Below are 115,343 nucleotides of genomic sequence, written 5' to 3'. Positions count from 1 at the left end.
CTCGGGGGTGTTCTGCAGCACGAGCATCGTCTGGAAGAAGGGGGAGAAGCTGGTGTCGCGCGTGGGCGTCAGCTCCTCCAGCAGCTTCTCGAACGGCACGTCCTGGTGTGCGTAGGCCCCCAGCGTCACATCCACCACGCGTCGCAGCAGCTCGCGGAAGGTCGGGTCTCCGGACAGGTCCGTGCGCATGACCAGTGTGTTGAGGAAGAAGCCGATGAGCGGCTCCACCTCCGTCCGGTTCCGGTTGGCGATGTACGTGCCCACGCTGATGCGGGGCTCGCGCGTGTAGCGGAAGAGCAGGGCCTGGAGCGACGCCAGCATCACCATGAAGAGTGATGCCTTCTCCTGGCCCGCGAGCGCCCGCAGTTGCCGCGTCACCGCCGCGTCCACCCGGAAGGACTGCTTGCCACCCGCATGCGTGCGGACGCGGGGGCGCGGACGGTCCGTGGGCAGCATCAGCGCGCTGTCACTGCCGTCCAACTGCTTGCGCCAGTAGTCGAGCTGCTTGCCGAGCACCTCCCCTTGCAGGTGCTCCCGCTGCCACACCGCGAAGTCGGCGTATTGCAGTGGGAGTTCGGAGAGCGGCGAGGGCTGCTGCCGGCTGAACGCGTCGTAGAGGGCGGCCAGCTCCCGGACGAGGATGCCCGTGGACCAGCCGTCGGACACGATGTGATGCACCACGAGCAACAGGACGTGCTCTTCCGCGGCCAGCCGCACCAGCGTGGTCTGAAGCAGCGGACCTCGGGCCAGGTCGAAGGAAGCGCCCGCCACCTGGAGCGCCAGGGCCTGGCAGCGCTCGCCGCGCTCGGCCTCGGGCAGGTGTGACAGGTCCACCACGGGCAGCGGGACGTTCAGCCGGGGGAGGACGGACTGGCGTGGCTCGCCGCCCTCGGAGACGAAGACGGTGCGCAGGCCTTCATGTCGCCGGATGACTTCGTTGAGGCTTCGCTCCAGCACCTCCGGCTGAAGCGGCCCGAGCAGCCGCGCGAACTCCGGGATGTTGTACGCGGGCGTGCCGGGTTCGAACTGATCCAGGAACCAGAGGCGGCGCTGCGGGAAGGAGAGCGGCAGCGGCTGAACCCGAGACGCCCGGGGGATGGTGGTGGGGCGTGCTAACGCCTCGGGCGCGGCGAGCGCGTTCTGCTGGCGCAGCTTGCGCAGGATGAGCTCGCGCTTCTCCGGGGAGAGCCCCGCCAGCTTCTTGGACAGCTCACTCATTGGCGCCCTCCAGCAGCTTCTCCAACTCCTCTTCCGACAAGCCGTCCACCTCGTCCATCGCCTGCGCGAGCGCGACCGAGTCCGCCTGTTCGAGCTGCGCGAGGACGACCTGTTCGGACAGCTCCGTGATGGTGGGGTACTCGAAGAGGGCGCGCAGGGGCAGCGTGACCTGGAACGCGGTGTTCGCGCGAGAGATGATCTGCGTGGCCAGCAGCGAGTGGCCGCCGATGTCGAAGAAGGTGTCCAGCACGCTGATGGACTCCAGCCCCAACACCTCGCGCCAGATGGCGAGCAGCTCCGTCTCCGTGGGAGTCCGGGGCTGGACGAACTGGGCCTCGGCGGCGCGCGCGGTGGCATCCGGCGCCGGCAGCGCCCTGCGGTCCACCTTTCCGTTGGGCGTCAGCGGGAGCGCGTCCATCCGGACCATGAGCGCGGGGATCATGTAGTCCGGCAGCCGCTCACGCAGGAAGTCGCGCAGCACGGCGGTGTCCAGTTCCCCTGAAGCGCCGACGATGTAGGCGACGAGGCGCCGGGGGCTCTTGGGGTCCTCACGCAGGACGACGACCGCGCTCTGGACGGACGGGTGCCGGCCCAGCGTGGATTCAATCTCTCCCAGCTCCACGCGGAAGCCGCGCAGCTTCACCTGGGTGTCCGCGCGGCCCATGAACTCGATGTTGCCGTCCGGCAGGTAGCGCGCCCGGTCACCGGTCCGGTACAGCCGCGCTCCGGGTGGCCCGAAGGGATCCGGCACGAAGCGCTCCGCCGTCAGCTCCGGACGCAGGCGGTAGCCCCGCGCCACGCCCTCGCCGCCGATGAACAGCTCGCCCGCCAAGCCCGCGGGCACCGGCTGCTGGTGCGTGTCCAGGACATAGAGCCGGTTGTTCGCGAAGGGCTTTCCGATGGGCACGAGCTGGTTGTCCTCCGTCCCCAATCCATCGCCCTCGAACCACGTGCTGTCGATGGTGGCCTCGGTGACGCCGTAGGAGTTGATCAGCCGCGTGCCTGCGCCAATGACGCCCCGAAGCCGGTGGTACTCGCTGACGAACCACGCGTCGGAGCCCGCGATGAGGACGCGCATGAAGTCCAGTCGCTGCCGCGTCTCCTCCAGGTGCTGGAGCAGGCCCCGGAGGACGGCCGGGACGAACTCCGCGCAGTCCACCTGTTCGTCCTTCATGAGGGCATGGAGCTTCGTCTGTTCCAGCAGCCACTCGCGGGGGCAGAGCACCAGCTTGCCGCCCGAGGCCATCGCCCGGGCGAAGTCGCCGGCGAAGACGTCGAAGGAGAAGCTCGCCATCTGCAGGTGGCTGCGGCAGCCCTTCGCCAGGTCGTAGCTCCGCTCCCAGCCCAGGTACGCGTTGGCCCAGTTGCGGTGGCTGACCATGACGCCCTTGGGCGTGCCCGTGGAGCCGGACGTGAAGACGACGTAGGCCAGCTCCTCCGGCGAGGCACAGTGGGGTGGGGCATTCGCGGGGAGCGAGGCCCGCGCGGCGGCTTCCTCCTCCAGCAGGTACAGGTCCACCGCGGGCTTCGACAGGGTCTCCACGATGTCCCGCTGCGTGAGCAGCAGGGACAGCTGGGCCTCGGAGATCATCCGCGTGAGCCGCTCGGGCGGGTAGGAGGGATCCAGCGGCACATACGCGCCGCCCGCCTTGAGGATGCCCAGCAGCGCGATGATCAGCTCGGGCGACTTCTCCAGGCAGACACCCACGAGGTGTTCAGGCCCGACGCCGCGAGCGCGCAGGTGGTGGGCGAGCCGGTTGGCGCGCTCCTCCAACTGGCCGTAGGTGAGCGGCGCGCTTCCCGGAGAGGCGACGGCGATGGCGTCGGGCGTCCGCCGCGCGTGGGCTTCGATGAGCTCGGGGAGGCAGCCCGTCTGGTCGGGCTCCACGCGCGAGTCGTTCCACTCCACCAGCACTCGGTGACGTTCGGCCGCGGTGAGCAGGGACAACTGCCACAAGCTCTTGTCCTCCGCTTCGGTCATGCCCTCCAGCACCGTGCCCATCTGTTCGAGCATCCGCTCCACGGCTCCGGCTTCGAGCCTGGGGGATTCGAAGTCGATGTGGAGCAGCAGCTCCCGGTCGGCGTGGGCCGTGAGCGTCAGCGGGTAGTTGGTGCGCTCCTGGGCGACCACGTCGCGGATCTCGAACTGGCTGGCGCCTTGCCGCACCGCCTCTTCGACGGGGTAGTTCTCGAAGACGAAGATGCTCTCGAAGAGCGGCGTGCCACGCGGCACCGGGCTCCAGCCCTGGACCTGGACCAGTGGGGCGTACTCGTACGGTGCGCGCTCCACCTGCCAGTCCTGGAAGGCCTTCAGCCACTCCACCACCTTCTGCTCGGGCGGCAGCTTCACGCGCGCCGGCAGGGTGTTGATGAAGAGGCCCACCATCTGCTCCACGCCCGGCAACTCGGGCGGGCGGCCGGCCACGGTGGCTCCGAAGACCACGTCTTCCACGCCCGCGTGCCGTCCGAGCACCAGCGCCCAGGCCGCCTGCACCAGCGTGTTGAGCGTCACCTGATGGCGGCGCGACAGGGCACGCAACCGCTCCGTCACGTCGGCGGACAGGTGACGACGGCGCTCGCCCATCACCTGCGGCGAGCTCCGGGCCTGTCCTCCCGACTCACCGGGGAGCGGCGTCGGTTCGCCGAAGCCCTTCAGGGACTCGCGCCACCAGCCCTCGGCCTGGGCCGTCCCCTGCTTCACGAGCCACGCGATGTAGTCCCGGTAGACCGGGGGCTCTTCCATGCGCAGTGGCTGCTGGCGGGTCGCGGCGTCGTAGAACGCCAGCATCTCGTTGAGCACCCGCCCGACGCTCCAGCCATCCAACAGCAGGTGGTGGAAGCTCCACACCACGCGCCAGCTACGCTCCGCCAGCCGCAGCACGGCCACGCGCATCAGCGGGGCCTGCTTCGGGTTGAAGCCGCGCGCCTGATCCGTGGCCATCCAGTCGGACTGCCAGCGCTGCCGCACCTCCGTCGGCTTGTCCCGCAGGTCGTGCTCCTCCCAGGGGAGGTGGACCTCGCGCTGGACGACCTGGAGCGGCTGCGCCAGGCCTTCCCACGCGAAGCGGGTGCGCAGGATGGGGTAGCGCGCGATGATCTGCTGCCACGCGCAGCGCAGCGCCGCCACGTCGAGGTCCGCCTCCAGCGTCCAGGCGGCCCGTTCGAAGTACACGCTCTCACGCGGATCCAGCAGGGCGTGGAAGAGCATGCCCTGCTGCATGGGCGACAGCGGGTAGAGGTCCACGATGCCGGGACTGGCGCGCACCAGCTCGTCCAGCGCGGGCTGCGACAGCGGGGCCAGGGGGAAGTCCCCGGGCGACACGCGCGCCGCGTCCTCGGACGTCCGCTGCGCCACGAGGGTCCGCAGGGCCTGGAGGTATGACGACGCCACCCGCTCCAGCGTGGCCTGCTGGTGCAGTGCCTGGCTGTAGGTGAACGACACCTCCAGCTTGCCGCCGAGCACATGGGCATTCACGTCCAGCACCTGCCGGCGCTGACCGAGGCTCCCATGCGGCGAGCCGGAGGGCTCATCCGCGGCGGTGAACAGGGATGCGGGCGACAGGGCCGAATCGAGCTGGCCCAGGTAGTTGAGGGACACCTGGGGCTCGGGCTGTGCCTGGAGCCGCTGGCCCACGGTGTCCTTGCGCAGGTAGCGCAGCAGGCCGTAGCCCAATCCCTTGCGCGGCACCTGCTGCAACGCGTCCCGCACCGCCCGGAGCCTGGCTCCGGGAGTGCCGCCCTCCGGCAGCTCCAGCGTCACCGGATAGGTGGTCGTGAACCAGCCGACCGTGCGGCTCAGGTCCACGTCCTCGAAGATCTCCTCGCGGCCATGGCCTTCCAACTGCACGCGCACCCGGGGTTGCTCCGTCCACGTGGAGAGGGCCTGGGCCAGGGCGGTGATCAGCACCTCGTCGATGCGGGCACGCCAGGACTTCGGCACCTCCTGGAGCAGCAGCCGCGTCTCCTCGGTCTCCAGGGAGACCGTCACGGTGTGGGCCGACTCGTGCGTGTTCGCGCCCGTGGCGTCGTCCATGGGCAGGGCCGGCACGTCGCTGGACTGTCCCAGCCAGTACGTGGCCTCCTTCTCCATCTCCGGTCCCTGCGCGTGGTGCTCCAGACGCTGGGCCCACGCGAGGAAGGAGGTCGTCTTCGGCGGCAGCGACGCCGGGGCATCGCGCAGGAGCTGCTGGCACGCCGACTCCAGGTCCATCAGCAGCACGCGCCAGGACACCGCGTCCATCACCAGGTGATGGATGACGATGAGCAGGCGGGTGCCACGCTGGGCGCCCAGGTCGAACAGGACGGCCGCGACCAGCGGGGCCTGCTCCAGATGGAAGCCCGCCTGGGCCCGCTGCGCTTCGGCTTCCAGCGCCGCGCGCTGGGGTCCATCCTCCAGGCCGGAGAGGTCCACCTGACGCAGCGTCACGGTGTTCTCCAATCCCGTGCCCGTCTGCTTCCATCCCTCAGGCGTCGAATCGAAGCGCAGCCGCAGCACGTCGTGGTGGGCCACCAGCGCTCGCAGCGCCTCCTCCAGCAGGGCGGGGGCGACGGGCTGACGCAGGCCCAGCAGCACGGACTGGTTGTAGTGATGGGGCTGGGGGCGCTCCCATTCGAAGAACCAGCGCTGGATGGGCGTGAGCGGGCCGGGGCCCATCACGGCGCCTTGTTCGGCCTGAGGCCGCTGGGCCTGTCCGACCTGGGGCGCCAGCGAGGCGATGGTCTTGTGTTGGAAGACCTGTTTCGGGGTGATGTAGAGCCCGGCTTCCGTGGCGCGCGCGATGACCTGGATGCTGACGATGGAGTCGCCACCCAGCTCGAAGAAGTCGTCGTGGATGCCCACGCGCTCACGCGACAGCACCGACGCCCAGATGTCCGCCAGCGCCTGCTCCACCGGCGTGCGCGGTGCCACGTAGGTGGACTCGCGTTGCTGGTGCTGCTGCTCCAACGAGGGCAGCGCCTTGCGGTCCACCTTCCCGTGCGCCGTCAGCGGCAGGGCCTGGAGCATCACGAAGGCCGAGGGCACCATGTACTCGGGAAGCCGTGAGGCCAGCGCGTTGCGCAGCGACTCAGGCTCCGGGCGCATGCCCTCTTCGGGGACGACGTAGGCGACGATCTGCTTGCGGCCCGGGGACTCCTCGCGCAGCACGACCGCGACCGCGCCCACCTCCGGACGCTCCGCCAGCGCGGCTTCAATCTCTTCCAGTTCGATGCGGAAGCCGCGCAGCTTCACCTGCTGATCCAGGCGGCCCAGGAACTCCAGCGACCCGTCCGCGCGCAGGCGCACGCGGTCCCCCGTGCGGTACATCCGCGCGCCCGGCACCGTGCCGAAGGGCTCCGGCACGAAGCGCTCTGCCGTCAGCTCCGGACGGTCCAGGTAGCCGCGCGCCACGCCGACGCCCGCGATGTACAGCTCGCCGGGCACGCCCACGGGCAGGGGCTGCATCCGCGCGTCCAGCACGTACAGCCGCACGTTGGGCCAGGCCTTACCAATGCCGGGCCGGTCCGGATCCACATGGTCCTCCAGCGACGCGCAGACCGTCACCTCGGTGGGCCCGTACGCGTTGATGAAGTGGCGGGTGCCCACCCACCGGCGCGCCAGCTCCGGCGTGCACGTCTCGCCCGCGGAGATGAGCGTCTCCAGCGCCGGCAGCCCCGTGGGCTCCAGCCGCGCGAGCACCGACGGCGTCAGCGTCACGCTGGTGATGGCCTGCGACGCCAGCAGCGCCTGCAACGGGGGCCCCGGCATGATGTCGTCGCGCGACGCCAGACACAGCCGCGCGCCCGCCAGGAGTGTGGAGAAGATCTCACACACCGACGCATCGAAGCCGAAGGCCGCGAATTGCAGCACGCGGCTCGCGGGGTGGAGTCGGTGGCCGCGCCCGGCCGCGAGCGCCGTGTTGCACAGGCCTCGGTGCGACAGCAACGTGCCCTTGGGGCGGCCCGTCGAACCCGAGGTGAAGATGATGTACGCCAGATTCTCCGGCGACAGCTCCACGGCCGGAGGTGTCACGGGCTTCCGGGCAATCCGTGGCCATTCGGAGTCCAGACACACCAGCAGCCCCAGCGACGGCAGCTCATCCGCCAGGTGCTCCTGCGTGACGAGCACCGGGATGGACGCGTCCTGCATCATCAGGCCCAGCCGCTCCACCGGATAGGTGGGATCCAACGGCAGCCATGCGCCCCCGGCCTTGAGGATGCCGAGGATGCCCACCACCATGTCCAGCGAGCGCTCCACGCACAGGCCCACGCGGGACTCGGGCCCCACGCCGCGCTCCTTCAGATACCAGGCGAGCTGGTTGGCCCGCGCGTCCAGCTCCCGGTAGGTGAGCTGCCGCGCTTCGAAGGAGACCGCCACCGCGTCGGGCGTGCGCGCCGCCTGCGCCTCGAAGAGCTGGTGGGCGAGGAGGACCTCGGGAAGCGGCGACGCCGTGTCGTTCCAGGCGCGCAGCACCTGTTGCCGCTCTTGCGCGGACAGCAGGGGCAGGCGGGAGATGCGTTCTTCGGGACGGGCCAGCGCGCCCAGCAGCACTTCGCGCAGGTGGCCCATCATCCGGTCGATGGTGGCCTGCGTGTAGAGGTCGGTGCTGTATTCGCACAGGCACTCCAGGCCGCGCGCCGTATCGGTCACCACCCACGTCATGTCGAACTTGGCGGCGCCGGTGCTGCTGCTCTCTTCACGCAGCTTCAGTCCGGGCAGCTCCAGGTCGGAGGAGGGCGCGTTCTGGAGGATGAGCTTCACCTGGAACAGCGGCGAGTACGCCAGGTCACGCTCGGGGTTGAGCGCCTTGACCAGATCCTCGAAGGGCAGGTCCTGGTGGGCATACGCCGCCAGCGCTTCCCGCCGCGCCTGGGCGAGCAGCGCGCGGAAGGACGGGTCTCCGCCCAGGTCGCCCCGCATGACGAGCTGGTTGACGAAGAAGCCGATGAGGCCCTCCGTCCCGGAGTGATTGCGATTGGCGATGTCCGTGCCGAAGATGATGTCCGTCTCGCCGGTGGTGCGGTGCAGCAGCACCTGGAAGGCCGCCATCAGCGCCATGAAGGGCGTGACGCTCTCGCGGCGGCAGAGCTCGCGCAGCTTCGCGGCCGCGTCCTCCGGCAGCAGCAGCCCCTGGTGTGTGTGTCCCAGGAAGCGCTGCACGGGAGGCCGAGGGAAGTCCGTGGGCAGGTCCAGGAAGGCAGGAGCCCCCGACAGGCGCTGCTTCCAGTAGTCCCGCTGCCGCTCCAGCACCGGGCCCGACAGCCACTCGCGCTGCCAGCGTGCGTAGTCGCCGTATTGCACCGGCAGGCGAGGCAGCGGCGAGGGCCGATTCGCGGAGAAGGCGCGGTACAGCTCCGCCACCTCCCGCACGAGGACGGACAGGGACCAGCCGTCCGCGACGATGTGGTGCAGCGTCAGCAGGAGCAGGTGCTCGTCCTCGCCCAGCCGGAGGAGCGCGCCCCGGAACAGCGGTCCGGTCGAAAGCGTGAAGGGCCGCTGGGCCTCTTCCTCGGCCAGTCGCCGGGCCTCCTCCTCGCGGCGCTCCGCCGGAAGCTCGCGCAGGTCGATGAACTCCATCGCAGGGATCGCCTCCGGCGCGATGCGCTGCACCGGGGCCTGCCCGCTCATCTGGAACGTCGTGCGCAGGATTTCGTGGCGGCGCAGCAGCTCTTCCAGACAGCGTTGGACCGTCTTCGGATCCAACGTGCCCGTCAGTCGGAGGACGGCGGGCATGTTGTAGAAGGCGCTGCCGGACTGCATCTGATCCAGGAACCACAGGCGCTGCTGCGCGAAGGACAGCGGCAGTGCCTCCTCGCGGGGGAAGGCCGTGAGCGGCGGGGGAGGCGCCTCGCCCGAACCGTGGGCGCGCAGCCCCTGGAGGTGCTCGGCCAGCGTGGCCACCGTGGGCGCTTCGAAGAGCGCGGCGATGGGCAGCTCCAGGCCGAAGGCTTCACGCACCCTCGACACCACCTGCGTGGCCAGCAGCGAGTGTCCGCCCAGGTCGAAGAAGTGGTCGTGGATGCCGAAGCGGTCCGTGCGCAGCACGTCCGCCCAGATGCTGGCGACCAGCGACTCGGTGTCGTTGCGCGGGCCCACGACCGTGTCGGCGGTCCGCTGCGTGGGCATGGCGAGCGCCTTGCGGGCCACCTTGCCGTTGGCGGTGAGGGGCAGGGCCTCCATCGCCACGAAGGCGGAGGGGATCATGTAGCCGGGCAGTCGCTGCGACAGATGCGTGCGCAGGACGCTGGCCTCCGTCTGGCGCTCCGGCCGGGGCACGACGTAGGCGACCAGCCTCGGGTCGCCGGGCTCGTCCTCGCGCACCAGGACCACGGCGTCGTGCACGGACGAGTGCATGCGCAGCGCGGCTTCAATCTCTCCCAGCTCGATGCGGTGGCCGCGCAGCTTCACCTGCCCGTCGCGGCGGCCGATGAAGTCGAGCGTCCCATCTGGCAGGAAGCGCGCCAGGTCTCCCGTGCGGTAGAGGCGCTGCCCGGGCCGACCGCTGAAGGGATCCGGCACGAAGCGTTCGGCGGTGAGGGCGGGACGCCTCAGGTAGCCGCGCGCCACGCCCGCTCCGCCGATGTACAGCTCCCCCGCCACGGCGACCGGCACGGGCTGCATCCGCTCATCCAGGACGTACAGCTCCGTGTTGGAGATGGGCCGGCCAATGGGCACGAGCCCGTCCGGCGGGCCGTCACCCGTGAGGTCGTGGATGGAGCAGCCGACGACCGTCTCGGTGGGGCCGTACTCGTTGATCAACCGGACGCCCGGCGCGTGCTGGCGCCAGAACTCCACCGTGGCCGGAGGCAGGGCTTCGCCGCCCACGACGAAGGTGCTCTCCACCCGGGCCAGCGCGGTCGAAGGCACCAGGTGGGAAAGCGCCTGGAGGTGCGCGGGTGTGAGCTTCACCAGCTCGTGTCCCCGCTCCTCCTGCAACGCCCGCGCGAGCGCCTCCAGCTCGTTGCCGGCGGGCAGCATGCGCACCGTCGCGCCCCGCAGCAGGGGGGTGAGGAGGCTGGTGAGGGTGGCATCGAACGCGATGGAGGTGTGCACCAGGGCGCTCTGTCCCTGCGCCACGCCATACGTCCTGGCGGCCCAGGTGAGGTACTGCACCAGGCCGCCCTGGGTGATCATCGCGCCCTTGGGCAGGCCCGTGGAGCCAGACGTGTAGATGACATACGCCAGGGATTCACTGCCCGCGCTGGGGGGCAGGTCCGGCGCGGACGCCGCGCCAATGAAGTCCAAGGCATCCAGGAAGACGCGCTTGACGTAGGAGGACGCGAACGTCGCGTCGAGCGCCTTCGTTGTCAGCAGGAGCGCCGAACGTGAGTCGGTCAGCATGTACGCCAGCCGCTCGGCGGGATACGTCGGATCCAACGGCAGCCAGGCCGCGCCCGCCTTGAGCGCGCCCAGCAGACCCACGAGCAGTTCGATGGAGCGCTCCAGGCCGAGCGCCACCACCTGTTCTGGCCCCACGCCCCGGGAGCGCAGGTGGTGCGCGAGCCGGTTGGCGCGCGCATCCAGGGCGCGGTAGCTGAGCGAGCGCGCACCGTCGACGACGGCCACCGCGTCCGGCGTGAGCTTCGCCTGGGCTTCGAAGAGCTCCTGGAACGTCGTCGTCCTGGGGAACGGGACGGAGGTGGCGTTCCACTCCACCAGCATCCGCTGCTGCTCCTCGGGAGGCAGCGCGGAGGACAGGTGGTGCGCCTGCTCCGCGTGGAAGGCCAGGGCGTTCAGCACGCGTGCGTAGGACGCGCCCATGCGCTCCACCTGCACGTGCTCCAGTTCAACGGCGTTGTAGTCCAGCTCGAGCGTCAGCTCCTGGGTGTGCGGCTCCGTCTGGAAGTGCACCGCCAGCGTGACGTTGGTGCCTTCGGAGCGGATGACGCCCAGCGTCTCTACCGAGGCCAGCGTGCCGGACAGGTCGTGCAGCACGTGGAAGTGCATGTAGTTGAACATGACTTCGTAGAGCGCTTCCCGGCCCCACTGGCGCTGGATCTCCGCCATGGGGTAGCGGCGGAAGGGATAGAGCGTGCGCTCGTGCTCGAAGGCCGCGTGGACCAGCGACTTCCAGCTTCCAGGCTCCAGCTTCAGCCGGAAGGGCAGGGTGTTGAGGAAGATGCCGCGCAGCTTGGAGCCGTCGCCTTCCTCCGGGCGGCTGTTGACGCCCATGCCGGTGATGACGTCCTCACGGCCGCTCAGCAGGCTCATGACCTTGAGGTGCGCGGCCACCAGGATGCTCTTGAACGGCACCGAAGCGGTCCGGGTCAGCGCCTTCAGGCCCGCGTGGAGCTCCTGCGAGAGGGGCACCTTGACGGTGGCGATTCGCGGCTCGCCTTCCGCAAGCGCCCGCCGCCAGCGTGGCAGCCGCATGACCGAACCGCCCGCGAGCTGGTCGCGCCAGTAGTGCTGATGCTCCTCGGACTCCAGGGCGCGCTGCTCCAGCGCCACGAAGTCGCGGTAGGTGAGGCTCGTCTGCTCCGCCGGGGGCGGCGCCTCACCGCGCTCCAGCGCATGGTAGTGATTGAACATCTCCACCAGCGTGGAGTGCAGGCTCCAGCCGTCGATGATGGCGTGGCATTCGGTGAGCGTGAACTGGAAGGAGCCTTCCGCCCGCTGGTGGATGAAGTAGCGCAGCAGCGGAGGCCGCGACAGTTCGAAGTGCCGCTGCTTCTCCAGCTCCAGCAGCTTGTGGATCTCCGCGTCCTGCTCCGCGTCCGACAGGTGACTCAGGTCCACGAACTCGACGGAGAGGTGCGCGTTCTTGTGCACCAGCTGCAACGGCTGGCTGTACGTCGTCATGTCGAACGCCGTGCGCAGCACGGGTTGACGCGCGACGATGGCCTGCACCGCTTCTTCGAAGCGCACCGGATTTAGCGGGGTCCGCAGCCGCAGATGGAAGCTGTCGGTGTTGTGGTAGATGTTGGAGTTGGGCGCCAACTCCATGTGGTACAGCATTCCGGCCTGGATGCGGGCCAGCGGGTAGGCGTCCTCGACGTCGGCCGGAAGCCGGGCGCGGTCCTCGGGCGTGATGAGGCTGAAGGGCTCCGTGCGCGGCAGCTCCTCCGTCGTGACCGCGCGGACCTCCGCGGCCTGGAGCAGGGTCGCCACCGTCTGGTGTTGGAAGAGCTGCTGGAGGGAGAAGCGGATGCCCTCGCGCTGCGCCAGCGTCAGCACCTGGATGCTGAGGATGGAGTCGCCGCCGAGCGCGAAGAAGTTGTCGTGGATGCCCACGCGCTCCACGTCCAGCACCTCCGCCCAGATGGCGCAGAGCACCTCCTGCGGACGGGTGCTGGGGGCCACGTACTGCGTGCCCAGGTCGGGACGGGACTGGTCCGGCGTGGGCAGGGCCTTGCGGTCTACCTTGCCGTTCGCGGTCAGCGGGAACTGCTCCAGCATCACGAAGGCGCCCGGCACCATGTAGTCCGGGAGCTTGCCGAGCAGGTACTGCCGCAGGTCATTGATGCTCGGCGCGCCCTCCTTCGGCGCGGCCACGTAGGCCACCAGCGACTTGCTGCCCGCCGGGTCCTCGCGCACCAGCACCAGGGCTTCGCGCACCGCAGGGTGCAGGCTGAGGACGATTTGGATCTCGCTCAGCTCGATGCGGAAGCCGCGGATCTTCACCTGATGGTCGATGCGCCCCAGGTACTCCAGCTGGCCGTCCTTCGTGAAGCGCGCCAGGTCTCCCGTGCGGTAGAGCGCGGCGCCGGGCGTGCGGCTGTACGGGTGCGGGATGAAGCGCTCCGCGGTGAGCGCGGGCCGGCCCAGGTAGCCGCGCGCGAGCCCCGCGCCGCCGACGAAGATCTCCCCCGCGACGCCCACCGGCACGGGCTCCAGGCGCGAGTCCAACACGTAGAGCTGGAGGTCCGGGATGGCCACGCCGATGGGGCTCTGCTGCGTGCGCGCCGCCTCCGTCATGCTCATCGGACGGTAGGTGACGTGCACCGTCGTCTCGGTGATGCCGTACATGTTGATGAGCTGGGGCTGCGTGTCCCCGTGCCGGCGGAACCAGGGCACGAGGCTCGCGGGCTCCAGCGCTTCGCCGCCGAAGACGACGTAGCGCAGGGCGAGCGGACGCGGCCCGGACTCGCTGCGCTCCTCGGCCTGGATGAGCTGGCGGAAGGCCGCGGGCGTCTGGTTCAGCACCGTGACGCGCTCCTGGCTCAGCAGCTCGTAGAAGGCATCCGGCGAGCGCGAGACGAGGTACGGGACGATGACCAGCCGGCCGCCGTACAACAGCGCGCCCCACAGCTCCCAGACGGAGAAGTCGAACGCGTAGGAGTGGAACAGCGTCCAGACGTCCTTCTCATCGAAGTGGAACCAGTCTGCCGTCGCTTCGAACAGCCGCGTGACGTTGCGGTGCGGCAGCAGTGAACCCTTGGGCAGGCCCGTCGAACCCGAGGTGTAGATGACGTACGCCAGGTGGTCGCTGTCCAGCACGAGGCCCGTCGCCTGGGTGGACTGCCGCGCGAGCAGCTCGGCGGCGTCCTCCAGGACGAGCAGCTCGGTGCCGCTCTTCGGCAGGCGTTCGACCAGGGCGCGCTGGGTGATGACCAGCGGCATGTGGCTGTCCTCGACCATGAAGGCCAGCCGGTCCGCGGGGTACGTCGGGTCGAGCGGCACGTAGGCGCCGCCGGCCTTCAGGATGCCGAGGATGCCCACCACCGTGGCCAGCGAGCGCTCCACGCACAGTCCCACCAGTGTTTCGGGCTGGAGGCCGCGCGCCAGCAGCGCATGGGCGAGCTGGTTGGCGCGGGCGTCCAGCTCCGCGTAGGTGAGGCGTTCCCCTTCGCCCACCACGGCGATGGCGTCAGGGCGTCTCCTCGCCTGTTCCTCGAAGCGCTGGTGCAGACAGTCGCTGCCGGAGAAGTGCTTGAGGACGGGCCAGACATCGAGCAGCTGGTGGCGCTCGGGCTGCGTCAGCAGGGGCAGGGTGTCCAGCCGCGCGTCCGGCCGCGCGACGATGCCTTCGAGCAGCGTCTGGAAGTGCCCGCGCAGGCGCTCCATCGTGGAGGGCTCGAACAGGTCGCGGTTGTATTCGAAGAAGCCACGCAGCCCGTCCGCGCTCTCCTGGAGGTCCAGCGTCAGGTCGAACTTCGCGGTGCCCGTCTCCACCTCGATGGGGAGGATCTTCGCGCCGGGGAGGACCAGCTCCTGCGGCGCCTGGGCCTGGAGGTTGAACGCGACCTGGAACAGCGGGGTGTAGGCCAGGTTGCGCTCCGGCTGCACCTCGTCCACCAGCCGCTCGAAGGGGATGTCCTGGTGCGAGTAGGCCGCCAGCGTCGTCTCGCGGGTGCGCTGGAGCAGCTCACGGAAGGTGGGGTTGCCGGACAGATCTCCGCGAAGGACGAGCGTGTTGACGAAGAGGCCGATGAGCCCTTCGGTCTGCACGCGGCCCCGGCTGTTCTGCGGCGCGCCCACGAGGATGTCGTGCTGGTGGGTGTAGCGGGACAGCAGGGCCTGGAAGGACGCCAGCAGCGTCATGAAGAGTGTGGCCCGCTCGCGCTGACCGAGCTGCTGCAATCGCGCCACGAGCGCCGACGGCAGGTGCAGGGGCAGCAGGGCGCCCCGTTGGGTCTGGATGGCCGGACGCGGGTGGTCGGTGGGCAGTTGCAGCAGGGACGCGCCCGCGAGCTGCTTCTTCCAATACGCCACGTGCTCGGTCAGCACGCCTTCGGTGCTCAACCACTCGCGCTGCCACTGGGCATAGTCCGCGTACTGGATGGGCAGCGACTCCAGCTCCGGTTCACGGCCCTCGGAGAACGCCGCGTAGAGCTGCGCCACTTCCTGGATGAGGATGCCCAGCGAGCCACCATCCGAGATGATGTGGTGCATCGTCATCACGAGGACATGGTCCGTCGCGGTGAGGCGTAACAGGCGCGCGCGCAGGAGGGGCCCGCGCATCAGGTCGAAGGGCCGGCGCGTCTCCTCCGTCGTGCCCCGGCGGGCCGCCTCTTCACGCTCGGCTTCGGGAAGGGCTTCCAGGTCCACGAGCACGACGGGCGCGGTGCCCTCCATCGCGACGACCTGGACGGGGTGTCCCGCTTCCTGCGCGAACGTGGTGCGCAGCGATTCGTGCCGCTCCACCATCGCGTCGAAGGTCTGCTGGAGCGCGCCAACGTCGAGCACACCCTGGAGCCGCACGGCCCCCGCGATGTTGTAGCTGGGGTTGTCCGGCTGCATCAGGTGCAGGAACCACAGCCGCTGCTGGGCGAACGAGACGGGGAAGACGAAGGTTTCAGCGTTCATGGGCGTGATCGGAAATCAGGTGGGGGCCCGTGGAGGCGCGAGGAATGGACGTGCGCGCCACACCAGCGGGGTCCGTGAGAAGGAAGGGCTGCCTTCAGTCCCCTTTGTTGGAGGAGTCGGGCAGGTTGAGTTCGGCGCGGGAGGTGGCCTGGAGACGGCGGGCCTGCCGGGGACGCGCGACCAGCGGCGGAGGTGACGCGGTGGGCTTGTCCTGCTGCCGCGCCTCCAGGTGCTTCGCCATGGCCTCCAGCGTGGGCCGTTCGAAGAGGACGCGCAGGGACACGTCCACGCTCCAGGCCTCCTGGACGCGGGCGAGGATCTGCACGGCCTTCATCGAATGGCCGCCCAGCTCGAAGAAGTCCTCGTGCAGGCCGACGCGCTCCACGCCCAGCACCTCGCGCCAGATCTCCGCGAGGCGGACCTCCAGCGGCGTGCGCGGCGGCTCGAACGTGGAGGCCGCGCGTTGGGACGGCGTGGGCGAGGGCAGGGCCTTGCGGTCGAGCTTGCCGTTCGCCGTGCGAGGAAAGGACTCCAGCGCCACGAAGTGCGACGGAATCATGTAGGCCGGCAGGTGGGAGCGCAGGTGCTCCCGCAGCGCCTGGGCCTCCGGAGCGTCACCGGTGCCGGGCTGGAAATACGCCACCAGCTCCGAGCCGCCCGCGAGTTCCCACACCCGCACCGCCACCTCGCGGACACCGGGGTGAAGGCTCAGCCGCGCTTCAATCTCTCCCAGTTCGATGCGGTGGCCCCGCAGCTTGATCTGCCCATCCTCGCGGCCCACGTAGTCCAGCGAGCCATCCGACAGGAAGCGCACGCCGTCGCCCGTGCAGTACAGGCGGGCTCCGGGCTCACGGCTGAAGGGATCCGGGATGAAGCGTTCGGCGGTCAGGTCCGGGCGGTGGAGGTAGCCCTGGGCCACCCCGAGTCCGCCGATGTACAGCAGGCCCACGACGCCCACGGGAACGGGCTGGAGTCGCGCGTCGAGCACGTACACCCGCGTGTTGTCGATGGGCCGGCCAATCGTGAGCCGGGCCTGCTCCTCCACGCTCGACACGGTGGACCAGATGGTGGTCTCCGTGGGGCCGTACATGTTCCACAGCGACGCACCCCGGGCACGCAGCGGAGCAATCAACTCCAGGGGAAGGGCCTCGCCGCCGCACAGCATCTTGAGCGACGGGTCTCCGGCCCAGCCCAGCGCCAGCATCATCCGCCACGTGGAGGGCGTGGCCTGCATCACGGTGGCGCCGCTGGCCGCGAGCGCGGGCAAAAGCCGCGTGCCATCCACGGCCGTCTCCCGGCTGGCGATGGCCACGCACGCGCCGACACTCAGGGGCAGGAACAGCTCCAGCACGGAGATGTCGAAGGCGATGGTCGTCACCGCGAAGAGCGTGTCGGCCTCGGTGATGCCGGGCTCGCGCTGCATCGACGCCATGAAGTTGGTGGCCGCGCGGTGGGGCACCGCCACGCCCTTGGGCTTCCCGGTGGAGCCGGATGTGTAGAGCACATACGCCAGGTGCTCACCGGACAAGGGCAGGTGCAGCGGCTCCGAGGACGCAGGGGCCGTGTCCGCCAGCAGGACGGTCCGGACCCGGTACGTCGGCGCCTGCGAGGCAAGTGCCGGCTCGGTCAGGAGCAGCGCCACGCCGCTGTCCTCCAGGATGTGGGCCCGTCGCTCCTCGGGGTAGAGCGGATCCAGCGGCACGTATGCAGCGCCCGCCTTGAGGATGCCGAGCAGACCCACGAGCAGCTCCAGGGAGCGCTCCATGAAGATGCCGACGCGCTGTCCCGGCTCGACGCCCAGGGAGCGCAGGTGGTGCGCCACTCGGTTGGAGCGCGCCTCCAGCTCGCCATAGGTCAGCGCGTGCGATTCGAAGCGGGCGGCGATGGCTTCCGGACGTCGTGCCGCCTGCGCTTCGAACAGGCCGTGGAGACCCTGCGACGGTGACACCTCGCGGGACGTGGCATTCCAGTCGCGCAGCAGGAGCGTCCGCTCGGGCTCGGTGAGCAGGGGCATCCGGGAGACGGGCTGCGTGGGGTTGTCCGCCACCGCGGCGAGCAGGGACAGGAAGTGTCCCGTCATCCGTTCAATGGTCGCGGCGTCGAACAGGTCGGTGTCGAAGGTCAGGTCGCTGACCAGCCCGTGCGGCGTCTCGTTCATGGAGAGCGAGAGGTCGAACTGCGACGTGCCGCTTTCAATCTCCAGTTGTTCAATCGCGAGCCCGGGCAGCGTCAGCGATTCGGTGGGCGTGTTCTGGAGCGTGAACAGCACCTGGAAGAGCGGCGAGTGGCTCAGCGCGCGGGTCGGCTGGAGCGCTTCCACCAACTGTTCGAACGCCAGTGCCTGATGGACGGAGGCCGCGAGCGTGGTGCGGCGCACCTGTCCCAGCAGCTCCGAGAACGAGGGCTCCCCACCCAGGTCGAGGCGCAGGGGCAGCGTGTTGACAAACAGGCCGATGAGCGGCTCCGTCTGCGGAAGCCGGTTGGCGATGGGGAAGCCCACCACCAGGTCCTTCTGCCGGCTGTGGCGCGACAGCAGCACGCCAAAGGTCGCCAGCAGCGTCATGAACAGCGTGGACTCTGCTTCACGTCCCCGCGCCTTGAGCCGTGAGACGAGCTCCAAGGGGACCGTGAAGCGCCGCGTGGCGCCCTGGAAGCGCTGCGCGGCGGGGCGGGGACGGTCGGTGGGCAGCTCCAGCAGGCCCGGTGCCCCGGCCAGATGCTCCTTCCAGTACGTGAGCTGCGGTTGCGTGGCACCCCCCGTGGCGCGCTCCTGCTGCCAGCGCGCGAAGTCCGCGTAGTGGAGCGGTAGCTCGGGCAGTGAGGGCGCGGTGCCGGTGGTGAAGGCCCGGTAGAGCTCCGCCAGCTCGCGCACCAGCACCCCGATGGACCAACCGTCCGACGCGATGTGATGCAGCGTGAGCAGCAGTACGTGTTCGCGCGCATCGAGCTGGAGCAGGCACAGCCGCAGCGGCAGATCCTTCGACAGCTCGAAGGCCTTGCGCGCCTCCTCCGCCGCGAGCCTCCGGACCTCCGCCATCCGGGCGTCCGCGGGCAGTGCCTGGAGGTCCACGCGGGGCAGTGCCACCGGCGCGACGGGCTGGATGCGCTGCACGGGCCGGCCCTGCACCTGGGCGTAGGTCGTGCGGAGGATGTCGTGACGGCGGACGATCTCCTCCAGGCTCCGGCGAAGCGCGTCCCCATCCAGTACGCCTTCGAGCCGCAGGGCCGCGGGCATGTTGTACGCGCCGCTCGGGCCCTGGAGCTGCTCCAGGAACCACAGGCGCTGCTGTCCGGACGACAGCGGCAGGTCTCCGTCACGCGGGCCCGCCGGGATGATCTCCGCGGCGGCCTGGAGCGACTGTCCCGCCTGGCGCAGGAACGCGGTGATCTCCTCCTTGCGCTCCTTCATCCGCCCTGTGAGCTCCGGGGTCATCACGCCCGGAGGCGCGCTGAAGCGCAGGCGTTCGCCCTCCATCCACAGCCGCACGTCCTGCTTGCGCAGCGTCGTCAGCAGTTCATCCAGGCCGCTCACAGCTCGCCCTCCTCACGGCCCGCTTCGTCGGCGGACTCGGGTGGTGGGGCCTTCGCGGCCCACGTCAAGGTGTCCAGGTACTCCGCGAGGCCCGCGATGGTAGGGGCCTGGAACATGCGCTCCAGGGAGAGGTCCAGCCGCAGCGATTCGCGGATGCGCGAGGCCACCTGCGTCGCGAGCAGCGAGTCCCCACCCAGCTCGAAGAAGTCGTCGTGGACGCCCACGCGTTGCAGCCGCAGGGCCTTCATCCACACCTCCGACACCGCCTGCTCCGTGGCGCTGCGCGGCGCGACGAACGGCTTCGTGGGCGCGCTGGTCGCAGGGTCGGGCGCGGGCAGCGAGCGCCGGTCGAGCTTGCCGCTCGCGGTGAGGGGCATGGCCGTCAGCAGGACGAAGAAGGCCGGGATCATGTAGTCCGGCAGCTTCTCCTGGAGGGACTGGCGCAGCGCGGTGGGCGTCACGGCGTCGGGCGCCGTGGGAACGACATACGCGACCAGCCGCTTGTCGTGCCCGGCCGCGTCCGCGTCCTGCTCCTCCCTCACGGTGACGATGACTTCCTGGACGCAAGCGTGCCGGCTCAGCGCCGCTTCAATCTCTCCCAACTCGATGCGGAAGCCGCGCACCTTCACCTGGTGGTCGGTCCGTCCCAGGAAGTCGAGCGTGCCGTCGGGCAGGTAGCGCGCGAGGTCGCCCGTCTTGTAGAGGCGCGCGCCGGGCTTGTCGCTGAACGGATCCGGGATGAAGCGCTGCGCCGTCAGCTCCGGACGGTGGAGGTAGCCCTGCGCCAGCACCTCGCCGCCGATGTGGAGCTCTCCCGCCACGCCCAGGGGCACCGGCTCGCCGTACTTGTCCAACATGTAGAAGGTCCGGTTGGAGCGCGGCCGGCCAATGGGCACGCGCGAGTTCGCCTGGGGCGTGCTCGTGGCGGCGGGGACTTCGAAGGTGGTCGCGGTGATGACCGCCTCCGTGGGGCCATACGCATTGAGCAGCCGCACCGCGCCCAGGGGACCGCGCTGCCACAGCTCCAGCACCTTGGGCAGGATGGTGTCCCCGCCGATGATGATCAGCCGCACGCGGTGGCCGCCCAGCTCCTGCGGCGATTCGCTCCAGCGCTGCGTCACCTGCTGCCAGTAGGCGGTCGGGAAGTTCAGCACCGTGAGCTGCTGCTCGACGATGCGGCGCGGCAGCTCCTCCGCGGTCCAGACCTCCGGGCCGCGCAGCACCACCGTGGCGCCGACCATGAAGAGCGGGAGAATCTGCTCCAGGGACGCATCGAAGTTGAACGACGCGAACTGCAACATCTTGTCGTTCGCGGAGTGCCGGTAGTGGTCGCGCACGTCCTGGCAGTGGACAACGAGCGCGCCGTGTCCCACGGCCACGCCCTTGGGTTCGCCCGTGGAGCCGGACGTGTAGATGACGTACGCGGGCGAGTCCGGCGAGGCGAGGTTCTCCAGGTCCGTGTCGGGCCACGCCGCGAGCACGGCGGCGTCCTCGTCCAGACAGAGGACCTTCGCGTCGTGCACGGGCAGCCGCTCCAACAGCGGCCCCTGCGTCACCACCACCGCGACGCGCGAGTCATCGAGCAGGTACTTCAGCCGCTCCAGGGGCAGTCCCGGATCCAGCGGAACGAAGGCGCCGCCCGCCTTGAGGATGGCCATCAGGGTGACGAGCACCTCGGGGGACCGCTCCAGGAACGAGCCCACGAGCACGCCGGGCCCGACTCCCAGTTCGCGCAGGTGGTACGCCAGCCGGTTCGCCTGTCCGTTGAGGGCCGCGTAGGTCAGCAGTTGACCGTCGAACTCCACCGCGACCTTGTCGGGGCGCGCGGCGGCCTTCTTCTCGATGACTTCGTGGACCAGCAGGTCCTTGCGATACGGGGCCCGGGTCTGGTTCCACGCGGTGAGCAGGTGATGGCGCTCGGCGGGGGAGAGCAGGGGCAGGTCCGCCAGCCGGCGGCGCGGATCCGCGACGAGTCCCTCCAACAGCGTGTAGAAGCCACGCGTCCAGCGCTGGAGCGTCCCGGCCTCGAAGAGGTCGGTGTTGTATTCGAAGTCCAGCACGAGCCCGTCCTCGACCTCGATGGCGTTGAGGCTCAGGTCGAAGGCCGCGTAGCGGATGGGCTGCGAGTGGAAGTCCGTGCGCAGCCCGCTCATCTTCGCGGCGGCCATGGGCCGCTCCAGGTTGAACGTCACGCTGACCAGCGGGTTGTGGCTGGTGCTGCGCGGCAGGTTCAGCCGGTGGATCAGCCGGGCGAAGGGATACGCCTGGTGCTCGTAGGCGCTCCACAGCGTCTGCTTGAGCCCCTGGAGATATTTCGGGAACGACTGCTCCCCCCGGGCGTGGCTGACGATGGGCAGCAGGTGCGCGCAGTAGGCGACGAGCTGCTCGCTATCCTCCAACTCCCTGCCACCGGTGGGGATGCCCACGAGCAGCTCGTCCTGGCCCGTCAGCCGGTGCAGGAAGGTGGTGTACGCGGAGAGCAGCAGGATGAAGAGGGTGGATTGCTGCTGCTGCGCCAGCTCCCGCACGGAGCGGGTGAGCGACGCCGACAGCCGCACCGTTTCGCGGGCGCCCCGGTAGCTGCGCAGGGCCGGACGGCCGTGGTCCGTGGGCAGCTCGATGGCGGGCACCGTGTCCACGCGCTGCTCCAGCCAGTAGCGCTCGTGCGCCGTCATCTCCTGCGTCTGGGCCTGCCGCCGCATCCAGCGGACATGGTCGCTGAACTGGAGGGGGCGAGGCCGGATGGCGCTGCGGCCTTCATGGATGGCCGAATAGTGCTGGGCGATCTCCTGCACGAGGATCCCCAGCGACCAGCCATCCACCACCACGTGGTGGACCGTCAGGACGAACAGGTGGTCATGCGGGCTCAGCTTGAGCAGGTGCGCGCGGAACAGCGGCCCCCGGTGCAGGTCGAACGGGGACTGGCCTTCCGCTTCGTACCAGGCCGTGAGCTGGGCGGACTGCTCGTCCGACGGCAGCGCGGACAGGTCCTCCAGCGGCAGGCCCGCGGTGAGCCGCGGGAGGATGCGCTGCTGCTCGCCTGATTCGTCCAACTGGATGCGCAGCGCCTCGTGACGATCCACGACGTGCTGGAGCGAGCGCTGGAGCAGGTCGACCTGGAGGACGCCCGACAGGCGCAGGCTGAGCGACAGGTTGTAGGCGCTGGAGCCGCCCGCGTTCATCTGCGAGAGGATCCACAGTTGCTGCTGGGCCTCCGTGGTCGGCAGCACGTTCGGCGGGAGCGAGGGCTCCTCCGGCGCGCTCTCGACGGGGCGCTGCGCGTTCGGAGCGTCCGGGGTGGTAGCCCGGGGCCAGAAGCCGCCTTCGCGCAGCTCGGCCACGCTCTGCGCCACCACGCGCACGAGGGTGTCGAGGTCCTCGTCGGTGTGCGCGGTGGAGAGCATGCACGTGCGGCCCTCCCAGATGTAGATGCCCCGGTCGATGAGCTGGCTGAAGAACAGGTCCATCTCCAGCGGCTGGAACAGGTAGCTGGAGTTTCCGGCCGAGGTGAAGCGGAGCACCGACCCGCCGTGCACCAGGGTGATGGGGACCTGCTCGCGCTCGAAGATGGCGTTGATGCGCTCCGCGAGCTTCGCGGCCCGGTGGTTCAGGCGCTCCTGGAGGCCGGGACCTTCGCGCTTCAGGTGTCGGAGGGTGGCGAGGGTCGCCGCCATGGTCAGCGGGTGCTTGCAGAAGGTGCCCGCGGAGAAGGTGTCTCCCTGGACGGGATGGGACGCATCTCCATAGCGCCAGTCGCCTCCGTCGATGCGGTCCACGAAGCCGCCGCGATCCGCCACGACGCCCAGGGGCATGCCGCCGCCAAGAATCTTCCCGTACGTCGTGATGTCGGCCTCGATGCCGTACCACGCCTGCGCGCCGCCCGGATGAAGGCGGAAGCCGGTGATGATCTCATCGAAGATGAGCGGCACGTGCGCCTCGCGGGTCAGCTCCCGGAGGGTGTGCAGGAAGGCGCGGGGCTGCACGTGGGGGCGGCGGCTCTGCACCGGCTCCACGAGGACGGCGGCCAGTTCGTGCAGGTGTTCGCGGATGAGCTCCAGCGTCCGCTCTTCTCCATAGGGCAGCACCAGCACGTCATCCGCGATGTGCTGCGCGACTCCGGAGGCCATGGGCAGCGACCGCGGCACGCCGCCGACCATGCGGCCCACGACGAGCGTCCCGTCGGAGTGACCGTGGTAGGACGACGTGAACATCACGATCTTCGTGCGCCCCGTCACCGCGCGGGCCACGCGCAGCGCCGTCATCACCGCCTCCGTGCCGGAGTTGCAGAAGGTGACGCGCTTCATGCCGGTGAGCTCGCAGATGAGCTCCGCCGCCTCGCCCGCGAGATCCGACTGCGTGCCCAGCTCCATGCCCTGGGCCAGCCGCTGCTGCATCGCCTCGAGGACGAAGGGCGGGTTGTGCCCGAACAGGTGCACGCCGAAGCCCATGGAGAGGTCGATGAACTCGTTGCCGTCCACGTCCCAGACGCGCGAACCGTGCGAGCGGGAGCTGACAATGGGGTAGCAGAGCTCCTTCACCTCCGGCCGGAAGTTCATCTGCCAGCGCACATCACTCCACTGGCCGCGATGGCGGATCGCGTTCTGCTTGGAGCCCTGCGTGCGGCGCGTGTAGCGCGCGATGAAGGACTCCAGGAAGCGCTGCTGCTCGACAGGCAGCTCCCGCTCCGGCTCACCGTCCGCCGTGCCCACGGAGAAGGCCGAGGGGCCGGAAGGAGGGGACACAGGGCGCGCGACCGCGACGGGGGCCGCCTCGGGACGCGGGGGAGCCTCCACGTCGGGCTCGCTGGGAACCGCCGCGCCCTTCGCGCCGAGCAGCGCCAGTTGCTGCTTCATGAGCTGGAGCTGGACCTGGATGATCTGCTCCAGGGAACCTTCCGGCGCCTCGGTGGCGGCGGCCTGACGCGCGGCGGGCTGGGGGGCCACGGTGGCGGTGCGCACGGGCGCGGGGGCCTCCGCGAACACGAAGCTGTCGGGCAGGGTGTGGTCCAGGTGGCTGGCCATGGCGTCCAGCGTGGTCAGCTCCTCGAAGACCTGGCGGATGGACAGCTTGAGGCCGAAGAGCTTCTCCACGTTGCGGATGGCGTCCATCAGCACGATGGAGTCCGCGCCCAGCTCCAGGAAGGGCGTGTCCGGGCCCATCCGTTCCGGGGGCATTTGCAGCAGGCGGGCCACCATCGAACGGAGCGCGTCCTGGATCCGCGCCCGGCGAGACAGGGCGGGAACGGTCGACGGCAGGGGCTTCTGCGGCGGGGCCACGGGATCCACGGAAAGGTCCTCCAACCAGCAGCGCTGGCGCTCGAAGGGATAGGTCGGCAGCAGCACGCGCTGGCGCGCCGGGGAACGGTCCACCTGCTTCAAATCGACGGGGACGCCCCGGACGAACAACGCGCCCAGGCTCCCCAGCAGCGTCCGCCCGTCGTCCTGGTGCTTCTTGAGGCTGGGCAGCCAGAGGTTCGCGCCCTCCGGCAGGCACCGCTTCGCCATGCCGAGCAGCGTGTCGTTCGGGCCCAGCTCGATGAACACCGCCGGGCCCGCCTGGGCCGCGTGTTCAATGCTCTTGAGGAACTGCACCGGCTCGCGCACGTGGCGCCGCCAGTAGCCCGCGTCGGGCGCTGACTTCAGGACGGTGCCGGTGAGGTTGGAGACGAGCGGAAGGGAAGGGGCCTGGAATGCGATGGCGCGCGCCGCCTGCTCGAACTCCGCGAGCATGGGGTCCATCCGCGCCGAGTGGAACGCATGCGAGACCGTGAGCGGACGCGAGTCGATGCTCCGGTCCTGCAAGGCCTCCACGACCCGCTGCACCGCGGGCCGCGCTCCGGAGATGACGACGTGGCGCGGGCCGTTGATGGCGGCGAGCTCCACGTCCCGTTCCTCCCCCAACGCCGCGCGCACGGTGGCCTCGTCGGCCAGCACCGCGGCCATGGTGCCGTCCTGGGGCAGGGCCTGGATGAGGCGGCTGCGCGTCGCCAGCAGGCGCAGGGCGTCCTCCAGCCCGAGCACGCCCGCGACGTGCGCCGCGACGTACTCACCCACGCTGTGTCCCATCACCGCGTCCGGCTTCACGCCCCAGGAGCGCCAGAGCTCCGACAGCGCGTAGCCCAGCGCGAACAGGGCCGGCTGGCTGTAGCGCGTCTGGTGGATCCGTTCGGTGTCTTCTCCGGGGGCCGGATACACGACGGACAGCAGGGGCACGTCGAGGTGCGGGCGCAGCAGCGCATCACAGCGCTCCATCGCATCGCGGAAGACGGGCTCGGTCTCGAACAGCTTGCGTCCCATGCCCGCGAACTGCGCCCCCTGGCCCGGGAAGAGGAAGACCACGCGCGGTTGTGCGCTCCGTTGGACCTCTCCGTGGTGCAGGCCGGGAAGGGGACGCTCGTGCAGGAACGCATCCAACTGCGAGGCCAGCTCCGCGTGGGAGGCGGCCGCCGTGCTGATGCGGTGGGCCCAGGCGTCGCGTCCGGTGTTGGCGGTGAAGCAGAGGTCCGCCAGGGCCGGCGCATCCGGCGCGGTGAGGCGGGCCTGATACCGCTGGACCAGCTCGCGCAGGGCTGGCGCGGTCCGGGCCGACAGCGTCAGCAGGTGTTGCGCATGCTCGGAAGCAGTCTCGGTGACGGGCGTCCGGCGCGGGGCCTCGCCCACGATGACGTGCGCGTTGGCGCCGCCGAAGCCGAACGAGCTGAGGCCCGCGAAGCGCGCTCCGGCCTCCGACGTCCACGGCTCGCGCCGGGTCGGGATGTGGAACGCGCTCGGATCCAGCGAGACGTGCGGATTGAGCGTGCGGAAATGCACCTGCGGCGGGACTTCCGCGTGCTGGAGCGCGAGGACGATCTTCACCAGCCCCGCGATGCCCGCCGCCGACTCCAGGTGCCCGATGTTCGCCTTCACCGAACCGACGAGGCAGCGCTGCTCGGAGCGTCCCCCGGGCCGCAGCGCGGCCTTCAGCGCCTCCAACTCGATGGGGTCTCCCAGCGTCGTGCCGGTGCCATGGGCTTCGACGTAGCTGATCTGCCCGGCGGACAGCCCGGCCTGCCGCAGCGCCTGCTGGATGACCTCCTGCTGCGCGAAGCCGTTGGGCGCGGTGAGCCCGTTGCTGGGCCCGTCATGGTTGACCGCCGAGCCGTGGATCACCGCGAGGATTGCGTCCCCCGCGGACTGCGCGTCGGCCAACCGCTTGAGGACGACGACGCCACAGCCCTCGGAGCGCACGTAGCCATCCGCCGCCGCGTCGAAGCTCTTGCAGCGCCCGTCCGGGGCCATCATCCCCGCCCGGGAGAAGGCGATGTTGAGGTCCGGGTTGAGGATGAGGTTCACGCCGCCCGCGAGCGCCATGTCGCACTCGCCGCCGCGCAGGCTCTGACAGGCCAGGTGCAGGCCCACCAGCGAGGAGGAACACGCGGTGTCCACCGCCATGCTCGGGCCCCGCAGGCCCAGCAGGTACGACAGCCGGTTGGCCGCGATGCTGTGCGCGTTGCCCGTGCCCGCGTACGCGTCCAGCCGTGAGCGGTCACCGAACTGCCGCTGCGCGTAGTCGCTGCTGCTGATGCCCACGAACACGCCCGTGCGGCTGCCCCGGAGCGCGTGCGGCGCCTGCCCTCCACGCTCCAGCGCCTCCCAGGCCACCTCCAGCAGCAGCCGCTGCTGCGGATCCATCCGCGCCGCCTCATGGGGCGAGATGCCGAAGAACAGCGGATCAAACCCGTCCACCTGCTCCAGGAACCCGCCCCAGCGCGTGTTCATCGTCCCGGGGTGCGTGGGGTCCGGGTGGTAGTAGCGCTGGGTGTCCCACCGGTCGGCGGGAACCTCGGTGATGGCATCGCCGCCGCGCTGGAGCAGGGCCCAGAAGGCCTCGGGCGTGGGCGCGCCCGGGAAGCGGCAGCCCAGCGAGACGATGGCGATGGCGCTCTCCGAAACCGCCGCCGGCATCACGGGCGCCACCGGGCGCTCCGGCTCCGGGGCGCGGCCCAGGTGCACGCTCACGGCGGTGATGGTCGGGTGCTGCCACACGAGGGTGGGGGACACGTCCCGCCCCAGCCACTCCCCCAGCTCTCCGGAGAGGAAGACCGCGTCCTTCGACGTCAGCCCGTAGTCGACGAAGGCCCGGTCGACGTCGATGGTCTCCTCGGCGAGGTCAGTGCTCCGGGCCACGTAGGCCCGCAGCCACGCGACGAGTTCTTCCCGGGAGCGGTCGGCGGACGGTGTCGAGGGCTTCATGTGGGTCAGGATGGACAGGGGCAAAATCCGTTACGACTGGAATAGATAAATAATCTAGTAATTGTCGTTTAGCATGGAGGACACTTCTAGGTGAACTGTCAGAGGAATCCTTGATTGGCCCAGGGATTCGGGGCTGGGCGCTGCTGACCAGGGTGGTTGCGGATGACGTTGACTGGAATCGAGTGCTGGTCGGAGTCGGCACAGTTGGAGTGCGTCGCGGTGTGCCGGCCAGCGGCGCTCGAGGTCGCGACCGAGTTGGAGGCCTCCGCGGTCGGGTTCATCGGCGCCGTCTCTCGTCAGGACGCGGAGGACGCCTCCGGGCGGCTGTGCGAAGCGCTGACCCGCTTCGGGTGCAGGCTCTTCGACCTGGGGGACTTCCTTCCGGAGTCCGCGCGGGCGGTGAGCGACGCCTCGGTGAACCGCGTGTTTGTCCGGGACACGGCAGCGGTCGTGGGGCGCCAACTGGTGACGGGCACCGCGGCCTTCGCCGCGCGCATCGCCGAGTTCGACGCGACGCATGCGGCGCTGGCGGAGCTGATCCACGGCGGCCCGAGGGACGCGGCCCCGGTGGAGGGGACCGGCGCCGGCCTGGAGTTCGGGGACGTCTTCCTGCTCGATGAGGAGCGCATCTTCGTCAACCTGGGGCTGCGCAGCGACGCGCGCGCCCTGCAGGGCTTCCTGGAGACGGCCTGGGGCGCGGGCTTCCAGGAGGTGGGGGTCGTCTGCATCCCCGAACACCTGGGCATCATCCACCTGGACCTGGCCTTCAACGTGCTCGGGCCCCGGGCGGTGTTGGCCCGCACGTTCCTGAAGCACCTGCCCGTGCGCGTCATCACCCCTGCGCAGGCGCCCCAGTGGGAGTCCTTCGAGGGCTACTTCACGCGGCGGGGACGCAAGGTCCACGCGCTGCCCGCCTCCGAATCCCCCTGCTTCCTCTCCAACTACATCTTCCTGGGCCCCCAACTGCTGCTGGCCTCGCAGAGCGCCGCGCCGCGCCTCCAGCCGCTGGTGAAGGAGCTGGGCATCGAAGTCGAGGGCGTGGACATCGCGGCGCTCGAACGGGGCAACGGCAGCGTCCGGTGCCTCACGCTGCCGCTCAAGCGCCGCGCGACCTACGCCTGAGCCGACCGCGCGGGGCGGACCTCAGAGGTAGTCCACCCAGCCCAGCCGTCCACGGCTCGCGAGCACGCGTTCAATCATCAGCTCGTGCAGCGCGAGCAGCGGCTTCGCCACGTCCTCGCCCTCCAGCCGCCCGAGCGCCCCGGCCATGGCCTCCAGCGTGGACATCCCGTCCGGATGGGGTGGACGGCGCAGCCGGCGGGAGTCCGGTGAAGGTGGGGGCAGCCGCATCCCCGGCAATCGCCTCAGCCCGGGGACGCGCTGCACCATGCGCCGCGCCTGGGCCCAGCTCCCGTCGATGACGACGAGCCGCCGGGGCGGGGGACCCTCGGCCTCCGGCGCGTCGGGGAACAGCAGCCACGTGTCCGAGCCGTCCCCCAGCACCGACGCGTCGAAGGGTTGGCCCGGCGCGCCATAGGAGACGATGCGGCAGCGGGGCAGGGCCAGCGCCGCGATGCGCGCGGTGTTGGTGCTCTTCTCCGCCTCCTTGTTGTGGCGGATGACGAGCAGCTCCGTGCGCGTGGGCACGATTGGCACCTGCGCGCACAGGCACCACGCCGCGGTCAGGTAGCAGCGCTCGCAGCGACCGACGAGGTCCTCCGGGGTCCGGGACCTCATTTCGCCGTGCGGTAGCGCTCCATCAAGGTCCGCGCCTCCCGCAGCTTCTCCTCGACGAAGCGGTCATCCGCGTCCGGTTCGTACTCCGCGTCCGGCGGATCCAACTGGAAGAGGGCGGAAAGGCTCGCGGGGGCGACCTCCAGCCACTCGGAGGTGCGGTTGAGCGCGGCCTGCCGGCGTCCGGCGAAGGTCTCCGGCCCGTCCTCCGGGCCACAGCGACAGATGCGCGCCGAGTCCCCCGACACGTCCACGTAGAGGCCCAGCACCTCCGCGTCCACCTCCGCCGCCAGGGCGCAGGTGGCCTCGCTGACGTAGGCGGCCATGGCCTGCGCCGCCGAACGCTCCGTCAGCGAACGCACCAGGTACACCTGCCACCCGGCCTCCGTGAGCGCCCCGGCCTCGGTGAGGGGGGCCAACTCCGCGGGGGGGGCCTGGATGCGCGACAACAGCCGACGCACGGAGACCTCCAGCCGCTCGAGCCGGGCGTTCGACGCGGGGCAGAAGAAGACCACGCGGTACTCTCGGCTGTCGGCGGCGGTTTCCATGGGCATACGGCTGTACCCAAGAGGACCAAAGGACTCCCCACGCACGCAAGGGGGAGTTTGGTCCCGGGGCGCTTCTCTTGCGCCCCGCCACCCCCCTTGGCCCCTCCAGGCCGGCCTTTCACCCCCCCCGGAGCCCCACCCCCCAAGTCCCGGAGGCTTCCGGCCCCGGAGCCCCGGAACCGGATTTCCAGGCCCCTTCCCGCGCGACCTGACAGGAAGTGTCACGGCGCGTGACGCACCAGGAGGGACGCTCCGCGCGGTGCGCCGCTTCGGATCCGCGACGCCGAAAATCAGCCGGAACCCGCGGGGGGCTGGTGCATGCTGGAGGCCGTTCTGGCCCATGGGCGGGGCACCGAACACCCCGAGGCATTGCACACCCATGGAAAGGAATTGATCGGGGAACGCGTGGATGTCTGTCTATCCCATGCAAGGATTTGGCGTCTGCTTGAAGTGTTCCAGTCGCACTGCCAGTTGCGGTGCAAGATGAAGCGACTGGACGCCTGTCGCATCTGTGAGAAAAAAAGAATCCGACCCTCGGCGTTCTCTGAGGGAAGGGAGGCGGTCGCATGGTGCCAGGGAGGGAGGAGCCCCCTGTCCGGGAGGGCTCTGGAGGGGAATTCGCCGCTTTCGCGATCCGCCATCAGCCGGTGCTGGTCGCCATCGCGCGCAACGTCTGTGGCCGCAATGCCAGTGATTGCGACGACCTGGTGCAGGACGTGCTGCTGCGGGCACTTCTGCAATGGGAGCGGCTCAAGCGCTGGCCGGAGCCGGCGCGGCGCGCGTGGCTGGTGCGCGTGCTTCACAACCGGTTCCTGGATCAGTGCCGGCGGCAGGGCGCTGAGACGGACCGGAGGGTGGATCTGCACAACGTCCACATGCTCTTCGAGGATCCGGAGGATGCGCCGGAACCCGAACAGTGGGAGTGCGTCACGGAGGATGAACTGCGCCAGGCGGTCGCCCGGCTCAACGAGAAGCTCCGGCAGGCGTTCGAGCTGCATGCGCGCGGCCTGCGCCATGCGGAGATCGCCCGTCGGATGAACACCCCCAGCGCGGGAACGGTGGGCACGTGGCTCTTCCACGCCCGCCGCCGCCTCAAGGCCATGCTCCACGACACGGCGGAACGCCGCCGCCAGGAGAGGGAACGATGAGCACCGCGTGTGAGGATCTGCGCCCCCTTCTGGACGGGGAGCTGGCCGCGGAGGACCAGCGCCGCGTCCGAGGTCACCTCGCGGGGTGCGAGGCGTGCGCCGCGCGCTTCCATGACCTGCTGCAACTGGAGGTGTTGGCGAGGCTCGCGCTGGAGGACGCCGCGGAGAGCGAGCGCTGGGTGTCCGCCCGGCAGGCGCGCGAGGCCGTGCCGGGGTCCTGGGACGAGGCCGTGCCGGCGAACTGGCCCGGCGACGCCCTGGCCGCCGACGTGCCCCCGCCGCCCGAACATCTGGAGGGACGCGCCTGGCACCAGGGCGCGCGCCGCTTCCGTCGCCGCTGCCCGGGGTGCGCCTCCTGCTGCCCGTGGTTCGCGGAAGGGGAGAAGGTGGAGGCCGTCACCGCGCCCCGGTGGCCCTGCCCACGCGCCAGCCGCGTCGGTGGGACGCTGCTGCGCCCGCGTTCGCGCCGCTGACGCGCCCTGCTTCGCCGCCTGTCCTGCCTGGAGCACTCCACGGGCAGAGCAGGCGGGCGGGCGGGCTGATTCCGCCAGGAAGGACGGCACCAAGGAATCCCCCCGCTCGCGTTTCGAGAGGGATGGGAGGCGGCAGCCTGACCACGGGTTGCCACGCGCGATGGATCTCTGGTGCAAGAAGCTCTACCGGTTCCTGGATGGCGAGCTCGAATCGGGCGACGAGGAGCGCTTCCGGCTCCACCTGGCCCTTTGCAGCGCCTGCGCTTCCGGCCTGCATGACGCGATGCAACTGGAGATGCTCAGCGCCCAGGCCTTGTGCGGCGCGGTGGCCCACAACGACGTCCCCGCGCCTTCCGCCGCCGCCCGCTCCCTGCTCCGCCCCACCGGGCTCCAGGGCTGGAAGGGCCGGGGGCTGGGGGCGCTCGTGGCCATGGGGCTGGGCGCGCTCCTCGCGTTCCTGTCCACGGCGGACCGCCCGTGGGGTGACACGTGGCGGGCCGCCGCGTCGGCGCGGGGGATGGAGGCGCGCATCTCCTATCCGGCCGCGGACCGCTACCTGCCCTACATCCCCGTCCGCACGGGCACCCCGGAGCCAGGGGCCCTGCTGAGCGAGCCCCCCGTGTCCCTGCGAACACTGGCGGACATGGAGGCGCGGGGAGACCTGCACGGCATCGCGGCCGCGTACCTGGTGCGTGGCGAACTGCGTCAGGCCGCGGACTTCCTGTCGCGCAGCACGCCCTCGGTGGACCGGGACTGCGACTGGGCGGTGCTGGCGATGGCGGCGGGCAACCTGGACGGCGCGCTGCTCATCCTGGAGGGCGTGCTGCGTGAGGTTCCAGGACATCCGCAGGCCCAGTGGAACCGGGCGTTGGTGCTCCGGGCGCTGGGCCATCCGCTGCAGGCGGCGGAGGCCTTCGAGGCCGTGGCGCGTCAAGGGGAGCCGGGGTGGAGCGAGGAGGCCGGAATCCGGGCCCGGGCCCTGCGGGCGGGAGTGAACGCCCCCAATTGAGTCGGCCGCGATCCAAGGATTCTGGCGGTCGGCGTCTAATTATCGAGGCGCGGCGGGGCGGCGGCGAGGACGGGAATGCAACACCGCACCCAGGGGGGACACGATGTACCGCATCGAAACGTGGATCCAGGGGGATGGCGCGATGTGGGCGCTCGGCTCCAGCGGGGGCGCGGAGGTGCGGACGGGGGGCGAGGCCCGGGAAATCCAGGGGCCCGGGGGGGAAGCGAGGGAGTCGACCGTCGACTTCGAATTCGAGGAAAGCGACCTGGAGTGGGTCGCCAGCTACTGAGGTACGGCGCGCGCGCGGTAGGGCGTTCGTGCTCCACGGCGGCCTTCGGGGGAGGGCCGCCCACTTCCAGCGGATTCGCCAGCCAGTACGATCTGGGCGGATCCCGGTGTCTCGGACCGGGGGGGACGAGACCCGGAAGTGCGAGGGAGCGGGGAGACCCGAGCCGGTGAACAAGCAGGCTGCGCCCCAGGTCCTTCGCTCCCGGAGCCTTGATGGTTCCGGGGGCGGAGGACTTCGGTTGAGCGCGCTACGCTCCCGGTCCTCATCCCGACCTGGAGTTCCCGACATGAAGAGCCCACGTGTGGCCCTGTGGCCCCTGCTGGGGTGTTGGATGGCCTGCGCCACCGCCCCCGTCCGAGCCCCCGTCTCCGAAGCTCCTGGCCTGGTGCCGACACCGTCCCAGGCGCTGGCCCTGCGCGCGTCGTGGCTTGCGGAGCGCCATGGGCTGCTGCTCGACATGATGCGCCGTCACGGCGTGGGCATGTGGGTGGTGGTCAACGAGGAGTTCCACGACGACCCGCTGACGGGCTGGGTGGCGCCGCCGCTGCCCTACGCGGGCAACCGCGACGTGTTCGTCTTCGTGGACGCGGGCGACGCGGGCCTGAAGAAGGTCGCGCTGACGGGCTACGCCACGGAAGCGGTGACGCGCTTCTTCGAGCGGCCCCCCGAGAGCCGCAAGCCGCAGGAGGTGCTCGCGGAGCTGGAGGCGCAGTACCGCCCGCGCGCCATCGCGCTGGGCATGGGCGGCAAGCGTGGGGTGACGCGCAGCCTGACGCATGATTCCTACCAGTGGCTGGTGGAGGCGCTGGGCGCGCAGGCGCAAGGGCGCTTCGTGAGCGCGGCGCCGCTCATCGAGGAGTACCTGGACACGCGGCTGCCCGGCGAGTTCACGCCGTACCGCGACCTGGTGGTGCTGACGGAGTCGCTGGTGAAGCGGGCGCTCTCCAACGAGGTGGTGGTGCCCGGCAGGACGACGGTGGGCGAGGTGCGCCGCTGGCTCTATGACGCCCTGTGGGAGGCGCGCGTCACCACGTGGTTCGAGCCGGACCTGCGCGTGCAGCGGCAGGGGATGAAGGACGGCTTCTCGCGAGGGTTCCTGGCGGTGGCGGACGAGTCGGTGGTCATCCAGCGCGGGGACCTGGTGCACGTGGACTTCGGCGTCACGGCCCTGGGGCTGAACACGGACTGGCAGAAGATGGCCTACGTGCTGCGGGACGGAGAGAAGGACGTGCCGGAGGGGCTGAAGCGCGCGCTGGCGAACACGCATGCGCTCCAGGACGCGCTGATGCTGCGCGCGTCGCGGCCGGGGCGCTCGTCTGCGGACGTCTACGACGCGACGATGGCGGAGATGAAAGAGAAGGGCATCGAGGCCAAGGTGTACAGCCACCCGCTGGGGGCGCAGGGGCATGCATTGGGGGCCTCCATCGACTTCCGCGCGGCCTCGCGGCAGGACGCGCCCCGGGTGCTGCGCAAGGGCTCGTACCTGGCCGTGGAACTCAACACCGTCACCGCCGTGCCAGAGTGGGGTGGGCAACAGGTGGCGGTGATGCAGGAAGATCCGGCGTACCTGACGGACGAAGGTTGGAAGTTCTTCGTGCCCCGGCAGGCCGCCTTCTATCTCATCCACTGACGACACGAAGGGAGCGGACGTGATGCGCGTGGGCAGGCCATGGACGACATTCGGACGGAAGGGCCGGACGCGCTTCGCGCTGGCGCTCCTGTGTGGCGCGGCGGGGTGCGCTTCTCCTGTTGGAGATGACGCGGAGGCCTCCGCGCGGCACGAGCGCCCGCTGGTCGCGGAGGGAACGCTCCGGCCGCCGCACGCGGTGGACAGCCTGTTGAGCCTGGTCGACCAGACGGCCGCGGTGGTGGAGGGGGACGTCACCGACGTGCGCTCCGAGTACTCGGAGCGCACGGGCCCGTGGACGGTGGTGACGCTGGGGAACGTGCGGGCGCACCTGGGCGACGTGCCCGGGGAAGTGCGGCTCAAGCAGGTGGGCGGGTCGCTGCCGGACGGACGTCAGCTCGTGGTCAGCCACGTGCCGCGCTTCGTCCGGGGCGCGCGCTACGTGGTGTTCCTGCGCAATACTTCGTGGAGCCTGTCGCCGGTGCTGGACGGGCAGGCCTTCCGGGTGGAGTCGGTGGGCGGACGGGAGGTGCTCGTGGGCGTCGAGGGCGGGCTCGTGTCCGGCCTGGGGTCCGCGGGCGTGCGGCGGACGGCGCCGGTGTTCGAGACGGTGGACCTGTCGGGCGCGCGTCCGGCCTTGCGCGCGGGCGTGGAGGTCGCGGGGCTTCCGGAGGCGCTGGGGCGTGAGGCGTTCGTGTCGCTGCTCCAGAACCACCTGCGTGCTCGGGGACTCGGCGTGACGGGGGCGTTCCGCGAGGAGCCGGTCGCCACCGCGTCGGCGCGGTCCGTGTCGGTGACCCCTGCGTCCGGGCAGGTTCCGGCGATGGGCTCCACTTCATCCCAGCCCGAGCGGGACATCCCGCCCGGCCAGCCGTGAGGAGCTTCGCCATGAACACCACAAGAATCGCGGGCTTCGTCGCGGTGCTGGCGCTGGGGAGCCAGGAGGCGCAGGCCGCGTCCTGGGACACGTGCAATGGCTCGCCGGTGAAGTGGTACAGCGGCCCGGTCGTGTACCGCAACCGGTGCAGCATCCCGGACACTGGCAACGTCAACACGGCGTACTGGAACGGGCTGCGGCAGTGGGACGACCTGTCGCACCTCGTCGCGGGCTTCAACGTGAACCCGGTGACGGACTGCGCGCTGGATCACAGCGACGGTCAGAACGAGATCGGCCTGTGTGACCGGGCGGCCATCGACGGGAACAACGGCGTGACGTACTCCACGGTGGGCGTGTGCTTCATCGGGAGCAACGGCATCGACGAGGCGGACGTCTGCATCGCCAGCGACCTGGACTTCACGCCACGTACCGGCAATGCCTTCGGCACGTCGGGCCGGAGCACGTTCGTGCATGAGGCGGGGCACTTCTTCGGCTTCAAGCACGAGGGCGGGCACAGCATCCTGCGCACGTCGCCGCCGCACCTGGTGACGGGAGGCTACGAGTCCTCCACGCTGTGGCCGACGAACGCGCAGGGCATGCGCGACCTGTACGGCTATTCGCTGACGAAGCCCAACCTGCTGCCGTCCGCGATGGGCGTGGTGGGGGACGTGGCGCAGACGTTGGATCCCGCGCTCACCCGCACCGTGTGTCGCAACACGGCGACGAGCGTGAAGTTCTACGTGGGCAACATGGGCAACGCGGCGACGGGGTCCTATTCGATGCGCGTGCACCTGAGCCCGACGGCGCCACCGCTCGGGTACAGCGAGTCCACGAACGTGGTGGCCACCTTCAACCATTCGATGGCGGCCTTCGCGGAGGGTACCTACACGCTGGGCTTCACGGTGCCGGCGGGCCTTCCCTTCAACACGTACTACGTCTACGTGGACCTGGATCCGGCGGGAGTCGTGGACGAGCTGCGAGAGAACGACAACACCACCGTCAGCGCGATGCTACTGCGGGTGGGGTGCTGAGCATGAGGCCCGGGGTCCTGATGGCGCTGCTGCTCGTCGGGGCCTGCGCGAAGCCGAAGGAGGAGCGGGGGAGGCCGCCGGAGCTGCTCACGGCCGCGCCGGTGTCTCCCTCGAAGTCCATGGCCCTGAAGGCGCCCGAGCAGCCCCAACCGCCGGGCGCGGTCACGGTGAGGACGGACGCGGGCACCTTCGAGGCTCCCTCCGTGCGGCTCATCGCCACGTTCGAGGAAGGGGACGCGCCCGCGACGTTGGAGGTCGCGCTGAGCGCGCAAGCAGGGGATGGGCGGAGCTGGGCGGTGCTGGTTCCGGTGGCGCCCACGTTCCCGAAGAAGAAGCACGCCACGGCCCGGCTGACGACGACGCCCCTGCGGGTGGGGATGGCGTCCGCGGAGCTTCGAGCGCCGTCCGGTCCGGCGACGCTCGCGAACAATGGGACGCTGGAGCTGGACGTCACCGGACGTGAGGTGCGCGGCACGGTGCGGACTGAGGAAGCGGGCCTGTCCGCCACGTTCCAGGGACCGCTCTCCGTCGAATGCATGGTGCCCGCTGCGTGGTTGCAAGCGGCGGATGCGCGGGAGGCGCCCGGTGCTCCCGTGCCGGTGGCTGCTCCGTCGGCGCGGGCTTCGGCGGTCGTTCCTGACGAGGCCCAGAGCACGGCCCGGTGTCGTGCCTTGAAGGAGCACTTCCGCTGAGCGCGCGTCAGTCCGCGTCCTGCCCTCCGCGCCCGCTCACGTCCGCCCAGGTGAGCCCGAAGCGCGTCAGGTACTTCCGCAGCCGGTCCGCGTCATTGACGCTCTTCTTCTGCGCTCGGGACTGCGCGAACAACGCCCGGCCCGCGTCCGACAGCGAGCGCGCGGAGCGACACACGCCCACCACGTCCGCCAGTTGCACGCGGTCGAAGCGGTCCAGCTCCGCCGCGCGCACCGGCCCCAGTATCTCCGCCAGCACGTCCTCCGCGCCCGACATCGCGGCCCCCGCTGGCCGCCACTGAGAGCGCAGCCGCTCCAATTCCTCGTCCACCACCTCTCGCGTCATGCGGCCACCATTGGCCAGCGTGGACATGCGCAGCACGGCCGCGTTGAGGTCGCGGAAGTTGCCGTTCCACCGTCCTTCAGGCGACGTGGCGAAGCGCAGGAAGTGCTCCTGGGCCTCCTTGCTCATCGTCACCCGCGTCCCCAGCGCCTGCGACGCTTGATCCAATTCGAAGAGCAGGTTGGGCGCGATGTCCTCCGGGCGCTCGCGCAGCGCGGGCAGCCGGAAGGTCCACAGGTTGATGCGCGCGAGCAGGTCCTCGCGGAAGCGCCCCCGCTCTACGTCCAGTTGGAGGTCCCGGTTGGTGCCGGCGATGAGCTGGAAGTCGCTCTCCACCTCCTTGTCCGCGCCCACGGGCAGAAACCGCTTGTCCTCCAGCGCGCGCAGCAACATGGCCTGCTCGTCCGCGCCCAGCTCTCCAATCTCATCCAGGAACAGCACGCCCCCGTGCGCCTGCCGCATCAACCCGGGCCGGTCACCCACCGCTCCCGTGAAGGACCCCTTCACGTGGCCGAAGAGCGTGGACATCGCGCCGTCGCCCCGCAGCGTGGCGCAGTTCAAGTCCACGAACGGGCCCGCCACCTGGTTGCGCGCCTTCTTCAGCGCGTAGATGCGCCGGGCGAGCTGCGACTTGCCCGCGCCCGTGGGCCCCGTCAGCAACAGCGGCGCGCGGGACTGCACCGCCACCTGTTCGATGCGCTCGATGAGCCGGTTGAACGCGGCGTTGTGCGTGTCGATGCCGGACTTGAGGAAGGACAGGCCTTCGCGCTGTTGCTGCCGGAAGCGCGCGGCCAGCGTGTCGTAGTTCGACAGGTCCAGGTCGATGATGGCGTGCGAGCCCGCCGCAGAGCGCTTCCCCGCGTTTCCCGGCGACGTCTGCACCAGCCGCCCCGGAATCAACCGGCTCTCCACCAGCAGGAACATGCAGATCTGAGCGATGTGCGTGCCCGTGGTGATGTGCACCAGGTAGTCCTCTTCCTCCGGATGGAAGGGGTGCGCGCGCACGTGGTCCAGCAGCGCGCCGTACGTCTCCTCCAGGTTCCACGGGTCGCGGATGGGCAGGGACGTCAGGCGCACCTCCGTCTCCGGTGACACCTGGGCGATGTCCTCTTGAATCCCCGTGGCCATGGACGCGGCCCGGGGCGGGTGCAGCAGCTCCAGCCGATGCACTACCAGGTCCTCCTGCTGGCACAGCGCCACCGTGGGCCGCCAGCGCGTCCACCGGTGGGTCCCCGACCCCGTGTCCAGCGTCGTCCCCAGCATCCCGAACACGACCGTCCGGCGCGCCTTCGATTTTTGAGCCATCAGGATACGTATTTATCCCATGGGATAGGGATTTCCACTCCTGCTCGGGGGCCTCACCCGGAAACAGCGTTGGCACGGCGGCTGCTCTAGCTCCCCCACGTGACCGGGACGCTGAGCCCGGGTCGAACGACCGAAAGGTGCAGGCCATGAACCGCGAGAACACGAACTACGAAGTGCTGTCGGACGAAGCGGGTCGCCCCATCAAGGCGTGGACGGTGGGGGTGCCGTTCGAGGACGAGGCGAAGCAGCAGCTGCGCAACCTCCGGGGCCTGCCCTTCATCCACAAGTGGGTCGCGGTGATGCCGGACGTGCACCGCGGTTACGGCGCGACGGTCGGGAGCGTGGTGCCCACGGTGGGCGCGGTGGTGCCGGCAGCGGTGGGCGTGGACATCGGATGCGGGATGATCGCCGTGCGCACGACGCTGCGCGCGGATCAGCTGCCGGACTCGCTGCGCGGGGTGCGCTCGGCCATCGAGGCGGCGGTGCCCCACGGCCGTACGGACAACGGCGGCCGTAACGACCGCGGCGCCTGGAAGGATGCTCCCGCGACGCATCAGGCCGTGTGGGCGGAGCTGATGAAGGGATACGAGCAGATCGTCGCGAAGCATCCGCACATCGGCCGGGGTCCGCAGCTGGGTCACCTGGGAACGCTGGGAACCGGTAACCACTTCATCGAGCTGTGTATCGATGAGTCGGATGGCGTGTGGCTGATGTTGCACTCCGGGTCGCGCGGGGTGGGTAACCGCATCGGAAGCCACTTCATCGAGCTGGCGAAGAAGGACATGCAGCGCTTCTTCATCCACCTGCCGGACGCGGACCTGGCGTACCTGCCGGAGGGGACGGAGCACTTCGACGACTACGTGTTCGCGGTGAGCTGGGCGCAGGACTTCGCGAAGATGAACCGCGAGCTGATGCTGCACTCGGCGGTGGAGGCCCTGAAGGCGAGCGGTGAATTGCCCGCGTTCGAGCTGTCCGAGTCGGCGGTGAACTGCCACCACAACTACATCTCGCGCGAAAACCACTTCGGAAAGAACTGCTTCGTGACCCGCAAGGGCGCGGTGCGGGCGCGTGAAGGCGACATGGGAATCATCCCCGGCAGCATGGGGGCGCGTTCCTACATCGTCCGAGGGAAGGGAAACGCGGATGCCTTCCATTCGTGCAGCCACGGCGCGGGCCGCGTGATGTCGCGCACCGAGGCGAAGAAGCGCTTCTCGCTGGATGATCACGCGAAGGCGACCGAAGGCGTGGAGTGCCGCAAGGACGTGGACGTGATCGACGAGACGCCGGCTGCGTACAAGCCCATTGATGCCGTGATGGCGGCGCAGGCGGACCTGGTGGAGGTCGTCCACACGCTCAAGCAGGTGGTGTGCGTGAAGGGATAGCCGACGTGGTTGGTCCCACCCGTCGTCCAGCCGAGGTACCCATGCCGGGATGAAGACGCCGAGGCGCCCGTTCCCCCCAAGAGGTCCCGAAAGGGCCGTTAAGGGTGGGGGAGCGGGCGCCGCTATTTTTTATCAGGGATGGGATGCTGTCCCCGTCCGCGAGCGCCACGAAGGAGCACGACGCACATGGTTCGCATTGATGGTTCACAGGGTGAGGGGGGCGGCCAGGTGCTGCGCACCGCGCTGGCGTTGTCGCTGGTGACGGGGACTCCGTTCGAGATGGTCAACGTGCGCGCTGGCCGCGCCAAGCCGGGCCTGTTGCGCCAGCACCTCACCGCGCTGAAGGCCGCGGAGGCCGTGGGCGCGGCGGAGGTGACGGGCGCGGAGCTGGGCTCCAAGCAGTTGTCCTTCCATCCGCGCGCGCTGACGGCGGGCAACTACCACTTCGCGGTGGGCTCGGCGGGCAGCGCGACGCTGGTGCTCCAGACGGTGCTGCCCGCGCTCCTGCACGCCGAAGGTCCGTCCACGCTGATGCTGGAAGGCGGGACGCACAACCCGGCGGCGCCGCCGTTCGAGTTCCTGGAGAAGTCGTACCTGCCGCTGCTCAACCGCATGGGGCCGCGCGTGGAGGTGACGCTGGAGCGTCCCGGCTTCTATCCGGCCGGCGGCGGGAAGTTCCGCGTGAACATCCACCCGGCGAAGCTGCAGCCGCTGCACCTGATGGAGCGAGGCCGCGTGCTGCGGCGTGAGGCGGTGGCCCAGGTGGCGGCCATCCCCTTCGATGTGGCCCGCCGCGAGCTGGAGACCGTGGCGGGCGTGCTGAAGCTGCGGGAGGACCAGCAGCGTCCGGAGGAACTCAAGCGCGCCTTCGGCCCGGGCAACGTGCTGCGCGTGGAGGTGGAGAGCGAGCACGTGACGGAGGTGTTCACCGGCTTCGGCGAGCGCGGCAAGCGGGCGGAGCTGGTGGGCGAGGAGGTCGCCGCCGAGGTGAAGCGCTACCTGGACGCCGAAGTCCCCGTGGGCGAGCACCTGTGCGACCAGTTGCTGTTACTGCTCGCGCTGGCGAAGGGCGGCGGCTTCCGCACCCTGGCGCTGGATGGCCACGCGCACACGCAACGCGAGACGATGGCTCACTTCCTGGATGTGAAGTTCGACGTCCGCGAGGTGTCCCGCGACGTGTGCGAGGTGACGGTGCGAGGCTGATTCATGACAGGGCCTCGTCCGGCCGGCCGCCCGGCGGACGAGGTGTCCTCCCCAGCGGGGGACAACCCATGACGTTACCTGGAACTCTTCCTACGTTGGTAACCCGTGGGGGAGGATTCACGCGTGGCGGAAGTCCCTGAGGTCGAAATCATCGTCCGCGATTTGAAGCAGGCCGTGGTGGGCCGCCGCTTCGTGGATGCGCAGGTGTTGGTTCCCACGGCGGTGCGCTTTGCTTCGCCGGAGGACTTCATCCAGAACCTGCGGGGCAGGCGGGTGCTGTCGGCGGACCGCCGCGCCAAGTTCATGCTGCTCGCGCTGGATGACGGGCAGACACTCGCGCTGCACTTCATGCTGTGGGGGGAGCTGGCGCTCCGGCCCGTGGGCAGTGAGCGGCCGCTGGCGACGCTCGTCGTCCTAACGTTGGAGGGCGACGAGGAGCTGCAGCTCACCGATACGCTGGGTTACGCGCGTGTGGCGTTGGGACCGACCCAACTGCTGGCGTCACAGTTGAAGCTGGCGGAGCTGGGGCCGGAGGCGCTCGATGGAACCTTCACGCCGGAGCTGTTGGCCCAGCAGCTTCGCCGTCGGCGCAGTCCGCTCAAGACGGTGCTGCTGAACCAGCGGGTGCTCGCGGGGCTGGGCAACCGTGACGCGGACGAAAGCCTGTGGGCCGCGGGCATCGATCCCCGGCGGCTGGCCTCGTCGCTCTCACCCGCTGAAGTCATCAAGCTGCACCGGGGCATCCGCGACGTGCTGGAGGAGGGGTTGCGGCTGCGCGGCACGCAGCGCGACCTGTTCGGGGTGCAGGGCAAGGCGTTGCACCGGCGCAACATCTTCGGCAGGACGGGGGCGCCGTGTCCTCGCTGCACCACGCCGGTGTCGCACCTGCGCATCGGCGGCCGCAACACGCACTGGTGCGCGCACTGCCAGCCCGCGGACGGCCCCGCGCCCGACGCTCCGGCCCAGACGTCACTGCTCTGAACGCGGCGCCCGCGCGGACCTCATCGCTCCGAACAGCCGCCCTGCCAGGTCCGGATGTGCGAGCCCTGCGAGGCGCTGGTATGAAACGGGCGTGTCCGACGTTCCCGCCGCCACGCCCCTGCCCCTCGACGAAGCGCTGCTGCGCGCGAGCGATGAGAACGCGCTCCCCAGCTACTACCAGTCCAGCGTGCGTCCGCTCCTGCGCGACCCGGAAGGGCGCTGGCCTTCGTGCTGCGGCGGAGGCTGCGAGCCGTGCGCGCAGACGCTCACCCGGGTCGCCGTGCGAGCGCTCGAACTGATGGGCACGCCCCGCCAGAGCCCGCTGCCCGACTTCTAAGTCAGTCGCCAGGGAATCGTTTCCCATCCCGCGACCCGAAATGCTCCGCGAGGACGCGCACCTTGCTGGGCGCAGCCGTGGGCCGCGACATCGCGCTAGAGCGGACGCCAAGGCGGGGTCCATCTGCGGAGGCGTCCGCCGGGCGGACTTCGCGCAAACCTGTCCGACAGGAGGGTTGCGCGGAATAGGGGTTCAGCCTGGCTGCGATGCAGGGGGAGGAGCAGGGGCTTCGAAGAGGACGAAGACACAAAAAAGCCGGCTGCGGGTGAGCAGCCGGCTGACGTTATGGGCCAGCAGTTTGAGGAAGACCTCCGCGTCGATGGCGGGCGGGTGCCGGGACGAGAGGCGACGAAAGCCCATGTCCTGCTGCAGCGAGGCGAAGACGGGCTCCACGGTGGCCATCCGTTGCAGGTACCGGGCCTTGGCGTCTGGCTGCCTCATGCGCGCCAGCATGGCCTCCAGCGCGCCTTCGTACTCCCAGCGCACGCTGAAGGTGCGGCGCCTGGCGTGGGTGCACCGAGGACGCAAGGAGCACGTCGGACAGCCCTCGCCGAAGTAGACCTCGCACCGGTCGAAGTGATTGAGCACCGGCCCGCGCATGGTGCGCCCTGCCGGACACACCACGGCCCGCCGTGCGTGCTGGAGGATAAACGCCTCGCGCTGGAGCATGCCGGGCTTGTTGGCCAGAGGGCCGGTGGCCGGGCCCGGGTTGAGCAGCACGTCCACGCAAGGGCGCTGGTGGGCGGCGAAGCGCAGGTCCTCTTCACTCCAGTAACCGGAGTCTCCGGCCACTTGCAGCCGCGTGGACAGGGGCACCCCGGCCGTGTGCAGCACGCGGCGCGTGCGCTGCATCGCCTCTTCCAGATGGCCCTTGTCATTGCCCGAGGCCGTTAGCAGGACACCTACCACCAGTCGCTGCGTGACGCCGCTGGCCACCACCGTGAGGCGGTGCCCCGGGTGCACGCCATTGCCAGGAAACTGCATGAGGGCCGCGCGGGGGTTGCTGAGGACCACGCTGGCCGCGGCCCGTTGCTCGCACAGGCGTACCGCCTCCTGGTGCTTGCGCACCTGCCGCGAGTGCTGCTCGCGCTGGCAAGCGTCCAGGGAGTCGAGCTCCACCGCGCCCAGGTGCTTCAAGCGCCGCAGGGACTGCGAGTGCACGCGCACTTGGCTGTAACGGGCCGGGGTAATGGATCGCAGCCGGGTCGGCCAAGCGGATCGGCCCAGGGTCGGCCAAGCGGATCGGCCCAGGGTCGGCCAAGCGGATCGCCCGCCGGAGAAGAGGCGGAGGCGGTCCGCCCACGGCGGAGGCGATTAGAAGAAACGTGGCCAGTGGGTAGGCTGAGTGCCTACCTGGGCAGTCATCCCATGCATCCTCGCGCCCCACCGAGCACCGCCGGAGCGGTGTGCGGAGGGGCGCGCGCGGATGAGTTACCGGAGAGTCGACATGGACAGGTTGAGAGAGCTGGTGCGGCTGCACCGGATGGGGACGGGTGCGCGCGAAGTGGCCCGGCTTTTGAGGATGGGCCCGAATACGGAGCGGGCGTACCGCGCGGCGCTCACGAGGGCGGGGATGCTGGAGGGGCGCCCGGAGGAGGTGCCCGAGTTGGAGACGCTCAAGCTGCGGGTGCTGGAGCACCGGCCGCCGAGGGTGCCCGCGCAGCAGACGTCGTCGCTGGTGGAATGGCAGCCGCGCGTGGAGTCATGGCTTGCCCAGGGACTGGGCGCACGCGCCATCCACGACAGGCTGCGGCTGGAGGTGGAAGGCTTCAGCGCCAGCGACTCGGCGGTGAAGCGGATGGTGCGGCAGCTGCGCAAGGCGCGGGGCGTGAGGGCGCAGGACGTCGCCATCCCCGTCGTCACCGCGGCGGGTGAGGTGGCGCAGGTGGACTTTGGCTACGTGGGAAAGCTGCTGTGCCCGAAGCAGAGGGTGCCGAGGAAGGCCTGGGTCTTCGTCCTGGTGCTGGCGCACAGCCGCTACCTGGTGGCGGACGTCGTCTTCGAGCAGTCGCTACCGACATGGCTGCGGCTGCACGTGGAGGCCTTCGAGCAGCTGGGCGGCGTGGTGGAGACGGTGGTGCCGGACAACTTGAAGGCCGCTGTGCTGCGCGCGGCCTTCACCCCGGACGAGCCGTCCGCCCTCAATCGCAGTTACCGCGAAGTGGCCCGGCACTATGGCTTCAAGGTGGACCCGACGCCGCCGTACGCGCCCCAGAAGAAGGGCAAGGTGGAAGCGGGCGTCAAGTACGTCCAGTCCAACTTCTTCAAGGGCCGCGAGGGGCAGGACGTCGACGCCGTGCGCGCGGACTTGAAGCGCTGGCTGGCGGAGGTGGCCAACGTGCGCCGGCACGGGACGACGGGCCGGCGCCCGGTGGATGTCTTCCGCGAGGAGGAGCTGCCTGCCCTGCGGCCCCTGCCCGCGAAGCGTTTCACGCCCGTCCTCTGGAAGGCCACGCGCGTCCACCAGGACAGCCACGCCCTCTTCGAGCGGCGCTTCTACTCGGTGCCCTGGCGCCTCGTCGGCAGCGAAGTCTGGCTGCGCGTCACCGACGCCAGTCTGGAGGCCTACGCGGACGACGTGCGCGTGGCCACGCACGCCCGGCGCGGCAGTGGCCTCTACAGCACCCACGAGGCGCACCTGCCCCAGCACCGCGCGGACCTGCGCCACCGCAGCCGCGGCTACTGGGAAGGGCGGGCCGCGAGGCTGGGCGAGGACGTCCTCACCTACGTGCGCGCCGTCTTCGACTCCGACGACGTGCTGTCGCAGCTACGTGCGGTGCAGGCCATCGTCACCCACCTGGAGAGCTTCCCGCCCGAGCGCGCCCAGGCCGCCGCCCGCAGGGCCCACTACTACGGCGCGTACACCTACCGGGCCATCAAGAATCTGCTGCGCCAGGGACTGGACTTGCAGCCGCTGCCCCTGGCGCTCGCGGCCCCGGCGTCACCCTCGCTTCCTCAGCCGCGCTTCGCACGCAGCGTGGCCGAGCTGCTGCACCCCTCCGTCGTGCCCCAGGAGTCCGAAATTGAGTGCCACTGACGCGCTCGTCCCCATGCTCAAGAAGCTGCGCCTGTCCGGTGTCCTCCAGTCGCTTCAGCTGCGCACCCAGCAGGCGGTGGACGACAACCTCTCCCACTCCGAATTCCTCTACCGGCTCTTGGGCGACGAGGCGGAGCGACGCGACTCCAAGCAGCTCTCCCAACGCGTGCGCCGCGCCTGCTTCGAGCACGCAAGGACGCTGGAGGACTTCGACTTCCACTTCAACCCCAGCGTCCCCAAGGCCAAGGTGCTGGAGCTGGGCACGTGCGGCTTCCTGGAGCGCCACGACAACGTCCTCATCGTCGGCCCCACCGGCGTCGGCAAGTCCCACCTGGCCCAGGCCCTCGGCCACCGTGCCTGCCGCGCCGGCTACAGCGCCCTCTACCTGGGTGCCCACGAGCTTCTCCAGCAGCTGCGCGCCGCCCGGGGCGACGGCAGCTACGAGAAGCGCCTCCTGCGCTTCACCTCGCCCGAGCTGCTCATCATCGATGACCTCGGCTTGCGTGCCCTCACCCAGGATGAACCCGCGGACCTCTACGAGGTGGTCCGCCAGCGGTACGAGCGTAAGAGCACCGTCATCACCTCCAACCGCGCCATCGAGGAGTGGCCGCCCCTCTTCGGCGACCCGCTGATGGCCAGCGCCGCCATGGACCGGCTCCTCCACCACTCCCACCTCCTCGTCATCGAAGGCGACAGCTTCCGCAATCCGCCCCCAACGCGGCGCAGGAAGCCCTCCTCCCAGGAGCCTCGGTAGTCTCCGGATGCGATCCGCTTGGCCGACCCCACCTCGCCAACGCCGCGAACTCGAGCTGCGGCTGCATGACGAACTCGTCACCCCGATCCGCTTGGCCGACCCTCCTGCGGTCCATGACCCCGGCCGTTGACACCTGGCTGCGACTGGCATGGGCGCGCAAACGCACGCTGTCGATTCCCAACTCCTGCGTCCGCACCAGGCCCTCCTCCACGGCCCAGCGCACCGTCTCTTCCAGTGCCGCCAGGAAGAGGCCGGCATTCTCCGCGCGAAAGCGGTTGAGGACCGCAACGCTGATGCAATGGCCTCCGCTGAGCCACCGCAAGGCGCAATCCGTTTGCAACGCACGCGCGACCCGCGTCCCCTGGTGCAGCCCGATGAGGCTGGCGTAAAGCCAGAGCCCCAGCAGCTGACGCGGCGCGAACCCATTCTGGCCCAGGGCCGAGTAACGGGCCTCCACGGCCCTCATCTCGAAGCGCTCCACCACGCGCTGCACCCTTCTGGCCAGATGCTCCCGGGGCACCAGCCGCTGCGCGAGGGCCAGCGCTTCTCTGTCGGGCGCTTTGAAGCGAGGGGCCGGGTCCTTCGGGATGCGCCGCCTCGGCTGCTTCGCTGGCGGGCGGGGGCCGTTTTCTTCCTCCATCACCCCCTCTCTACCCTCCCCCCAGACTCCCTTATTCCGCGCAACCCTCCAGTCGGACAGGTTCGGAGGCTTCGTCCGAGGAAGTCGAGCCGGGCTTCCGCACCGGATTCATCAACGAACTTCGGGCGACCTGTTTGGGTGGGGAAAGCGACTCTCCAGGTTGTCAGAACAAACGCGTGCCCAGGCCCACGCGCGCGTTGAAGCCCAGCCGCGTGTGCCCCGCGCCGGCACGCTCCTGGAACGTCTCCACGCCCAGCTGCCCCGCCGCGAGCAGCGACAGCCCGCTGCCCAGGTACACCTCCACACCCGCGCCGCCCAGGGCCTGGAAGCGCCGCTGCTTGTCGCCCGTGAGCCCCAGGTCGATGGGCAGGTCCACCAGGCCCAGGAGCACCACGGTGTCCGCCACCCGGTAGCCCGCGACGAGCCCCGGCAGGATGCGCACCAGCACGCCGGAGAAGTTGTCGTCGTCCATGTACGTGGCGCCCGAATTGAGCACCAGGCCCACGCCCAGCGACGGCGCCAACTGCAACGCCCCCCGCCGCAGCACCTCCTTGCGGCCCAGCACCTCCAGCGACGCGCCCAGCTTGAACCAGTCGAAGCGCCCTCGCGCCTCCATCTCGAAGCCGCCAATGCCCTGCCGGAAGCCCACCCCCACTTCCGGCGCGCCCGTGTAGCCATAGAGCGCCGTGGCGCCCGCCGGCAGCATCACCGGCGCCACCACCGAGCCCAACGGGTCATCACTGGAGAACGCGAGCCCGGAGTCCTGGGCGGAGGACACGGCGGGCACGACGAGGAAGGTCAGCAGCAGGACGAGGCGCGTCATGGGCGCGCACCCTAGCTTGGGAAACACGATGGCCAAAACCCAACGATTCCAGGGACTTGGGGGCGGGTTGTGCATTCGGTTTGATTCCCTGGAAGAATAGGGAATCCATGGTTGCCTACCTGCACGCCGCGCCACCGTCCGCATCCTCCACGCCCGCCGGAGGTCGCTCCGCACTCGACCTGTCGGGTGAGGTGGCAGGAGGCTCCGTGCTGCTGGTGGGCGAGGTGTCCCGGCCGGCGGTGATGCAGGCGCTCCGCGCGGAGGGCTTCGAGCCCGTGCACGTGGAGGGCATGCGCGACGCGCTGGCGCGACTGGCCTCCCCGGAGGCGCTGCCCCGGCTGGTGGTCATCGACGCGGAGCTGCCGGACGGCGACGGCTTCAGCCTCTGCGGACTGCTCCGGGCGGACGCGAAGGTGGAGCACCTGCCGGTGTTGCTGGTGGCGCGCCATCAGCAGGAGTTCCACCGCGACCTCGCCGCGGGCGTGGGCGCGGACGAATACCTGGTGGAGCCGGTGGACGCCCGGGACGTGGCGGTGCTCGCGCGGCTCAAGGCGGGACGGCGCGGTGAGGAGGATGTCTACGACGCGCACACCGGAATGCTGCCGCTGGTGCACCTGGTGCGCGCGCTGCTGGCCGGCGTGCGCTCAGGGCGGGTGACGCTGTCCGAGGACACGGGCGCCTTCACGTTCCGCCACGGCCTGCTGGTGGACGCGTCCTTCCACGGCGAGCGCGGCAGCCTCGCGTTCCGGCGCCTGCTGTGTTTCGGCGCGGGCGGCTACACGGTGACGTTCGGGCCGGAGCTGCACCGGGGCTCCTTCTCCATGGACCGCGCGTACCTGTGCGAACAGGTGGTGCCGGACCCGGAGCGCTTCGAGGTGCTGCGCGTCCGGGGCCTGCCCCTGGCGGCGCGGCTCACGGTGGACTTCAACCGGCTGGCGCGCGAGCTGCCCACGCTGCCCGAGGACGTGGAGCAGGTGGTGCGGCTCTTCGACGGCCGGCGCACGGTGCGCGCGATGCTGCTGGAGTGCCGCTTCCCGGAGGCGCTGGCCTACGAGGCGGCGACCCGGCTGTTCATGCTGGGCGTGCTGGTGCCCGCCGTCCTCGTGGAGGAGCGCGAGCGCGCCCGGGAGTCCGCCGGCCCGCCACGTCTGTTCGAGCCCGCCCCTCTCACGGGAGATGCGCCGGCTTCCGACCCCGAGCCGACGGCGTCGTGAGCGTTTGACTCGGGCGGCCTGCTCGGGGCACAAGGCCGGGGACGTGGGTCCTCCCGGGGCCCATCCTTCTTCCGAGCCGAAGTGAGCTGAAGCCGCCGCCATGTCCGGTCACAACCGATGGTCGAAGATCAAGCGCCAGAAGGCCGCGATGGGTGCGACCAAGGGCAAGCTCTACTCCAAGCTCATCAAGGAGCTGACCGTCGCCGCGCGTCTGGGCGGTGGTGACCCCTCCGGCAACGCCCGGCTGCGCGTGTCCATGGGCCAGGCGCGCGAGGCGAACATCCCCCGCGACTCCATCGACCGCGCCATCAAGAAGGGCACCGGCGAGCTGGAGGGGGCGTCGTACGAGGAGGTGACGTACGAGGGCTACGGCCCCGGCGGCGTCGCGCTCATCATCGAGTGCCTCACCGACAACCGGAACCGCTCCGCCAGCGACGTGCGCAACCTCTTGAGCAACCACGGCGGAAACCTGGGCGCCGAGGGCGCGGTGGGCTGGATGTTCCACAAGAAGGGCGTCATCGTGGTGAAGCCCGGCCCCAGCGAGGACCAGGTGATGGAGCAGGCCCTGGAGGCGGGCGCCGAGGACATCGTCGACCAGGGCCCGGACGGCTTCGAGGTGCGCACCGTGCCGGCGGACCTGCACGCGGTGGGCTCGAAGCTGGAGGCCGCGGGCCTGCCCCTGGGCGAGCAGAAGTGGACCTTCGTGCCGCAGAACACCGTGAAGGTGGAAGGCGACAACGCGAAGCGCATGTTGAAGCTGATGGACGCGCTCGAGGACAACGACGACGTGCAGCACGTGCACGCGAACTTCGAGATCGACGAGTCCCTGATGCAGTCGCTGTCCGCGTAACGCCCCTCTTCGGGCGCGTGGGAAAGGAACGGGCCGGTGCGCGTACTCGGCGTGGACCCTGGCAGCCGCTTCATGGGCTTCGGGGTGGTGGAGGAGAAGAAGGGCAAGCTCGTGCATCTGGGCCACGGCGTCATCAAGGTGCCCGAAGGCGCCCCCCTGGCCGAGCGCCTGAAGGAGCTGCACGCCGCGCTGTGCGCCGCGATCGCGCGCTACCAGCCGGAGTCCGTGGCGGTGGAAGGGCTCTTCACGCACCGCAACGCGCGCAGCGCCCTGGTGCTGGGCCATGCGCGCGGCGTGGCGCTGCTCGCGGCGGCGCAGGCCGGCCTCACCGTGCACGAGTACGCCCCCGCGAGCGTGAAGAAGTCCGTGGGCGCCAGCGGCGCGGGCGGCAAGGACGCGGTGGCGCGCATGGTGCGGACACTGCTCGGCGTGGATGAAGCGACGTTGGAGCGCGCGGATGCCAGTGACGCGCTCGCCGTCGCGCTGTGCCATCTCAACCATTTCCGCGTGGGCATGCCCCGCGCGTCGGCGCCCGCGAACGGCAAGCGCAAGGGGGCCGCGTCGGTGCTCGCGGACCGGCTGTCGTCCGCGTACAAGCGCCCGGAGGCCCGATGATCGCCCGTCTGCGTGGCAACGTGTTGGAGAAGGGAGCCGAGGACGCCGTCATCGACGTGCAGGGCGTGGGCTACCGCGTGAACCTCTCCTCCATCGCGCTGGGCAAGCTGCCCGCGGAAGGCCAGGCGGTGGACGTGCGCATCCGCACCGTGGTGCGCGAGGACGCCTTCGACCTGTTCGGCTTCCTCTCCGTGCAGGAGGAGGAGCTCTTCCAGCTGCTCAACAGCGTGTCGCGCATCGGCCCGCGCATGGCCCTGGGCGTGCTGTCCGGCATGGAGGTAGGGGAACTCATCGCGGCGCTGGCGCGCGGCGAGGTGGCCCGGCTCGCGAAGATCCACGGCGTGGGCAAGAAGACCGCCGAACGGCTCGTCCTGGAGCTCAAGGACAAGGTGAAGAACATCCACACCGAAGCCGTGGCGCGCGGCACCGCCGCGCCGATGCCCGCCGCCCCGTCCGGCACCAAGGCCGACCTCATCTCCGCCCTGCTCAACCTGGGCTACAAGCAGCCGCAGGCGGAGAAGGCCGCGGACGTGGTCACCGAACGGCTGGGCCCGGACGCCTCCTTCCAGGTGCTCTTCCGTGAGTCCATGAAGGTCCTGCGCTCCACCCCCTGAACACAGCCTCGCCTCCGAGGGCGAGACGCGGCGCATCCGAGGACACGAAATCCTCTGAAAATCCGCGCAAGTCCTATTCCCGTACGAAGCCGCGGACGTCGTCCGCATGACGGGTCGCGCGTTGGCCGCGCGCCATACGGCGATCCACGCCGACGACCTCACGACACTCCTGAGCGATGCCAGCGTCTGGGCCGCTGGCTCGTTCCAACAAAAATATCAATTTACAGTGCAGGTGCGGTGGTCCGCGGATGGGTCGCACTGCCCTGGGGAGGCGTGTGATGGAGGCGTGGCGTGGAGTGCCGGTCCTCGTGCTGCTGTTCGCCGGTGGGTTCGGGGTGGGGTGCGGTCCGGAGACGGAGTGGGAAGCGGAGTCGCTGGGGGACGTGTCGTCGGCGGTAGAGGCGGCTGCCCCGGGGAGCGGTGGACTTGAGCCCTGTGGACGCTCGCCCCTTTCGGTGGGGGATCTCCAGCCGGGCATGGAGGGGTCGCGTCCGGAGTCGCTGGTGGCGGTGGGCCGGCAGCTCTTCTACGCGGCGGATGACGGGGCCTCCGGGCGTGAGCTGTGGGTGACGGATGGAGACGAACGGGACTCGCGGCGGGTGAAGGACGTGCGGCCCGGGGGGGCGGGCAGCACGCCGCGCTTCCTCACGCCGGTGGGGGGACGGCTCTTCTTCGTCGCGGACGACGGGGTGCACGGGCCGGAGCTGTGGCGCTCGGACGGCACGTCCCAGGGGACGGTGCTGGTGGCGGACATCCGCCGGGGAGCGGCGGGCAGCGCGCCGGACAACCTGACGGTGGTGGGCGGGCGGCTGTACTTCACCGCGGAGGACGGCGTGCGCGGCCGTGAGCTGTGGAGCACGGACGGCACGGCCTCGGGCACGCAGCTCGCGCAGGAGTTCGCGCCCGGGCCCGCGTCGCTCTTCCTGGACGACCTGACGGAGTGGAACGGACGGCTGGCGTTGGTGGCGTACGGGGACACGTCCGTGACGCTGTGGGTGACGGGGGGGCGTTCCGGCACCGCGCAGGTGTACTTCCGGGGCCCGGCGCAGACGGTGCTCTTCTCGCTGACGCCGGTGGGCCGCGACCGCCTCTTCTTCCTCGTGGACGGGGGCCAGGGCGAAGCGGACCTCTGGGTGTCATGGGGCGCGCCCTTCTTCACCTTCCCGCTGCGGCACTTCGCGGGGGATTACCCGTCGGAGCTCACGCCGCTGGGCAACGCCGTGTACTTCATGGCCGGCGCGGAGGGCTTCTTCGGCGAGCCCGGCGACCAGCTCTTCGGCGGGGAGCTGTGGAAGAGCGACGGCACGCTCCTGGGCACCCGGCGGGTGAAGGACGTGAACCCGGGGCCCGAGGGCTCGCTGCCGTCGGGGCTGACGGCGATGGACGGGCGGCTGTACTTCGCGGCGGACGACGGCGTGCACGGCCGCGAGCTGTGGAGCACCGACGGCACGTCGCAGGGCACGGTGCTGGTGCAGGACCTGGAACCCGGGCCCGTGGGCAGCGCTCCCACCGCGCTGGCGGCGACGGATGGCTGGCTCTTCTTCTCCGCGGCGACGGCCGCGCGGGGCCGCGAGGCCTGGTACTCGGGCGGCGGTTCGGGTCGCGTGCAGTCCCTGCGCGACATCGCGCCCGCGCACCTGGGCTCCAACCCTCGGGGGTTCGCGCGCTCCGGAAGCTACGTGTTCTTCGTCGCCACCCACCCGGACCAGGGCGAGGAGCCCTGGGCGCTGCCGTTCCTCAACGCGGGCCGCTGCGGCCGCTTCGGCGACTGACGCTCACGCCGCGCGCCGCACCGCGGGCGTGGGATGCAGCTCGCCCGTGTTCGGGGCGGGCAGCACCACGGTGGGGCCCAGGCCGGGGGCCAGCAGGTGGTTCGTGAGCAGCGACGAGGGGTGGAAGTTCACGAACGCCCCGTCCACGGCGGAGGGGCCCGCGAAGAGCTTCTCCACCACCATGGACGCGTACTGCCCCAAGGAGTCCTCGCGCGTGTTGCCGTTGAGCACCACCTCCCAACCCATCTGCTCCGCGAAGCGGCGCACGCCCGCGATGCGCGACAGCAGCGGCGTGTAGCTCTCCGTGCTCACGCCGTTCTCGCTCACCACGAACACCTCGTTCGCGGTGGCCACGGCCAGGGACGTGTTGCCCTGCGTGTGCCCGGGCGTGCTCAAGAGCGCCGCGCCCTGGCCCAGCCACGTGTCGCCGTCCAGCAGCACCACGCGGTCCTCCGGAACCTCCGTGCCTCCGGGCACGAACCACACGCACTGCATGGGGTGCAGGTGCTTCACCATGGCCCACTCGGTGCGCTGCACCAGCAGCTTCGCGCGCGGGAAGACGGCCGGGGTGCCCGCGCCACCCAGCCAGCCGCGCAGGTCCTGGATGTGCAGGTGGTCGAAGGCCAGGTAGTCCACGTCCGACGGCGTCAGCCCCAGCGACTCCAGGTGGCCCTGCACCGTGCCGTGGCGGGTGGTCATCACCTTGTCGGAGAGGAACGCGCCGTAGCGCTCGCGCAGCGCTCGGTAGAAGGGCGCCGCGTAGCCCCGTTCGTAGTCGGTGGGGTTGAACAGGAGCGTCCGGCGCTGGCCCGTGCCTCCTTCCGCGAACTGCACCACCTGCATGCGGTTGGTCATCATCACGTAGGGCGCTGGGGACAGCGCCGCCCCGCTGAAGGCGAACAGCGTGGGGTAGGGGAAGGTGACGAGGTCGCACGTCGCCACCGCCGCCACCGGGCCCTCGCGCACGAACGCTTCGCGGGCCTCCAATGCGGCGCGGCGCAGCTTCTGCAACCGCTGTCCAGGAGAACGCTCGGTGTGCGCTTCCGGGAGGAAGGGCAGGGGGCGGAACGGTGAGGGGGTGAGGCTCATGGACGCGACTCCCTTGGGGCAGGGGGGATTGACCCCCTGGCTGGCCGGTCGGCGTGTGCTCCCTTCCTGGCCGCCAGAAGGGGAGCGACACGTGGCCCCTTCGCTGTATAGGGTCGCAATGGCGATGGCGAGGAAGTCCGATGACACCCTCTCGGGAGATGTTCAGCCGGAAGACATCCGGCTGGAAGCCTCCCTGCGCCCTCGCTCCTTTGACGAGTACGTAGGCCAGGGCGCCGTTGTCGAGAAGCTCAAGGTCTACGTGGCCGCGTCCAAGGCCCGGGGCGACGCGCTGGACCACTGCCTCTTCTCCGGCCCGCCTGGCCTGGGCAAGACGTCGCTCGCGCACCTCATCGCCAACGAGCTGGGCGTGGGCATCCACGTCACCAGCGGCCCCGCCATGGAGCGCAAGGGGGACCTGGCGGGCCTGCTCACGAACCTCAACGAGCGGGACATCCTCTTCATCGACGAAATCCACCGCCTCAACGCCGCCGTGGAGGAATACCTCTACCCGGCGATGGAGGACTTCCGGCTGGACATCACCATCGACACCGGGCCCGCCGCCCGCGCGATGAAGATTGATCTGCCGCCCTTCACGCTGATTGGCGCCACCACGCGCACGGGCCTGCTGACCTCCCCGCTGCGCGACCGCTTCCAGATCCAAGAGCGCCTGGAGTACTACGAGCCCAAGTACCTGGAGCAGATCCTCGACCGCTCCGCGCGCATCCTCGGCGTGCCGTTGGACCGCGCCGCCAGCCGCGAAATCTCCACCCGTTCGCGCGGCACGCCCCGCATCGCGAACCGGCTCCTGCGCCGGCTGCGCGACTTCGCCCAGGTGGAGGGCAATGGCCGCATCACCTACGAGCTGGCGCACGATTCGCTGAGCCGGCTGGGCGTGGACGCCAGCGGCCTGGACGCGATGGACCGCAAGATTCTGCTGACCATCGTGGAGAAGTTCGGCGGCGGCCCGGTGGGCGTGGAGACCATCGCCGCGAGCGTGGGCGAACAGCGCGACACCATCGAGGACGTCTACGAGCCCTTCCTGATGCAGGAGGGCTTCCTCATGCGCACGCCCCGGGGCCGCACCGCGACGCTGCGCACCTACCAGTACTTCAAGAAGACGCCGCCCCCCAGCTCACCCCAGGGCACGTTCTTCTAGCCCCCACGCCTTTCGCGAACCCGCCGCCATGAGCCAAGCCTCCGCGCCCTCCGTGCCCACGGTCCTCTCCAGTCCCCGCGACTTCTACGGCGACCTGATGCGCGCCTCGCAGGCCACGCGCGCGGGCTTCCTCGCCGAACGCGAGCGCTGGTTGCGCGGCGTCCCGGTGGAGGGCCGCGAGGAGCTGCTCTTCGAATTCGAGATGTGGCTGCGCGCCGTGGAGCGCTACCTGAACCTCCACAACGCCGTGGTGGATGCCCGCGCCCGGCCGCTCGTCACGCGCGACTTCCACGAGGAGCTGGCGGACGTGCGCGACGCCATGGAGCGCGCCGTGCGCGTGGCGCGCCACCTCCAGGACCCGGACAGCGACCCGAAGATGGTCTTCCGCAAGTACGTGGAGACCCAGCTCGCGGACGACCGCGTGCGCCGGCTGTTGATTGAAGAAGAGTTGGATCAGGAGACCCCGCCGGAGAGCCTCTTCGTGGTGCGCGAGGCGTTCGACGCGCTCAAGAACCTGCTCGACAACCTGCTCCAGCTCCCGCTCATCGGCCTGTCGCTCTTCCAGGACGTGGGCAAGCTGACGCTGCGGGAAATTGTCCTCAACCGCTACTTCCGCCCCTTCCGCCCGCTGGAGTTCCGCGTCGAGTACGACCGGCTGCGCTCCGTGCGGCTGCTGGACACCCTGGGCGCGCTGCCCGCCGACACGCGGCCCCTCTACACCACCGCGTTCCTGGGCCTGTTCCGCGTGCTGCACTACCTGACGCACGTGGATCCGGAGACGCAGCCGCCCGTGCCGCGCCGCGTGCGCGTGCTCCTGTCGCTGGTGCGCGGCGAGGCCGCCGCCGTCGCGAGCTACCTGCACACCGAGCTGTCCCCCAAGGCCGGCTCCAAGCCGCTGCAGGCCGCCACGCTGCGCGCCGCGCGAGACCTGGCCCGTGAGACGGACCGCATCGCCCGCGAGGTGATGGTGGACCTGGACCGCGACCCCGCCGCCGCCCTGCGCGCCGCGGAGGCCTTCACCACGCTGTTCCGCCAGCAGATCGTCGCGCTCGTGGACGCGCTCGCGCCCAACGGCTCATTGGGGGAGGAGGCCTTCGCCCACCTCACCAGCGCCCAGGACGCCGCGCTGCGCCTGCGCAAGGACCTGTGGGTGTACGCCCAGCTGTGCCGCGCCGCGGAAGGGCACCTGCGCTCCGAGGACGTGCCCGCCGCCGAGCGCGTCCTGGCCGCCCTCAAGTCGTTCCTCGACTACTTCCACGACGGCGGCTACCAGCTGCTGCGCTACGCGGACTACGACGCCTTCGACCGCTTCACCTCGCTGCTCGTCGAACTGCCCTGGCCCCCCGAAGGCCCGGGCATCCGCAGCCGCCTCGCCGAAGACCTCCGGCGCTTTTCCCAGACGCTGGAAACCACCTTCCACGCCGTGAGCCGCCGCTCCCTCCTCCAGGGCCGCGGCTTCGACCGGCCGGATGCGGAAGCCCTGCGCGACCGCTTCCTGCCGCCCGCGACGCGCTGACCCACCCGCACAGTCCTTTTTTCAGTCAAGCCCCGGACTCCCGGTGAGCCCCGGGCATGCGTTTGCTTCCGGGCACTGGCCTGCGATAGAGACCCGGCCCTGTCGCTTGGGCGACACACACTCCGGGTTGGCGCGTGACGCGTTGGCAGAAACCGGGGTTCGAAGGGTGATTTCCGGACATGGCTGTCGCGGTGCATGGGGATGTGTCGTGTTTCCCAAGAGGGTGGCAGGGGCCCCGGGCCCTGACGTCCGCCGCCCTTGGCTCTGTCGCGCCAGCATTTCCAGGGGGTTGGCCCACCCCGCGCTCCTCCTCTGGGAAGCGCTTGTGTCACGGGCTGGTGGCATGTTGATTGCTCCTGTGTGCAGTGCGTCAGACCCCGTTGAAAGGTCGGACGGGCCCGTACCCTGCGTGCGTCAGTACGAAGCAGTCCTTAGAGGCGACACCGACATGCTCCAGCTCACCGACTCCCAGCGCACCCTCTCCCAGCCGGCCATCTGCCGGGGTGTGGGCCTCCACTCCGGGGCGCCCGTGACGTTGACGATGAAGCCCGCGCCCGCGGGGCACGGCATCGTGTTCGTGCGCACGGACCTGCCTCGGCCGGTGAGCATCCCCGCGCTGGCGGAGTACGTGGTGGACACATCGCTGGCCACCACCCTGGGCCGCGACGGTGTGCGTGTGGGCACGGTGGAGCACCTGATGTCGGCCCTGGCGGGCATGGGCATCGACAACGTGCGTCTGGAATTGGACGGACCCGAAGTCCCCATCATGGACGGCAGCGCCGCGCCCTTCACGCACGCCATCATGGAGGCGGGGGCGCATGAGCTGGACGCGCCGCGCGAGTACCTGGTCATCAAGAAGAGCGTGGCGGTGTCGGACGGCGACAAGCAGGCGTCCATCACCCCCGCCCGCCGCTTCCGCATCAGCTGCACCATCGACTTCGAGCACCCGGTCATCCAGGGCCAGTCCTTCGACGTGGACGTGAACGACCGGGGCTTCTCGCGCGAAATCTCCCGCGCGCGCACCTTCGGCTTCCTGCGCGACGTGGAGAAGCTCAAGACGCTGGGCCTGGCGCGCGGCGGTTCGCTGGAGAACGCCGTGGTGGTGGACGAGGCGTCCATCCTCAACCCGGACGGCCTGCGCTTCCCGGACGAGTTCGTGCGCCACAAGATCCTGGACGCCATCGGCGACGTGTCGCTGTTCGGCCGTCCCGTCATCGGCCACATGACGGCGTTCAAGACGGGCCACGCGCTCAACCACAAGCTGGTGCGCAAGGTGCTGGCGGACCCGTCCAGCTTCGACATCGTCACCGCGCGCCGCCGGGATGTGGAAGGGCGTGAGCCGGGTCGCGCAAGCCTCGCGGGTGCGTTGGAGCTGGAGCCGCTGGTCGCCTGAAGTGGCCTGACGTGAGGGTTTGGCAATTCCTTGCCAGCCCAGGGCTCCTCTATTAAGTCGGCGACTTATGTCCATGCGTCCTACTCGCCTCGCCCTGGCCGCCCTCCTCGCGGCATCCCTCACCGCCGGCTGCAACAAGGAGAAGGCGCCGGCCACCACCCAGGCGCCCGCCGCCCAGGCCCAGGCAGGAAATGCCGCGGAGCCGGGGCCGGACGCGGTGGTCGCCACCTTCGGCAACGGTCAGAAGGTCACCTTCGGTGAGCTCAACGAGCGCATCAAGGAGCCGCTGGCGAACCTGGACAAGCAGAAGTACCAGCTGCGCAAGCGCGGCCTGGAAGGTCTCGTCACGGAGCGTCTGGTGAAGGAAGAGGCCACCAAGCGCAGCCTGACCGAGGACCAGCTGCTCAAGGCGGAGATCGACGACAAGATCCCCGCGCCTCCGGAAGAGAAGATCAAGGAGGTCTTCGACGGCGCCAAGGGCCAGCTGCCCCCCGGCGCGACCTACGAGCAGATGAAGCCGCAGATCGTCGACTTCCTGTCCGGCCAGCAGAAGCAGGAGGCCGCGCAGAAGTTCTTCGAGTCCCTGCGCCAGGGCGCCAACGTGAAGTACGAGCTGCCCGAGCCCGCGCGCGGTCCCGTGGAGCGCAAGCAGGTCGCGGCCACCGGTCCCGCCAAGGGCCCGGAGAGCGCGCCGGTCACCATCGTGGAGTTCAGCGACTTCGAGTGCCCGTTCTGCAGCCGCGCCAACGCGGCGGTGGACGAGGTGACGAAGACCTACGGCGACAAGGTGCGCGTGGTGTTCCGTCAGTTCCCCCTGGAGTTCCACAAGCAGGCGCAGAAGGCCGCCGAGGCCTCGCTGTGCGCCAACGACCAGGGCAAGTTCTGGGAGATGCACGACGCGCTCTTCGCGAACCAGAAGGCGCTGGGCGTGGAAGACCTGAAGAAGACCGCGGCCGGCCTCAAGCTGGACGCCGCGAAGTTCAACGCCTGCCTCGACTCCGGTGAGAAGGCCGCGCAGGTGAAGGCGGACCAGGCGGACGGCTCCAAGGTGGGCGTCAACGGCACCCCGGCGTTCTTCATCAACGGCATCATGCTGTCGGGCGCGCAGCCCTTCGAAGAGTTCAAGAGCATCATCGACGCGGAGCTGTCCGGCGCGAAGAAGTAGCTCGTAACCCCCGGGAGGGATGCGGTGGCGCCCAGACCCAAGGCCACGCCCCGCGTGAGCGGTGAGGCGGCTTCGCTCGAACTGGAGCGGCCGCTCGCCGCCGTCGTCTCTCCCAGCCGGCCCCTCGTGGCGCACTTCCACGCGCCCGAGGGACTGGTGCTCCTCCCGGAGTCCCATGGCACGGCCGGCTTCTTCGCCGGCAGCCTGGGGTCGCTCTCGGTCGAGGAGGTGTTCGCCCAGATCCTGTCGGGCATCCGCACCGGCCAGCTCATCGTGCAGCACGGCTCCGTGCGCCGCACGGTGGCGTTCCGCGACGGGCAGGTGGTGTTCGCCACCTCCAGCGAGCGGTGGGAGCGCCTGGGCGCGGTGATGGTGCGGCTGGGCCTGCTGACGGACGAGCAGTTGTCGGCGGCGCTGGGGCAGGTGACGCCCGCGCGCCGGATTGGCCAGGTGCTCACGGCCCAGGGCCTCGTGTCGGAAGCCAGCCTCTACAGCGCGATGACCTTCGTCGTGCGCGAGGTGGTGCTCAACCTCTTCGAGATGCAGGAAGGCAGCTTCCTCTTCCTGGAGGCGCGGGCCCCGGCGGTGGACGCGGTGAAGCTGCCAGAGCGCACGAGGGACCTGGTCCTCACCGGTATCAAGCGCGCGGAGGAGACGGGCCGCCTGCGCCGCCGCTTCCCGGACGACATGCGCGTGCTTCCCGGCCCCCAGGGCGCGCTGCCTGGAGAAGAGGCCCTGTTCGCGAAGCTGGGCGGGGGCACGACGCTGGGCGCGCTGCGGGCCGCGTACGCGGGCAGCCAGTACGCCTTCTACAGCGGGGTGGAGGAGGCGGTGCGCGGCGGCCACCTGGCCGTGCAGGCCGCGGAGCCCGCGCAGACGCCGGGCCCGGCGGTGGAGGGCATGGCCTGGGAGCTGTTGTCCGCCGAGGAGCGCTACAACCTCCTCCTGTCACTGGTGCACCGCGCGCTGCGCGAGGCGGGCCGGGACGTGGACCTCCTGCGCGGCTTCGTGGAGGCGCCGCCCCCGGGCCTGGAGGACGCGTACCAGGGCGTCACCGTGGGGCCGGACGGGCGCGTGGACGTGGTGCGGCTGCGCGCCAACGTGTCCACCAGCGGCGGCGAGGCGGTGGGCCGGGCGATGGCGCTGGAGGCGCTGGACGCCTTCGTGTCCTATGCGCTGTTCTCCGCGCGCAACGTGTTGCCGGCGGACGTGGCGGAGCGGCTGGCGAACACGTACCGCACCCTGCAGGGCGGACTGTCCTAGCCTCGAGCGTCGTCCGCCGGACTTTCCTGAGTCGGACACCCACCCTGATGTCCCCCTGGTCAGCCTTTGCCTGGGTGCCCACGTTCGTCCCCACGGCGGGTGGCCGGCGGGGGATGAGCGACATGGGCGTGATGCGGACGTTGGGGTGGGGAGTGCTGTTGTTGAGCACGGCATGTGGCGCGTCCCGGACGGCGGTGACGAAGGCGGAGCCGGGCACGGGTGGGTCCGGGGCGGAGGACGTGAGCGTCGCGTCCACCACGCGACGCTACGTGGACGAGGACCTGGGGTTCGAAATCGTCCGGCCCACGGCGGAGTGGCAGTTGGATGAGACGAACGAGCGGACCCCGGAGGGGCTCGCCATTCCGGTCATCCTGCGGCACCGCGTGTCGGGGGCCCAGGTGGTGCTCCAGGTGGCGCCCGGCGTGGCCACGCCCACCCAGTTCGCGGAGCGGCTGACGCAGGGCCTGCGCCAGCAGCCGGGCTTCACCACCACGGATCCGCAGCCCATCGCGCTGTCGGACAACGCCGTGGGGTTCGACTTCCAGGTGGGCGACGGCGTGCGCGGCAAGGTGGCCGTGCGCGAGGGCAACAGCGGCCGCGTGCTGATGATGCTGGCCACCTGGCCCACGGAGGTGTCCGACGACGTGACGGTCAGCGTGGACGAGCTGATGGCCGGCGTCCGTCCGCTGCCCGAGCCGAGCGTGGCCGTGCGCGCCACGCCTCGCGCGCCTGAACCGGAGCCCGGCGACCCGCGTTAGCGGGGCAGGGTGGTGCGCACGAGACGTCTCGTGCGCCCGTCCCCTCACATCCCGCTGACTAGCGGGACGTCTTCGCCTTCGCGCGCTTCGCGGCCTTCACGGGCGCCGCCTTGGGCTCGGGCTGGGTCGCGATGTCCACGGCCCGCTGGCGCACCAACTCCACCAGGGTGCGCGCGCCGGAGCCGGTGGCGCCCTTGTTCAGGTAGCCGCGCTCCTTGGGGCTGTTGGACGGACCGGCGATGTCCAGGTGCACCCACGGGATGTCCCCGACGAACTCCTTGAGGAAGAGCGCCGCGTTGATGGCGCCACCCCAGCGCTCGCCGGAGTTCTTCATGTCCGCCACGTCGGAGCGCAGCGCGTCCTTCTGCATGTCGCTGATGGGCAGGCGCCACATCTCCTCGCCTGCGGACTTCGCGGCGTCGAGCACGCTGTTCACCGTGGCGTCGTCGTCGCCGAACGCGCCCACGATGTAGTTGCCCAGCGCCACCATGCACGCGCCCGTCAGCGTCGCCAGGTCGATGATGGCGGACGGCTCGTGCTCGCCGGCCCAGGTGAGCATGTCGCCCAGCACCAGGCGGCCCTCCGCGTCCGTGTTGGTGATCTCCACCGTCTTGCCGGAGCGCGCCGTGAGGATGTCACCGGGCTTGTACGCGGTGCCCGACGGCATGTTCTCGCACGCGCCAATGAAGGCGTGCACGGGGAAGGGCGGCTTCACCACGCCGCCAATCACCTTCATGGCGGCCAGCACCGCGGCCGAACCCGCCATGTCCGTCTTCATCTCCACCATGCCCTCGGTGGGCTTGAGCGACAGGCCGCCGGAGTCGAAGGTGATGGCCTTGCCCACCAGCGCCAGCGGGGCGCGCTTGGCGTCCTTCGCGTTCTTCGGCGTGTAGACCAGGTGGATGAGCCGGGGCTCCTGCGCGCTGCCCACCGTGACGCCCAGGAACATGCCCATGTTCAGGCGCTCAATCTCCTTGCGGCCGCCAATCTCCGCCTGGAGGCCCGCTTCCTTCGCGGCCTGCTGCGCGGCCTGCGCGAGGCGCACGGGCGTCACCACGTTGGGGGGCTCGTTCACCAGGTCGCGCGCCCAGTTGACGGACTCCGCCACCTTCAGGCCCAGCGTCAACGCGTCATCCAGCGCGCGCGACTTCTCCGTGCCCGGCGGCAGCGCGATCGTGGCGCTCTTCAGCTTGGGCGACTTGTCCTCGCGCGCCGCGGACTTGTACTTGTCGAAGCGATAGACGCCCAGCTCCAGGCCCTCCACCACCGCGCGCACGACGTCCTCGGCGCGGTCCGTGGCGGGCACGCGGAAGGCGATGCTGGTGGCCTTCAGCCGCTGCGCCGTCTTCGCCGCGCGGCCCGCGGCCAACCGCAGCACCTCCGGCTGGAAGCGCGCGCGGTTGCCCAGGCCCAGGAGCAGGACGCGATCATTGCCCAGCCGCCCCAGCGTGTGCAGCAGGAAGGATTGATCCACCTTCGCCTTGAAGCCCTCCTGGGTGGCGGCGGCGCGCAGCTTGCCGTCCAGCGCGGAGTCGGCGGTGGCCAGCGGCGCGGGGGCGGCATCACCCACCAGCTCGCCCTCGAAGAGGGGGATGACGAGCAGCTCACCGCTCACCGGCGCGGCGTCACCGGAGACGAGACTGAATTGCATGGCGACTTGGACTCCTGGACTAAAAGGGAAGAAAGGGTGATCCGAAGGGGGCGACTGTAGACGCGCGACGTGTTGCTCGCAAAGCGCTGGTTGCCACTGAGGCATTGCAATGCCCCGGCGCGCTGGATAGCTGTGCGTACTCCATGCCCACCCTGCTGCTCCATCTGACGGCCATCGAACGGTTGGCGGCCCGCCCGGACGGGCTCCCCACGGACTGGGTGCGCGCGCTGTCCGAAGACCTGCCATATGCGCGCTTCGGCGCCGCGCTGCCGGACCTGCCCCTGTGCGCGGGCGTGCGCGGGGGCCTGTCCCTGCTGCTGCCGGAGGCCGGCTGGCCTCATTTCGCGCGGCTGTACCACGAGCGCGCGCCGGTGGGCCTGGGCCTGAAGATGGCGGAGCTCGTCGCCACCGGGGCTCTCGTGGGCACCGAGGCGGGCCTGGCCATCCTCGCCGGCTACTTCACGCACATGGCCCTGGACCGGCGCCTGCATCCGCTGGTGGACGCGCTGGTGCTGCGCCACCGCCGCAAGGGCGAGCGGGCCTGGGACGCGCGGCGGCAGGTGGAGTGGGCCCAGACGCTGTTCTTCCTGCGCGAACAGGACGGCACGGACGGCGTGGGCACCTCCCGCCTGCGCGAGAAGTTCCAGGTGGGCAAGAGCCCGGGGCTTCCGCTGCGAGGCATTGGCCGGGGCATCTACGAGCTGGTGCGGCTGGCGTCCCAGGAGCGCGTGGGCCAGGCCCCCACCAAGGCGGAGGTGGATGGCTGGGTGCGCGGCCTCTATGTCTCCGGCCTCTTCCTCTCCAGTCCCCTGGGGCGGGTGCGGGCGCTGCCGGCGTACACGCAGCTGTCCTTCCAGGAGCTGTACCGCAACGACCAGTTCGACTTCACGGCGGAAGTGGACGCGGCGCTGGATGTGTCGCGAGCGTTGATCAAACGACTCCACGGCTACATGGCGCGCGGCACCTACACGCCGCGCACCCGCGCGCGCTTCTTCGAGGAGTTTCCCGAAGGAACGCTGGGTGCCACCGCCGCCTAGTGAACGCGCATCCACGGCGCGAGTCCCTGGCCGTGTTCGCGTGCCGGGCATCCTGCCAATCAAGCCAACTGCCCTGGGGGGTATGGCGCTATCCGGACCGGGGAGTGCCCCCTATTCTCGATAGGGAATGACGGTATTCCTTCTCATGGCGTCGGGCGTGTTGGCGGGCGGGCTGGGGGCGCTGCTCGGCATTGGTGGCGGCATCGTCCTGGTGCCCGTGCTGGTGTTGGGTTTCGGAATCCCCCTGGAACAGGCCGTTCCCGCGAGCCTGATGTGCGTCGTGGCGAATTCGTGCGCCGCCGCCGCCAGCTACGTTGAGAACAAACTGAGCGACCTGCGCCTGGGACTCACACTGGAGCTGGCCACCGTGATGGGCGCCATCGTCGGCGGACTCGTCGCGGCCTTCGTCGCGGAGGCGATGGTGGCGGTCGTGTTCGGCCTCTTCACGCTCTTCGTGTCCTTGCAGATGCTGCTGTTGCGCACGCCGCTCCAGGAGCCGACGTCGACGGCCAGCTATGTGCCCACCAACTACCCGCTGGGCATCTCCGGCTCGTTCGCCGCGGGCGGCCTGTCCGCGCTGCTGGGGGTGGGCGGCGGTCCGCTGAAGGTGCCGCTGATGAGCTACGGCATGCGCGTGCCGTTCAAGGTGGCCAGCGCCACCAGCAACCTGATGGTGGGCGTCACCGGGGCCGCGAGCGTGGCGGCCTATGCGTGGCGCGGACACTTGAACCTGGGCCTCGTGGCGCCGCTGGTGGTGGGCGTGTTGGCCGGCGCGTCGGTGGGCAGCCGACTGATGCCGAAGGTTCCCACCGCCGTCTTGAAGAAGCTCTTCGCGGCGGTACTGCTTCTGGTGGCCGGACAGATGTTGTGGAAGGGAGGGGAGGGGTTGTGGCCGAGCGTATGGAGATGAGTGAGGCGAATCCCGCGGCACACGCAGTTCTCTCGTCGGTGGGAGGCTCCGAGGCAGCACCGCCACCGCGCAACGTCCAGGCGACAGCGGTGGCCCTGCCCGTACCGCTTCCCGAGCAGTTAGAGGAACCACTCGAAGTCCAGTTCCAGCAGGAGCCCATCACCCACCCGGACGCCCAGCCCGGGGCGCGGCGGTGGGCGCGTCGCGCCATGGCCGGTGAGCGGTGGATCGCGCGCGTGCTGCGCACCGGCGCGGTGATGAGTGGCGGGATGTTCGTGGCGTCGCTCGCGCTGGAGCTGCTGCCCCGCGACGAGTCCGTGCACGTGGCCATCGACCTGTTGCGCAAGGGCGCGGCGTCCATGCTGCTGGTGACGCCGGTGGCGCGACTGGCCATGGCCGGCACGCTGCTGGGCCTGCGCGGCGAATGGCGCTACACGGCCATCGCCGCCGGGGTGCTGGCCCTGCTCGCGCTCGCGGTGGGCGCGGGCTTCCAGGCCTGAGTCACCCGGAAGGTGAACCCGCGCGCGGTGTGGCTACACGCCGCGCGCGGTGAAGTGGGCCAGGATGTTCTTCACCTTGGCCACGTCGTCGCGGAGTCCCTGCTCCTCGTACAACGGAATCACCGCCTCGAACTGCTCGCGGGCCGCGGCGAGGTCCTGGAGGTAGTAGCAGGACAGCCCCAGGTCCCAGCGGGCGCGGGCCTCGTAGACGTGGTCGTGCAGCTCCGCGTACGCCTCCACGGCGCGCAGCAGGTGGGGCCGCGCGTTGTCATGGTGGCCCAGCAGGCCCTCGGACTCGCCCAGCAGCAGGTGGCCCAGCGCGAGCGCCTCCGGATCCTCTCCCTGCTCCAACAGCGGCACGGCCTCCAGGAAGCGCTTGCGCGCGGGCTCGTACTCGCCCTTCGCCATGCGCAGGTCGCCAATGTCCAGGAGCAGCCGCGCCATGCGCTCGGTGTTGCGCGTCTGGCGGAAGAGGATGAGCGCCTCCTGGTACTTCTCCTCGGCGGCGTCGGACTCGCCCATGGCGCGCAGGGACTCACCGATGCAGGCGCGGGTGAGCGCCTCGCCGTCGCGGTCGCGCGCCTCGTTGAAGAGCAGGGCGGCCACGGCCATGTGCTCGATGGCGCCCCGGTGATCCTCGAAGTAGGCCTTCACCACGCCCAGGCCGAAGAGGGCCTGCGCCTGCCCGGGCTTGTTGCCCGCCGTCTTGAAGAAGCCCAGGGCCTCCTCGTAGTGCTCACGGCTGGCGGCGTGCTCTTCCAGCATCCCGTGCAGCTCCGCGAGCGACACCAGCCCCTGGCCCACTTCGGAGGGGGCGCCGGTGATGCGCAGCGAGGCGAGCGCGTTCTGCTGCTTCTGGATGGCTTCGGTGATGTGGGCGCGTTCGGCGGTGTCGGGCGGATGCATGTCAGTTCTCGTGACCCTTGCGGCGGCGGACTCCCCTGTCCAGCGAATCGTGCTTCTCGCTCCCGTCAGGGTCGTTGTCCACGGCCTCGTGCTGCCCGTTGCGCTCGGCCTTCTCCTTCTCGTGGACGAGCAGCGGGGAGAAGAAGCAGTCCTTCTTGGTGTACTCGTCGAAGGCGAAGGCGAAGCGGTAGCTGGCGGCCGCGCGCTGGTTGCAGTCGGTGCGCTCGCAGAAGCGGCAGGAGATGCCGCTGGGGATGGCGTCCTTGCGCAGGTCGTTGGTGGGCAGGCCGTACGCCAGGTACTTCGCGTTCTCCGCGTGCGTCCCCAAACCGATGGAGTACGCGGTGCCCTTCACGATGGAGCCCTCAATGGGCTGCAGCTGCACCTTGGCGAAGCAGAAGTACGTCGTGCCGTCCGGCATGATGGAGTACTGCCGCGTAATCTGGGACGGGTTGAGGAACGCCAGGTGCACCGCCCACTTCGCGCACGAGCCACCGCCCGACGCGAAGCGGATGCCGGTGCCGCTGTAGCGCTTGGAGATGTTGCCGGCGATGTCCGCGCGCAGGAAGTGGAAGGGCAGGCCCTGGCGCTTGGGGTCGGACAGGTTGCAGATGCGGTGGGCCACCGTCTCGTAGGTGGTGCCGAACACGTTGGAGAGCAGCTCCACGTCGTAGCGCGTGCGCTGCACCTCCTTGAAGAACTCGCTGTAGGGCAGCATCAGCGCGCCGGCGAAGTAGTTCGCCAGGTTCACCTTGATGAGCCGCTCCGTCTCCCCGTGCCGCATGCGCCCCGCGCCCAGGATGCGCTCCACCAGCTTCTCGCGGTCCATCACCATCAGGCCCATGGAGGCGGCGATCTGGAACTTCAGCGGCTGTTCGGTGAGGTCCGGCGACAGCGTGAGCGTGCGTGTGTCCAGGTCCAGCCGGCGCACCACGGACGAGCCGCTGGTGGCGCGCTGAATCTGCACCCGGTAGTCGAAGCGCTCCTCCAGCATGCGGGTGAGCTGGCTGCTGGTGATCTGCTGCTCCAGGCGGAAGTCGCGGCGCAGCCCTTCCGCCTGCTCCTCCAGCTCCGGGAAGTAGTTGCGGTGCTTCTCCAGGAAGTCGCTGACCTCGTCGAAGGGCGAGTAGTCGAAGCGCACGCCCGGCGTGTTGCCCAGGCCGTTGCCGGACGGCGAGCCCTGCGTGCGGGTGCGCTCCTCCACGTTGAGCTGCGCGAGCACGTTCTCCAACTGCGTGCGCGTGTTCTTGTAGAGGTTGAAGAGCGCGGCGACCGTGCCGGCGAGCTTCGGTTCGGCGGACAGTGACTGGAGCGACTCCGAGTCGATGTCCAGGCTCTTGAGCAGCGGCTCGTCCAGCAGCTTCGCCAGGGCCTCGTCCACGCGGCCCTCGCCCAGCGTGGACATGAACTGCTCGGGGTCCTGTTCGAAGTAGCGCAGCGCCTTCCAAAGCAGCGGGAAGGGCATCACGCGCTTGCCCTTCTCGATGAGGTTCAGGTACGCGGGCGACACACCCAGGTCCTTGGCCGCATCCGCCTGCTTGATGTTGCGTTGCAAGCGGAGGCCTCGAAGCTTCAGCCCCACGTTCGCGTTCAGCGCGTTGTCGTTGTTCATGGCTCCAGCCACCGGCGGGCCGCGTCAAAGGACGTGTCCGGCACCGGGTCTCTGGATCCACTCTGCAAATCGATTAACCGATTTGCAATGAACCTTTACGCGACATTGGAGCGCTGTCCCGCAGGCGACGCGCGGAGGGTTGACTGCCTCCCTCCTGGCCGGCAACCGACGTAATCCCATGGAATCACGGTGCTTTCGGGCGCCGTCGGTGCACGGCGGGTCCGCCGGTGCCGCACGTTGTCAACCGTTTACCAACGCGGTGCGGCAGGACTGGGGAAAAGTCAGTAAACCGGCGGATGCATTTTTACAAGCCGTTACGGAGCGTCCGGCGCGCGGCGGAAGACGAGGGCGACGTTGGTGCCGCCGAAGCCGAAGGAGTTGCTCATCACGGCGTCCACGCGCTTCTCGCGGGCGACGTTGGGGATGCAGTCCAGGGGGATGCGCGGGTCCTGGTGCTCCAGGTTGATGGTGGGGGGCAGCACGCCCCGGGTGAGGGCCAGGATGCTGATGACGGCCTCGGCGGCGCCGGCCGCGCCGTTCATGTGGCCCGTCATGGACTTGGTGGAGGAGATGGCCAGCCGGGCGGCCGCGTCGCCGAACACGCGGGCGATGCCCTGCATCTCCAGCAGATCGCCAATCTCCGTGGAGGTGCCGTGCGCGTTGAGGTAGCCGATGTCGCCCGGTGACAGGCGCGAGTCCTTCAGCGCGGCCTTCATGGCGCGCTGGGCGCCCTCGTGTTCCGGGGCGGGTGCGGTGACGTGGTGGGCGTCGGAGCTGGCGCCGTAGCCCACCAGCTCCGCGAGGATGCGGGCGCCGCGTGCGCGGGCGGACTCGTACTCCTCCAGGATGAGGATGCCCGCGCCCTCCGCGAGCACGAAGCCGTCGCGGTCCTTGTCGAATGGGCGGCTGGCGGCCTGGGGCGCGTCGTTGCGCGTGGACAGGGCCTTCATCGCGGCGAACCCGCCCACGCCCAGGAGGGAGATGGGGGCTTCCGAACCGCCGGCCACCGCCGCGTCGAACTCACCGCGCTGGATGCCGCGCATCGCCTCGCCAATGGCGTGGGCGCTGGTGGAGCAGGCGGAGTTGGTGGACCAGGAGGGGCCCTTGATGCCGTGGCGCATGGTGACGTAGCCGGGCGCCATGTTGATGATCATCTGGAGGATGAAGAAGGGGCTGATGCGGTCCGCGCCCTTCTCCAGCGCCTTCTTGTACGTCTCCTCCATGCTGGAGATGCCGCCGATGCCGGAGCCGATGATGGCCGCCACGCGCTCCGCGTTCTCCGGGGTGATTTTGAGGCCCGAGTCCGCGAGGGCCATGTCCGCCGCCGCCACCGCGAACTGCGCGAAGCGGTCCATGCGCCGCACCTCGCGCCGCTCGATGTAGTCCTCCGGGTTGAAGTCCTTCACCTCGCCGGCGAACCGGCAGGCGAGCTGGCTTGCGTCGAACAGGGTGATGGGCCCCACGCCGCTCTTGCCCTGGATAAGCCCCTCCCAGCTCCTCTCCACGCCGGTGCCACATGGGCTGATGAGCCCCATTCCCGTCACCACGACGCGCCGCTGCTCCATGGAATGCTCCTTGACCCCAGTCGTTGAACGGGATGGTATTATGGTCATCCTTCCATGAGTTCAAGTGCGAGTGTCCTGGATGGAAGCAGGCATCCTGGCGCCCAGGCGGGTGATGGAATGAGGGCGGTCATTCAAGCGGTGAGGAGCCTTCGATGAGCGAGCAGGCCGTGAACCCGCGAACGCGGACGGTGACGTGGAAGGACCCTCGGGAGGGCGCTTCGGCGGCGAAGAAGATGTCGGGGCTGGAGTACCTGCGCGCCATCCAGAGGGGCGAATTGCCGGCGCCCCCCATCGCGGAGTTGATGGGCTTCACGCCCGTGGAGGTGGAGGAGGGCAAGGTGGTGTTCGGGGTGCTGCCGGGCGAGCACCACTACAACCCCATCGGCATGGTGCACGGGGGGCTGGCGGCCACGCTGATGGACTCGGCGATGGGGTGCGCCATCCACACGATGCTGCCGGTGGGCGTGGGGTACACGACGCTGGAGCTGCACGTGAACTACGTGAAGGGCGTGGCGCACGACTCCGGAGAGCTCTTCTGCAAGGGCGAGGTTATCCACCTGGGGGGCAAGGTGGCGACGGCGCAGGGGCGGCTGGTGGACGCGAAGGGCAACCTCTACGCGCACGGCACCACGACGTGCATGATCTTCCGCCCGCCGGGTTCAGGCGGCGCGAAGGAGTAGGAGCGGACGATGCGCTACACCGCTGAGCACAAGCAGGCCACGCACGCGCGCATCCTGGCGGCGGCGGAGAAGCTGTTCCGCGCGGAGGGCTTCAGCGGCGCGAGCGTGGAGCGGGTGATGCGCGCCGCGGGGCTGACGGTGGGCGGCTTCTACGCCCACTTCGCCTCCAAGGAATCGCTGCTCGCGGAGTCCCTGCGGGCGTTCATGGTGGAGCGGCAGATGCGCTGGCTGGCGGGACTGGAGGGGATGCGGGGGCCGGCGTTCCTGGACCACTTCGCGCGCCGCTACCTGAGCCTCTACAACCGGGACACGGGGCAGACGAGCTGCATGATGCCGTCGCTCCTGTCGGACCTGACGCGCGCGCCGCCGGAGGTCCAGGCCTCGTTCGGGCAGGGCCTGGAGGCGCTGGTGGGCGCGGCGCAGGGCCAGCTTCCGGCGCGGGAGGGCGCGACGCCCCGGCAGCAGATGCTGGCGACGGTGGCGCTGTGCTTCGGCGCGATGACGCTCGCGAGGGCCACGGGTTCGCAGGCGGTGTCGGCGGAGATCCTCGACGCGGCCCGGGCCCTGCTGCTCGCCGGGCCTCCTATCGCGGAGGCAGGGGGGGAGAGCGGGCCTGCGCCGCGGAATGAGGCGCGCAGACCGAAGCGCGCGGACGTGCCGGCGTCGAAAGCGGATGCATCCGTGCCTCCGTCACGGCCGGCGCGGAAGAGGTCGGCACGGAAGCCGGGTGCGGGGACGCAGGGGGCGAACGCAGGGGATGCGCATGCGCGTCCTTCACGGCCCTCGCGAAAGAGAAAGCCGGCCCGGGGCTGAGCGCCGGCCCCTGGAGTCGGAGCGAGTGGATGGCTCCGTGGGTCATGGGGGTGGAAGGGGTGGGGGCTGCCACGCGGCCCGTGCGGAAGGCACCGTCACCCTGACGGAAGGTGTCGTGCTGGTGTCAGCGGACGCGCCCACCGCCTGACGCTCGTCCTCCTGCGTCGACACAACGGACTGGACGCCGCAGGGCACGCCGTGGGGTCCTCTGCTCCGGAGCGGAAGCCAGGGGAGGCGGTGCCACGTGCATGACTTGAAGACGGTGCCTCGCGCGGTGCTCCTGCTGCTCGCGCTCACCCTGGGCGCTTGCGCGACCCCGCGGCCCGCGCTGCCCCGGAGGGACACGGCGGCGCTGCGCTACAACGTCACCTATACGCGTGAGCCCCAGCGCGGACTGGAGGTGGAGCTCGTCCTCCTGCCCTCATCCCCGCGCGACTTCCTCTTCCGACAGCCGGAGCGCGTGGACACCGTCCAGGCCCTGAGCGAGGACGGCTCCTCCCGCGCCCTGCGCCTGCACGACGGCGAGCTGCACGTCCCTTCTGGAACGCGCTTCCTTCGCTACTTCTATCCGCTGGAGTCCCCGTCCCGCGGCGGTGAGCGCTCCTTCTTCTCCGGCGCCGGGGAAGGAGACGCGTGGCACGTGGCCGGCCGTGCGTACCTCTTGCGCCCTCGCGTGGTGCCGCCCGACCTGCGCGTGGAGTTCACGGTGGAGGGGACGGACGCGCTGCTTCCCTGGCTCCCGGACGACGCTGGCGTCTACCACCTGCGCGGCGAGGACCTGGTGGACTCGGGCTTCCACGGCTTCGGCGGCCGGCGCTGCGAAGCGCGCGTCGGTGACTCCGTGCTGGAGGTCGCGCTGCTGGGCCGCTTCAGGTCCCTGTCGGACTCGGAGGTCTGCGACTGGCTGGCCCAGGCCGCGCGCGAGGTGAACACCGTGCGCAAGACGTTCCCCCATCCGCGCATCACCGTGCGCGTCGTGCCCGTGCCCGGCGCGCAAGAGCCCGCCCTCTTCGGCATGGTCCAGTGGAGCTCTCCCCCCAGCATCTCCATCCTCGTGGGCCAGGACGCCACCGCCGCCTCCATGAAGGGCGACTGGATCGCCCTGCATGAGATGCTGCACCTGACGCACCCCACGCTGATGCCGCGCGTCGCCTGGCTCACCGAAGGGCTCGCCACCTACTACACGGAGATCGCCCGCGCGCGCTCCGGACGCCAGACGGCGCGGCAGGCGTGGCAGGAGCTCACGGACGGCTTCGCCCGCGGCCAGTCCGCCGCGGGCTCGCGCACCATGGCGGAGGTCGTCTCACGCGAAGGCGACTGGCAGGGCGTCTACTGGAGCGGCGCCCTCTTCGCGCTGCGGCTGGACGTGGAGCTGCGGCGCGTGACGCACGGACGCGCCCGACTGGAGGACGTGCTGGAGCTGCTGGCCACCCGAGGCCCCACCACCTCGCTCGCGGGCTTCGGCGCTGCCGTGGACACCGTCGCCGGGGAGCCCCTCTTCGACGCGCTGCTCGCCCACCAACTTTCAGTTCCGGCTTTCTCAGATTTGGGAACTTTGTTAGATCGCCTCGGCGTCCGGATTGACCCGGGGGGCGTCAAGCTCCAAGCTGCCCCGGACAGTCGGTTGCGTGAAGCGGTGGACGGTGGCCGGCCCTCGGATGACGCGGGGTGAACGCCTGGAAAAGGGACGGGGCGGTAACCGCTCCAACGGGTGTCGCGTATCGCATGCATCCGCGAGGTTCGCGGCTTCCGTAGATGAGGTCCGCCATGTTCCGCAGCGCACTGATGCTCGCCTCCGTGTTGTCGCTGTCCGCGACCGCCGCCGAGCCCACCTCCGCGAAGAGCTTCGTCTTCAACGACCCGAATGGCCGCGACACGGTCATGTTCGTGTTGGACGCGCCCCTGGAGGTCATCAACGGCCTGTCCAACCAAGTGAAGGGCCGCGTGGAGGTGAAGGATCAGAAGGCCTCGGGCCGCTTCCAGGTCCCGGTGAAGTCCATCAAGACGGGCAACGAGACGCGCGACGGACACCTGCAGAATGACCGTTGGCTGGACGCGGCGAAGTTCCCGGACATCGTCTTCGAGTTCAAGGATGTCGCCCTGCCCGCGCCGCTCGCCAACGCGAAGCCGGTGACGGTGAAGGCGAAGGGCACCTTCAGCATCCACGGCGTGACGCACGAGGAGCCGGTGGAGGTCACCGCCACGTACCTCCAGGAGACGGCGGAGACGAAGCACCGCGCCGCCGGAGAGCTCTTGCGCGTGCGCGCGAAGTTCCAGATTCCCGTGGAGGCCTACGGCATCAAGCGCACCGAAGCGCTGCTGCTGAAGGTGGGCGAGAAGGCGGAAGTCACCGTCGACGCCTGGGGCTCCACCCAGTTCAAGCCGTAACTGTTTTTCACCGTCGTAGTCACACACCCCCGCGGTACGAAAGGAAGCAACACATGAACGTCAAGGCTCTGGCAGCGGTTGTCGGCACCCTCTCCCTCGGTGCGCTGGCCACCGGCTGTGCCTCCACGAAGGGCGCGGAGGGCACGCAGGCCGCTTCGTCCGAGAAGGCCGCCGAGGCCAACTGCAGCGCGAAGCCGGCCGAGGCGAAGGGCGCCGAGGGCAGCTGCAGCGCCGCGGCCCCCGCCGCCACCACGCCGGAGAAGGGCGCCGAGCACAGCTGCGGCGCGGGCTCCTGCAGCGGCAAGAAGTAGTCATCGCCAGCGGAGGGCCCGGAAGCCGGGTCCCTCCCTCGCTCGCGGGCGGTGGGAAGACTCCTTCCTGCCGCCCGTGTTGTTTTCACCTGCCATTCCCCGTTCCTGAAGGCCCCGGCCCAGGAGGCTTCACGCATGTCCCCCCGCTACTCACACCGCCATGGGTTGAAGCCGCTGGGCGCGGGCATCGGACTGCGTCGCGACTTCTATGAAGCGCTGCCGCGCACGCCCCGGAAGCTGGACTGGGTGGAGATCATCCCGGAGAACTTCCTGTCGCTGGGGGGCCGCTCCCAGCGCGCGCTGGATGCGTGCCGCGAGCGCTGGACGCTGCTGCCGCACGGCGTGGGGCTGAACATCGGCGGGCCGGATGCGCTGGACGACGACTACGTCACCCGGCTGGCCGCGCTGGTGAAGCGCCTGGACGCGCCGTTCTTCTCCGACCACCTGTGCTACTCGCGCCTGGGCGGGGTGCACCTGCATGACCTCTTGCCGCTGCCCTTCACGCCGGAGGCGGTGGAGCACGTGGTGCCGCGCGTGCGCGAGGTGATGGCGCGCGTGGAGCGCCCCTTCCTTCTGGAGAATCCCAGCTACTACGCGGCCATGCCGGGCGGCACGCTTGAGGAGGCGGACTTCCTGCGCCAGGTGGTGGAGGCCGCGGACTGCGGGCTGCTCCTGGATGTGAACAACGTCTGGGTCAACGCGACGAACCACGGATACGATCCGCGCGCCTTCGTGGACGCGCTGCCCCTGGAGCGCGTGGTGCAGGTGCACCTGGCCGGCCATGACGTGGGGGAGAAGGTCCTCATCGACACGCACGGCGACCGCGTCTGCGACGACGTGTGGGCGCTGTACCGCTACACGCTGGAGCGCACCGGCCCGGTGTCCACGCTCATCGAATGGGACCAGGGCATCCCGTCGCTGGACGCCGTGCTGGACGAGGCGGACCTCGCCCGGGTCGCGCTGGCGGAGGCGTCGCGATGAAGCCGGAGTTGAAGCACTTCTTCGACAGCATGGAGGAGTACCTCGCCGGGCCTCCTGGCGCGGAGGGCCTGTCGAAGCTGTCCGCGTCGCACCCGGGCTGGGACGTCGCGCCGGAGCGGATGGCGCTCTATGGCCAGTTCGTGCGCGGCCACGTGCGCTCCACGCTGGAGAAGCTCTTCCCGCTCACACGCAAGGCGGTGACGCCCGCCGCGTGGGACGCGCTGGTGGAAGGCTACACGCGCACCCGGCCCGCGCGGCACTACGAGCTCAACCGGCTGGGCGAAGGCTTCCCGCCCTTCGTCGCGGACGCCACCCAGGCGCAGGGGCTGCCGCCGTTCCTGCCCTCGCTGGCGCGCTTCGAGTGGACGGACTTCGCGGTGTTCGCCTCCGAGGAGGTCATCCCCGAGCGCGTGACACAGCTCACGCCCAACCCCACGCTGGCGGTGCTGGAGCAGCCCTACCGGCTCTGCGCCTTCGTGCGCACCCGGGACGGTGCCCCGCCCGCCGAGGGTGACGAGCTGGCGCTCCTGTGGCGCCACCCGGAGGCGCTGGTGACGTACTACATGGCCGCCACGCCGCCCGCGCTGCTGGTGCTGAAGATGGCCGTGGAGGGCCTGTCCGAGGAGGCCGTCGCCCAGGCCACCGGGATGGCCGCGCCGGATGTCCACGCGGAGGTGGTGCGCTTCGCGAAGGACGGGCTGGTGCTTCGTCCGGTGGAGTAGGGCGGCCCTTGAGGGACGTTGGACGTTGCCCTCCAACAGGAGGCGGGCGGGCGTGACGCTTCGCGCTGGCCTCCAGGGGCCGGTCGGGGGGAAGAATGGGGGACGTCGTCTTCCACCGTGAGGTCCCCGCCATGCGCGTCATCAACTTCAACGCCGGTCCCGCCGGTCTGCCCCTGCCGGCCCTCGAGCAGGCCCGCGACGAGCTGCTCGACTTCCACGGCACCGGCATGTCCGTGATGGAGCACAGCCACCGGGGCAAGGACTACGAGGGCGTCCACGACGAGGCGGTCGCGCTGCTCACGGAGCTCTTGGGCATCCCGGACACGCACCAGGTGCTGTTCCTCACCGGCGGCGCGTCCCAGCAGTTCGCCCAGGTGCCGATGAACTTCCTCACGCCGGGCGCCTCCGCCGACTACCTGATGACGGGCGTCTGGAGCGAGAAGGCCCTGGACGAGGCGAAGTTCTACGGCTCGCCCCGCGTCGCGGCGACCACCTTGCAGGCCGACAAGCGCTACCAGCGCGTCCCGAAGCAGTCCGAGCTGCAGCTCGACCCCCAGGCCGCCTACGTCCACCTGACGAGCAACAACACCATCTTCGGCTCGCAGTGGCACACCTTCCCGGACGTGGGCCGCGTGCCGCTGGTGGCGGACATGAGCTCCGACTTCCTGTGGAAGCCCACCGACGTGAGCCGCTTCGCGCTCATCTACGCGGGCGCGCAGAAGAACCTGGGGCCCTCCGGCGTCACGCTGATCCTCGCGGCGAAGGACTTCATCGCGAAGGGCCGCAAGGACATCCCCAAGTACTTCCGCTACAGCACCCACGCGGAGAACAACTCGCTCTACAACACGCCCCCCACGCTGGCCATCTACCTGGTGCGCAACGTGCTCGCGTGGGTGAAGGGCCTGGGCGGCCTGCCCGCGCTGGAGAAGCGCAACCGCGAGAAGGCGGACGCGCTGTACGGCGCCATCGACCGGAATCCGGGTTTCTACCGGGCCCCCGTGGAGCGCGAGTCCCGTTCAGTGATGAACGTCGTGTTCCACCTGCCCACCGAGGAGCTGGATGCGGCCTTCGTCGCGCAGGCGAAGCAGTCCGGGATGGTGGGCCTCAAGGGGCACCGCACCGCGGGAGGCATCCGCGTGTCGCAATACAACGCGGTTTCGCCGCAGGACGTCAAAACACTGACGTCCTTCATGGATCACTTCGTGAAGATGCACGGGTAGGCTGCCGTCGACATTGCGCAGGACAACCTGGAGGCATTCCATGAAGAAGACGCTGACCGCCGTGCTGCTGTCGCTGACCCTCGCCGCGCCCGTGATGGCCAAGGAGATCGCCGGGGTGAAGTATCCCGACACCGCGACGGTGGACGGCAAGGAGCTCAAGCTCAACGGCGTTGGCCTGCGCAAGAAGGCCATCTTCAAGGTCTACACCGTGGGCCTCTACCTGGAGACGCCGTCGAAGGACGCCGCCCAGGTGCTCAACGCGGATGAGATCAAGCGCGTGCGCATGTTCATGAAGCGCGACCTGAAGAAGGAGCAGATCACCGAGGCCATCGAGAACGGCTTCAAGAAGAACGCCGGCGCGAACCTGCCCAAGCTCCAGGCCCGCCTGGACGCCTTCAAGGCCGCCATCCCCGCGGAGATCAAGGAAGGCGAGGAGCTGATCCTCACCTACGTGCCGGGCAAGGGCACCAACGTGCACACGAAGGAGAAGTCCATCGACGTGGAGGGCAAGGACTTCGCGGACGCGCTCTTCTCCGTGTGGCTGGGCAAGGACCCCGTGGATGACGGCCTCCGCGACGGGATGCTCGGCAAGGACTGACCTTCCGCGTTGCTCGCAGCCCTGACGCCCCGCGAGGGCCCTCCCACACTGGAGGGCCGTCCGCGGGGCGTCGTCGTTTCCGCGGAGCGGGCCGATTGCTTCAATGGTGGACAGCGCGGGGCGTCATGGCCTTTCGCGTGCAGTTGCCGCTGGAATGCCCTGGCAGGTCGGGCGTTGATGCGCGCCGAGACAACCCACCCCCCGTTCGCGTTGGAGAACGTTGTGAAGCGTCTGGCCCTGTTCGCTGCCTCCTGTGTCCTTGGCGTCGCCTGCAAGACGGCGGAGCCCACCCCCGAGCCGTCCCGGGCCTCCTCGCCGGCCCCCGTGGCCGTCTCCGCCGAGCCGTCCCCTGGCACCGCCCCCGCGGAGCCCGCTGCCTCCACCCTCCCCCCGGGCGAGCGGCCGATGCCGCCCGGCCTGGACGCCGAGGTGATGGACCCGTCGGCGAACCCCTGTGACGACTTCTACGCCTACGCCTGTGGCGGCTGGCTGAAGACCACGGAGATCCCCGCCGAGCGCGCGCGCTGGAGCCGGGGCTTCGAGACCGTGGCGGAGCGCAACCAGGCCGTGCTGCGCGACATCCTCACCCGCGCCGCGGAAGGCAAGGGCGACGCCTCACCGGACGACAAGCTGCTGGGCGCGTACTACGGCGCGTGCATGGACGAGCCGCGGTTGGAGAAGTCGCTGCCCGCCCTGCGCACGCACCTGAAGAAGCTCACCACGCTCAAGAGCCCTCAGGACGTGGCGTCGGCGGTGGCGTGGCTGCACGCGCGCGACGTGAACGCCATCTTCCGGGTGACGTCGGATCAGGACCAGAAGGACTCCACGCAGGTCATCGCCGTGGTGGACTCGGGCGAGCTGGGCATGCCGGACCGGGACTACTACCTGAAGCCCGACTTGAAGATGCGCGAGGCCCGCGCCGCCTACCAGGCGCACGTGCAGAAGGTGTTCGAGCTGTTGGGCGACGCGCCCTTCATGGCCAGCCGCAAGGCCACGGGCATCCTCGCCATCGAGACGCGGCTGGCGTCCGCGGCGCTCCCCAAGGAGGAGCGGCGGGAGCCGGAGAAGGTCTACCACCGGCTGGAGCGCCAGGGCCTGAAGAAGCTGGCGCCCGCGTTCCAGTGGGACACGTACTTCGCGCAGGTGGGGCTGCCCGCGGGCGAAGCGCTCAACGTGACGCAGCCGAAGTACTTCGCGGAGGTGTCCGCGCTGGTGCGCCAGCAGCGGCCCTCCGACATGGGCCCGTACCTGTCGTACCAGTTGGTGAAGAACGTGCAGACGGCGCTGCCCAAGGCGGTGCGCGACGAGTTCTTCCGCTTCGAGTCCACGGTGCTCACCGGCGCGAAGGCGGACCTGGCGCGCTGGAAGAAGTGCGTGGAGGCCACCGACGACGCGCTGCCGCACGCGCTCGCCCGGCCCTTCATCGCGAGCACCTTCGGCGCGGAGGGCAAGGCCACCACCCTGGACATGGTCCAGCAGATTGAGCAGTCCTTCGAACGCAACCTGGGCACGCTCGCGTGGATGGATGCGGACACCCGGGCGCAGGCCCTGACCAAGGTGCGGAAGATCACCAACAAGATTGGCTACCCGGACCAGTGGCGCAGCTACGCCGGCCTGGAGATTCAACGCGACTCGTTCCTGGACAGCTTCCTGGCGGCGGACGCGTTCGAACAGGCACGGCAGCTGCGCAAGGTGGGGCAGCCGGTGGACCTCACCGAGTGGTTCATGTCGCCGCCCACGGTGAACGCCTACTACAACGCGGCCACCAACGAGATTGTGTTCCCCGCGGGCATCCTCCAGCCGCCCTTCTTCAACCGGGACGCGGCGGCGCCGGTGAACTTCGGCGCCATGGGCATGGTGGTGGGCCACGAAATCACCCACGGCTTCGACGACGAGGGTCGCCAGTTCGACGCGGACGGCAACCTGCGCACGTGGTGGACCCCGGCGTCCGACAAGGCCTTCCGCGAGCGCGTGGCGTGCGTGCGCCAGCAGTACGACGGCTACACGGCGGTGGACGAGGTGAAGGTGAACGGAAAGCTCACCCTGGGGGAGAACGTGGCGGACCTGGGCGGCCTCAAGCTGGCGTACGCGGCGATGGAGGCCTACCTGGCGAAGCACCCGGACCAGGCGGCGAAGGCGACGTCGTACCGCTTCACGCCCGGGCAGCAGTTCTTCCTCGCGCACGCGCAATCGTGGTGCTCGAAGATTCGTAATGAAGCGGCGAGGCAGCGGGCGATGACGGACTCACACTCGCCCGCGTTCCTGCGCGTCAACGGACCGGTGACGAACCTGCCGCAGTTCCAGCAGGCGTTCTCCTGTCAGGCGGGGACGAAGATGGTCGCGCCCGCTGCGAACCGTTGTGAGGTCTGGTAAGGGCTTCGGCCCTGTTACCGGGAGGACGGCATGTCAATCTGCTCGTGGCTGGTGTTGGGTGGTATCGCGGGATGGCTGGCCAGCATCATCAAGGGCACCAATGCCCGGATGGGGATGTTCGCCAACATCGTCGCTGGCATCGTGGGTTCGATGCTGGGGGGCGCGGTGTTCAGCTTCTTCGGAGGCGCTGGCGTGACGGGTTTCAACCTGTACTCGCTGCTGGTGGCCACCGTGGGCGCGGTCATCCTGTTGTCCATCCTGCAAATCATCCGGAAATAGCCCGCGCCTAGAAGAGCGACAGTTGGGGCGAGGTGGATGGACGCGTCGGACGCCGGAAGGTGTCCGGCGCGTTTTCCGTCACGGAGGAGGCGCGCATGCCCACCTTGCGCGCCGACGTCGCGAAGAGCTGGTGGATGGCCTGCGCGTACAGGCCTTCGCCGCGCATGCGGTGCTTGAAGCGGCTGTCGGTGAGCTGCCCGCCGCGCGTCTCGCGGATGCGGTGCAGCACCCGGTCCGCGCGCAGGGGCAGCTTCGCGCGCAGGCGCTCCTCGAACACCTGCTGCACGGGCCCGGGCAGCCGCAGCAGCGTGTAGTGCGCCCGCGTGGCGCCGGCCTCGCGCGCGGAGGCGAGCACCCGCGCGATGTCCTCGTCGTTGAGCCCGGGGATGATGGGGGACACGGACACCGCCACGTCGATGCCGGCCTCCGAGAGCTTCCGGATGGTGCCCAGCCGCCGCTTCGGGGTTGCGACGAGGGGCTCCATGGCGCGCGCCAGCTCCTCGTTGTGGAAGGGGAGGCTGATGCTCACGGTGAGTCTGGCCTCACCGGCGAGCCGCTGGAGCACGTCCAGGTCGCGTTCAATCAGCACGCCCTTGGTGATGATGCCCACGGGGTTGCGGTACTCGGCGCAGACCTCCAGGCACCGGCGGGTGAGGCGCAGCGAAGCCTCCAGGGGCTGGTAGCAGTCGGTGACGCCGCTGAAGACGACGGTTTCGCCCTTCCAGGACGGGCGCTCGAAGGTTTCGCGCAGCAGCTCCGGGGCCTGGGGTTTGACGACGAGGCGCGTCTCGAAGTCGGTGCCCGCGCCGAAGTCCAGGTACTGGTGCGTGGGCCGCGCGTAGCAGTAGGCGCAGGCGTGGAGGCAGCCCCGGTACGGGTTGACGCTCCAGGTGAAGCACACGTCGGGGCTGTCGTTCTTCGACACCACCGAGCGGCTGTGGTCCTCGTAGATCTCCAGCCGGGCCGGAGGGATTTCGTCCAGGTACTCCACCGCGGTGCTCGCCCACGGGTTGGGCGGATTGTCGACGGGACGGGGCTTCACCGGCCCACGGTGCGACTGAATGCCCGTTCAGTCAAGGTGCGAACCCTCGCCCCGTCCAACCCGCCCCCGGCACATTGGGAATGCCGGAGGGGGCGAGGAGCGGCTCAGCGGTGCGAGCCGTAGTACGTCTTCCGGGTCTTGAGCTCCGGAACGCCAGCGTCGGCTCCGGTGAGCTCGGCGGGCCACAAGCAATTCCTGTCGACGCCATCGAGACATCTCCCGTTGTCGTCGTGCGTGATGGCGGTCATCACGGCGGAGATGATGCCGTGGCGGCACAGGTCCTTGTACTCCTCCGTGGAGTCGGGCTTCTTCTTCACCTCCTCCAGGCTGTACCAGAACCGGATGTACCACTCGAGCGCCCGGGTCACCTTGGCATGTCCCGCCGGGCTGAACAGGGTCCAGACATCCACGTGGGGGACGGGCGTGTCACGGTTGACGCCGAAGTGGGCCGCCACCCCCGCGGTCATGGCCGAGCAGCGGTCGCTGAGATACTTGTGAGGAGCGTTCGCGTGCGCGATGGCCACCGCATCCTCGATGCGGCCCGGGCCCGCCGCGGGAACCTTGAAGGTCGTGTAATCGCGCAGGCTCACCGCGCCGCCGACGCCGGGCCCGACGCCCGTGTCCATCGCGTACCCACCCACCTTGTACATCGTGTACAGCGACCAGACGTTCTTGGCATTGACGATCTCACGGATCCGCGTGGCGGAAGTCGCGGACGCTCCGATGGACGTCTCGATGATGTGTTTGACCACCAGGTCGATGTCCCAACTGAAGCTGGACCACACCCAGTTGATGCCTGATTGCACCAGGCCACTCCGGCTGCCGCGGCGCACGCCGACGTTCTTGTTCAGGAACGTCTCGATGCCCCGCACCTCGAGCTTCTCGCGATTGTGGACGCTGAAGTTCGAGCCCTTGAAGTAGTTGCGGTAGGCCCAGACATGCGCGTCGAGACACCAGAAGTTGATGACGTAGCCTGAGGCCTGAGCATCACTGCGAGCCTTCATCAGGGCTTTGGGTCCGCCGGAGTCCCTCGCGTCGAAAGTCGGGGGACCGAACCACGTGTAGTTGACCTCCAGCAGAGCCATGGTGCCGCCTCTCGAACCGCGTGGGCCATTCACTCTGGCCCGCACGCGGCGGATTGAGTGCGTCGTAATACACCGCCACGCGGACGGACACGAACCGGACAGAGCGCATTCGAAGGTGTTCGTTTTCACCCGGGCTCGATGTCTTGACGCGTGGGCCGTGGAATCTCTTGCTTCGAGGCGGAGTCCTCGGAGGGCAACGCAGGGCCTTCGGCGATTTCAGCGCCGCCAGCAGGACGTGTCCGCGTGCCAGCCGGTGCACACCGTGCAGCCCGCTGCGCACGGGAGCGGTAGCGCTCCCGGAGGACGCGGCCTGGGTATGGCGGTTGCTACCGGGGGCGGCATGTCCCTCCGCCCCCTGCTCCTCCTCTGCGTCCTCGCCGCGTCCGTGGCCCGCGCCGATCCCCTCTTCCATCTTTGAGCCCGGAAGGGGCTGCGCGCTTCAGCGCAAGGTCGCCCGGCCGCCGCTTTGCTCCTGGGCTCAAGGAGCGACCGGGATAGGGTCCTCCGCTGGCGACAACACAACCCGTCGAAAGAGACCGCGTGGCTGGACACGACATTCGCATTGATGACGCAGCACTCCCCGAGACGGCGCGTGCCCCGCATGCGGGCCTCACCCTGTTCGCGCTGGCGATGGGCGGCTTCGCCATTGGGACGACCGAGTTCGCGTCCATGAGCATCCTGCCCGCCTTCGCGGCGGGGCTTCACATCGACGAGCCGACCGCCGGACATGTCATCAGCGCCTATGCCCTGGGCGTGGTCATCGGAGCGCCGGTGCTGGCGGTGCTGGGCGCGCGGATGTCCCGTCGCATCCTGCTGATTGCCTTGATGGCCCTGTTCGCCGTCGCCAACGGGCTCAGCGCGCTGGCGCCGACCTACGGCTGGATGCTCGCCTTCCGCTTCCTGAGCGGGGTGCCGCACGGCGCCTACTTCGGGGTCGCGGCGCTGGTCGCGGCCTCCGTGGTGCCGCGAGCGCGTCGCAGCCAGGCCGTCTCACGTGTGCTGCTGGGACTGACCATCGCCACGGTGATGGGGGTGCCGTTCGCCAACACGCTGAGCCTGTTGCTCGGCTGGCGTTGGACCTTCGCCACGGTCGCGGTGCTGGCGGTGCTGACCATGGTCCTGGTCTTCGCCCTGGCGCCGAAGGATCCGCCCCATCCGGAAGCCAGCCCCCTGCGCGAGCTGGGCGCCCTCAAGCGTCGTCAGGTGTGGCTCACGCTGGGCATCGGGGCCGTTGGCTTCGGAGGCATGTTCGCGGTCTACGCCTATCTGGCCTCCACGCTGCTTGCCGTCACGGGCGTCAGCGCGGAGGTCATTCCGGCGGTGCTGGGTGTCTTTGGCGTGGGGCTCACCGTGGGCAACCTGTTCGGGGGCTGGGCCGCGGATCGCTTCCAGATGCGCGCGGCGGGCGGCCTGCTGCTGTGGAGCGCGGCCTCGCTCGCGCTGTACCCGATGGCGACCGCGCACCTGTGGTCCATCACGCCCGTGATCTTCCTGGTGGGCTGCGGAGGTGGGCTCAGCTCGGTGTTGCAGACGCGGCTGATGGACGTGGCGGGTGAAGCGCAGACGCTGGCCGCCGCGCTGAACCACAGCGCCTTCAACGTCGCCAACGCGGTGGGGCCGTGGCTCGGAGGCATGGCCGTGGCGGCCGGACTGGGCTGGCCGTCCACGGGATGGGTGGGCTGCGCTCTGGCGCTGGGCGGCTTCGCCATCTGGCTGATGGCGTCGGTGGACCCCCAGGGGAAGCTGGAGGAAGTACCGCAGGCGTGAACCTGGTCAGGGACGGCCGAAGCTACCGCAGCCCCTCTTTCCAATGTATCGCCCAATCCATCCCGTCAGGCCGTTCGCCGATATTGAGCCGGCCACCGATCTCCAACTTCTTCAAGCGGTCCAAAGCTCGCGTCCGTTCGGCGAGACATCGAAGCCTTCGCTTCCCTTGCCTGCGGGGATGCTGGTTTGAAGCCAGCCCATCTGGGGTTTCGCACCAGGAAGTGGGGCGCCTATCGGAGGGATGGGCGGCGGCAGGAGCAGGTTTTCAAACACACTCACGGTGCCTGAATCCACGTTGGTCGCGAAGACGGTCTTCTGAACGGCGGCAACGGAGATCATGTGGGTTCGGTTCTGGCCGACGCCCATGATCCAATCGATCTTTCGTTCCTTGGGATCATACCGACCGATGGACTTGGCACCTTCAGCCGTAAACCAGAGCTTCCCATCGACATAGGCGAGCCCATGCGGACCGAGCATCGCGCCCGTGTCGATGGAGTCGAGTGCCTTTCCCGCCACCAGGTCGATCACGTTGATTTCGTGAAACCGCCCGCTGCCCGTATTTGAAACATAGGCGGTCGTCCCATCCCTATTCCCGTGAGAGGACCCCACTACAGCTTCATGCGCTTGAACACCGGCTCCGGGATGCTGCGGATGATGAGCATGATGAGCGCCCAGAAGCCGGGCACGTAGACCTCGTTCTTGCGCCCGTCCGCGGCCTTCAGCAGGCCACGCGCCACCTGCTCCGGCGAGGCGAAGAGCTTGTTCTTCGGCACGTGCGCCGTCATCGGTGTGTCCACGAAGCCGGGCTTCACCGTCACCACCGCCACGCCGGACTTCGCCAGCCGGTTGCGCAGGCCCTGGAGGAACACGGTCAGCGCGCCCTTGGACGCGCCGTACACGTAGTTGCTCTGCCGGCCGCGGTCTCCCGCCACGGATGAGATGACCACCAGCGTGCCGGCCTTGCGCGCCTCGAAGGCGTTGGCCAGCGCCGTCAGGAGCGACGCGGCGGAGAGGAAGTTCGTGCGCAGCACCACCTCCGCCGCCGCCCACGAGCGTTGGCTCTCCTCCTGGTCGCCCAGCACGCCATGCGCCAGCACCGCGCCGTCCAGCCCGCCCAGCGCATGTGTGGCCTGCTCCACCAGCGCCTCATGTTCGGCGCAGTCGTTCAGGTCCAGCGCCCGCGACTCCACCTTCGCCGCGCCGCGCGTGGCCGCGTCCTGCGCCACCGCCTCCAGGCTCCGTGCGTTGCGGCCTACCAGGTACAGCGACGCCCCGCGCGCGGCGAGCAGCCGCACCGTGGCCTGGGCAATGGCGCTCGTGGCGCCGAGGACAATGACTTTCTTCATGGGAGAGCGTGTACCTGTTCAGCGAAGGGCGAGCCGGGGCAGGGGCTGCGCGGCGTCGCCGGTGTGCCCCTCCAGCGAGGGCTGGGGCAGGGATGAGGCCGGATTCACCCGGCGCCAGAACGAAGAGGAGAAGGCGGGGTCGACGTGGCGCGCGAACCGCTCGCGCTCGGGGAAGTACGCCGCGAAGCTCTCCGGGCTCATGCGCGCGTCCTTCGCCGGGTACACCGCGCCGCCCGCCTGACGCGTCACCCGATCCAACGCCTCCACCAGTCGCCACGTCTTCTCACCGCGGTTGGCGAAGTCCATGGCCAGCGTCACGCCCTGGCGCGGGAAGGACATCCATCCGGGCGAGGGAAGGTCGCCGAACGTCTTGAGCACGGACAGGAAGCTGGGCAGTCCGCCGCGCGCGCTGCGCTCCAGGATTTCCGTCAGCGCTTCGCGCGCGGTGGCGTAGGGCACCACGCATTGGAACTGGAGGAAGCCGCGCCCGCCGTAGATGCGGTTCCAGCCATGGATGGCGTCCAGCGGGTAGAAGAACGGGTCGTAGTGCGTCAGCCGCTGCTTCGGCTTGCCCGACTGGCGGTGGTAGTAGAGCCAGTTGAACGCCGACACCGACAGTCGGTTGAGGCAGAAAGCCGGCATGTCCATGGGCACCGCGAGCCCCGCGCCGTGCGACAGGTGGCTCTTCGCCAGCGGCAGTCCGTCGAACTGCGGCGGCGCGAAGTTGCCCCGGTAGAGCAGCCCGCGTCCCAGCTTCCGCCCGCGCGCCAGGCAGTCCACCCACGCCATGGTGAACTCGTGGTCCGCCTCCGAGGCGCGGGCCACCTCCAGGAAGGCGTCCAGGTTCTCGAAGGGGATCGTCTCCTGGAGGATGTATGGGTTGCTGATGGGCTTGAACTGCACCTCCGCCCAGGTGATGAGCCCGGTGAGTCCCAGCCCGCCAATCGTCGCGCCGTACCAGTCCGGGTGTTCGTCCGGCGCGCACACGCGGCTGCTGCCGTCCGAGCGCACCAGTTCGAACCTGCGCACGTACCGTCCGAAGGTGCCGCCCCGGTGGTGGTTCTTGCCGTGCACGTCGTTGGCGATGGCGCCGCCCACCGTCACGTACTTGGTGCCCGGCGTCACCGGGAGGAACCAGCCCCGAGGCGCCGCCAGCCGCAGCAGCGTGTCCAGCGACACGCCCGCCTCGCAGCGCACCACGCCCGTGGACGGATTGAAGTCGATGAGCCGGTCCAGCCCCCCGGTGAGCAGCAGCGTGCCGTCCGCGTTGAGGCACGAGTCGCCGTAGCTGCGCCCCAGGCCGTACGGCAGCAGGGTGCCCGGGAGCGCGGGCAGCGCGTCCGTGCGCCACACCAGCGGGTGGGTCCGTTGCTCGACTCGGGGGAAGCGTCCCCAGGACTCCGGTGCCTTCATCGTGCGGGCCTTCTCATGTGGCGGTCCACAGCACCAGCGCGGCGACGAGCCCCACCGCGTAGCTCACCCGGTCGCGCAGCGCGAACACGAGCGGGTCCTCGTTCACGAGTCCCCGGTGCGCCAGCACCCAGACCCGGCCCACCCAGTACAGCATCACCGGGCACAGCAGCCACAGCCGCTCCGGGTGGGCGTAGAGCGCGGTGACGTCCCGGCTGGTGATGTAGAGGGCGAGCACCAGCACGGACACCTGCCCGGCCGCGGCGCCCAGGCTCGCGAGCTGCTCGTAGTCCTGCGCCAGGTAGCCGCGTCCGTGAGCGGAGGTCTCGTTGGACAACCGCAGCCGTCGCACCTCGCTCAGCCGCTTCACCAGCGCCAGCGAGAGGAAGAGGAACATGCTGAACATCATCAGCCAGCTCGACGTGGGCACGGCCACCGCCAGCGCGCCGCCGAAGATGCGCACGGTGTACAGCCCCGCCAGCACCAGCACGTCCAGCATCATCACCTGCTTGAGTCGCAGCGAGTACGCCAGCGTCAGCGCGTAGTACACGCCCAGCAGCGCCGCGAACGCGAGGGGCAGGAAGGCCAGCGCCACCGCCGCGCCCGCGCCCAGGAGCAGCGGCGCCAGCACGGCCCCGCGGCTCACCGACAGGGCGCCCGACGCGAAGGGCCGCTTCGACTTGGTGGGGTGTCGCCGGTCCGACTCCAGGTCCAGCAGATCGTTGAGCACGTACACGCTGGAGGCGCACAGGCTGAAGGCCCCGAAGGCCAGCAGCGCCTGCGCCAGCATGGCCGCGTCCGCCGCCTTGTGCGCGGCCAGGAGCGGCACGAAGACGAGCGCGTTCTTCGCCCACTGGTGCACGCGCAGCGCCTTCACCCAGGGGCGCAGGCCCTGGCGCGGGGCCTCGAAGACGCGGTGCACCGGGCGGCCCAGCCCCTGCACCTGGCGCAGCACCGCGGGCGGGGCGTGCACCACCACCACCTGACGGCACTCGCGCCACAGGGGCACGTCCACGGCGTCATTGCCCGCGTAGTCGAAGGTGCCCAGCGCCTCCTTCAGCCGCGCCAGCTTGCGCGCGCCCGACAGGTTCACCTGGCCATCGCTCGCGTACACGTCGTCGAAGAGTCCCAGGTGCGCGGCCACCGCGTCGGCGATGCGCCGGTCCGCCGCCGTGGCCAGCACCAGGCGACGGCCGCGCGACTTCTCCTCCCGGAGGAAGGCGAGCAGCGGCTCGTGGTACGGCAGGTGGGACGCATCCAGCGCGGCCCTGCGCGCCACCTCGGCCTTGAAGAAGGCCTTGCCCTTGAGCACCCACAGGGGCGCGAGCAGCAGCAGCCAGGGCGCCCGCTTGAAGAGCACCAGCAGGTTTTCGTGGAGGGTGTCCGTGCGCACCAGCGTCCCGTCCAGGTCGACGGCGAGCGGGACGTTCGGATCATCGGCGAGCGGGACGTCGGGAGCGTCGGAACGACGGACGTCCGGAGCATCGGGGAGCGGGGCTTGAGGCAACATTGTGGGCAAAGGCGGGCATGCTAGCCGACGGCTTCGGGAGGCGCATGCCTCTTCGCGGGCCGGACTGGCTGCCTGCACGGGGATCCGTGTCTAGGGGGAATCCGGGCCGGGCGGCGCTCCGGCGGAGGGCGCTTCCTCGGTCACCCACAAGGCGAGCGCGGCGAAGGTGGCGATGACGGACCAGTAGAGGAAGCGGAAGTCGCAGCCAATGCTGATGACCAGATAGCTCAGCCCGTAGCCCAGCCCGGACAGCGCGGTGAACAAGGCGAGCGACCTGCGTCGCACGTCGCGGAGCGAAAGCACGGCCAGCAGGGTGAGCGCCCCCAGCCAGGCCCAGCCCCGGAACAGCACGGAGTTGCCCACGCGGTCCGCGGTGGCCCGCAGCGCCTGGTTCAGCCAGCCCTGATCCGGAAGGTGCAGCGCCCAGGGGTTTGGCTCGATGCGGGCCTGGAAGGGAAAGAACACCGGACTGTCGGTGGCCCCGATGAGGCGCCGGAAGGTCTCCCAGCGGTGGTGCGCGTACGCGGCGGGCTGCTGCCTGACGACGCGGGCCCACTCGCTCACCAGTGCGTCGCGCCGCTCGGGCAGGGAGCCCAGGCGGATGGGCCGCGCATCCGGCGCGCCCGCCAGGACGAACCCGACGTGGAAGGGCGAGTAGCTGCGCGCCAGCTCCACGGCGGAGGTGTCCTGCTCCAGGGTGGAGCCTGGGAACAGCTCGGGGTGCGCCGCGTAGATGCCCGCGAGGTCGAAGAGGAAGAGCTGGCCCGCGGCCCAGGCCTTGTGGGCGCCCAGCGCGCGGTTGACCAGGGACGGCGAGAGGGCAAGGCCGACCATGAGGCCCGTGAGCACCAGGGCCCGCAGCGGCCAGCGCCACGTCGGGCGCGACAGCTGCGCCACCACGGGAATCGCCAGGGGCAGGGTCGCGATGAGCGCGTTGTGACGCAGCGCCGCGCCCGCCATCATCAGCGCCAGCGCCCAGAACGGACGGCGGTACTTGAGCGCGGCCACCGCGCCGAGCAGCACCGCTGCGGTCATCACGTCCTTCCAGAGGGTGACCGCGAGCGCCCAGACGGTCGGCATGGCCAGGAAGGCCCAGAGGACGAGCACGCCCCAGCGCCCCTTGCGTGCATCCGGGGTCCGCACCAGGAGCGCCATGCTCCCGGCCATCAGCAGGAGCTGGCCCACGAGGACCAGCCACGGTGAGCCCACCAGCCTTCCGCTGAGGCCCAGGAGCCACGAGCCCAGGGGAGGGTGGACGTCATCGAAGGTGCCGCTGAGTCCCTGCGCGTACTGGTCGATGGTGTCGACCGACATCAGCCCCGGCTGGAAGGCCGCGTACAGCACCCCCACCCAGAGCACGACGCTGATGCGCAGCACCGTGTCCCGACGCGACGCCGCCTGTTGGACGACGTCCGGCGGCGAGGCGCGAACGGGCGCGGAGGGGACGTCCGGATCATGGGGTCGGGAGGTGTGAAGCCGCATGGAAGGGGGCGGCAAGCTAGCACGGCGCGCGCCTGGGCATGGCGCCCGCTTCCGGACGGGGGCCCGCCTACAGCAGGCCGTCCAGCCAGGTGAGCTGCGCGTCAATCGTCTCCGAGACGGCGAGCGGCTGCTCCGACGTGCTCGGGTCGGTGTACGGGTTGCCGATCTCCTTGTGCTGCCACTTCACCCAGGTCTGCTTGTACCAACCCCAGTCCAGGTTCGTGCCCGTGGACGGAGGCGAGGTGCCCGCGTACCCGGAGAAGGCGCGGATGCCGGTGGCCGGCGCGACCTCCTGGCCTCCCACCACCTGATACAGGTGCAGCCGCTCGCGGCGGGGGAACTGGGCGGGCAGGGGGGTGGCCCAGGCGCCGTAGAACGTGCCCCAGGGTCGCACGGGGTTGTTGATCTTGGTGTCCAACGTGCCCAGCTCGCCCTGGCTGTTCCTGCACACGCCATCCAACGACGACACGTAGACGGTGATGCCATCCAGCGCCGTGTTGGCGCGGAGCGCCTGGGCGATGCGCATCACCAGACACCCACCGCGGGAGCTGCCCGCCAGGTAGATGGACCGCGTCTCGGGGCGGACCTGGGCCTGGAGCCAGTAGATGAACCCGTTGACGATCCGCTGCTTCGTGTCGCTGTCGAACAGGTGGTCGAAGTTGTTGTCGTTGACCACGGACAGGTGCGTCTTGCCCGGAGGAAACCAGCCCAGGGCATTGAGCTTCATGGCCAGGGAGCGGCCATCCAGGAGCACGTTGGGGCAGGAGACGCCGTCACAGGACGCGTCCCAGTTGGAGGACTGGCCCGTCACGCCGCTGGAGTGGCCGCTGCTGGAGATCTTCTGCCCGGCGGTCATGAAGACGATGGCTTCGCGAACGCTCGGGGCCTCCACCTGGGCGATGCGGATGGCGTGGAGCGTGCTGTCGGAGGCGCCGGCCGCGCGGAACTGTTCGAAGCCCGGTGCTGGCTGGTAGGCGCCGGACGCGTCCTTGTAGACGACGCGCCGGGACACCACCGTACGGCTGCTCCCGTTGGGATAGGACAGCGCCTGGGATTGTGACTCCAGGGCCGCCTCGGGTTCCCCTGGTAACAAGGCTTCGGGCTCTGGCGGAGCACAGCCCGTGAGCGTGGCAACCAGCACCAGGGCGAGGCCTGCCCAGAGGGTGATGCGACGAGGAAAAGCAGCGGTGTGGACCATGGGGTGCTCCCGGATTCTGGAGGGGGCTGCGGGGAGCGCAGCGGGAGCCCATGTCAGGTCGGATCCTGGCTTTTCGCGAGTTGTTCGACGCTGAAAGGTGGCCCGAGGCCCGAAAACACGAAGGCCGGTAGTCCTGAGTTTCCTCAAGAACTACCGGCCTTTACGAGTGAGCGGCGGAAGGGATTCGAACCCTCGACCCCGAGCTTGGGAAGCTCGTGCTCTACCAACTGAGCTACCACCGCAGGCGAAGCGAGGCCCAAAGTAGGGGCGAGGCCCTGCCTTGTCAACGGGAAGAATCAGGGCCTGTCGAGTGCTTCCCCAAGTCGGAACGTCTCTCCGCACGCGGGGCATGGAGCGGTTCCTCCCAGACTTCGCAGCCATGCGGCGGTCCGGTCCTGCCCGTCACGGAGACTCCGCGCATGCAGCGCTCCGAGCGGGCTCCCGGCTTCCCCGGGAAAGGCTGGGGCGGGTGTCACGGGAAGGGGATGTGCATTGGACCCGGGGGCGACGTCCTCCATCGAGACACTCAATCCCGAGGCCTCGGCATGAAGGCACAGCGACGCATCACAGCTCGGACATCGCGTGATGAGTTCTCCGGCAGCAAGTTGTTCAAGCTGTTGCCCGAGGGTCCTCCACCCGGACAGCCCCGCCAGGGCCATCAGCAGGTAGAGGTGCGTGGTCGGGTCGTGCGAGGTGTTCGCGAACTCCTCCAGCGCCAGCTCCCGTCCGTCCGAAAGGGCCTTCAGGTATGGCGCCCTCAGGTCGGCTGGCACCGCCTCGGGTCGTGTCTGGATGGCGACGGTGCCAACGAAAAGCACGCACTCACGACGGGACACCGGCCCCGGAAACGCCCGGGCGATGTCCACGAGATGTGGCACCGAGGCGTACGAGGCCGCATAGGTCGTTCCCTGGTGCCAGAGGGCCTCCCAGAGTTCGCCTCGCCACTCGGCCTGGACCGAAGGATGCGTTCGCAGCCGACGGAGAAGGCCTGGGACGTTGGATGCAGGCCCGAAGGCCTGCTCCAACGCATGCCACCGCAATGAGTCGAGCGGCAGCAAGGGGTCGCTACTCCCCCTCTTCAACCGTCAGCTGGTACGAGTCCTGGAAGTTGGCCTCGCGGTTGCGCGCGTCGCGCACCTCGAAGAGGTAGACGCCCGGTTCGGCGCTGTAGCGGATGGTCTCCGGCTGGTCGCCCTTGGCCCGGTCGGACGTCTGCACGAGGGTCAGCTTCCCATCCGGCTGCACGCGGTGCAGGTACAGCCCCACGTCCACCTTGAGGATGCCCAGCAGCGTGGCGGTGAGGGACGTGCGCACCGGCCGGTCGGACAGGTCCACCCGGAAGTAGTCCACGTCCTTCGCCGGGTACACCGTGCCGCGCACCGCCTTGCCCATCGCCAGGTCCTGCGCGCGCTCGGCGGTGTTGTTCGGCTCTCGCTCCTCGCTGCCGTTGTCCGGCACCGTCGTGACGGTGATGCGGTAGGGCTGCTCCGCGTTCTCGAAGTCCTTCACGAACTTGCCGTCCACCTTGCGGAAGGATCCCTCCACCCGGAAGTAGCAGGTGCCGTTGCACGCGACGTTGTTCAGCCGCTCCGGCTCCTTGAGCGCGCCGTCGTTCGCCTTGAGCAGCACCGTCTCCTTCTGCCCGTCCCCCTGCGGCGGCTCCACCATGGACAGCGTGAGGTCCAGGCGGTCCACGCCCGTCAGCTCCACCTTGGCCAGCACCGGCTCGCGCGTCGTCAGCACGTAGTGGTCCACGTCCGACTTGGGCGACAGGAAGCCCTCGCGGTAGCCCGCGCTCGTCAGCGGCGTCGCCTTGAGCAGCTCGTCGTTGGGCTCCAGCTCCGCGTGCGCCCCGGCCTCTTCCTGCGACACGGTCACCGTGTAGGGCACCTGCGCGTTGAACGTGCGCCGCTGCGCCTTGCCCGTGCCCACCCAGCCGCCCTTCACCACCAGGTAGACGACCCGGTCCGTCGCGCGCACGCCGATGTTGCGCAGCGCCAGCGGTTCGCCCTCCTTGCCTTGCAGCGTGAACAGCGGAGCCTCCGCGGCGGACAGCACGGAGATCTCCGGACGCACGCCCTCCACGGCGGACAGCTCGATCTTCAGCGCGACCGACGGCACCTCGGGCGGCAGCGCGACGCCCGCGTCCACCACCGCCGAAGCCGCCGCCTCACCGGCGATCTCCCCAGCCGGTGTGGGCGGATTCGCCGGAGGCTCTCCGCCCGCGAAGGTGCCTTCCGGGGAAGGGGAGGGCGCCGTGCTGTCATCGATGACCGGCGTCTCGTCCGGCACGGACGGAGGCGGCGCCGCCGCGCCCGTGGGGGCCGGTGCCCCCGGAGCGGGCGTTCCCGGAGCCTGAGCGGGAACCTCACCGCCCGGCGTGCCGGTGTCGGGCAGCTCCACCCGGTACCAGTCCTCGTCCCCCGAGTGCCCCAGGAACGCCGTCACCGTCTGCCCCAGCGGCAGGGCCGCGGCGTCCACGGCCCGATCGTTGGGCTCGCGCTCCTCGCCGTCGTTGGGCGCGCGGTACTTCACCTCCAGCGTGTAGGCCCCGCCCATCCCCTTGCGCGCGGGCGACACCACCACCCAGCGCTCCTTCTCCACGAAGAGGTTGGGAATCCGCTCGCCCTTGCCCTCGCCGTCGCTGTTGACGCCCACCAGCCGGTTGCGGTCCTGGTCGTAGACATCCAGCTTGATGTCCCCGCCCGGCAGGCCGGACACCGTCACGTCCGCGATGCGCGGCGCGCCCGGCGCAAGCCGGTACCAGTCCTCGTCCAGCTTGTTGGGCTCCGCCGCCAGCCCCCCCGTCACCACGCTGTCGCGCGTGACGGCCAGCGCCTGGTCGGGACGCTCGTTGGGCTCCTGCTCCGTGAGCGCCGCCGGGCCCGTCTCCACCACGCCCGCGTCCACTTCCTGCGGAACGTCCTTCTTGCAGGCGGCCACCCCCAGACCCAGCCCCAGCACACAGACCCAGCCCCAACGTCGATTCACGTCTTCCTCCTCGGTCGCTTCGCCTTGTCGGCCCGGGGGTGTCCGGGTGTCAAGCACCCCCAACCCGCGCCGGGGCGCTTTCATCCAGGCCCCTGGAGGGGCCTCCGGTGGAATCGCGGAGGTTTCGGTGTCCGGTGACGGCGGAAGGTGCGCACCTGGACTGGAGCCCCGGGCCAGGGACGATCCAAGATGCGCCCCATGCGAAGCCTGTCCGTGGCCTCCCTGCTGCTCGCCGCTCCCTCCGTCCTCGCCGCCGCGCCGGCCGCGCCCGGGTACGCCCAGGCGGAGGCCTACGTGGAGAAGGACGCGCGTCCGGAGCACTACTCGCCCCTGAACCTGCTGGATGGCCGGGACACCACCGCGTGGTGCGCCGAAGGGGAGAAGCCCGCCCACGTCATCATCGGCTTCAAGGAGCCCGTCACCCTGGACGAGGTGCGCGTCTACACGGGCGACGGCACCTCCCGCGACGCCTTCAAGGCCAACGGCCGGGTGCGCAAGTTCACCCTCACCAGCGTGGAGGCCTCGCGCAGCGTCACCGTGCAGGACAAGCGCGGCCTACAGGCGGTGCCCCTGACGCAGCCCCTGTCCGGCGCGCGCTTCATCCTGGAGGTGGCGGACCGCTTCCCCGGCACGAAGGAGGGCGCCCCGGTGTGCATCACCGACCTGGTCCTCTATTCGGGCGGCAAGCCCCTCAACGCGCCCGCGCTCGCCACCCGCTTCAAGTACGAAGCCCGCGTGGCGCCGCTGTTGGGCACGTGGTTCGGCGGCCATGACGGCGCCCCGGAGCGCTTCCTGTCCTTCTTCGTGGATGGCACCTGGCGCTTCTCGCTGGAGCCCCTGGAGACGCCCGAGCCCACCACGGTCGTCACCGGCACCTACACGGTGTCCGGCGGCCGCGTGACGCTGGACATCCCCAAGAAGGGCAGGGTGCCGGTGGCCTTCGAACGGAGCCCGGCCAGCGAGGGGCCGAAGGCGTCCGCCTCGCTGTCGCTGGACGGTGCGCTCCCCGCTGAGTGGGGGAGCGACTTCCGCAGCCATCCCTGACGACACCCGGGACAGGGCCCGGGCGTCGGCCGGCTAGATGGCGGCCCGGGTCTTCCGCTTCGCGTCGAAGTTGCGGAAGAAGGTGATGATCTTCGCTTCCGCCTGCTTGGCGTCGGCCGCGTCCGCGAACTCCGACTCCAGGAAGATGCCGCCGCACGACTCGCAGGAGTCGAAGTGCAGGGGGTGCTGCCGGTCGCCGCCGTCGACCCGAACCAGGTCGACCTTGCAGTCGGGGCAGTTACCGGTCAGGGCCTCCGCGTCCACCTTGCCGCCCTGGCCTTCGAGCCCGAGCAGGTTGTTGTGCAGGAGGATCCGGTTGAGGTCCGCGACGTTGATCCACAGTCCGCCGCATTCTTTACATTCCCGCAACGTCTCGTGATCTCCCTCGAGATCAGTCATTTCGACGTCGCAACCACCGGGGCAATCCATGGGGCGGCTCATTCTCCTGAAAGGGGAGCGGTGCTCCCCGGTGAATGGAGAATGATAGGTCGCCCAAAAATTCGGATGCAACCCATGCGGCTGCTTCTGTTGGCAACGGGCGTTCAACCAGCCCCCAGGGCTCAGGCCCGCTCCTTCACCCGCCGGATGTCCGCCCCCAGGCCGCGCAGCTTCCGCTCCAGGCGCTCGTACCCCCGGTCCAGGTGGTAGACGCGGCTCACCTCGGTCTGCCCCTCCGCCCGGAGGCCCGCCAGGATGAGCGACGCGCTGGCCCGCAGGTCGGTGGCCATCACCTGGGCCCCGCTCAGGCCCTTCACGCCCTTCACCACCGCGGTGTGCCCTTGGATGGTGATGTCGGCACCCAGCCGGTGCAGCTCCGGCACGTGCATGAAGCGGTTCTCGAAGATGTTCTCGGAGATGACCGACGTGCCGTGGCTCACCGTCATCAGCGCCATCAACTGCGCCTGCATGTCGGTGGGGAAGCCCGGGTGCTCCGTGGTGGTGATGTTCACCGACTTGAGTGACTTGGGCGCCTTGCAACGCAGGCCGCCACCTTCCGCCGTGATCGTGCAGCCCGACTCGCGCAGCTTGTCGATGACCGCGTCCAGGTGCTCCGGCCGGGCGTGCTTCACCAGCACGTTGCCCCCGCTGATGGCCGCCGCGACCAGCAGCGTGCCCGCCTCGATGCGGTCCGGCAGGATGGCGTGGTCCACGGGGTTCAGGGACTCCACGCCCTCGATGGTGATGACGGACGAGCCCGCACCCTCCACCTTCGCGCCCATCTTGTTGAGGACGCGCGCCAGCTCCTCCACCTCCGGCTCGCGCGCGCAGTTCTCCATCACCGTGCGGCCCTTCGCGAGCACCGCCGCCATCATCACGTTCTCCGTGCCGGTGACGGTGATGACGTCGAAGTTGACCATGCCGCCCTTGAGCTGCTTGGCCCGGGCCTCCACGTACCCTTCGGTCAGGTGGATTTCGGCGCCCAGGGCCTTCAGGCCCTTCAGGTGCTGATCGATGGGCCGCGCGCCAATGGCGCACCCTCCCGGCATGGACACGCGCGCCCGGCCGAAGCGCGCGACGAGCGGCCCCAGCACCAGGATGCTGGCGCGCATCGTCTTCACCAGGTCGTAGGGCGCCTCCGGGGTGATGTCCCCGGTGATGCTGATTTCACACGTGTCGGCCTTCTTGCCCGTCAGCCGCTCGGCCTCGCACCCCATCGTGCGCAGCACCGCCAGCATCGTCTTCACATCCGCCAGGTCCGGCACGTTGCGGAAGGTGGTGGTGCCCTCCGCCAGGAGCGCGGAGGCGAGGATGGGCAGCGCCGCGTTCTTCGCGCCGGACACCTCCACCTCACCGTGCAGCGGGGTGCCACCCTTCAGAACGATCTTGTCCATGTCTTCCCGTGCCTCTTCCCAGCCTCGGCCCTGTGGCCGTCAGGCCGCGGGCTGTGTCCCGAACGCCATGCGTTCACGCCGTTCCAGGTCCTTCTCCACACGCGCGTCCGCGTACCCCGCGGCCCGCAGGAGCTCCAGGACGGCGCTTCCCTGGGTCTCTCCCATCTCCAATGCAAGCAGTCCGCCAGGCTCCAGCACCTTCCGGGCCCCCTGGATGACCCGCCGCAACGCCGTGAGGCCATCCGGTCCGCCATCCAGCGCCAGCCGGGGCTCGCGGCGCACCTCCGCCGACAGGCCGGCGATGTCGCCCGAGTCGATGTACGGCGGGTTCGACACCACCACCTGGAATCTCGCGTCCGGGGGCAGGGGGCCGAACAGGTCGCCCTCCAGCACCGAAACGCGGTCCGCCACGCCCAGCGCCTGGGCGTTCTCCTTCGCCAGCGCGCACGCGTCCGGGGACAGGTCGGTGGCGAACACGGTGGCCTGGGGGCGCTCGGCCGCCACGCTGATGGCGATGCAGCCGGAGCCCGTGCACACGTCCAGCACCTTGGAGGGCGCGTCCTTGGGCACCACGTGGAGGAGGGCCTCCACCAGCAGCTCCGTCTCCGGCCGGGGGATGAGCACGCGCGCATCCACCTTGAAGGGCCGGTTGTAGAACTCCTTCGTGCCCGTCAGGTAGTTGGTGGGCTCGCCCGCGAGGCGGCGCTCGATGAGCGCTCGGAACGCGGTGAGCTCCTCCTTCGCCAGGGGCCGGTCCAGGTCCACGTACAGGCGCACGCGGCCCGTCTTGAGCACGTGCGCCAGCAGGATTTCAGTCGTGAGCCGGGGAGCGTCCACCTGACGCTTCTCGAAGTGCTGCGTCGTCCAGGTGAGGACCCTGCGGATGGTCCAGACGTCGCTCATGCTTCGCCGGAGGGGCGCCCGCTGCCCGTCTGCGCCTTGAGGGCCTCCGCCTGGTAGTGCGTGCGGCAGGCGGTGATGACGTCGTCCACGTTGCCCACCATGATGGCCGGCAGGTTGTGCACGGTGAGGCCGATGCGGTGGTCGGTGAGCCGGTCCTGCGGGAAGTTGTACGTGCGGATCTTCTCGCTGCGGTCGCCCGTGCCCACCTGGCCCCGGCGCATGGAGTCGCGCTCGTTGCGGATGCGCTCCTGCTCCATGTCGTAGAGCTTCGCGCGCAGCATGCGCAGGGCCATGGCGCGGTTCTTCCCCTGGCTCTTCTCCTGCTGGCACTTCACCACGATGCCGGACGGCTTGTGGATGAGGCGCACCGCGGAGTCCGTGGTGTTGACGCTCTGGCCGCCGGCGCCCGTGGAGCGCATCACCTGCATCTCGATGTCCGCCGGGTTGATCTGCACGTCCACGTCCTCCGCCTCCGGCATCACCGACACGGTGATGGTGGAGGTGTGGATGCGGCCTTGCGTCTCCGTGGCCGGCACGCGCTGCACGCGGTGCACACCGGACTCGTACTTGAGCTGGCTGAACACGGCGTCCCCGGAGAGCGTCACGGTGGCGTCCTTCACGCCGCCCGCGTTGCCCGCGCTCATGTCCAGGATGTCCGCCTTCCAGCCCTTGCGGTCCGCGTAGCGCAGGTACATCTGCATCACCTCTTCGGCGAAGAGGGCCGCCTCGTCGCCGCCCGCGCCCGCGCGGATCTCCAGGATGACGTTCTTCTCGTCATTGGGGTCCTTGGGCAGCAGCAGGATTTTCAGCGCGGATTCCTGCACCTCGCGCTGTTCCTTCAGGCCGGGCAGGGCCTCGCGCGCGTAGGCCTTCTCGTCGGGGTCGGAGCTGGCCAGCCAGGTCTCCACCTCCGACAGATCCGCCAACACCTTGCGGTAGGTCCGGAATGTCTCCACCAGCCGCTCCAGGGCGGCGCGCTCCTTGGAGACCTTCTGGAGCTTCGCCGTATCGGCGAGGATTTCAGGGTTCGACAGGTCGGCCGTGAGCCGCTCGAAGCGGCGCTCGACCTCTTCCAATTTGTCAATCATGCGTGGGTCCCGGGGCGTCTTGCCCCTTTGGCTGCCCCGTGGCAAGGGCCGTGGGCGTCAAGGAAAACCTTGGCCGTCTGGGCATGGGCATGTAAGAACGCCCCCCGTCGCCGCCCGGTGCGGCCCGATTCACGCCCAACACGGAGCCTTCGATCATGCCTGCACAGAAGGGTAATCGTTCCAAGAAGAAGCTCGCCAACCGCGCCAAGACGCGCAAGGCGCAGCTGAAGCGCCGCCGCAACCGCTTCAAGCGCGGCCAGCGCAACAACAAGTAGCACCCAGACTACTCCCCCCCTCGGACATCCGAGGAGGGGAGCGGTCGGGCTCCTGCCTCACCGGCTTCCGAAGGGCTCAACGCGGGCAGCATCCGCTCCAGTCCCGGCGCTTGAGACGCGGTGCGCAGCAGCGTCATCACCCCTTCGGCCTCGGCACCCGTCACGGGCACCGGCTGGACGGGAAACTCCGGATAGCGGTCGGTCCTGAGCGGCAGCACGTCACTGGACAGATAGCCCGTGGATCCGAAGCGCGCCCTCCACAGGATGCTGCGCTTGTCCCGGGGGTTCCAGTTCCCACCGAACACGAAGTTGCCCAGCGAGTAGACCACCGGAGAACCCCGGTACAGCTCCATGGACTGGAGCACATGGGGGTGGCTGCCGAGCACGCCCGCCGCACCCGCGTCGATGGCCGCGTGCGCGAGCCGCACCTGGTACGGCTCCGGGGTGGTGTTGCCCTCGATGCCCCAGTGGAAGAAGGGCAGCACCAGGTCCGCCTGGGCCTTCGCCGCGGTGATGTCCTCCACCATCATCCGCTCCATCACCTCCACGTCGGAGAAGTGCCCGGCCACGCCCGGCGTGGTGTCCGTGGCGTAGACCTGCCGCGGTTCGATGTTGCGGGTGCCCAGGAAGAAGTAGCCCAGGAACGCGATCCGCAGGCCGCCCACGCTCAGGATGGCCGGGCGGCGCGCCTCCGCGAGGTTCCTCCCCGCGCCGAAGAAGGGGACGCCCGCGGCCTCCAGCGTGGTGAGCGTGTCCAGGAGCCCCTGCGCGCCGTAGTCCATCATGTGGTTGTTGGCGAGGCTGACCACGCCCACGTTGCCGGCCTTGAGCACGTTCACCAGCTCCGGCCGCGCCTTGAAGTTGAAGTTCTTGGGCAGCTTCTGCGTGCTGTCCGTGTACGGGCACTCCAGGTTCACGACGAACAGGTCGCCTGAGTCCGCGATGGGCCTCACCTCGCGGAAGCCGTACGCGTACATCTCCTCGCGCGAGCGGCCCTTGCCCACCTGTTCATCGAAGTACGTCTGGTAGTGGTGGCCGACCGTCACGTCGCCGCCGACGACCAGCGTCACCGGGCGGACGGGCGCCAGGGTGCCCGGCTGTTCGGGGGCGGACGCCGCGGGGTGTCCTGTATCGGACCCGCCGGGGTCATCCCGCGTGGGACCCGTTCCAGGGCCTCCGGAGGAGGGCGGCGGCGTCTCCAGCCCGGGGGGCGCGGAGGTGGGGGTGAGCGGGCGGGGATGGCAGGCGGCGAGCGTCAGGAGGAGCAGCAGGGCGGCGTGGCGCATGGGCAAGGGGAAACTCTACCTTGCACGGGTGATTGAGCGACGCGTAGATTGCCGCGCGCTCCATGGCCCGGGAAAAGGACAACATTGCTCTGTCCGATGAGCACAACACCCGCGGCATCGAGCTGGCGGACCGGGGCTGGCTGGACGAGGCCATCAAGGAGTTCAGGAAGGCCATCGACCTGGACCCCACGTCGGCGCACGCGCACGACAACCTGGCCACGGTCTACGCGGAGAAGAAGCAGTTCCGCGAGGCGCTGGGCGAGTACCTCACCGCGCTGAAGCTGGAGCCGGAGAGCGCCACCGCGCACTACAACCTGGCCTGCTTCCTCTCCACCCACGCCAGCGAGATGGCCGTGGAGGAGTACAAGGAGGCCATCGAGCTGGATCCGGAGTACCCGGACGCCCACCTCAACCTGGGCCTCACGTACGCGGATCAAGGCCGGGTGGAGGAGGCGATGCGCGAGCTCCAGTCCGCCATCGAGCTGGATCCGCAGGACGCCTTCCCCCGGCATGAGCTGGCGGCGCTGATGATGGACGAGGGCGACTACCGCTCCTCCATCACGCAGTTGAAGGAAGTGGTGCGGCTGGAGCCGGACAACTTCGAGGCGCAGCTGGACCTGGGCATCTGCTACGCCCAGAAGGGCTTCTACGCCGAAGCGGAGCGCGCCTACGAGCGGGCCCGGGCGTTGAATGCGGAAGACCTGTTGCTCAACTACAACCTGGCGGCGCTGTACGCGCTGTGGGGCCGTCCGAAGGACTCCATCCAGTACCTGCAGAAGGCGCTGGCGGCGGACCGACAGAAGGTCCTGGGGTGGCTGTCCGCCGACCCCATGTTCGACGTGCTCAAGGGCGATCCGGACTTCGAAGCCCTCTTCTGAGGGAAGCACAACATGGAATGGGTTTTCCTGGGGCTGGCGCTGCTGCTGGTCGTCGCGAACGGTTTCTTCGTCGCGACGGAGTTCGCCATCGTGAAGATTCGCGCCACGCGCCTCCAGTCCCTGGTGGACGAAGGCACGCCCGGCGCCAATCAGGCCCTGAAGATGGTCACCGAACTGGACGCATACCTGTCCGCCACGCAGTTCGGCATCACGCTCGCGTCGCTGGGCCTGGGCTGGCTGGGTGAGCCCGCGTTCGCGCACCTGCTGGAGCCGGTGCTGACGCGCATCGTGCCGGAGGGCTCCGCGTCCACGCTCGCGCACAGCGCCTCGGTGGTCATCGCCTTCAGCATCATCACGTTCCTGCACATCGTGCTGGGGGAGCTGGCGCCCAAGAGCCTCGCCATCCAGCGCGCGGAGCAGACGACGCTCGCGGTCGCGCTGCCCATGCGCGCGTTCTACTTCCTGTTCTACCCGGCCATCCGGCTCTTGAACTGGCTGGCGTCGCTGGTGCTCAAGGCCTTTGGTCTGCACTCGGCCGGCGAGTCGCACGAGGCGACGAGCGAGGAGGAGCTGCGCGTCATCCTGCACTCCTCCGCGCAGGCGGGCGCCATCACCACGGCGCGCGCGGAGCTCCTGGAGCGCGCGCTGGAGATGGCGCAGAAGACGGCGCGGCAGGTGATGGTCCCCCGCAACCAGATGCGCTACCTGGATGTGGAGGAGCCGCTGGACAAGAACGTGGTGGACGCGCGCTCGTCCGGGCACACGTGGCTGCCGGTGTGCCGGGGCAACCTCGACGACGTCGAGGGCGTGGTCAACGTGAAGGACCTGTTCTTCCTCCTGTCGCGAGGGGAGCTCAGGAGCCTGTCCCAGGTGCAGCGGCCGGTGCTCTTCATCCCGGAGAACGCGACGCTGGAGCAGCTCCTGGCGGAGTTCCGCCGCCGTCGCCGGCAGATCGCCATGGTGGTGGACGAGCACGGCGGTACGTCCGGCCTCGTCACCATCGCGGACGTGGTGTCGGAGGTCGTGGGTGACGTGGCGGAGCTGGGCCGGCGCGTGGAGGAGGTCCGGGCGCTGCCGGGCGGCCGCTTCGAGCTGCCGGGCACCGCGCAACTGGACGACCTGGAAGCCCAACTGGACGTGGACTTCGACTTGAGCGACGACGAGAAGGGCGAGGTCACCACCATCGCCGGCTACCTGATGACGAAGCTGGGCCGGGTGCCGGAGAAGGGCGACCACCTCAAGCTCGACATGTGGCGCATCCTCGTGGAGGAGGTGGACGGGCCTCGCGTCGTGCGCGTGACGGTGGAGCCGCAGTCGCGCCCCGCCGCCAGCGCACCGGGTGGCAACCGTCCGCCGGAACCGTCCACGCCGCCTGGCGAGACGGCGTAGGGGCTCTTGCGCGGGGCAGGGCAGGGGGCTTTCAGCCCTTGGTGGCCTTGGCCTTCTTCTTCGCGCCCTTGAGCACGGCTGGCTGCACCTTGGCGTTGGGCCGGTCCACCTTGAGCAGCTCCAGGTTGGTTTCGCCGTCGGTCGTCAGCTTGATGATGCCGACGTCGGGCGCGAACCACATCAGGCTCTCCATGGAGCGCCCCTCGGAACCGGGGCGGCTGGCGCGGGCCGTGGTGATGTTCTTGATCTTCAGCGCCTTGAAGGTGCCACCCTGGACGGTGATCTCCTCCTCGCCCAGCACCGTGGCCTCCTTGTCGAAGGTCGTGGCGATGGTGGGGCGCAGGCCGCCCTTCTTCGCTGGCGGCTGGAGCTTCACCGACAGGCTGTTCTTCCACGTCCCGCCCGGCACCATCACCGAGGGAGCAGGCACGGCGGCGCCTTCCGCGTTCACCACCTGCACGTCCATGCCGGACGCGGACAGCAGCGTGCCCTCCAGGCCGCCCAGGCCCGTGCGCACGCCTTCGGAGTCGCAGGTGAGGTCCGTCTGGCCGCTGCGGCCCTTGAGGCTCACCGCGAGCGTGGCCTTCACCGTCCCATCCGGGGCCGGCACGACGTCCTTCGTCGTGAGCACGAGCTCCGAGGACCGACCGGCGCGGTACGTCAGCGCCAGGCCCTCCTCCATTGGAAACCAGGGGTTCGGACAGGGGGCCGGCGTGGCCGCCACCACCATGTCAGACCGGGGTGCTACCTGGGACGTCGGGGACGCGCCCACGAGGAGCGACAGGGCTAGCAAGGGCTGAAACGTAGGACGCCTCCAGAAAGATGGAATGAAAGGTAGGGTGGGTCGGCTGCTTTGCAAGGGTGGTGCGAGGACGCTTGCCCACCAACCTGTAGCACTGGACGTAGGGTCACGCGGTGCAGTGTCACCCTTGATCACCGGTGGGGTGGCTGGTACTCCTGCCGATCGCTGCGGAGCCGATTTTCCGGCCCCGCGCGTGTTTTCAATCCGCCTCACCGTCGCCTCGTAGGGAGCCCGCTGGCATGCGAATCAAGCGCCTGGACATCACCGGCTTCAAGTCGTTCATGGAGCGGAGCGTCTTCTCGTTCGACGAAGGCGTCACGGGCGTCGTCGGCCCCAACGGGTGTGGCAAATCCAACGTCGTGGACGCCATCCGCTGGGTGATGGGCGAGCAGAGCGCGAAGAACCTGCGCGGCCGGGGCATGGAAGACGTCATCTTCAACGGCTCGGAGAACAAGCCGCCCCTGTCCATGGCGGAGGTGTCGCTCACCTTCCTCGTGGACGACACGGACACGCTGTCGCCGCAGTACCAGGGCTACTCGGAGATCACCGTCACGCGGCGCCTGTTCCGCAACGGCGACTCCGAGTACCTCATCAACAAGACCGTGTGCCGCCTGCTGGACATCACGGAGCTGTTCCTCGGCACGGGCGTGGGCACCAAGGCCTACTCCATCATCGAGCAGGGCCGCGTGGGCCTCATCGTCTCCAGCAAGCCGGAGGACCGCCGGCACCTGTTGGAGGAGGCCGCGGGCGTCACCAAGTACAAGGCCCGCCGCAAGGCCGCCGAGCGCAAGATGGAGGCCACCGAGGCCAACCTGCTGCGCGTCAACGACATCACGGGCGAGCTGGAGAAGCGGCTCGACACGCTGTCGAAGCAGGCGAAGAAGGCGGAGAAGTACCGCAAGCTCAAGGCGCGCATGCGGGAGATTGATCTGCACTCCGCCAGCCACCGCTCGCTGGAGCTGATGGTGGAGAAGCGCATGCTCCAGTCGCGCCTGGAGAACCTGGGTGGCGAGGAGCGCGAGGGCCTGGACCGGGTGAAGGAGCTGGAGGAGGCCATCACCCGGCGCCGCGTGGAGCTGGACGCGGAAGGGGCGGCGCTCCAGCAGTTCGCGGGCGAAGTGCACGCGCTGGAGAGCGCCGCGCAGCGCGACGCGCAGGAGCTGGCGTACGGCCGGCGCGACTTCGAGGAGACCAGCACCCGCGTGGCGCAGGCGCAGGCGGAGCTGGACGGACTGCTCGCGCGGCAGGCGGAGATGGTGGCGACCATGACGGCCCGCGAGGCGGAGCTGTCGGGCATCGCCGGGTCGTACAAGGAAGACGAAGTGGCCATGGCGGTGGCCCTGGAGGAGCAGCGCCGCGTCTCCGTGCTCCAGACGGAAATCTCCCTGCGCCTGGAGCAGGAGCGGGCCGGGCTGGTCGCCGTGGCCACGCGCCTTGCGAACCACGAGAGCAACCTGACGAACCTGGCGCGCCAGCGCACCGACCTGGAGGCCCGCCGCGCCAAGCTGTCCGGCGAGGTGGAGGCCCTTCGCGCCCAGGAGCAGGAGCTGGACGGCCTGCGCACGCAGGCGGCCCGCCACGTGGAGGACACCCGCCATCTGGCGTCCGAGCTGGCGGAGCGCCGGGGCCAGGAGGAGGAGGCCCTCACCCGCACGCGCGAGGCCTTCACGGAGAACGAGGTCCAGGTCATCGCGCTGCGCGAGGAGCTGAGCGACAAGCGCAGCCGCCTGTCCTCCCTGGAGGACATCCAGAAGAACTACGACGGCTTCGACCGGGGCGTGCGCGCCGTCATGGTGCGCGCGGCGGAAGCGGCCCGGGACCAGGGCATCTTCGGCCTCGTGGCGGACGTGCTCACGGTGACGTCGCCGCGCTACGAGCGCGCCGTGGAGGCCGCCCTGGGCGAGCGGCTCCAGCACGTCATCGTCGACAGCCGCGACAAGGGCCTGGAGCTGGTGGAGTACCTGAAGGGCCACGCGGAAGGGCGGGGCACCTTCCTGCCCGTGCCCACCGGGGACGCGCTGCGCGCCGTGGTGGAGCCGGACCTGTCGCGCCCGGGCGTCCTCGCGCACGCGCTGCGCGAGGTGTCCTGCGAGCCCGCGCTGGAGCCAGTGATGCGGCTGCTCTTGGGTGACGTGGTCATCGTCCAGGACCTGCTCGCCGCCCGCGAATACGCGGAAGCCACCCCCGTGCCCTGCACGCTGGTGACGCTGGAGGGCGAAGTCTTCCGCGCCGACGGCACCATCACCGGCGGTGAGCGCGAGGGCGCGGCGGTGGGCGCGCTCCAGAAGAAGCGCGAAATCGCGGAGCTGGCGTCCGAAGTGGCCCGGGTGGAGGAGCGCTACAACGAAATCCTGACCCGCCACTACACGCTCCAAAAGCAGATGGGGCAGGCGGAGGCCGTCCTCAAGGGCCTGGGCAAGGAGCAGCACGCGGAGGAGGTCAACCTGGCCAGCCAGGAGAAGGACCTCCACAAGGCGAGCGAGGACCTGTCCAAGGTGCGCGAGCGGCTGCGCTCGCTGGAGGGCGAGGAGGGGCAGCTCTCCCAGAGCCACACCGCGCTCACCAACGAAGAGGAGTCCAGCCGGGGCGAGGTGGCCCACGGACAGGCGGACCGCGAGTCGCGCGAGGAGCGCGTGCGCCAGTACGCCGGGGAGCTGGAGGGCCTGCGCCAGCGCGCGGACACGGCGTCCTCGGACCTGATGGGCCTGCGCGTGAAGGTAGCCGCCGGCAGCGAACGCGGCGAGTCCGCGCGCAAGGAGCTGGAGAGCCTGGTGTCGCAGCGCCGGGACATGGAGGCGCGCACCAGCCGCCTGCAGGGTTCGTCCACGGAAGGCCGCGTCAAGGTGGAGGCGCTTGAGCGCCGCCTGGCGGAGTTGGAGGCCACCCGGGAGCAGCGGGCGGAGGAGCACCGCGTGGCCGCGGAGACCCTGGAGACGCGCCGTACGGCGTACACCAGCGCCACCACGGAAGTGCGCGAGCAGGACACCGCCTTCCGCGAGCTGCGCGGCCGGCTGGATGAGCTGATGCAGGGCCTGTCCCAGATTTCGCTGCGCGAGCGCGAAATCGCCCTGGAGCTGGAGCACCTGGCCGCCGGCATCCGCGAGCGCTACCAGCTGGAGCTGGCGACGGAGCTGCACCAGTACCACCTGCTGCCCACGCTCTCCGCGGAGGTGGAAGGGGAGCTCAAGGACCTGCGCGCGCAGGTGGAGAAGATGGGGGAGATCAACCTCACCGCCATCGACGAGCACGCGGAGCTGTCCAAGCGCTTCGACTTCCTGTCCGCGCAGCGCCAGGACCTCCTGGCGTCCATCAGCCAGCTGCGCGAGGCCATCGTCCGCATTGACGCGACGAGCCGCGAGCGCTTCAAGCAGACCTTCGACGTGGTGAACGAGAAGTTCCAGGCCATCTTCCCGCGCCTGTTCGGCGGTGGCCGGGCCAGCCTCATCCTCACCCAGGAAGGCCCCAACGGAGAGCCGGGCGTCGAAATCGTCGCCCAGCCCCCGGGCAAGAAGCTCCAGAGCGTCAATCTGTTGTCCGGCGGCGAGAAGGCGCTCACCGCCGTGGCGCTCATCTTCGGCATCTTCCTCATCAAGCCGACGCCCTTCTGCCTCCTGGACGAGGTCGACGCCCCGTTGGATGAAGGCAACGTGGGCCGCTACAACGACATGGTGAAGGAGATGAGCAGCCAGTCGCAGTTCATCCTCATCACCCACAACAAGCGCACCATGGAGATCGCCGACACGCTGTACGGCGTCACCATGGAGGAGCCCGGCATCTCCAAGCTCGTCAGCGTGAAGATGCGCGAGGCCTCCGCGCACAACGACGACAAGGTCCCCGCCGCCTCTTGAGCGCGGGGCCGGGCCGGCGAAGGTGGAAATGAAACGGGCGCCCCGGGAAGTTCTCCGGAGCGCCCGTTTCATTTCCAACCGCCCGCTTCACGCGGGCGGCGGCGTCCTGGCGCGCCTACTTCTTCTTGGCGGGGGCGTTGTAGCTCTTCTTCGGGCACGCGCCCTGGTCCGCGGCCAGACGCTGCTGGGCGGCCGTCAGGTCCTTCTGGGTGTTGGCGAGCGCCTCCTGGCTGGCGGTCTCCACCGGGGCCCAGCTCTCCTCCTTGGCCTTCAGCTCCTGCACCAGCGCGAGCGTCGTCTGGTCCACCGTCTCCTGCGCCTTGAGCGACGTCACCCAGGCGTTGGCGGACTCCACCAGCGCGGTGCACTTGGAGGACAGCTCGTCGAAGAGCCGGTAGTCCTTCGTCTTGGAGTACTTCTGCACGACGGCGTCATACGTCTCCGCCGCGTTGGTGCGCGCGCCGAAGGAGATGGCGGACGCGGCGGCGGACTGGGTGCGCGCCAGCTCCAACTGGAAGAAGCGCAGCTCCGGCGGCAGGCTGGCGGCGGCCTCCACCGGGGCCTGGGAGTTGAAGAAGACGAAGCGGAAGGGGAACTTCAGCTCGTTGGCGGACTTCGCGGGCGTCGCCGCGACCTTCGCCTGCAGGCAGGAGGCGAGCTGGTCGCCCTCGGTGCTGCCGGAGGGCTTGAACACCACCTCGGTGGGGTTCGGCTGGCCCGGCATGATGTGGATGTCGGCGGCCAGCACCGGCGGCGTGGAGGCCTTGAAGTTGGCGAAGCACTCGCACCAGCTCTTCTCCGCCAGGCGCACCGTGCCGGAGAAGTCCGAACCCTCGTTGATGCCCATCGTGACGGAGGGGTTGTTGGCGTTGGAGTGGTCGTAGGCGTACGTGGCCTCCACCGGCTTGGCGTCCGCCGCCAGCGCCGCGGGCTTCACGTGCGTGTCGAGCACCTGCTGGATGCACTGCGTGCCGGCCGGCGTGAGGTTCTCCCCGGTGATGGCGTGCGTGCCGCCCTGGGCGTTGACGGTCGTCTTCACCGTCACCTTGGTGGCCGCCGCGGGGCCGCGGTGGGCCGGGTCCACCAGACATTCCAGCACGTCCGGGCGGACGCTCAGGAGCGCGCCCACGAGGACGCCCTCGTTGGCGGGGGACGGCAGGGTCTGCTCTTTCGGGAAGCAGGACGCCAGGTCGAAGGGAGGCTGGTTGGTGATGCGCAGCCGCTCTTCCTTCGACAGTTGCTTCTGACCTTCGGCGGGGGCGTCACCGGTCTTCTGCTGACCGGCACAGGCGGCGGTGAGGACGACGGAAGCAACGGCGAGATGTCTCAGCATGGTGAGGGGTTCTCCCGGTTTGGAGTGTGGGGGACTGGGGACTGCGGCGGGGCTCCTACTTCTCCAGGCCCTCGGCGTTCTTGAGGTCCTTGAGACGAAGCCCGTTCTTCTTCAACAGACGATAGAGGCTCTGCATGGAGAGGCCCGTGCGCTGCTCCGCGGCCTTCATGTCGAAGGCCACCTCGCGCATGATCTCCGCGAAGTACAGGCGCTCGAAGTCCGCGAGCACCCGGTCCTTCGCCTCGTGGTACGGCATGCCGCTGACGAGGGCGGCCACGTTGGTAGCGGGCTCGGCGCCTTCCTCCCGCTTGGGCGAGTGCGCGAGGAAGTCCAGCCAGCTGGTGTTGCCCGTCTCCTGCATCAGCGCGCCGCGCTCCAGCACGTTGCGCAATTCGCGCACGTTGCCCGGCCAGTCGTAGCCCTCGAAGAGCGCCAACGTCTGCGGCGTCAACTCCAGCGACGCCTTCATGCCGCGCGACAGGGCCTGCGACAGGGTGGGGATGTCGTCGCGCCGGGTGCGCAGGGGCGGCAGCCGCACGCGCGCCACCGCGAGCCGGAAGTAGAGGTCCGCGCGGAAGCGACCCTGACGCACGTCCTCTTCCAGGTTGCGGTGCGTGGAGGCGATGACGCGCACGTCCACCGCCACCGGCTGGCCGTCCAGCGAGGGCACCTCGCGCGTCTCCAGCACGCGCAACAGCTTGCCCTGCACGGACATGGGCAGCTCGCCCACTTCATCCAGGAAGAGGGTGCCGCCTCGCGCCGCCTCGAAGATGCCGCGCGCGGCCTTGTCCTCGTGCTCCCCGGCGCGCAGGCCGCCGAACAGCTCGCGCTCCGCCTTCTCCTCGGAGATGAGGTTGCAGTCGACGACCTTGAAGGCCCCGTGGCGGCGCAGCGAGTGCTGGTGCACCGCGCGGGCGGCCAGCTCCTTGCCGGTGCCCGTCTCGCCCTCCAGGAGCAGGTTCATGTCCTCGCGCGCGATGCGGCGCAGCTCCGTGAAGACCCAGCGCATCTTCTCCGAGCTGCCCACGAGCTGCCCGAAGGACTCCGTGCCGGTGACCTCCACCTCCGTCGCACGGGCGGCCAGCTTCACCGCGAGCTTCGTCTTGCCCAGCTCCACCTTGTCGCCGCTGGTGACGAAGGCCTGGAGCACCCGGCGCCCGTCCAGGAACGTGCCGTTGCGGCTGCCCAGGTCGCGCAGCAGCAGGCCCTGCGGCAGCCGCTCCACTTCCAGGTGACGGCGGCTCACCGTCGGGTCGCTCAACACCAGGTCCCCCGCGGCGTCGGAACCGACGCGCACCAGCGAATCCTTCGTGGTGACCTTCTTGCCCTTGTCCGGACCCCCCACGACCTCCACCGTCCACTCGTGGAGGGGAACGCGCGTGGGCTGCCCTTCGCGCTCCGCCTGCACGGTTTCGGTGACATCCGGTCTGTCAATCATGGTCCTTCACCCCTCATCGCACGGGTCGCGGGGGGCAAAAGCACCCCTCCCCGCCCTCGTTCCGCCTGTTTAGGGGGGACTGGACACAGGGGGCAAGAGGAAGAAGTGGACTCGGAATCGTCCGTTGAAGTTGAAGACAGGACGACAACAGAAGGAGGCACGGACGCCCCAACCAGGGACGTCGTGCCCTCGGGCCTTCCTGTCGGTGCGCGTCAGTACTTCGCGGGTGGGTCGCTCGCGGGGAACGACTCCATGGACTCCTCGTCCACCAGGTCGTCGCCGGGCCCGCCACCGGACTTCACGCTGGCGTTCGTCGGGCCCTTCACCTCGCGCGTGGGCACCTCCGCGTCCTTCATGCCCTTCGCCTTGCCCTTGCCCTTCGCGGGCGCGGAAGCCGCGCGGCCGGTGCCGGCCTGCGCGTTCACCATGCGCGCGCCCAGCAGGTTCTTGGCGCGCTCGGCCAGGTTGCGCTGTTCGTCCTGCCAGTCGCGGAACAGCTGCGCCAGCTCCTGATCTCCCGCGGCCTCCGCGTCACGCAGGTACTGCTCGCTCACGGACGCGCCCTTGAGCAGGTGGTAGAGCGTGCTGATGAGGTCGTGATGTTCGTCCCGGGTGCCCGTCGTCGCCTGTCCGCCCGCCATGTGTTCCTCCCGTGAAAGGGGTGGATGCCAATGGCGGAAAGCTAGGCACGGCGGCAGGCGCTGGCGTGCCGGAACCCGGGGCCCGGTCGCCTGCCTGCCCTCAGGCTTGCAGCATCGGGTCCAGCTTCTTCTGCCTGTCGAGTTCGGCCAGGTCGGAGTAGCCGCCCACGTGCGTGTCCCCGATGAAGATCTGCGGCACGGTGCGCTGGCCGCCGCTCATCTCCACCAGCTTCGCGCGCTCCTCGTCGTTCCCGGTGACGTCCACTTCGGTGTAGTCCACGCCCTTGCGCTTGAGCAGGTCCTTCGCGCGCACGCAAAAGCCACAATAGGTCGTCGTGTAGATCTTCACGGGCTTCACGGAATCCTCCTTCAAGGGCTGTGAGTCCTGCGTCGGTAGATGCCAAACCTAAGGGCCGGTTGCGCGACCTGCCACGGCCGCACGCTCCGGGTCCCTTGAAACACGACGGCCCCCGGAACCCGAAGGGTGCCGGAGGCCGTGAGTCCCATCCCCATGGAAAGAAGGGGAGGGGAGAGCGACTACATGCCCATGCCGCCCATGCCGCCCATGCCGCCCATGCCGCCCATGCCACCACCGCCGCCGCCGCCCTTGTCGTCGTCCGCCTTCGGACGCTCGGCGACCATGGCCTCCGTGGTCAGCATCAGCGAGGCGACCGACGCGGCGTTCTGCAGCGCGGTGCGGCTCACCTTGGCCGGGTCGATGACGCCCGCGGCCAGCAGGTCCTCGTAGTTACCGGTCGCGGCGTTGAAGCCGTAGGCACCGGTGCCATCCTTGACCTTGTTCACCACCACGCTGCCCTCCAGGCCGCCGTTGCCGACGATCTGACGCAGGGGCTCCTCGACGGAGCGGCGGATGATGTCCACGCCGGACTTCTCACCGTCCAGCAGCTTCAGGCCGTCCAGCGCCTTGAGGCAGCGGATGTAGGCGACGCCGCCGCCGGGCACCACGCCCTCCTCGACGGCCGCGCGGGTCGCGTTGAGCGCGTCCTCCACGCGGGCCTTCTTCTCCTTCATCTCCGTCTCGGTCGCGGCGCCCACGTTGATGACGGCCACGCCGCCCACGAGCTTCGCCAGACGCTCCTGGAGCTTCTCGCGATCGTAGTCGCTGGAGGTGTCCTCCACCTGCGTGCGGATCTGCTTCACGCGCGCTTCGATGGTCTCCTGCTTGCCCGCGCCGTCGACGATGGTGGTGTTGTCCTTGTCGATGGTGATGCGCTTGGCGCGGCCCAGCTGGTTGATGGTCAGCGTGTCCAGCTTGATGCCCAGGTCCTCGGCGATCATCTCACCGCCGGTGAGCGTCGCGATGTCCTCGAGCATGGCCTTGCGGCGGTCGCCGAAGCCGGGCGCCTTCACGGCGGCCACGTTGAGCACGCCACGGATCTTGTTCACCACCAGGGTGGCCAGGGCCTCGCCCTCGACCTCCTCGGCGATGATCAGCAGGGGCTTACCGGCGCGCGCCACCTGCTCCAGGATGGGGAGCAGGTCCTTCATCGACGAGATCTTCTTCTCGTGGATGAGGATGAGCGGGTCCTGCAGGACGACTTCCATGCGCTCCGGATCCGTCACGAAGTACGGGGACAGGTAGCCACGGTCGAACTGCATGCCCTCGACGACGTCCAGGGTGGTCTCGAGGCCCTTGGCCTCTTCAACCGTGATGACGCCCTCCTTGCCGACCTTCTCCATCGCGTCCGCGATGATCTGGCCGATGGTGGTGTCACCGTTCGCGGAGATGGTGCCAACCTGGGCGATCTCCTTGTTGCCCTTGGTCGGCTTCGCCAGCACCTTCAGCTCGGCCGTGATGGCGGCGACGGCCTTGTCGATGCCGCGCTTGATGTCCATCGGGTTGTGACCCGCGGCGACCAGCTTCGCGCCCTCGCGGAAGATGGCCCGCGCCAGCACGGTGGCCGTCGTGGTGCCGTCACCGGCCACGTCGGAGGTCTTGGACGCGACCTCCTTGACCATCTGCGCGCCCATGTTCTCGAACTTGTTCTCCAGTTCGATTTCCTTCGCCACCGTCACGCCGTCCTTCGTGATGGTGGGGGAGCCGAAGCTCTTCTCGATGACGACGTTGCGGCCCTTGGGCCCCAGGGTCACCGCGACCGCGTCCGCCAGGGTGTTCACGCCGCGCAGGATGGCGTCGCGCGCGCGCACTTCAAAAATGATGTCTTTCGCCATGGTCTGAATCCTCTAGAAAGTGGGAGTGGAAAAGGGTGCGGCGGGCTTCACTTCTCGATGACGCCCAGCACGTCCTCTTCGCGCAGGATCAGGTGATCCTCGCCGTCCAGCTTGATCTCCGTGCCCGCGTACTTGCTGAAGAGGATGGTGTCGCCGGCCTTGATGTCCATGGCGCGCACCTTGCCGTCCTCCAGCACCTTGCCGTTGCCGACGGCGACGACCTTGCCCTCGAGGGGCTTCTCCTTGGCCGTGTCGGGGATGAAGAGACCGCCCTTGGTCTTGGTCTCCTCGGCGACGCGCTTGATGATGAGGCGATCCTGCAGGGGACGAATCTTCATGGCTTGCTCCTGTGAACCACGGCCTGGCGGCCCGGATTGCGGTCCGGACCGGGATGCCGTTGGGGTTGAGAAAAGGGCCTGTTGGCCGGTGGCGTTGGCACTCGCACCTCGTGAGTGCTAACGCCAGGTCGCGGCGGATAATAACCAGGGACTTCACCTCGTCAAGCGACGTTGGTCCTTGGGTCCGTGTGCGGCTAAACACCCGTCCTGCCTGTGCTTTTCCAGGAAGTTTCCCCACCCGCCACGCCTGCCCGGCAGGCGGGTGTGAGTGTCGCCACGTTGGCACTCACCCGGCACGAGTGCCAACGTAAGTCCTTGATAAGACTCAAGGGCGTTTTGCCGACGCCGTGCGACATGGCTACGCTTGCTCGTGGAGCCCCCTGGGAGTCGTGGCCGACTTCCAGCAAACCCTCGGGAGGTGTGGTCGATGAGCGGACTGGTGACGTCCTCTTCCTCGCTGAAGGAGTTCTTCCGGGAGCTGCTGCTGGAAGTCACGACGCGGCAGCGGGTGGCGCTGAACGAGTCCACCGAGTTCTACCTGGTGAACCTGCTGGCGGACTTCGCGGCGTCGGACAAGCTGTTCAGCCGGGATGCCGAAGGCCGGCGCGAGCATGAGCCCCTGGCGGAGCTGTACCACCGGGCGCTTCAGCAGGAGCGCGACGAGCGCATCCGCACGCTGCGGCGGCTGGGGGACGTGTCGCTCTACAAGGTCGGCTTCTTCTCCGGCGCGCTGCAGCAGGGGATGGTCGGCCCGGACTACTACATCCAGATGGGCGGCGCGGCGTACGGCCAGGTCGCGGAGCTGGTGCCCGCGAGCGGCTTCACCGGCGTGTACCGGGAGCTGTGCGACAAGTTCCGTTCGCTGGTGGAGGTGCTGGAGGAGATCAGCGCCCGGGGGCTGGTGAGCGCCGGCCCCGCCGGGGCGCTGCGCGTCTACGAGTCCTGGGTGCGCACCGGCAGCGACAAGCTGGAGCGCGTGCTGGTGGACGCCGGATGGGTGCCGCGCAAGGGACCGCTTGCGAACTGATCCGGGGGAATCCCCGCTGCTGGTGGGACGACTCCAGGCCCACCTGGAGGCCATCTACGGCTTCCGGTGCCAGGCGCGCGCGGAGGCCTTCGTGGTGGACCTGGAGACCGCCGCGCTCCTGGGCGGCACCGGCCGCGCGCCGGAGGAGCTGCTGGTGCTGGAGGACCGGGGCGGCCTGGAGCTGGCGCTCTACCTGTCCCCGGCGCTGCTGGCCCGCCTGGAGCGCTACGACGCAAGTCCCCTGGGCTCCGTGCTGGATGGCGACCTGGATGGCTACTGCCAGGTGACCGAAGGCGTCAGCCACTTCCTCTACGTCGCGCACACGGCGCACTACGAGCGCACGGTGTCGCTCCTGGAACTGGAGGCCCAGGCGGAGGTGGACAAGTTCGTGGTGTGCCTGCTGCACCGCTGGGGCGAAGGCGTCGTCGGCTGGGCCCGGGAGCTCCTCCAGCGCCTCTTCGACCACGTGGCGTACCAGCCCCGGCTGTCGGTGGAGGAGCGCTGGCGCTACGAGGAGGCGAACCGGGTGTCGCGTCGCTTCTGCGCGCGGCTGATGGGGCACGTCGTGGCCCGGCGGTTGGACCGACTCCTCGGCGACCTGCGTTATGCGTACCGGCTGGGGGCGGAGGCCAAGCTGCGCCACTTCGCGCACGGCGGTTGATGGCCCGGCCGGCGTCCGCTTCGGGTAGGGTGGATGCCATGCCGCGCGAGGCATCCTCAGGAGGCATCGTCATCCGGGCCAGCAGTGCCGGCACCTGGGAGGTGGCCGTCATCCGTCCGCACGGACGCCACCTGTGGGCGCTGCCCAAGGGGCACGTGGATCCGGGCGAAACGCCCGAGCAGACCGCCCACCGCGAAGTGCGGGAGGAGACGGGGCTCTCCGTGGCGCTGCTCGCGCCGCTGGGGGAGATCCGCTACGTCTACCAGTTCCGGGGACAGCGCATCTTCAAGCGCGTCCACTTCTTCCTCTTCCGCTACGAGGCGGGGGAGTTGGGGCCGCTGCCGGGGCCGCGCGTGGAAGTGGATGAGGTGCGCTGGCTGCCCCTGGAAGGGCTGATTCCCGCGCTGGGCTACAAGGGGGAGAAGGCCGTCGCCGGCCGGGCGCTGCGGTGGATGCGCGCCCAGGGCCTGGCGTCCGCGCCTTCCGCCTCGCCCGGAGCCCCTCCGGTGATGGAGGAGGGCGCCGGGCTGAAGAAGGAAGGCTGAAACCTACTTCTTGGCTTCCTCGGGGGTGTACTTGCCGGAGAGCGCCTCGCGCACGTCGCGGTCGAACTTCACGCGCTGGGTGGCGACCTCGCGCAGGGCGAGCACGGGCGGCTTGTTCTTGGAGGTCTCCAGGATGGGCCGGGCACCGGCCATCAGCTGACGCGCGCGCTTGGCGCCCAGCAGCACCAGCGCGAACCGGTTGTCCACGTAGGGGAGGCAGTCTTCAACGGTAACGCGGGCCATGGGACATCCTTCTTGGCTTGGGAGCCGGTGGAAGCCTCTGAACCTAAAGAGCACCTCCGGGCGAGTCAAGGAAGGATGGTGGGCCCGCCCCGTGCTCGCCGGCCGACGCTCCAGGGCCTTCCCTGTTCGCTGGCTTACGTCCGATTCTCAGGTTCCGGAATTTAAGACGCAATCGCGCAACAGATCGCCGGGGGTGCGTTTTTCGAAGAAGGAATGGGACGCCAGGCGTGGGTCCCCGTCACCCCGCCTCCTGGGATTCCCGGGGCGCGGTTCGCGAGAGGAGGTCCCGCATGAGCGCGGTGGAATCCTGTGGCGCTGTCCATCCCCGGTGCGTGTCGGGTGGGAGGGGGGAGTCATGG

Annotated in this window: 85 protein-coding genes and 1 tRNA gene (1 of these 86 running past the window's edge); 48 read left to right on the top strand and 38 right to left on the bottom strand. The window is 69.8% G+C overall.

Going from position 1 to position 115,343, the window contains the following annotated elements:
• The 4 genes from OV208_RS31520 to OV208_RS31505 all read right to left on the bottom strand — a co-directional run.
• Positions 1-1,218, bottom strand: the 5' portion of a protein-coding gene (locus OV208_RS31520) for a non-ribosomal peptide synthetase (RefSeq protein ID WP_267577640.1). The gene continues 2,949 nt to the left of window position 1, outside the view; only the first 1,218 of its 4,167 coding nucleotides appear in the window; it begins with the start codon at positions 1,216-1,218; its stop codon lies off the left edge, out of view.
• Positions 1,211-15,445, bottom strand: coding sequence for a non-ribosomal peptide synthetase (locus tag OV208_RS31515; protein WP_267577639.1), 14,235 nt, complete (start codon positions 15,443-15,445; stop codon positions 1,211-1,213). Before OV208_RS31515 ends, OV208_RS31520 begins: the two co-directional genes overlap by 8 nt.
• 94 nt (positions 15,446-15,539) lie before the next feature.
• Positions 15,540-18,920 (bottom strand): amino acid adenylation domain-containing protein, encoded by a 3,381-nt coding sequence (locus tag OV208_RS31510; RefSeq protein WP_420715071.1) that lies wholly within the window; start codon positions 18,918-18,920, stop codon positions 15,540-15,542.
• Positions 18,921-18,973: 53 nt separating this feature from the next.
• Entirely contained in the window at positions 18,974-27,208 is an 8,235-nt protein-coding gene (locus tag OV208_RS31505; RefSeq protein ID WP_267577637.1) for a non-ribosomal peptide synthetase/type I polyketide synthase, read from the bottom strand.
• Positions 27,209-27,370: 162 nt separating this feature from the next.
• On the opposite strand from OV208_RS31505, the gene OV208_RS31500 reads away from it, so the two are divergent.
• A complete protein-coding gene (locus tag OV208_RS31500) occupies positions 27,371-28,330 on the top strand; it encodes an arginine deiminase family protein (protein WP_267577636.1) in 960 nt (319 codons plus the stop codon).
• A 21-nt stretch (positions 28,331-28,351) separates the two neighbouring features.
• Here OV208_RS31500 and OV208_RS31495 read toward each other — a convergent pair whose 3' ends face one another.
• Both OV208_RS31495 and OV208_RS31490 read right to left on the bottom strand, forming a co-directional pair.
• Complete coding sequence (locus OV208_RS31495; RefSeq protein ID WP_267577635.1) at positions 28,352-28,945, bottom strand: tRNA-uridine aminocarboxypropyltransferase; 594 nt, start codon at positions 28,943-28,945, stop codon at positions 28,352-28,354.
• Positions 28,942-29,490 carry a hypothetical protein gene (locus OV208_RS31490; RefSeq protein WP_120538898.1) on the bottom strand — a complete coding sequence of 183 codons (549 nt, stop codon included), beginning with the start codon at positions 29,488-29,490 and terminating at the stop codon, positions 28,942-28,944. The genes OV208_RS31495 and OV208_RS31490 overlap by 4 nt, the downstream gene beginning before the upstream one ends.
• Before the next feature lie 566 nt (positions 29,491-30,056).
• Between OV208_RS31490 and OV208_RS31485 the strand changes: the two genes are divergently transcribed.
• From OV208_RS31485 to OV208_RS31450, 8 genes are all read left to right on the top strand, one after another.
• Complete coding sequence (locus OV208_RS31485; RefSeq protein ID WP_120534502.1) at positions 30,057-30,638, top strand: RNA polymerase sigma factor; 582 nt, start codon at positions 30,057-30,059, stop codon at positions 30,636-30,638.
• Positions 30,635-31,111, top strand: coding sequence for an anti-sigma factor family protein (locus OV208_RS31480; protein ID WP_267577634.1), 477 nt, complete (start codon positions 30,635-30,637; stop codon positions 31,109-31,111). The genes OV208_RS31485 and OV208_RS31480 overlap by 4 nt, the downstream gene beginning before the upstream one ends.
• A gap of 160 nt (positions 31,112-31,271) precedes the next feature.
• Positions 31,272-32,120 (top strand): zf-HC2 domain-containing protein, encoded by an 849-nt coding sequence (locus tag OV208_RS31475; protein WP_267577633.1) that lies wholly within the window; start codon positions 31,272-31,274, stop codon positions 32,118-32,120.
• 103 nt (positions 32,121-32,223) lie between these two features.
• Entirely contained in the window at positions 32,224-32,409 is a 186-nt protein-coding gene (locus OV208_RS31470; protein WP_267577632.1) for a hypothetical protein, read from the top strand.
• Between the two features lie 286 nt (positions 32,410-32,695).
• The gene (locus OV208_RS31465; RefSeq protein WP_267577631.1) at positions 32,696-34,039 is read left to right on the top strand and encodes a M24 family metallopeptidase; all 1,344 of its coding nucleotides are present in this window, start codon (positions 32,696-32,698) and stop codon (positions 34,037-34,039) included.
• Positions 34,040-34,061: 22 nt separating this feature from the next.
• Entirely contained in the window at positions 34,062-34,913 is an 852-nt protein-coding gene (locus OV208_RS31460; RefSeq protein ID WP_267577630.1) for a hypothetical protein, read from the top strand.
• An 11-nt stretch (positions 34,914-34,924) separates the two neighbouring features.
• Complete coding sequence (locus tag OV208_RS31455; RefSeq protein ID WP_267577629.1) at positions 34,925-35,944, top strand: CARDB domain-containing protein; 1,020 nt, start codon at positions 34,925-34,927, stop codon at positions 35,942-35,944.
• Between the two features lie 2 nt (positions 35,945-35,946).
• A complete protein-coding gene (locus tag OV208_RS31450) occupies positions 35,947-36,636 on the top strand; it encodes a hypothetical protein (protein WP_267577628.1) in 690 nt (229 codons plus the stop codon).
• A 7-nt stretch (positions 36,637-36,643) separates the two neighbouring features.
• On the opposite strand, the gene rtcR is transcribed toward OV208_RS31450, so the two are convergent.
• Entirely contained in the window at positions 36,644-38,281 is a 1,638-nt protein-coding gene (rtcR, locus tag OV208_RS31445) for an RNA repair transcriptional activator RtcR (RefSeq protein ID WP_267577627.1), read from the bottom strand.
• Positions 38,282-38,427: 146 nt separating this feature from the next.
• Between rtcR and OV208_RS31440 the strand changes: the two genes are divergently transcribed.
• From OV208_RS31440 to OV208_RS31425, 4 genes are all read left to right on the top strand, one after another.
• Complete coding sequence (locus OV208_RS31440) at positions 38,428-39,663, top strand: RtcB family protein (protein WP_267577626.1); 1,236 nt, start codon at positions 38,428-38,430, stop codon at positions 39,661-39,663.
• A gap of 186 nt (positions 39,664-39,849) precedes the next feature.
• A complete protein-coding gene (gene rtcA / locus OV208_RS31435) occupies positions 39,850-40,866 on the top strand; it encodes an RNA 3'-terminal phosphate cyclase (RefSeq protein WP_267577625.1) in 1,017 nt (338 codons plus the stop codon).
• A 123-nt stretch (positions 40,867-40,989) separates the two neighbouring features.
• Positions 40,990-41,847 (top strand): Fpg/Nei family DNA glycosylase, encoded by an 858-nt coding sequence (locus OV208_RS31430; protein ID WP_267577624.1) that lies wholly within the window; start codon positions 40,990-40,992, stop codon positions 41,845-41,847.
• A gap of 91 nt (positions 41,848-41,938) precedes the next feature.
• Entirely contained in the window at positions 41,939-42,184 is a 246-nt protein-coding gene (locus OV208_RS31425) for a hypothetical protein (RefSeq protein WP_267577623.1), read from the top strand.
• Between the two features lie 192 nt (positions 42,185-42,376).
• On the opposite strand, the gene OV208_RS31420 is transcribed toward OV208_RS31425, so the two are convergent.
• On the bottom strand, positions 42,377-43,345 hold the full coding sequence (locus OV208_RS31420; RefSeq protein ID WP_267577622.1) for a transposase: 969 nt from the start codon (positions 43,343-43,345) through the stop codon (positions 42,377-42,379).
• A 286-nt stretch (positions 43,346-43,631) separates the two neighbouring features.
• Here OV208_RS31420 and istA point away from each other — a divergent pair, with 286 nt between their 5' ends.
• A complete protein-coding gene (gene istA / locus OV208_RS31415; protein ID WP_267577162.1) occupies positions 43,632-45,221 on the top strand; it encodes an IS21 family transposase in 1,590 nt (529 codons plus the stop codon).
• Positions 45,208-45,975: an IS21-like element helper ATPase IstB gene (gene istB, locus OV208_RS31410; protein ID WP_267577161.1), complete on the top strand. Its 768-nt coding sequence runs from the start codon at positions 45,208-45,210 to the stop codon at positions 45,973-45,975. The genes istA and istB overlap by 14 nt, the downstream gene beginning before the upstream one ends.
• On the opposite strand, the gene OV208_RS31405 is transcribed toward istB, so the two are convergent.
• Both OV208_RS31405 and OV208_RS31400 read right to left on the bottom strand, forming a co-directional pair.
• Positions 45,902-46,615, bottom strand: coding sequence for a transposase (locus OV208_RS31405; protein WP_267577621.1), 714 nt, complete (start codon positions 46,613-46,615; stop codon positions 45,902-45,904). The genes istB and OV208_RS31405 overlap by 74 nt on opposite strands.
• Positions 46,616-46,778: 163 nt before the next feature.
• Positions 46,779-47,438, bottom strand: a complete 660-nt coding sequence (locus tag OV208_RS31400) for a hypothetical protein (RefSeq protein ID WP_120544035.1) — start codon at positions 47,436-47,438, stop codon at positions 46,779-46,781.
• Between the two features lie 107 nt (positions 47,439-47,545).
• Between OV208_RS31400 and OV208_RS31395 the strand changes: the two genes are divergently transcribed.
• From OV208_RS31395 to OV208_RS31375, 5 genes are all read left to right on the top strand, one after another.
• Entirely contained in the window at positions 47,546-48,652 is a 1,107-nt protein-coding gene (locus OV208_RS31395) for a response regulator (protein WP_267577620.1), read from the top strand.
• Positions 48,653-48,752: 100 nt separating this feature from the next.
• Complete coding sequence (locus OV208_RS31390) at positions 48,753-49,502, top strand: YebC/PmpR family DNA-binding transcriptional regulator (protein WP_267577619.1); 750 nt, start codon at positions 48,753-48,755, stop codon at positions 49,500-49,502.
• A gap of 36 nt (positions 49,503-49,538) precedes the next feature.
• Positions 49,539-50,117 (top strand): crossover junction endodeoxyribonuclease RuvC, encoded by a 579-nt coding sequence (gene ruvC / locus OV208_RS31385; protein WP_267577618.1) that lies wholly within the window; start codon positions 49,539-49,541, stop codon positions 50,115-50,117.
• Positions 50,114-50,731, top strand: a complete 618-nt coding sequence (ruvA, locus tag OV208_RS31380; RefSeq protein WP_267577617.1) for a Holliday junction branch migration protein RuvA — start codon at positions 50,114-50,116, stop codon at positions 50,729-50,731. Before ruvC ends, ruvA begins: the two co-directional genes overlap by 4 nt.
• A gap of 278 nt (positions 50,732-51,009) precedes the next feature.
• The gene (locus OV208_RS31375; protein WP_267577616.1) at positions 51,010-52,503 is read left to right on the top strand and encodes an ELWxxDGT repeat protein; all 1,494 of its coding nucleotides are present in this window, start codon (positions 51,010-51,012) and stop codon (positions 52,501-52,503) included.
• Positions 52,504-52,506: 3 nt separating this feature from the next.
• Here the strand turns inward: OV208_RS31375 and OV208_RS31370 are convergent, their stop codons facing one another.
• Positions 52,507-53,592, bottom strand: a complete 1,086-nt coding sequence (locus OV208_RS31370; RefSeq protein WP_267577615.1) for a hypothetical protein — start codon at positions 53,590-53,592, stop codon at positions 52,507-52,509.
• Between the two features lie 118 nt (positions 53,593-53,710).
• Here OV208_RS31370 and ruvB point away from each other — a divergent pair, with 118 nt between their 5' ends.
• From ruvB to OV208_RS31340, 6 genes are all read left to right on the top strand, one after another.
• Positions 53,711-54,748, top strand: coding sequence for a Holliday junction branch migration DNA helicase RuvB (ruvB, locus tag OV208_RS31365; protein WP_267577614.1), 1,038 nt, complete (start codon positions 53,711-53,713; stop codon positions 54,746-54,748).
• Positions 54,749-54,776: 28 nt separating this feature from the next.
• Positions 54,777-56,264, top strand: coding sequence for a hypothetical protein (locus tag OV208_RS31360; RefSeq protein ID WP_267577613.1), 1,488 nt, complete (start codon positions 54,777-54,779; stop codon positions 56,262-56,264).
• Between the two features lie 448 nt (positions 56,265-56,712).
• A complete protein-coding gene (lpxC, locus tag OV208_RS31355; RefSeq protein WP_267577612.1) occupies positions 56,713-57,657 on the top strand; it encodes a UDP-3-O-acyl-N-acetylglucosamine deacetylase in 945 nt (314 codons plus the stop codon).
• A 67-nt stretch (positions 57,658-57,724) separates the two neighbouring features.
• Positions 57,725-58,822 (top strand): thioredoxin domain-containing protein, encoded by a 1,098-nt coding sequence (locus OV208_RS31350; RefSeq protein WP_267577611.1) that lies wholly within the window; start codon positions 57,725-57,727, stop codon positions 58,820-58,822.
• Between the two features lie 24 nt (positions 58,823-58,846).
• Entirely contained in the window at positions 58,847-60,085 is a 1,239-nt protein-coding gene (locus OV208_RS31345) for a DUF4388 domain-containing protein (RefSeq protein WP_267577610.1), read from the top strand.
• A gap of 122 nt (positions 60,086-60,207) precedes the next feature.
• Positions 60,208-60,843, top strand: coding sequence for a hypothetical protein (locus OV208_RS31340; RefSeq protein ID WP_267578048.1), 636 nt, complete (start codon positions 60,208-60,210; stop codon positions 60,841-60,843).
• Between the two features lie 58 nt (positions 60,844-60,901).
• Here OV208_RS31340 and OV208_RS31335 read toward each other — a convergent pair whose 3' ends face one another.
• Positions 60,902-62,494, bottom strand: a complete 1,593-nt coding sequence (locus OV208_RS31335) for a leucyl aminopeptidase (RefSeq protein ID WP_267577609.1) — start codon at positions 62,492-62,494, stop codon at positions 60,902-60,904.
• A gap of 143 nt (positions 62,495-62,637) precedes the next feature.
• On the opposite strand from OV208_RS31335, the gene OV208_RS31330 reads away from it, so the two are divergent.
• From OV208_RS31330 to OV208_RS31320, 3 genes are all read left to right on the top strand, one after another.
• Positions 62,638-63,531 carry a hypothetical protein gene (locus OV208_RS31330; protein ID WP_267577608.1) on the top strand — a complete coding sequence of 298 codons (894 nt, stop codon included), beginning with the start codon at positions 62,638-62,640 and terminating at the stop codon, positions 63,529-63,531.
• A 127-nt stretch (positions 63,532-63,658) separates the two neighbouring features.
• Positions 63,659-64,441 carry a sulfite exporter TauE/SafE family protein gene (locus OV208_RS31325; protein WP_267577607.1) on the top strand — a complete coding sequence of 261 codons (783 nt, stop codon included), beginning with the start codon at positions 63,659-63,661 and terminating at the stop codon, positions 64,439-64,441.
• On the top strand, positions 64,438-64,941 hold the full coding sequence (locus OV208_RS31320) for a hypothetical protein (RefSeq protein ID WP_267577606.1): 504 nt from the start codon (positions 64,438-64,440) through the stop codon (positions 64,939-64,941). The genes OV208_RS31325 and OV208_RS31320 overlap by 4 nt, the downstream gene beginning before the upstream one ends.
• A gap of 33 nt (positions 64,942-64,974) precedes the next feature.
• Here the strand turns inward: OV208_RS31320 and OV208_RS31315 are convergent, their stop codons facing one another.
• The 3 genes from OV208_RS31315 to fabF all read right to left on the bottom strand — a co-directional run bounded on the left by OV208_RS31315 (position 64,975) and on the right by fabF (position 69,024).
• Positions 64,975-65,847: a tetratricopeptide repeat protein gene (locus tag OV208_RS31315; RefSeq protein WP_267577605.1), complete on the bottom strand. Its 873-nt coding sequence runs from the start codon at positions 65,845-65,847 to the stop codon at positions 64,975-64,977.
• Between the two features lies 1 nt (position 65,848).
• Entirely contained in the window at positions 65,849-67,459 is a 1,611-nt protein-coding gene (locus OV208_RS31310) for a helix-turn-helix domain-containing protein (protein ID WP_267577604.1), read from the bottom strand.
• Positions 67,460-67,773: 314 nt separating this feature from the next.
• Complete coding sequence (gene fabF / locus OV208_RS31305; RefSeq protein WP_267577603.1) at positions 67,774-69,024, bottom strand: beta-ketoacyl-ACP synthase II; 1,251 nt, start codon at positions 69,022-69,024, stop codon at positions 67,774-67,776.
• A gap of 152 nt (positions 69,025-69,176) precedes the next feature.
• On the opposite strand from fabF, the gene OV208_RS31300 reads away from it, so the two are divergent.
• From OV208_RS31300 to OV208_RS31250, 11 genes are all read left to right on the top strand, one after another.
• Positions 69,177-69,704 (top strand): PaaI family thioesterase, encoded by a 528-nt coding sequence (locus OV208_RS31300; RefSeq protein WP_267577602.1) that lies wholly within the window; start codon positions 69,177-69,179, stop codon positions 69,702-69,704.
• 9 nt (positions 69,705-69,713) lie between these two features.
• On the top strand, positions 69,714-70,517 hold the full coding sequence (locus OV208_RS31295; protein WP_267577601.1) for a TetR/AcrR family transcriptional regulator: 804 nt from the start codon (positions 69,714-69,716) through the stop codon (positions 70,515-70,517).
• A gap of 244 nt (positions 70,518-70,761) precedes the next feature.
• Positions 70,762-72,189 carry a hypothetical protein gene (locus OV208_RS31290; RefSeq protein WP_267577600.1) on the top strand — a complete coding sequence of 476 codons (1,428 nt, stop codon included), beginning with the start codon at positions 70,762-70,764 and terminating at the stop codon, positions 72,187-72,189.
• 95 nt (positions 72,190-72,284) lie between these two features.
• Entirely contained in the window at positions 72,285-72,905 is a 621-nt protein-coding gene (locus OV208_RS31285; protein WP_267577599.1) for a YceI family protein, read from the top strand.
• A gap of 53 nt (positions 72,906-72,958) precedes the next feature.
• Entirely contained in the window at positions 72,959-73,216 is a 258-nt protein-coding gene (locus tag OV208_RS31280) for a hypothetical protein (protein ID WP_120541992.1), read from the top strand.
• Positions 73,217-73,351: 135 nt separating this feature from the next.
• Complete coding sequence (locus tag OV208_RS31275; protein ID WP_267577598.1) at positions 73,352-74,197, top strand: DUF692 domain-containing protein; 846 nt, start codon at positions 73,352-73,354, stop codon at positions 74,195-74,197.
• Positions 74,194-74,919: a DNA-binding domain-containing protein gene (locus tag OV208_RS31270; protein ID WP_267577597.1), complete on the top strand. Its 726-nt coding sequence runs from the start codon at positions 74,194-74,196 to the stop codon at positions 74,917-74,919. Before OV208_RS31275 ends, OV208_RS31270 begins: the two co-directional genes overlap by 4 nt.
• 131 nt (positions 74,920-75,050) lie before the next feature.
• Positions 75,051-76,139, top strand: coding sequence for a 3-phosphoserine/phosphohydroxythreonine transaminase (serC, locus tag OV208_RS31265; RefSeq protein ID WP_267578047.1), 1,089 nt, complete (start codon positions 75,051-75,053; stop codon positions 76,137-76,139).
• A 40-nt stretch (positions 76,140-76,179) separates the two neighbouring features.
• Positions 76,180-76,737 carry a chalcone isomerase family protein gene (locus tag OV208_RS31260; protein ID WP_267577596.1) on the top strand — a complete coding sequence of 186 codons (558 nt, stop codon included), beginning with the start codon at positions 76,180-76,182 and terminating at the stop codon, positions 76,735-76,737.
• A 222-nt stretch (positions 76,738-76,959) separates the two neighbouring features.
• Positions 76,960-79,110: a M13 family metallopeptidase gene (locus OV208_RS31255; RefSeq protein WP_267577595.1), complete on the top strand. Its 2,151-nt coding sequence runs from the start codon at positions 76,960-76,962 to the stop codon at positions 79,108-79,110.
• A gap of 30 nt (positions 79,111-79,140) precedes the next feature.
• Positions 79,141-79,389 carry a GlsB/YeaQ/YmgE family stress response membrane protein gene (locus OV208_RS31250; RefSeq protein ID WP_267577594.1) on the top strand — a complete coding sequence of 83 codons (249 nt, stop codon included), beginning with the start codon at positions 79,141-79,143 and terminating at the stop codon, positions 79,387-79,389.
• A 7-nt stretch (positions 79,390-79,396) separates the two neighbouring features.
• Here OV208_RS31250 and OV208_RS31245 read toward each other — a convergent pair whose 3' ends face one another.
• Positions 79,397-80,431 (bottom strand): PA0069 family radical SAM protein, encoded by a 1,035-nt coding sequence (locus tag OV208_RS31245; protein ID WP_267577593.1) that lies wholly within the window; start codon positions 80,429-80,431, stop codon positions 79,397-79,399.
• A gap of 104 nt (positions 80,432-80,535) precedes the next feature.
• On the bottom strand, positions 80,536-81,516 hold the full coding sequence (locus OV208_RS31240; protein ID WP_267577592.1) for a hypothetical protein: 981 nt from the start codon (positions 81,514-81,516) through the stop codon (positions 80,536-80,538).
• Between the two features lie 540 nt (positions 81,517-82,056).
• On the opposite strand from OV208_RS31240, the gene OV208_RS31235 reads away from it, so the two are divergent.
• The gene (locus OV208_RS31235) at positions 82,057-83,283 is read left to right on the top strand and encodes an MFS transporter (protein ID WP_267577591.1); all 1,227 of its coding nucleotides are present in this window, start codon (positions 82,057-82,059) and stop codon (positions 83,281-83,283) included.
• Positions 83,284-83,394: 111 nt separating this feature from the next.
• Here the strand turns inward: OV208_RS31235 and OV208_RS31230 are convergent, their stop codons facing one another.
• The 8 genes from OV208_RS31230 to OV208_RS31195 all read right to left on the bottom strand — a co-directional run bounded on the left by OV208_RS31230 (position 83,395) and on the right by OV208_RS31195 (position 93,220).
• On the bottom strand, positions 83,395-83,811 hold the full coding sequence (locus OV208_RS31230; protein ID WP_267577590.1) for a YncE family protein: 417 nt from the start codon (positions 83,809-83,811) through the stop codon (positions 83,395-83,397).
• Between the two features lie 80 nt (positions 83,812-83,891).
• Positions 83,892-84,629 carry an SDR family oxidoreductase gene (locus OV208_RS31225; protein ID WP_267577589.1) on the bottom strand — a complete coding sequence of 246 codons (738 nt, stop codon included), beginning with the start codon at positions 84,627-84,629 and terminating at the stop codon, positions 83,892-83,894.
• An 18-nt stretch (positions 84,630-84,647) separates the two neighbouring features.
• Positions 84,648-86,042 (bottom strand): FAD-binding oxidoreductase, encoded by a 1,395-nt coding sequence (locus OV208_RS31220; protein ID WP_267577588.1) that lies wholly within the window; start codon positions 86,040-86,042, stop codon positions 84,648-84,650.
• Between the two features lie 13 nt (positions 86,043-86,055).
• Positions 86,056-87,549 carry a UbiA family prenyltransferase gene (locus OV208_RS31215; protein WP_267577587.1) on the bottom strand — a complete coding sequence of 498 codons (1,494 nt, stop codon included), beginning with the start codon at positions 87,547-87,549 and terminating at the stop codon, positions 86,056-86,058.
• Positions 87,550-87,639: 90 nt separating this feature from the next.
• On the bottom strand, positions 87,640-89,031 hold the full coding sequence (locus tag OV208_RS31210; protein WP_267577586.1) for a hypothetical protein: 1,392 nt from the start codon (positions 89,029-89,031) through the stop codon (positions 87,640-87,642).
• Between the two features lie 67 nt (positions 89,032-89,098).
• On the bottom strand, positions 89,099-90,229 hold the full coding sequence (locus OV208_RS31205; protein WP_267577585.1) for a hypothetical protein: 1,131 nt from the start codon (positions 90,227-90,229) through the stop codon (positions 89,099-89,101).
• A gap of 169 nt (positions 90,230-90,398) precedes the next feature.
• Positions 90,399-90,471 (bottom strand) — tRNA-Gly (locus OV208_RS31200).
• A gap of 823 nt (positions 90,472-91,294) precedes the next feature.
• Complete coding sequence (locus OV208_RS31195; RefSeq protein ID WP_267577584.1) at positions 91,295-93,220, bottom strand: ABC transporter substrate-binding protein; 1,926 nt, start codon at positions 93,218-93,220, stop codon at positions 91,295-91,297.
• Between the two features lie 198 nt (positions 93,221-93,418).
• Between OV208_RS31195 and OV208_RS31190 the strand changes: the two genes are divergently transcribed.
• On the top strand, positions 93,419-94,264 hold the full coding sequence (locus OV208_RS31190; protein WP_267577583.1) for a discoidin domain-containing protein: 846 nt from the start codon (positions 93,419-93,421) through the stop codon (positions 94,262-94,264).
• A 33-nt stretch (positions 94,265-94,297) separates the two neighbouring features.
• Here OV208_RS31190 and OV208_RS31185 read toward each other — a convergent pair whose 3' ends face one another.
• The 5 genes from OV208_RS31185 to OV208_RS31165 form a co-directional block, all read right to left on the bottom strand.
• Positions 94,298-94,693, bottom strand: coding sequence for a zf-TFIIB domain-containing protein (locus tag OV208_RS31185; RefSeq protein WP_267577582.1), 396 nt, complete (start codon positions 94,691-94,693; stop codon positions 94,298-94,300).
• A 131-nt stretch (positions 94,694-94,824) separates the two neighbouring features.
• Entirely contained in the window at positions 94,825-96,096 is a 1,272-nt protein-coding gene (gene murA, locus OV208_RS31180; RefSeq protein WP_267577581.1) for a UDP-N-acetylglucosamine 1-carboxyvinyltransferase, read from the bottom strand.
• 39 nt (positions 96,097-96,135) lie between these two features.
• Positions 96,136-96,999, bottom strand: a complete 864-nt coding sequence (gene prmC / locus OV208_RS31175; RefSeq protein WP_267577580.1) for a peptide chain release factor N(5)-glutamine methyltransferase — start codon at positions 96,997-96,999, stop codon at positions 96,136-96,138.
• Positions 96,996-98,087: a peptide chain release factor 1 gene (gene prfA / locus OV208_RS31170; RefSeq protein WP_267577579.1), complete on the bottom strand. Its 1,092-nt coding sequence runs from the start codon at positions 98,085-98,087 to the stop codon at positions 96,996-96,998. Before prfA ends, prmC begins: the two co-directional genes overlap by 4 nt.
• 283 nt (positions 98,088-98,370) lie before the next feature.
• Complete coding sequence (locus tag OV208_RS31165) at positions 98,371-99,648, bottom strand: CapA family protein (protein ID WP_267577578.1); 1,278 nt, start codon at positions 99,646-99,648, stop codon at positions 98,371-98,373.
• Between the two features lie 62 nt (positions 99,649-99,710).
• Here OV208_RS31165 and OV208_RS31160 point away from each other — a divergent pair, with 62 nt between their 5' ends.
• On the top strand, positions 99,711-100,526 hold the full coding sequence (locus tag OV208_RS31160; RefSeq protein ID WP_120540807.1) for a tetratricopeptide repeat protein: 816 nt from the start codon (positions 99,711-99,713) through the stop codon (positions 100,524-100,526).
• 12 nt (positions 100,527-100,538) lie between these two features.
• On the top strand, positions 100,539-101,915 hold the full coding sequence (locus OV208_RS31155) for a hemolysin family protein (RefSeq protein ID WP_267577577.1): 1,377 nt from the start codon (positions 100,539-100,541) through the stop codon (positions 101,913-101,915).
• A 31-nt stretch (positions 101,916-101,946) separates the two neighbouring features.
• Here OV208_RS31155 and OV208_RS31150 read toward each other — a convergent pair whose 3' ends face one another.
• Positions 101,947-102,645, bottom strand: a complete 699-nt coding sequence (locus OV208_RS31150) for a hypothetical protein (protein WP_267577576.1) — start codon at positions 102,643-102,645, stop codon at positions 101,947-101,949.
• A gap of 311 nt (positions 102,646-102,956) precedes the next feature.
• Between OV208_RS31150 and smc the strand changes: the two genes are divergently transcribed.
• The gene (gene smc, locus OV208_RS31145; RefSeq protein ID WP_267577575.1) at positions 102,957-106,565 is read left to right on the top strand and encodes a chromosome segregation protein SMC; all 3,609 of its coding nucleotides are present in this window, start codon (positions 102,957-102,959) and stop codon (positions 106,563-106,565) included.
• A 115-nt stretch (positions 106,566-106,680) separates the two neighbouring features.
• Here the strand turns inward: smc and OV208_RS31140 are convergent, their stop codons facing one another.
• The 6 genes from OV208_RS31140 to groES all read right to left on the bottom strand — a co-directional run bounded on the left by OV208_RS31140 (position 106,681) and on the right by groES (position 112,508).
• On the bottom strand, positions 106,681-107,898 hold the full coding sequence (locus tag OV208_RS31140) for a hypothetical protein (RefSeq protein WP_267577574.1): 1,218 nt from the start codon (positions 107,896-107,898) through the stop codon (positions 106,681-106,683).
• Between the two features lie 55 nt (positions 107,899-107,953).
• Positions 107,954-109,336 (bottom strand): sigma 54-interacting transcriptional regulator, encoded by a 1,383-nt coding sequence (locus OV208_RS31135; protein ID WP_267577573.1) that lies wholly within the window; start codon positions 109,334-109,336, stop codon positions 107,954-107,956.
• A 212-nt stretch (positions 109,337-109,548) separates the two neighbouring features.
• Entirely contained in the window at positions 109,549-109,977 is a 429-nt protein-coding gene (locus OV208_RS31130; protein ID WP_267577572.1) for a hypothetical protein, read from the bottom strand.
• A gap of 100 nt (positions 109,978-110,077) precedes the next feature.
• Entirely contained in the window at positions 110,078-110,335 is a 258-nt protein-coding gene (gene grxC, locus OV208_RS31125; RefSeq protein ID WP_267577571.1) for a glutaredoxin 3, read from the bottom strand.
• Between the two features lie 179 nt (positions 110,336-110,514).
• Positions 110,515-112,170, bottom strand: a complete 1,656-nt coding sequence (gene groL, locus OV208_RS31120) for a chaperonin GroEL (protein ID WP_120540815.1) — start codon at positions 112,168-112,170, stop codon at positions 110,515-110,517.
• Positions 112,171-112,217: 47 nt separating this feature from the next.
• A complete protein-coding gene (groES, locus tag OV208_RS31115) occupies positions 112,218-112,508 on the bottom strand; it encodes a co-chaperone GroES (protein WP_120531322.1) in 291 nt (96 codons plus the stop codon).
• A 427-nt stretch (positions 112,509-112,935) separates the two neighbouring features.
• Between groES and OV208_RS31110 the strand changes: the two genes are divergently transcribed.
• The 3 genes from OV208_RS31110 to OV208_RS31100 are packed head-to-tail and all read left to right on the top strand — an operon-like array spanning position 112,936 to position 114,741.
• A complete protein-coding gene (locus tag OV208_RS31110; protein WP_267577570.1) occupies positions 112,936-113,535 on the top strand; it encodes a hypothetical protein in 600 nt (199 codons plus the stop codon).
• Positions 113,536-113,554: 19 nt separating this feature from the next.
• Positions 113,555-114,196 carry a hypothetical protein gene (locus OV208_RS31105; RefSeq protein ID WP_267578046.1) on the top strand — a complete coding sequence of 214 codons (642 nt, stop codon included), beginning with the start codon at positions 113,555-113,557 and terminating at the stop codon, positions 114,194-114,196.
• 38 nt (positions 114,197-114,234) lie between these two features.
• The gene (locus tag OV208_RS31100) at positions 114,235-114,741 is read left to right on the top strand and encodes an NUDIX hydrolase (protein WP_267577569.1); all 507 of its coding nucleotides are present in this window, start codon (positions 114,235-114,237) and stop codon (positions 114,739-114,741) included.
• 3 nt (positions 114,742-114,744) lie between these two features.
• Here OV208_RS31100 and rpoZ read toward each other — a convergent pair whose 3' ends face one another.
• Positions 114,745-114,984 carry a DNA-directed RNA polymerase subunit omega gene (gene rpoZ / locus OV208_RS31095; RefSeq protein WP_267577568.1) on the bottom strand — a complete coding sequence of 80 codons (240 nt, stop codon included), beginning with the start codon at positions 114,982-114,984 and terminating at the stop codon, positions 114,745-114,747.
• Positions 114,985-115,343: the final 359 nt, after the last annotated feature.

This window comes from Corallococcus sp. bb12-1 (genome assembly GCF_026626765.1).
In the GTDB taxonomy this organism is placed as follows: Bacteria; Myxococcota; Myxococcia; order Myxococcales; family Myxococcaceae; genus Corallococcus; species Corallococcus terminator.
Note: the sequence above shows the minus strand (reverse complement) of the source record. Positions and strands in the feature narration are given on the sequence as shown.

What these genes read in the sequence shown, in the direction of transcription:
- OV208_RS31475 (WP_267577633.1), top strand. Translation starts at nt 31,272, where the DNA reads ATGGATCTCTGGTGCAAGAAGCTCTACCGGTTCCTGGATGGCGAGCTC.
- OV208_RS31225 (WP_267577589.1), bottom strand. Translation starts at nt 84,629, where the DNA reads ATGAAGAAAGTCATTGTCCTCGGCGCCACGAGCGCCATTGCCCAGGCC.
- OV208_RS31500 (WP_267577636.1), top strand. Translation starts at nt 27,371, where the DNA reads ATGACGTTGACTGGAATCGAGTGCTGGTCGGAGTCGGCACAGTTGGAG.
- rpoZ (WP_267577568.1), bottom strand. Translation starts at nt 114,984, where the DNA reads ATGGCCCGCGTTACCGTTGAAGACTGCCTCCCCTACGTGGACAACCGG.
- OV208_RS31260 (WP_267577596.1), top strand. Translation starts at nt 76,180, where the DNA reads ATGAAGAAGACGCTGACCGCCGTGCTGCTGTCGCTGACCCTCGCCGCG.
- OV208_RS31100 (WP_267577569.1), top strand. Translation starts at nt 114,235, where the DNA reads ATGCCGCGCGAGGCATCCTCAGGAGGCATCGTCATCCGGGCCAGCAGT.
- OV208_RS31390 (WP_267577619.1), top strand. Translation starts at nt 48,753, where the DNA reads ATGTCCGGTCACAACCGATGGTCGAAGATCAAGCGCCAGAAGGCCGCG.
- rtcA (WP_267577625.1), top strand. Translation starts at nt 39,850, where the DNA reads ATGGTTCGCATTGATGGTTCACAGGGTGAGGGGGGCGGCCAGGTGCTG.
- OV208_RS31480 (WP_267577634.1), top strand. Translation starts at nt 30,635, where the DNA reads ATGAGCACCGCGTGTGAGGATCTGCGCCCCCTTCTGGACGGGGAGCTG.
- prfA (WP_267577579.1), bottom strand. Translation starts at nt 98,087, where the DNA reads ATGATTGACAAATTGGAAGAGGTCGAGCGCCGCTTCGAGCGGCTCACG.
- OV208_RS31505 (WP_267577637.1), bottom strand. Translation starts at nt 27,208, where the DNA reads ATGAAGCCCTCGACACCGTCCGCCGACCGCTCCCGGGAAGAACTCGTC.
- OV208_RS31330 (WP_267577608.1), top strand. Translation starts at nt 62,638, where the DNA reads ATGCCCACCCTGCTGCTCCATCTGACGGCCATCGAACGGTTGGCGGCC.
- OV208_RS31150 (WP_267577576.1), bottom strand. Translation starts at nt 102,645, where the DNA reads ATGGTGGTGGCGGCCACGCCGGCCCCCTGTCCGAACCCCTGGTTTCCA.
- OV208_RS31285 (WP_267577599.1), top strand. Translation starts at nt 72,285, where the DNA reads ATGTTCCGCAGCGCACTGATGCTCGCCTCCGTGTTGTCGCTGTCCGCG.
- OV208_RS31450 (WP_267577628.1), top strand. Translation starts at nt 35,947, where the DNA reads ATGAGGCCCGGGGTCCTGATGGCGCTGCTGCTCGTCGGGGCCTGCGCG.
- OV208_RS31335 (WP_267577609.1), bottom strand. Translation starts at nt 62,494, where the DNA reads ATGCAATTCAGTCTCGTCTCCGGTGACGCCGCGCCGGTGAGCGGTGAG.
- OV208_RS31130 (WP_267577572.1), bottom strand. Translation starts at nt 109,977, where the DNA reads ATGGCGGGCGGACAGGCGACGACGGGCACCCGGGACGAACATCACGAC.
- OV208_RS31140 (WP_267577574.1), bottom strand. Translation starts at nt 107,898, where the DNA reads ATGCTGAGACATCTCGCCGTTGCTTCCGTCGTCCTCACCGCCGCCTGT.
- OV208_RS31395 (WP_267577620.1), top strand. Translation starts at nt 47,546, where the DNA reads ATGGTTGCCTACCTGCACGCCGCGCCACCGTCCGCATCCTCCACGCCC.
- OV208_RS31510 (WP_420715071.1), bottom strand. Translation starts at nt 18,920, where the DNA reads ATGGAGGGCGAACGCCTGCGCTTCAGCGCGCCTCCGGGCGTGATGACC.
- OV208_RS31490 (WP_120538898.1), bottom strand. Translation starts at nt 29,490, where the DNA reads ATGGAAACCGCCGCCGACAGCCGAGAGTACCGCGTGGTCTTCTTCTGC.
- OV208_RS31325 (WP_267577607.1), top strand. Translation starts at nt 63,659, where the DNA reads ATGACGGTATTCCTTCTCATGGCGTCGGGCGTGTTGGCGGGCGGGCTG.
- fabF (WP_267577603.1), bottom strand. Translation starts at nt 69,024, where the DNA reads ATGGAGCAGCGGCGCGTCGTGGTGACGGGAATGGGGCTCATCAGCCCA.
- prmC (WP_267577580.1), bottom strand. Translation starts at nt 96,999, where the DNA reads ATGAGCGACGTCTGGACCATCCGCAGGGTCCTCACCTGGACGACGCAG.
- OV208_RS31515 (WP_267577639.1), bottom strand. Translation starts at nt 15,445, where the DNA reads ATGAACGCTGAAACCTTCGTCTTCCCCGTCTCGTTCGCCCAGCAGCGG.
- OV208_RS31310 (WP_267577604.1), bottom strand. Translation starts at nt 67,459, where the DNA reads ATGAACAACGACAACGCGCTGAACGCGAACGTGGGGCTGAAGCTTCGA.
- OV208_RS31320 (WP_267577606.1), top strand. Translation starts at nt 64,438, where the DNA reads ATGAGTGAGGCGAATCCCGCGGCACACGCAGTTCTCTCGTCGGTGGGA.
- serC (WP_267578047.1), top strand. Translation starts at nt 75,051, where the DNA reads ATGCGCGTCATCAACTTCAACGCCGGTCCCGCCGGTCTGCCCCTGCCG.
- smc (WP_267577575.1), top strand. Translation starts at nt 102,957, where the DNA reads ATGCGAATCAAGCGCCTGGACATCACCGGCTTCAAGTCGTTCATGGAG.
- OV208_RS31215 (WP_267577587.1), bottom strand. Translation starts at nt 87,549, where the DNA reads ATGTTGCCTCAAGCCCCGCTCCCCGATGCTCCGGACGTCCGTCGTTCC.
- OV208_RS31250 (WP_267577594.1), top strand. Translation starts at nt 79,141, where the DNA reads ATGTCAATCTGCTCGTGGCTGGTGTTGGGTGGTATCGCGGGATGGCTG.
- istA (WP_267577162.1), top strand. Translation starts at nt 43,632, where the DNA reads ATGGACAGGTTGAGAGAGCTGGTGCGGCTGCACCGGATGGGGACGGGT.
- OV208_RS31190 (WP_267577583.1), top strand. Translation starts at nt 93,419, where the DNA reads ATGCGAAGCCTGTCCGTGGCCTCCCTGCTGCTCGCCGCTCCCTCCGTC.
- OV208_RS31210 (WP_267577586.1), bottom strand. Translation starts at nt 89,031, where the DNA reads ATGCGGCTTCACACCTCCCGACCCCATGATCCGGACGTCCCCTCCGCG.
- ruvB (WP_267577614.1), top strand. Translation starts at nt 53,711, where the DNA reads ATGGCGATGGCGAGGAAGTCCGATGACACCCTCTCGGGAGATGTTCAG.
- rtcR (WP_267577627.1), bottom strand. Translation starts at nt 38,281, where the DNA reads ATGGCTCAAAAATCGAAGGCGCGCCGGACGGTCGTGTTCGGGATGCTG.
- OV208_RS31270 (WP_267577597.1), top strand. Translation starts at nt 74,194, where the DNA reads ATGAAGCCGGAGTTGAAGCACTTCTTCGACAGCATGGAGGAGTACCTC.
- OV208_RS31275 (WP_267577598.1), top strand. Translation starts at nt 73,352, where the DNA reads ATGTCCCCCCGCTACTCACACCGCCATGGGTTGAAGCCGCTGGGCGCG.
- groES (WP_120531322.1), bottom strand. Translation starts at nt 112,508, where the DNA reads ATGAAGATTCGTCCCCTGCAGGATCGCCTCATCATCAAGCGCGTCGCC.
- OV208_RS31110 (WP_267577570.1), top strand. Translation starts at nt 112,936, where the DNA reads ATGAGCGGACTGGTGACGTCCTCTTCCTCGCTGAAGGAGTTCTTCCGG.
- OV208_RS31375 (WP_267577616.1), top strand. Translation starts at nt 51,010, where the DNA reads ATGGAGGCGTGGCGTGGAGTGCCGGTCCTCGTGCTGCTGTTCGCCGGT.
- OV208_RS31185 (WP_267577582.1), bottom strand. Translation starts at nt 94,693, where the DNA reads ATGGATTGCCCCGGTGGTTGCGACGTCGAAATGACTGATCTCGAGGGA.
- ruvA (WP_267577617.1), top strand. Translation starts at nt 50,114, where the DNA reads ATGATCGCCCGTCTGCGTGGCAACGTGTTGGAGAAGGGAGCCGAGGAC.
- OV208_RS31165 (WP_267577578.1), bottom strand. Translation starts at nt 99,648, where the DNA reads ATGCGCCACGCCGCCCTGCTGCTCCTCCTGACGCTCGCCGCCTGCCAT.
- OV208_RS31280 (WP_120541992.1), top strand. Translation starts at nt 72,959, where the DNA reads ATGAACGTCAAGGCTCTGGCAGCGGTTGTCGGCACCCTCTCCCTCGGT.
- OV208_RS31370 (WP_267577615.1), bottom strand. Translation starts at nt 53,592, where the DNA reads ATGAGCCTCACCCCCTCACCGTTCCGCCCCCTGCCCTTCCTCCCGGAA.
- OV208_RS31470 (WP_267577632.1), top strand. Translation starts at nt 32,224, where the DNA reads ATGTACCGCATCGAAACGTGGATCCAGGGGGATGGCGCGATGTGGGCG.
- OV208_RS31485 (WP_120534502.1), top strand. Translation starts at nt 30,057, where the DNA reads ATGGTGCCAGGGAGGGAGGAGCCCCCTGTCCGGGAGGGCTCTGGAGGG.
- OV208_RS31460 (WP_267577630.1), top strand. Translation starts at nt 34,062, where the DNA reads ATGCGCGTGGGCAGGCCATGGACGACATTCGGACGGAAGGGCCGGACG.
- OV208_RS31400 (WP_120544035.1), bottom strand. Translation starts at nt 47,438, where the DNA reads ATGACGCGCCTCGTCCTGCTGCTGACCTTCCTCGTCGTGCCCGCCGTG.
- OV208_RS31300 (WP_267577602.1), top strand. Translation starts at nt 69,177, where the DNA reads ATGAGCGAGCAGGCCGTGAACCCGCGAACGCGGACGGTGACGTGGAAG.
- OV208_RS31315 (WP_267577605.1), bottom strand. Translation starts at nt 65,847, where the DNA reads ATGCATCCGCCCGACACCGCCGAACGCGCCCACATCACCGAAGCCATC.
- OV208_RS31350 (WP_267577611.1), top strand. Translation starts at nt 57,725, where the DNA reads ATGTCCATGCGTCCTACTCGCCTCGCCCTGGCCGCCCTCCTCGCGGCA.
- OV208_RS31360 (WP_267577613.1), top strand. Translation starts at nt 54,777, where the DNA reads ATGAGCCAAGCCTCCGCGCCCTCCGTGCCCACGGTCCTCTCCAGTCCC.
- OV208_RS31495 (WP_267577635.1), bottom strand. Translation starts at nt 28,945, where the DNA reads ATGAGGTCCCGGACCCCGGAGGACCTCGTCGGTCGCTGCGAGCGCTGC.
- OV208_RS31465 (WP_267577631.1), top strand. Translation starts at nt 32,696, where the DNA reads ATGAAGAGCCCACGTGTGGCCCTGTGGCCCCTGCTGGGGTGTTGGATG.
- OV208_RS31340 (WP_267578048.1), top strand. Translation starts at nt 60,208, where the DNA reads ATGGGCGTGATGCGGACGTTGGGGTGGGGAGTGCTGTTGTTGAGCACG.
- OV208_RS31405 (WP_267577621.1), bottom strand. Translation starts at nt 46,615, where the DNA reads ATGGAGGAAGAAAACGGCCCCCGCCCGCCAGCGAAGCAGCCGAGGCGG.
- OV208_RS31155 (WP_267577577.1), top strand. Translation starts at nt 100,539, where the DNA reads ATGGAATGGGTTTTCCTGGGGCTGGCGCTGCTGCTGGTCGTCGCGAAC.
- OV208_RS31135 (WP_267577573.1), bottom strand. Translation starts at nt 109,336, where the DNA reads ATGATTGACAGACCGGATGTCACCGAAACCGTGCAGGCGGAGCGCGAA.
- OV208_RS31205 (WP_267577585.1), bottom strand. Translation starts at nt 90,229, where the DNA reads ATGGTCCACACCGCTGCTTTTCCTCGTCGCATCACCCTCTGGGCAGGC.
- OV208_RS31295 (WP_267577601.1), top strand. Translation starts at nt 69,714, where the DNA reads ATGCGCTACACCGCTGAGCACAAGCAGGCCACGCACGCGCGCATCCTG.
- OV208_RS31160 (WP_120540807.1), top strand. Translation starts at nt 99,711, where the DNA reads ATGGCCCGGGAAAAGGACAACATTGCTCTGTCCGATGAGCACAACACC.
- OV208_RS31240 (WP_267577592.1), bottom strand. Translation starts at nt 81,516, where the DNA reads ATGGCTCTGCTGGAGGTCAACTACACGTGGTTCGGTCCCCCGACTTTC.
- OV208_RS31455 (WP_267577629.1), top strand. Translation starts at nt 34,925, where the DNA reads ATGAACACCACAAGAATCGCGGGCTTCGTCGCGGTGCTGGCGCTGGGG.
- murA (WP_267577581.1), bottom strand. Translation starts at nt 96,096, where the DNA reads ATGGACAAGATCGTTCTGAAGGGTGGCACCCCGCTGCACGGTGAGGTG.
- groL (WP_120540815.1), bottom strand. Translation starts at nt 112,170, where the DNA reads ATGGCGAAAGACATCATTTTTGAAGTGCGCGCGCGCGACGCCATCCTG.
- OV208_RS31440 (WP_267577626.1), top strand. Translation starts at nt 38,428, where the DNA reads ATGAACCGCGAGAACACGAACTACGAAGTGCTGTCGGACGAAGCGGGT.
- OV208_RS31220 (WP_267577588.1), bottom strand. Translation starts at nt 86,042, where the DNA reads ATGAAGGCACCGGAGTCCTGGGGACGCTTCCCCCGAGTCGAGCAACGG.
- lpxC (WP_267577612.1), top strand. Translation starts at nt 56,713, where the DNA reads ATGCTCCAGCTCACCGACTCCCAGCGCACCCTCTCCCAGCCGGCCATC.